The following is a 111,890-nucleotide window of genomic DNA, read 5'->3' as shown; positions in this document are numbered from 1 at the left end:
CCAAAGGACTGCTGGAGTTCGAGACGCTGAGCGGCGACGAGATCGTCGACCTGCTCAAGGGCAAGAAGCCGAACCGCGAATCCGTGCTCGAGCCGACCACGCCGCGCGCCTCCGCGGTGCCCCCGGCCGGCAAGTCGCGCCCGCGGCCCGATCCGGATCCCGGCCTGGAGCCGCAGCCGCAGGCCTGATCGCAAGCGGCAGACCGAATTGAAGAACGCGGCGGAAACGCCGCGTTTTTTTTGGCCTGCGCGATCGCCGCAAACTCCGTCATTGCGAGCGCAGCGAAACAATCCGGAATCTTTTCGCGGTGGCAGTCTCGATTGCTTCGCCGCGCTCGCAATCCGGATGCGCCGTGGCCGCAATGACTTGCGATAGCGCCGTCGAGGTGGGCAAAGCCGCCCCTGCGCCATGCCCACCATCTCTCGGCTGTCGTGCAAGGGATGGTGGGCGGCGCTTTCCGCCTTCGCCCTTCGACGGGACAAGCCCGCTTCGCCCAGCCTGTGATCTCCTTACTTCGCCGCTGCTCCGGATTTGGCGCCACGCGCGAGGAAGCGCAGCACGTCGTCGTTGAACTGCTCCGGATCCTGCAGGAACGAGAAGTGGCTGGCCTCTGGCTGGATCAGGAGGCCGGCGCCCGGAATGCTCGCGGCCATGAACTCGGTGTTCTCGCGCTTGATCGCCTCGTCGTGATCGCCATCCACGATCCAGGTCGGCACCTTGATGGTCGCGAGGTCCGAAGCCGTCCACTTCGGCTGGCTCTCCCACATCTTGGTGATCTCCGCGACGAAGCCCTTGTACTCGGTCGGGGTCGACGAAAGGCGCTTGTACTCCTCGCCGGCTCTGGCGATGTAGGCATTGAAGACGTTGCTTGCCGCAATATCCGCAACGCCTGACGGGTCCGAGTTCGCCGCGAAGGCGAACAGCCTGCTCACCCGCTCCGGATGCTTCATGGCGATGTCGAGACCGATGATCGCGCCGTCGCTCCAGCCGACGATCGCGGCCTGCCTGATCTTGAGATGATCGAGCAGCCCGATCACGTCCGAGGCCATCAGATCGTAGCCATATGGCTCCTGGTTGCGGCCGCTGCGGCCATGGCCGCGGCTCTCCATGACGATGACCTGATAATGCCGTTGCAGCGCGCGGACCTGGTGGCCCCAGTAGTTGGCGTTGGCGAGGCCGCCATGCAGCAACAGGACGGGCTGGCCGCGACCGAAGACGGCGTACCAGACCTTGATGCCGTTGACGGGTGCGAAGCCGCTCTGCGCCGCCTTGGGCAAGGTTGGAGTCGGCGGCAGGCTGAGCCATTGCGGCGCCGCCTGCGCCGTCGTGATCGAGACCGTGACCAGAAGTGCGATGAAGAGATTGCGAAGCAGCATGACACACCTTTCCCTTCGACCATCCGATAGTACCGCATGGCAGAACGTGCGCGTCAGCTCTCGAGACGGTCCGCACGGAGAAGTGAAAACTCCATCGATCGTGCCGGCAACAACGCCAGCCGATATGGGTATTCGAACGCGCGGCACGCGCTCACTTGCGCACGCGCCAGACCGTCCAGCCGAATTTCGACATCGCTTCGACCGGCTCCAGATAATCCGGAGCTTCACCGGGCCGAGCTGCGAGGCCCTGCGGCGCGATGCGGACAAGGTCGATCGGCGCCATCACGCGCCCGGGCGGCAGCGTGGCGAGTGGCACTATGCCGGAGATGGTCTGGCAAGACACGTTTGCGATCGGGCATCGCGATCTCGTGGCGCTCATTGCCGCGACGAATGCCGGCCAGATTGCAAAGCCGACGCCGCCGAGGGTAGCGGGCGATACGAGGATTGCGGCACGCCGCAGCCCCCGATCGGTCGCGCAGATCGGCCTGGCAAGACTGTCCGGCGGGAGCAGTAGCAGTGCCAGCAGCAGCGACGACCCGGCGAGCCGCCCTGGGGCGAATGCGAGAACACTCAAGAAGAACTTAACGCTTGCGTTCTAGTTTGGCCCGCCATGTCTGACCAGGTCGTCCACAGCGCGGTTCAACCGTTCTCGGCACGTGCAGCGCTCCCCTGGCTGGTGGGCCTCAGCGTCTATGCTGCGCTGCTCTTCGCCGGGCCGCGGTTGCTCGGCGATCCCGACACCTATTCTCATGTCGAGCTCGGGCGCTGGATCATGGCGCACGGCGCCCTGCCGACGAGCGATCCCTTTTCGTTTTCCAAGCATGGCGCGCCCTGGATCACCTTCGAATGGCTCTCGGAGGTCATCTACGCGGCCGCGTACCTAATTTCCGGCTGGCCGGGCGTCGTCGTCGTGGCCGCAGCGGCGATAGCGCTCGCCTTTGGCTTGTTGACCTTTTTCCTGCTGCGTGAGCTTTCGCCGGTCCAGACGCTGCTCATGGTGATCGCCGCCGTCATCCTGTTGGCGCCGCATATGCTGGCGCGGCCGCACGTCCTCGTCCTGCCGGTCATGGTGATTTGGGCGGCCGCCCTGGTGCGCTGCATGGATCGTGGAGGGCCTCCGCCCTACTGGGCCCTGCCGCTGCTGGTGCTGTGGGCCAATCTTCACGGCAGTGGGGTGCTGGCTCTCGGGTTGATCGGCCCTGCAGGGCTCGAGGCGCTGCTGCGCGAGAAGCGAAGCGAATGGCCGCGCGTGCTGCTGCGGTGGCTACCCTTCACGGCACTCGCAGTCGTAGCCTCCTGCCTGACGCCCCACGGGCCGGAACCGCTGCTCATGCCGCTGACGACACTCGGCCTCGGCCCCGCGCTCGCCTGGATCGCGGAATGGCGACCGCAGGATTTCGGCCATATCGGCGGTTTCGAGTTGCTGCTGCTGGCTGGAATCTTTGCGCTCTCGCGTGGCGTGACGCTGCCGGTCGTGCGGGTCCTTGTGGTGCTGGGCCTGCTCCATTTCGCGCTGGCGCAGATGCGCAATGCGGATCTGTTGGCCATGCTGGCGCCGCTCTATCTGGCAGCCCCTCTGGGGCGGAGATTCGGCGGCGCGGCCGCGGACGATACGGCCGTCGCGTCGCGCGGCCTCACTCTGGCTGGGCTCGGCGTGTTGATCGCGGCGAGCGGGGTGGCCCTGGCGCATGACGTCAGGCCGGCTCCGACCATCACGCCTCAGGCGGCCATCGCTGGAGCCGATCTCGCCAAGACTGGGCGCGTGCTCAACGACTATTCCTTCGGCGGCTATTTGATCTTTGCCGGCATACCGACCTTCATCGATGGTCGCGCCGAACTGTACGGCGGACCGTTCATCGACCGCTACAATCGTGCCCTGGCGCTGATCGACCTCGGAGATTTTCTCAGCTTGCTGGAGGAATACCGCATCGGTGCGACGTTGCTCGCACCGAACACACCGGCAGTCGCGATGCTTGACCGGCTGCCCGAGTGGCAGCGTGTCTACAGCGACGACGTGGCGGTCGTGCACAAGCGGCGGGAGACGCCGCAAAGATAGGCAAAGGGGTGTCGAATCCGACATATAGGCCTCCGGACAACACGCCCGCCCGTCGCCTGGTCACGCGTCGTCAAGTCACTCGTTGATGGCGTGGATCGCGGGTGGGGCCGCCGCCTCGTTGCGGTCGAAGCCGGCTCGCGTCTGCACCACGTAGAGCGGGCGGCGCTTCACCTCGGCGTGGATGCGCCCGACATAGAGCCCCACGATGCCCGTCATCAGCATGTTGATTCCACACAGCAGCGACACGAGGACGATCGTCGAGGACCAGCCGGTCACGAGGTGGCTGTCGTTGCTGAGCCACATCAGAACCACCCAGCCGCCGTAGAGCATTGCGAGTCCGGAGACCGACAATCCGCACCAGATCGCCAGCCGCAAGGGCAGGTCGGAAAAGCCAAGTGCGGCATTCATCGCGAGCCGTACCATCTTGAACAGCGGGTATTTTGTTTCGCCCGCCGCGCGCTCGAGGCGGTGGAAGGCGACCTCGGCCTGCCGGAAACCGAGCCAGGCGATCATGCCGCGCACGAAGCGGTCCTGCTCCGGCATTTGCCGAAGGGCGTCGAGCACCTTGCGATCGATCAGGCGGAAGTCGCCGACATCGGCGGGAATGCCGACTGAGGACATCCTGCCGAGCAGCCGGTAGAACAGATGCGCGGTCGCACGCTTGAAACGGCTTTCCCCCTCGCGCGACAGGCGGCGGGCGTGGACGACGTCATTGCCTTCCTGCCATTTCGCGATCAGTTGCTCGATCACTTCGGGCGGATCCTGCAGGTCGGCATCCATCACGATGATCGCGTCACCTTGCGCGGCGTCCATACCGGCGGTGATGGCGACCTGGTGACCGAAATTCCGCGACAGGCCGATATAGCGAAAGCGCGGATCGCGCGTGGCGAGCGCCTGTAGCACGATCGAGCTGGAATCACGGCTGCCGTCGTCGACGAAGATCGCTTCTGCCGGCCCGTCGAGCCGCGACAATACCAGCTCGAGACGGAGCAGCAGGACCGGCAGCACGGCTTCCTCGTTGAATACGGGGATGACGAGGCTGTAGCGGATCGATCTGGGCCTGGCCGCCATGCGAAAGATTCCAACTGTGTTTCAGGAGCGGGACTCTAATGCGCCGGTGGTTAAGGTCGCCTTGTCGCAACTATTAAGGATCTATTGCTCCGGGGCCCACGCCGCGGGTTTGGACCATCCGGAGACGAAAGGGCGGAGCAGGTGGATGGTGCCTGATTGTCCACGTTGTGCCGAACGCACGAGGACGATCCATCCCGATCTCATCGCGCTTCAGGACCGGCGGCGGATCCTGTAGAGAACAAATCGATCCGAACTGTCCAACAGCTGGAGCAGATCCGGTAGCGGATTCGCGGCAGGCGGCCCAACCAAATAGAGATAGTCGTAGTCCCGGTACCACGTGCGGACGAGGGGCGGGGCGTCCGCCGGCGGCTGGCCTGCCGCAATCGCAACAAGCAGCCCTGACGGCACTATTCCTCCGTCGGACAGCGCAAGACGGCGCACGGCCTCGCGTGCCCGTACGGGTTGCTTGCCGGCTTCCGTGAAGAGATTGATCACGAACGCGTCGGCATAGTGCACGGCCAGCGTCGGCGCATAGTACATCGGATAGGAAGTGAGGTCGCCGAAGGGCGGGTCACCGTTGTCGCCGGTGCTGCCAACCAGGACGCGCGAGCCGCGATCGAGCTTTTGGAACGACTGGATGATGGCCGCATAATCCGCACGGTAAGGCAGCCACACCGCGAGGACGACGGCGAGATTGATCAACGTGATGCCGCTGATCGCAGCGAGCGCAGCCATTTTCCACGCTCCGCCGGGCAGCGACAGCGAGCAGAAGGCGGGCAGGATCAGGGCCGCGGCGGGAATGACGCGGAGGTCGACAAACGAGGTTCCGAACAGTCTCGACGGAATGGCCAGGTAGAGCAGCGCAAGACCGATCGCGATCCAGATCCCGGCTGGCTCGAGCTTGAGGAAGCCGCGTCTTGTGGCGAAGTACAGCAAGATCGCGAGCGTCAGCCCGGTCGCTGCCGCTGCCGTCAGATTGTAGCCGTTCATGATGCGGAGCGGCCAAACCGGCTTGAACCCGAGAAACCAGCTCGAACCTTGCCCCCCGATCGAGCCGGCAGCCAAATGCATGACCACGAACAGCGCCAGCGCCGGCAGGGCCAGAGCGACGAGCCGCGCAGCGGCGACCGGGTACGCAATTCGCTGATGGCGGAGGCGCCAGAGCTCGTAGAGGCCAAGCGTCGCGCCATAGATGCCCAGTGAAAAGAAGTGCGCCACGAACAGCGCAGCGACGAAGACCAGGTTGGCGGCGAAACGCAGCGGCCATGGGCGTTCTGCCAGCATCAGATAGACGGCGATGCCCCAGAGAGCGAGGCCCAGTCCGAACTCGAAATTCACGAAACCCCAGCTGAACGGCAGGCAGTAGAGGAAAGCGAGCGCAGCGAAGCCGGCAAGATGAATCCGTCCCTTTCGTGTCCATTCGAGCAGCAGCGCGCCCCCGACGATCAGCAATTGGCTCAGCAGCAGAAACAGCCGTGTGGCGTTCTCGACGCTCATCAGCCGCGCCATCTGCGGGACCAGCAGATCCATCCCGAGATTGGGATAGAACGCCCACACCACCTCGTAGTGCGGATTGGCGTTGGAGGTACCGTTCTGGCTCAGAATGTACATGCGGGCGAGGTGGTTGGGATAATCGACCATCGCGGGGATCGGCGTCAGCAGCACCGGAAGAAACGAGACGGCCGCCAGCATTGCAAGAACGCCGATCGCCACGGATCGGTCCGAGCGGAGACGATCCGGAATTGTCAAGGTCGGCCTGTTGGAAGAAACCATGTCGTGGGATCGTTGGGTCTGAGCGCGGTGTGCGAGGAATTGTCTGCGCCCGGATCCGGACGCCTGCACGGAGTCCCGGCCGCGGGCCTAATCGCAACCGGTAGATCGAATTGAAGACAGCGGCGGAATTCCCGACTCGCGAGACTTCGCCCGGCTATGCATCCTTCCGAACACGAGGCCAATGAGAGCGATGGTGAGGAGCGGTGATAGACGTCCCGCAGGTACATAAACCGCAGGGCTGAGCAGCGGGACCATCCAGATGCCGAACCCGATCAGCCAGTCGAGAAGGCGCGGCGCATCGATCGATGCGGCGAGCCACAGCACGATGGCGACCGCCAGCAGCGTCGCATCATAGGGGCCCGAATGCGGGGCCGCCAGCACGGTCGCCGCAAGCAACACGATCAACTTGCCGTCGCTATTCAGCGAGGAGCGAAACGCCACGAAGGTCGCTGCCGCGCTCGATACGATCGCGCCCAATTGCAGGATCGAGGCCAGCCGCTCCGGCACGCCCAGCAGTACCGCGCAGGCCCACACGCTGTGACCCCAGATGCGGCCATAGGCCAGCCATTTCTCATCGGGGCTGACCAGATTGTTGAACGCCTGTGGTATCCACCGAATCCACAGCTCGATGCCAAAGATCATGACGCTTGCGAGCGCCAGTGCGAATGCCGAGCATGCAGCCGCACACAGGCCGCGATATTGGCGCAGACCCAGCAGCGCGAACGGAACGAGCAGAAAGAACTGCGGCTTGAAGCTCAGGAGTCCGAGGATGGCGCCGCCAAGGAGCGGCCGCGGTCCGAGTAGTCTAACGCCCGCCACCAGCAGTGCGGCGACGAGAAATGCGCATTGTCCATCGGCCAGATTGAGCGATGCGGATGGCGAGACCAGCACGGCAGCGATGACGTAGGGCGTCAGTTGCGGCTGCTCGGCGCGGTTGCGAAGCGCCCAAGCCAAGAGGCCTGCGGTCGCAGCCTGGAATGCAACATAGGAGCCGGCAAAACCGAGCGGAGCGAACGGCAGCAGCAGAACGAGAAAGCTGGGCGGATAGAACCATGGGCGGAACTCCAGCGGCACCGTGAGCCATGATGCGAACGACTGGTTGAGATGCGCTGTGAATGCCTCGGCATCGAGGACCAGCGCGAGCTTGCCGGCAAGCATCGATCTGATGGCGCCGTAGAACACCATCCAGTCAGTGCCGGGGGCGATGTGGTTCAGTCCGATCCATCCGGGATGGACCAAGGTCGAGATCAGGATCCCCCAGCCGAACAGCGCAGCGATCGACAAGGCCGGCAGGAACATCAGGGGGATTTCGATCCGGCGACGCGCTGGAGTGGATATCGGCGGTTGAAGGGACATGCTCATTTGCGAGCATCCTTCGGGATTTCCGCTCCGGGCGCCACGCCGGCCTGCCCGTCGTCCCGCACATGGATCACCGCAATGTCGTCCGCATAGATCCGCTTCCAGCCCTTGAGCTGGTCGAGGATCTGCGGGCCCGGCGCGTCGGCCACCAGGAGCGTCGCGTCGATCTTGTACTCATCCAGCAAGCGCGGCAGCAGTTCGGGCTTCTTGCCCTCCGTCGCCTTGAAGAACTCCACGACGAATTTCTCGCCATAGAGCTCGGCGCGGCCGTCGACGAAAACAGGGATGTCGCGCGAAATCAGATAGCCGCCGAACTGGTAGGCGTTGAAGATGCGCCGCACCTTGCGTTGCTCGAGCAGGTCGACCGCCGCAACCGGCGTCTGCGTCATCGTGAAGGTGAAGCGATGGTGTCCCAGATAGAGCGACGTCGAGGTCCAGCTTGCCGCCACGATCATCAGCGCGCCGAGCGCAGTGACATGGCGGGCCGGCCAGCGGTCGGCGTCTGCGGCGTCGGGCGCCCGGCGCGGGAACATCTGGCCGAGCGGCTTTGCCAGCACCAGCGGCACCAGGAACGCAAATGCCTCGATGCTTCTGACATGGGTCAGCGCGCTCCAGGTCAGGAACAGGATCAGGAAGATCCGGGGTGCCGACAGCACGAGGCCCCGATAATAGCCGAACGCGATCAGGCCGAGCAGGGCGCCTTCGAACGAGGTGAACGTGGCGAAGTTCGCCGGCATCCATTCGAAGATCAGCGACAGCAGCTCGCCGAGGCTGAGGATGTTGGTCGCGCCTTGCAGCGTCCGCCAGCCGTAGGGTGTGCAGCAGCTCGCGATCAACGCACCGATTCCGAACAGCACCCAGCGCATGAACAGGGCAAGCCGCCGCCCCTTCTCGGCATGCTCGACCGCCTCGAGCGAGATCGGACCGATCAGCGCGAGGCCCAGCACGAAGCCGCCGTGCAGGTTCGCCCAGAGCGCCATCAGCGGCAGCCAGGTCCAGGACGGCGCGCTTTTGCGGTCGGCGGCAGCCATCAGCAAGCCGACCCACGCCACCATGACGGGCAGCGCCAGGATATGCGGACGGGCGAGCACGTGATGCATCGACAGCAGCAGCGCCAGCATCGCGAACAGCACCGCGCGCGGTGCCTCGATCTGCGCGTCGAGGAAATGGACGAAGATGGCGGCGGTGAGCGCGACACCGATCGCGGTGATGATGACGGGGCCCGCCCAGCCCCAGTGCGTGTAGGAGAAGGCGAACAAGACCTGCGACAGCCACGATGTCGAGATCCAGGCTTCGCCGGTGCGCGTGAAAGAGTAGAAGTCGGTGTACGGCACGGCGCCGTGATCGAGGATCCATTGCCCGATCTTGATCTGCCAGAACGAGTCGGAATCCTGAAGCAGCGTGTCGCCGAGATAGAGGAAGAACAGGTACGCGCCGGCAGCGACGCACAGCGGCACCAGAGCCCGCGCGCGGCTTTGCGCCGCCATGCTGTTGGCAAGGGAAAGGGACATGCCGCCTCGTCGTCCTGTTGTTCTCGTCGGGTCGGGCATGATCCGGAAAAAGTACGTAGCGGTATTCCGAGAAGATCACGCTCAAACAATCACCTGAAGCGCGATGAGCGAGTCATCTCATCGCGCTTCAGTCCGAGCGGGCGGCATTGGACCATGGCGGTCAATAACTTCGGGTAAATCGGCCGCGCTGAGCCGTGTCCCGACAATTTAACAGGTTGTTTTGGATTTCGATTTACCATCGGCGAATACTCGCAAACCGCCCGATGTTTACGTAGTCGGATTAACTGCGGCGCAATTCTTTGCCTCTACGTTCGGTTCCATGGTCGGGCGGCGCTGGGAAGCCGAAAAGACCAGATCAGTTGTAAGCCTCGTGTACCCATTTGGAGCACTCTATGAAGAACCTCGTTGCGCGTTTCGTGAAGGATGAATCCGGCGCCACCGCCATTGAATACGGCCTGATCGCTGCCGGCATCGCGCTGGCGATCATCACCGTCGTCAACAATCTCGGTACCGCGCTGAACACCAAGTTCACCTCGATCTCGACCAGCCTCAAGTAAGGCCAGGACGAGCTGCGAATTCTTGAGAGCCCCGTCCCTGGCGGGGCTCTTTTTCGTACGAGGCGCCTGCAGCCGGACGACCGGTTGAGGTGCATGGTTCATGACGCTCGCTTTGGCAGGCGACTTGCGATGAGCCTCGGACATCCCGCTGCAAAAGCGACCCGAGGGCCCGCTGCAGCCGAAGGATGACTCAAGGCGAACTTTGCGTCGGCGAAGGCCCGCGAGAGCTGGCGGCCTTGTCTTGGCTCACCGTGATGCGGAAGGCAGCTGCGTCGGCGCGTCGTCGCGGACGTGAACCACGGCGATATCATCCGCATAGAGCCGCTTCCATCCCGGCAGATGGTCCATGATCCTGGCGGCGGGAACGGTTTTGTTCAGCAGCGTCGCGTCGATCCGGTAGGTCTCGAGCAGGCGCAGCAGGGTGTCCACGTTCTTGCCCTCGACGGCATCGAAATAGTCGAGCACGAACTGGTCGCCATACAGCTCGGCGCGGCCATCGATGAAGCTCTTGATGTTGCGGGTGATCAGATAGCCGCCGATCGGAGCGGTGCTGAAGATCCGTTGCGCGTGCCGTTTTTCGAGCAGGTCGACCGCAGCCGCAGGCGATTGATTGCCGATGAACGCATACCGGCTCGGCGTGGCATAGGACCGCGTGATGCTCCAGCCGGCCGCGACGATGGCCAGCGCCGCGATTGCGGTCAGGGCGAAGGAGGGCCGCGCCTCGCTTCCCTTCAGCGCGAGCGGTCTCGTCACTCCGAAATGTTCGGCGAACGGTTTTGCCAGCACGAGGGGCGTCAACAGCGCGAAGGCCTCGATGTTTCTGACGTGGTTGAGTGCCGCCCAGATCAGACCGAGCAGCAGGAATATGCGGGTCCATGACAGCACCACCCCGCTGCAATAGCCGATGGCGATCAAGCCGAGCAGGCTGGCGCCAAACAGATCGAGCGAGCTGAAGTCGGCCGGCATCCACTCCCCGATCAGCGAGAGCGGCTTGCCTAGGCTGAGGATCTTCGTCGACGCCAGCAGCGTGTTCCAGCCATAGGGCGTGCAACAGCTTGCGGCGAGCGCGGCAAGGCCGAACACGGCCCAGCGCGCCGCCAGGGCAAACCGGTCCTTGCGATCGCAGGACGCGATCGCATCGAGGCCGATGGCTCCGATCAGGGCCAGGCCCATGACGAAGCCGCCGTGAAGATTGGCCCACAGCGCCATCAGGGGCAGCAACAGCCAGGACGGCGCGCTACGCCGATCGGCGGCCGCCAGCAGCCCGCCGACGAAGGCCACCATCACGGGCAGCGCCAGCATGTGCGGGCGCGCGAGAAAATGACCCATCGACATGAAGAGGAGCGGGGTCACGAGCACGAAAGCGCGTGCCGGCTCCAGATAGGGCTCGAGCAGGTGGACGAAGATCGCCGCGGTCGCGCCGATCGCGAGCGATGTCAGGATGACCACGCCCGACCAGTTCGATGGCTCGTAGACCAGCGCGAACAGGACTTGCGACAGCCAGGAGCTCGAGATCCATGCCTCGCCGGCGCGCGTGAACGAATAGATGTCGGTGTAGGGCATCGCGCGGTGTTCGAGGATCCACTGCCCGATCTTGATCTGCCACAGCGTATCCGAATCCCGCAGCATGATGTCGCCGACGCCCAGGAAGAACAGGTAGACACCGACGCCGATGCAGACCGGCAACAGCCATCGCGCGACGCCGCGAACCGGAACGCTGCTGATGACGGAGATCGACATTGGAGTCTCGGGGTTAGGCGACCGCGCGCGACGGCGCATCCCGACCTGAGCATGATCGCCTTTAAGTCGGGGTAAACCGCACCGGTTTTCCATGCCAGGCGGTGCAAGGATGCGTTTACCATCTGCTTACGTGCAGCCCGGAGCTGCGTCGCGCTCGCATCCGCATTTGCATCTTACCGCTGTTGGTCTCTATAGAATTCCATCATTGTTCGAGGGCGACTTCTTGCCTTCGCGGGCTGATCCTTACCAGTTCACGTGGCTTCACAGTGTACTGATGTTTGGCCAAGGTTCTTGGGACTTCAGTAATGAAACTCTCGCGTCCGGACTACGCTTTGTCTCGAACGGTACGCCGTTCAGACTATCCGCCCGCCCCTTCATAGAGAACGGACAGATCGGATGAGAACGCTTGTGTCTGCCTCGGCGCTTTGCGCGGTCATGGCTGGCGCGGCGGCATCCCACAGCTCCGAACCGCAACTCTTTGCCTGGCCGGTTGCCTGCGAATTGGGAACGACCTGCTTCATCCAGAACTACGTTGACCATGATCCCTCCGACAAGACCTTGGACTTTCGATGTGGTCACCGAACCTATGACGGCCACGACGGCACCGACATCCGGCTGCCCGATCTGGACTTTCAGAGAAAAGGGGTCGAGGTCGTTGCTGCCGCTTCGGGGCGCGTTGCTTACATGCGCGACGGCATGGACGACGTATCGGTCAAGGTCGTCGGCAAAGCCGCAATCGCCGGCAAGGAGTGTGGCAACGGGGCGATCGTCGAACATGGAAACGGCTGGAGCACGCAATACTGCCACATGGCCAAGGGCAGTCTCAGTGTGAAGCCCGGCGACAGCGTTAGCGCGGGACAGGCACTCGGGCGGGTTGGTCTGTCCGGAAACACCGAGTTCCCGCATCTGCATTTCACTGTGAGGCAGAACGGAGCAGTCGTTGATCCCTTCGCCGAAGGGGCCACGAAGGGCGAATGCAACGTCGGTCGTTCGTTGTGGCAGCCCATGGCGAGCTCTGCTCCCGACTACCGGCCCACCGAGATCATCAATGCGGGCTTTGCCGATCGAGCCGTGACCATGGACGAGATCGAGGTGGGAGACATCAGGCGATCCCTGCCTGGCTCTCACTCTGCGGCCATCGTTGCGTATGTTCGCGCAATCGGACTTCAGGCCGAGGATGAGCAGGCCATCGAGCTGAGGTCACCTCAGGGGCAAGTCATCGCGGAGTATCGCGCACCGAAGGTGCCGCGAGACCAGGCCCAATATTTCATCTCGGCTGGAAGGAAGCGCACGGGCTCCGCCTGGCCGCCCGGCACCTACACCGCGACTTTTATTCTGAGCCGAAGAGGTGCCGAGATCGAGCGGCGGTCCTTTCAGGTGGACATCGCGCAATAGCATCTCGTCGCGCCAGCCCATTCAACTCGCCTCGTTGTGACGCTTCACGCATTTCCCATCTTGTCATTCACCCTGAATAGTTGTTCAGTCCTTGCGGGGCGATTTGCATCTTTTGACGTGACGAAGCGTTTGGCCGCAGGGCGTGCGGCCGGCGTGTGGGACAGGAAGCGCGCCATGGTTTATCGGCGGACGCATCAAGTGGTGAAGCGCCTTGCGGCTCGGCGCAGCGCGATTCTGGCGGCGGCGCGGGACGCGGCAGCGGAAGGCGGTATGGCGGCGGTGCAGATCGCGCCCGTCGCGGTCCGGGCCAATGTCGCGGCCGGCACGGTCTACCGCTACTTCCCCTCCAAGGCCGACCTGATCTCCGAGCTCATTGCCGAGGTCTCCCGCGACGAGCTCGCGGCGATCCGAAGGGCAGCCGACGCCGCGCCGGGGCCGTCCTCGGCGCTGGCGGCGGCCGTGACCACCGTGGCGGTCCATACCCTGTCGCAGCGCAGGCTGGCCTGGGGCATCCTGGCCGAGCCTGTCGATGTCGATGTCAGTGCCTCGCGCCTTGCCAGCCGGCGCGAGATCGCGGGCGAAATCGCCGCGCGAATCGATGCCGCCGTGCGCGCCGGTCACCTGCCGGCTCAGGATACCGCGCTCGCCGCCACCGCATTGCTCGGCGCGCTACACGAGGCCCTGGTCGGGCCGCTTGCGCCGGACAATCTCGATGATCCCGTCAAGATGCGCGATGCGGTGCAGACCGTGACGCTGCTGGCGCTGCGCGCGGTCGGCGTCATGGACGCCCGCGCCCGCGGCCTCGTGGTGCAGCAGACGCTGCTGCCGACGACGAAGGCGCTGGTCGGGGCGTAAAATCGGCCACGCGACGAGGTGGAGACCTGATCGCGCTCAGGCCGCTGGTCGGGCTGGCCTTTTCGAAAAACCGCAGCACGCGCGCCGAAGTCGCCGTCTACTGTGCATGGGGTTGTTTTCGCACTTTTTGTCGGAGCGGCCGGAAATCACATGTTGGCGTCGCCCTCGGGGCCGACCGAGGCGATGCGCACCATGTTGGTGGTGCCGGGAATGCCGAGCGGGACGCCGGCGACGATGATCACGCGCTGGCCGGCCCGGACAAAACCGTCCCGGAACGCGATCTGGCCGGCGCGGCTCACCATGTCGTCCTGGTCGCGCGCGTCTTCCGCCACCACGCAATGCACGCCCCAGGTCACGGCGAGCCGGCGGCCCGTGGTGATGTTCGGCGTGATCGCCACGATCGGCGGCTTCGGCCGCTCGCGGGCCACGCGCACCGCGGTCGAGCCCGAGCTGGTCCAGCAGATCAGGGCGGGCAGGTCGAGCGTCTCGGCGATCTGCCGGGCGGCGTCCGCGATGGCATCGCCCGCGGTGGATTCGGGGGCGGGGCGCTGGGCCATGATCACCGACCGGTAGGTCGGGTCGCGCTCGACCTCCTCGCCGATGCGGTTCATGGTCGAGACCGCCTCGATCGGGAATTTGCCGGCCGCCGATTCCGCCGACAGCATGATGGCGTCGGCACCCTCGTAGACGGCCGTGGCGACGTCGGAGACCTCGGCGCGGGTCGGCACCGGCGACTGGATCATCGATTCCAGCATCTGGGTCGCGATCACCACCGGCTTGCCGGCGCGGCGGGCCATCCGCGTCATCTGCTTCTGCAGGCTCGGCACGCGCTCGAGCGGCAGTTCGACGCCGAGATCGCCACGCGCCACCATCAGCGCGTCGGAAGCCTCGATGATGTCGGCGAGGCGATCGATCGCCTGCGGCTTCTCGATCTTGGCCATCACGGCGGCGCGACCGCGGATCATTTTCTTGGCCTCGATGACGTCGTCGGCGCGCTGCACGAACGATAGCGCGATCCAGTCGACGCCGGTGACGAGGGCCGCCTCGAGGTCGGCGCGGTCCTTCGGCGTCATCGCCGAGACCGGCAGGTCGGTGTCGGGCAGGCTGACGCCCTTGCGGTCGCTCATCCTGCCGCCGACGACGACACGCGTCACCGCGTGGTCTTTCGAGGTCTCCTCCGCGATCAGCCGTACCTTGCCGTCGTCGAGCAGCAGCGCATGGCCCGGCCGCAACGCAGCCAGGATCTCCGGATGCGGGAGATGGACGCGCGTGGCATCGCCCGGCGTCTTGTCGGAATCCAGCGTGAAGGTCTGCCCGTTCTGGAGCTGGACCGCGCCTTCGGCAAAGGCGCCGAGCCGGAGCTTGGGGCCCTGGAGGTCCACCAGGATGCCGATCGGCCGGCCATAGCTGCTCTCGACGTTGCGGATCGTCGCCACCAGCTCCCGCATCTTGTCATGCGAGGTGTGGCTCATGTTGATGCGGAACAGGTCGGCGCCGGCCTCGAACAGGCGGCGGATCATCGCGAGGTCTGAAGAAGCCGGTCCCAGGGTCGCGAGAATCTTGATACGGCGAAGACGCCTCATGGCTTATTTCCAGACGGGGACGAGGGCGCTGGCGGGAGGCCAGGCGCGGCGGGGGGCGTACCACCGGGCGGACCATTGGGCAAACCCGGAACGCCCGGGCCAACCGGGCCGGGCAGGCCAGGTACGCGTTGCTGCGCCGGCTGTTCGTTGGCGTCGGTCAGCTGCACCGTCCAGGCCCGCTGCTCACCGGTGTCGACCTCGAAATAGCCGGTCCGATCATAGCCGCGCGCGAGGCAATCCTCGGTGCCGCGGATGGTGAACTCCTTGTCGCGCGAGCACATGAAGGCCTGGCCCGACCATTCGCCGCCGCGGTCGTAGTCGATGGCGTAGATGTAGTAGTAGCGGGCGACCAGCGTGCCCCGGAGCAGCGTCTCACAAGAGCGTGACGAGATGTTCCACCAGCCCTCGGTGGTCCAGCCCTCGGCATCCTTGTAGCCGAGCGCGATCCCGACCCGGCTCGAAGTGTTGTTGCAGAGGCGGAAATCGGCCGAGGCCGGGCTGGCGCAAAGGCACAGCAGGGCGACGACCAGCACCGGGACCAACCGGGCAAGCAGGCGAAGCGGGAGGCGGGGAGATTCGGCAATCATTGTTGCGGAAGCTATACCAGATCATTGACGATTTGGCGTTGGGCCGGGGGCGCGCCCCGAAGCCGGGCTTGGGCCCGTTTGCGCCGCGATATGGCAAAATCTGTGACAGGACCCACCTGATCCCGTAAGGGTGACCGCCATCGGGACGGGCCCCTAAGGGATACAGCCATGGCAATCGACGACAAAACCAGAACGGAGCTCGAGGCGGCGGCTTTCCGGCGCCTGGTCGACCATTTGAAGACGCGGACGGACGTCCAGAACATCGATCTGATGAATCTGGCGGGCTTCTGCCGCAACTGCCTGTCCAACTGGCTCAAGGACGCCGCGGACGCCCAGGGCGTGCCCTTGAGCAAGGACGAGAGCCGGGAGGCCGTCTACGGCATGCCATACGAGGCCTGGAAGGCGAAGTACCAGGGCACGGCCACGCCCGAGCAGCTCGAGACGATGCAGAAGGTCCATCCCCACGGGCATTGAACGGCCCCGACCTCCATCGCCCGAGTCGCACCCAGACAACAGCTTTCTTCGCCTCGGCGCAGGAAGGTGTGGGCGCGCTGTGGACGAGCGCGATGCTTGCTTGAATGCAGCTGGCCCCAACCCTAAGGGTCTACCCAGCACGCGCGGTGAGGGATGCCGGCGTCACCTCGTTTTGCCAGTTCCATTGGGAGTACAAGATGGCCACCTCCGCCGCCGTCCGCGACGACGAGCCCGCGACGAAATTTGCCAAGGACCAGCTCAAGTCCATCATCGAGCGCATCGAGCGGCTGGAGGAAGAGAAGAAGGCGATCTCCGACGACATCCGCGACGTCTATGCCGAAAGCAAGGGCAACGGCTACGACGTCAAGGCGCTGCGCACCATCGTGCGCCTGCGCAAGCAGGACCCCAACGAGCGCGCCGAGGCCGAGACCATTCTCGAGACCTACATGCAGGCGCTGGGGATGATCTGAGGCGCATCGCCGGGGTGTTGGCGCGCAACACGCTTGGGCAGAACCTCTGCGTCTGCTAGAGTGCTCGGTGAAGAGACCGAGCGATGGATGTGCCGGGACCAGAGCGCAGGCTCGCCGCGGTCCTCGCCGCCGACATGGTCGGTTTTAGCCGGCTTATGGAGGTCGACGAGGCCGGCACTCTTGCGCGCCTCAAGACCCATCGGGTCGAACTGATCGATCCAGCCATTGCCAAGAACCGCGGCCGTATCATCAAGACGACCGGCGACGGCATGCTGGCCGAATTCCACAGCGTCGTCGATGCCGTGCTCTGTGCCGCCGAGGTTCAGCGCCGGATGGCGCGACGCAATGCCGACGTTCCGCCGCCGCGGTGGATCCAATTCCGCATCGGCATCAATCTGGGCGATGTCATCGTCGATCAGAACGACATTTTCGGCGATGGCGTCAACGTCGCGGCGCGGCTGGAGGCGCTGGCCGAGCCTGGAGGAATCTGCGTTTCCGGCGCGGTGCGCGATCAGGTCGGCGACCGGCTGGACGGGGTTCAGTTCGATGATCTCGGTGAACAGAGCGTCAAGAACATCGCTCGCCCGATCCGCGTCTTCCGCATTCGGCTGGCCGAGGGGCCTGCAAGTCTGCCCGACGGGTCGAACACTGCACTGACGCCACCGGGTGTCTCGAAGAAGCCGTCCATCGCCGTGCTGCCATTCGCCAATATGAGTGGCGATCCGGAGCAGGAGTTCTTCGCGGACGGTCTCACCGAGGACATCATCACCGAGCTTTCACGCTTTCACGACCTGCTTGTCATCTCCCGCAACTCGACGTTCGTCTACAAGGGCAAGGCCGTCAAGGTTCAGGACATCGGCCGTGAGTTCGGAGTTGACTACGTCATCGAGGGCAGCGTGCGGAAGGCCGGGGAGCGCGTCCGTGTCACCGTGCAGCTGATCGATGCAGAGACCGACCGCCATATCTGGGCCGAACGCTACGATCGCGAGCTCCGGGACATCTTCGCCATCCAGGACGAGATGACCCGCGCGATCGTGGCGACTTTGCCCGGCCGGGTAGAAGCAGCAACGCACGACCGCACCAAGCGCAAGCCGACCGACAACATGCCCGCTTACGAATGCGTGTTGGCTGCAAAGCTCCTGCATCACCGGTCAAACCGCGACGACAACGCCCAGGCGCAGACGCTGCTCAACCGCGCGCTGGCGATGGATCCGAACTATGCCCACGCTCATGCCTGGATGGCATGCGTGCTCGGCCAATGCTGGATCTATGGCTGGTGCGCCGACCGCGAGGCGACCTTCGAGCAGGTGGCTTCGGAACTCGAGATCGCGCTGGCGCTCGATGACAATGACGCGGACGTGCACCGCATACTCGCCGCACTCAATCTGACGCGTCACGATTACGAGAAGGCCACCTATCATCAGGAGCGTGCGCTTGCCCTCAACCCGAATTACGACCTGGTGGTCGTGCAACAGGGGGAGCTCCTGACCTGGCTGGGCTTGCCGGAGGAAGGCATCGACTGGATCAGGAAAGCGATGCGCCTCAACCCCTATCATCCAGAGCGCTTCTGGAGCCACCTGGGCCGCGCCTATTATTGCGCGGAGAAATACGCCGAGGCCGCCGAGGCGTTTTCAAGGATCACACGCCCCGACTACACCCATCACGCGTTCCTGGCCGCGACGTTCGCGCAGATGAAGAATGCGATCGCGGCTGGCGCTCACGCCGCGGAGGTGTTGAAGCGCGAACCAGGGTTCTCGGTGGCCGTTCATCTGGCGACGCTGCACTACAAGCGCGAACTCGACCGGAAGCGCCACGAGTCCGGCCTCATCGCGGCTGGCCTGCCGGCTTGATCGATCCGAGCGAGGGAGAGCAGAAAGAGCCTTGCTGGACCCGGGACTCAGCGCAGCGAGGCGGTGCGCAAGACGAAGGACGTGGTCTCGAGCTTTGCAGTCGCGCTGCCCGAGAAGCTGTCGCAGGACAGGCCCTGCATCGGATCGTCGACAAAACCCATCGTGACGACCGCGCGCGGCTTGACGAAATAGGCACGCAGCGCGACCGTGTCGAGCTCGCCCATCAGCGTCACCGACATCGCGCGACTGGCGCTCGGCGACAACATCACGATCTTGAGCCAGATGCTTTCGCCCTTGGCCGCGGAGAGGCGGGTGGCGGTTGCGACCCTGCCGTCGATGCTCTTGCCGACCACCATGTTGATCTCCGTCGCCTGAGCCACGCTGCGGGAGGCCGCAGCCGGGCGGGCGGAGCGCGGGATCGGTGCGGACGCTGCGACGACGTTGGCGCGGTCGACCGGGGAGGCCGCCGGTGCGTAAGCCAGGGCCTGGAAGGCCGCGTTGGTCACGCTCGCGGTTGGTTGCGGATCGGTGGCGGCGGCCAGCGCCTGACGCGCCTTCAACGCTGCGACCTGAGCCGGCGTCGCCTGCTGCGGCGCGGCCGGGACATCATCCCAGAAGCCGCGGGCATTGATGATGTCGGCCGGTGTCTCCAGCTTGCCTTCAACAGACTTGCCGGCCGCCGGCTTGTCAGCCACGGGCGCGGGCTTCGGCTTGGGCGGCGCAACGATCTGGGCATCGGCCGAAGCGAGCTGGAAGGTTGCGGCGATCTGCGGCTTGGCGCGGGGCGTCGGCACCGGCTCGGCGGGCCTGGCGGCGGCTGCGACCACGGTCGGCGCGGACGGCTTCGCGGCCGTTGCGGGCGCGCCCTCGTCATCCTCGTCGCTGCTCGCGGCAGGAGCCGGCTTGCTCCTGAACAAGGCGGCGAAGAAATTCGGCTTGCTGCCGGCGTCGTCGCCGCTGCCGCGCCGCTCGATCTCGGCCCTGGCCAGCTCATAGTTCTTCAGCGGAACGCCGTCGGTCGGCAGATGCACCGTCTTGCCGTCCGGGAAGACGCGGGCGAGCTGGTCATGCGTCATGCGCGGCCAGTGCCGGACGCTGCCGGTGTCCAGATGCACGAAGGGCGAGCCGGAGGTCGGATAGAAACCGACGCCGCCGCGCTGGAGGCGCAGGCCGGCGAAACGGATCTGCTCCAGCGGCACGCCCGGGATGTAGAAGTCCATCGCATGTCCCAGCATGTGCTGGCTGGAGCGCGCCACGCCGGAGGAGCGGCGGCGGAGCATGGCGTTGGTGGCGGGGGAGCGGTAGGAGGAGATGATCTGGATCGGCTGCTTGCCGTCGACGTCGCGATAGACTTCCCAGAGGATGTCGAACAGGCGACGGTCCATGACGGTTTCATCTTGGGTGCGCCAGTCGCGCAGGAAATGGTTGAGCTGCTTCAGCGCGGCCTCATCATAGCGGCCGTCGCGCTTGAAGGTGACGGTGAGGTCTTCGCCGGAATGGGTGTGGTGGAAGGAGAGCGTCTTGGTCTCGTTCAGCGCCGCAGCGTCGTGGACCGAGCCTGCGGCGGCAAGCAGCAACACGGAGGCGAGGCCGATCCGGGATCCGGCCTTCACCCCCGCATGGGACAACGACAGCACAACGAATTTGCGTGCGAGACCAGTCAGCACGTATGAGCCCACCCAGTCGACGAGCGTTCAAAATGGACTCTCCCGCCAACCCCGTTAGCAGCGCGAAGAGGATGAACGCTTTCTTAAAGCAAGAAGGTTAATTCGAGGTTGACCTTCCCGCCCCCAAACCAAGTCAGAGTGCAATCCTAAGCGGTTGACTGTGGCCAAAAGAAGCCGCTGCCCGGACCCAGGTTGACGATGGTTAACGTTAAGCGACCCCATCCCGGGGGACGGAGTCGCTGATATCATTGCGGAATTTTCGGAAATAAGGCAACGAGCCGGACTCAGCGGGTAAACACCCGCTGCTGCTGCGGGCGGCGGCCGACCGGAGCCGGCGGCGGGGTCGGAGCCCCGAACAGCCGCTCGAAAAAGTTCGGGCCGGACGAGGCGAAGCCACCGCCATTGTTGGCCACCGCCACGCCGGAGGGCAACGTCGTCGCCGGGCGCGAATAGCTCGGCTGGGAGTGGGCGACGACGCCCTCCAGATCCTTGCCGCGGCTATTCTTCAGGATGTTGATCATGGTCGCATCGCGGCCGTAGATGTCCTTGCGGAATTGCAGCTTGCCGGCATCATCCACGAACGCAGTCTGATAGGTGATGTTGACCGGGATCGGCGTCGGAAATTTCAGATCGATCTCGCTCTTGCCGTACATGCTGCGCACGCGCTCCGGCGTGTACTTCTCGTTCGGCATGGTGATGTTGAGCAGCACGGAGGCGTATTGATCCGGATTCTGTACGCGCATGCAGCCATGGCTGAATGCGCGCTCGTCCCTGGCGAACAACTGCTTGTCCGGCGTGTCGTGCTGATAGACCAGGAACTTGTTCGGGAAATTGAAGCGGATGCGGCCGAGCGCGTTGGCTTCGCCGGGCGGCTGCGAGATGTGCACCGAGCCGTCGCGGTTCTGCTCGAGCCTGAGGCCCATGCGCTGAAGCACGGTCGGGTCCTGCTGCAGCGCCGGCAGGTATTCGTTGTAGACGATCGACGGCGGCACGTTCCAGGTCGGATTGACCGTGATGTACTTCATCGTCTCGGTCAGCAGCGGGGTGGCGTGCTGGCCGGGCTTGCCGGTGACGACACGGGTGGTCCAGACCTGATGGCCGCGCTGCATCACCTTCAACGTGAAGTCGGGAATGTTGAGGATGACATAGGCATCTCCCAGCGAAGACGCGCCGAGGTCGCGCGGCAGCCAGCGCCAGCGCTCCATGTTGACCAGCACGACGTCGATCTGCTTGTCGCGCTTGGGAGTGTTGAGCGCCTTGACGGTCTTGTCGTCGAGGATGCCGGTTGCCTTCATCTCGGCGCCGCTCTGGAATTTGCGCACGGCCTCGGCGACCGCCGCGTCGTAGCGGGTGTCGCTGGAATTCTCGGCCAGGCCGAGCTTGGCGCGGAGCTGCGGCACGCGCGGATCTTCCACAACGATCTCAGCCTGCTTCTTGCTGGCCGGCGTGTATTTCAGCGCCGGACCGTCGGTGATCTCGATCACAGGGCCGTTGCCCTGGCCGCGCAGCTCGGCGAGTTTGGCCTTCAGCTCCTTGTAGAGCTTGTGCGGCGGGTTGTAGCTGTCGAGCGCTGCGGAAGCATCCGCCGCGGTCGTGACCTTGGCGAGCACCTCGTTGGGGTCGACCGGATGCTCGGGATAGAGAATGTCGCCGCTGACCTGCGACCAATGCATGCGGCCGCTCTGGGCATGACGTGCGTAGTCGAACATGCTCGCGGTGAGCTTGAGCTCGGCATCCGCCAGCGCATCGGGCGTCGTGGCGGCGGCGAAATCCGGCAACGGATAGTCGGCGGGATTGAGGCCGTCGGAGGCCGCGTCCTTAAGCCGCGCGATCACGCCCTTCGCGGCAGCGGTCGGGATGCCGCCTTGCGTCCAGACCGGCGCGAAATCGCGTGCGCCGTAGAACTTCTCGATCGCCGCGCGCTCGTTCTTGCGGTCGAAATAGCGCGCGGTCCTGGCGCCGATGATGTCCCTGAGCTTGTCCGCGACCGGCTGGTCGGCTGCGGGCACGTTGCTCGCGGCCTTCACCGGCTCGGCGGCGGGAGCCGCTGCAGCGGGAGCCGCGGGAGCCGCCGGCGTGGCGGTCGCGGTGTCAGCCTTTGCAGGCTCGGTGTTTGCAGGCTCGGTCTTCGCAGTCTCGCTCTTCGGCGCTTCGGGCGCCGGCGTGGTGACGACGTCGGACGGCCTGGTCTCGACCTTGTCCGGCGCAGGCGCGGCGTCCGCCTTGACGGGCTCCTTCGCGATTTCCTTGGTGGGATCCTGCACCGTGGCGGTGGTGTCGAGCTTGATGTCGGCTGCAGTGGGGGGCGGGACGTTTGCCGGCTCTGGGCGCGGGATCGCAGCTTCGATCGCGAGCTCGGCAGCGCTGCTGCGCGCCTGGTCCTGCGCCAGCGCCGAGCTGGCGGACACCGCGAGGAAGGTCGCTGCAACCGTCATCAAGACACGGTCAAAGCCCGCACGGTGGTTCAAACAGTCACGCATTGTGTCGCACCCCTCGGGTGAGCTGTCCCCTCGTGGAACAGCTTCGTTATCGCCTAATGATGAGCTTCGGCTAAACCGCGCCGGCCTCTCGAAAGTTGCACGCCTGCACGCAACGATTCCTACGCAGACGATATACAGGCCCCGATTCTGCGGCCAGCGCTACCCGGGACAACTCACGACAAACTGACTTCAAGGGAGCCTCTTGGCAACGGATTGTGCGCTTCTGCCACGCGGTTTTCCGTCTGTCTGTCACTTCCGGGTCACGGTTCAAATCGCAGTCGAATTCTGTCGTCATGCGAACGGCTTACCGCTGTCGCGCACCGTCGCGCGAACCTCCGTTCGCACCCGGCTCAGTGCGTCTCCTCACCGCTTTTGCCGCCATGTCCGGGAACCCCGGCCTCGTCGAGTTTGCGGTAGAGCGTCGACCGGCCGATCTTGAGGCGGCGAGCCACTTCGGACATCTGGCCGCGATAATGCGAGATCGCGAAGCGGATGATCTCGTTCTCCATGTCCTCCAGCGCGCGGACATCACCGGTCGCGGTGAGCATGGCGAGAGTCCCCACGGCGGGGAGTGGCGCGATCGGTATTTCAGTACCTGAAGCTATCGAAGGTATCGCCGCCGGCTCCAGCATCAGCGGAGCGGTCGGAATATCCGTGGCGGGATGCGGCTGCGAGGCGAGCAGGGGGAAATCGCCAATGTCGAGCTGGTCGCCGTCGCTCATCACCACGGCGCGGTAGACCGCGTTTTCGAGCTGGCGGATGTTGCCGGGCCAGTCGAGCTGGGCCAGGTGCGCGACCGCCTCGCCGCTGATGCCGGTGATCGGGCGGTTCTCCTCGGCGGCAAAGCGCGCCAGGAAATGCCTGAGCAGATGCGGGATGTCCTCGCGCCGGGCGCGCAGCGAGGGGATCGTCAGCGGCAGCACGTGCAGGCGATAGAACAGGTCTTCCCGGAAATGTCCCTGCTTCACCCGCTCCAGCAGCTTGCGATTGGTTGCCGAGATGATGCGGACGTCGACCTTGACCGGCTTGCGGCCGCCGACGGCCTCCACGGCACCTTCCTGGAGCGCGCGCAGCAGCTTCACCTGCGCGGTCAGCGGCAGCTCGCTGACCTCGTCCAGAAACAGCGTGCCGCCATGAGCCTCGACAAACTTGCCCATGTGCCGCTCGGTGGCGCCGGTGAAGGCGCCCTTCTCGTGGCCGAACAGGATGGACTCGACGAGATTGTCGGGAATCGCGCCGCAATTGACCGCGACGAACGGCTTGGCCTTGCGCTCGCCGCTGCCATGGATGGCGCGCGCGAACATTTCCTTGCCGACGCCGGACTCGCCCTCGATCAGCACGGGGATCGCGGAATTCGCCGCCTTCTGTGCGGCTCGCATCACCGGGGTCATTGCCTCAGCGCGCGTGATGATGTCGGAGAAAGTCAGCCGGCCCTCACGGCTGTGACGGATGCGCTGCAATTCGCCCTTGAGCGCGGACGTGTTGAGCGCGTTGCGCAAGGAGACCTGGAGCCGCTCCACGCCGACCGGCTTGACGACGAAATCGGCCGCGCCCGCGCGCATCGCCGAAATCACGTTGTCGATGCCGCCATGGGCGGTCTGCACGATGACAGGGATGCTCAGGCCGGCTTCGCGGATCTTCGCAAGTACGCCCATGCCGTCGAGGCCGGGCATCACGAGATCGAGGATGACGGCGTCGATGGCCGGCGCGTCGGGGGCGGTGAGGGTGGCAATTGCGGCGTCCCCGGACTCCACGACGACCGTCTCATAGCCGCATTTCTGCACCATGTTCTCGACCAGCCGGCGGGCTACAGCGTCGTCATCGGCGATCAAAATACTGGCAGCCATGGTGTTCCCCGCACGCTACTACTATCTGTCTCGAATCGGGGCACTCTGGCCGAAGCCGATTAACGCATGCTTAAGCCTTCATGCCCCCGCCCGCCGTCGCGATTGTTGAACACAGGTTTTCCACACAATGACTTCGCGCTCCAAGACCGCTCTCACAAAATCGGCACTCCGCAAGCCAGCCACCAAGAAATCCCCCGCCAAGAAAAAATCCTCCGAGCCTTCGCCCGCCAAACCTTCACTCGCCAAACCTTCGCTCGCCAAACCTTCACTTGCAAAGGCTGCGAGCAAGACCGGCAAGCTTCCGGAGTGGAACCTCGCCGATCTCTATTCCGGGATCGACGCGCCGGAAGTGGCGCGCGATCTCGAAAAGCTGGATATCGACTGCGTCGCCTTCGAGACGGACTACAAGGGCAAGCTGGCAACAGGGACAGCAAACGAAGATGGCGGAAAATGGCTCGCTGAAGCCGTGCGACGCTATGAGGCGATCGACGATCTCGCCGGCCGTCTCGGCTCCTATGCCGGTCTCGTCCATGCCGGCGACAGCGTGGACCCTGCGATTTCAAAGTTTTACGGCGACGTGTCCGAGCGCCTGACGGCGGCGTCGACACATCTTCTGTTCTTCGCGCTCGAGCTCAATCGGATCGATGACGATATTTTGAACCGCGCGATGCAGGCCACCGAGCTCGCCCACTACCGTCCGTGGATCGAAGACTTGCGCAAGGAGAAGCCGTATCAGCTCGACGACAAGCTCGAGCAGCTCTTCCTGGAGAAGGCGCAGACCGGCTATTCCGCCTTCAACCGGCTGTTCGACCAGACCATCTCCGGCCTGCGCTTCAAGGTCGGATCCAGGGAGCTCGCGATCGAGCCGACGCTCAATCTGCTGCAGGACCGCGACGGCGCCAAGCGCAAGAGCGCAGCGGAAGCCCTGGCGAAGACCTTCAAGGCCAATGAGCGCACCTTTGCGCTGATCACCAACACGCTGGCCAAGGACAAGGACATCTCCGACCGCTGGCGCGGCTTCAAGGACGTCGCGGATTCCCGCCATCTCAACAACCGGGTCGAGCGCGAGGTGGTGGATGCGCTGGTCGCCTCGGTGCGCGCGGCCTATCCGAAGCTGTCGCATCGCTATTATGCGCTGAAGGCGAAATGGTTCGGCAAGAAGCGGCTGGCCTATTGGGACCGCAACGCGCCGTTGCCGTTTGCGGCGACCGACGTCATCGCCTGGCCGGAGGCGCGAAGCATGGTGCTGACGGCCTATCGCGGCTTCTCGCCCAAGATGGCCGATATCGCCGAGCGCTTCTTCACCGATCGCTGGATCGACGCGCCGGTGCGGCCGGGCAAGGTGCCGGGGGCGTTCTCGCATCCGACCACGCCATCGGCGCACCCCTACGTGCTCATGAACTACCAGGGCAAGCCGCGCGACGTGATGACGCTCGCGCATGAGCTCGGTCATGGCGTCCATCAGGTGCTGGCGGCGAAGAACGGCGCGCTGATGGCGCCGACGCCGCTGACGCTGGCGGAGACCGCGAGCGTGTTCGGCGAAATGCTCACGTTCAAGCGTCTGCTTGCCCAGACCAGGAATGCAAGACAGCGTCAGGCGCTGCTCGCCGGCAAGGTCGAGGACATGATCAACACCGTGGTGCGGCAGATCGCGTTCTATTCCTTCGAGCGCGCGGTCCACACCGAGCGCAAGAACGGCGAGCTCACCGCGACGCGGCTCGGCGAGATCTGGCTGTCGGTGCAGGGCGAGAGCCTGGGACCCGCGATCGAGATCAAGGCGGGCTACGAGGGCTACTGGATGTACATTCCGCACTTCATCCATTCGCCGTTCTACGTCTACGCCTATGCCTTCGGCGACTGCCTCGTGAACTCGCTCTATGCCGTCTACGAGAATGCGGCCGAAGGCTTTGCCGAGCGCTATCTCGACATGCTCGCCGCCGGCGGCACCAAGCACTATTCCGAGCTGCTGCGGCCGTTCGGGCTGGATGCCAAGGATCCCAAATTCTGGGACGGCGGGCTCAGCGTCATCGCCGGCATGATCGACGAGCTGGAAGCGATGGGCTGAGCCTCGCGCCGACGCGAGTAAAACATCTGTTGAACTGGGTCCCTCGGGATGTTATACATATGTATAACGTGCTGGAGCAGCCATGAAAATCGAGATCAAGAAGATCGGCAATTCGGACGGGTTGCTGCTGCCGCGCGAACTGATGCAGCGGCTCGATCTCAAGCGCGGGCAGCAATTGCATATCGTCGAATTGCCCGGCGGCGGTTTCCAGGCGTTGCCCTACGATCCGGATTTCGAGCGGACGATGGAAATCGCCGACGAGATCATGGACAAGTATCGCGATACGCTCGCTGCGCTCGCAAAATAGCTGGCTGACCGGATGAGCGAGCCTCAAGAGCCGCTGTGGATCAGCTATGAGCAGGCTGTCGCAATTCACAGCCGCCAGCTTCGCCGTTTTGGCGGTGCGCCGGGGCTACGCGATGACGGCATGCTGCGATCGGCGCTGGACCGGCCGATCAACAAATGGCGTGACCAGCAGGCTCCGCTGGATGAACTCGCCGCAGCCTACGCGTTTGGTCTCGCGAAGAACCATGCATTTGTCGATGGAAACAAGCGCATTGCCTTCATGGCGATGATGGTCTTCCTGCACAAGAACGGCGCGGCCTTCAGTCCCGATCCTGCGGAGGCGACGGCCATCATCCTCTCACTTGCTGCTGGCGAAGTCAGCGAGGAGAGCCTCGCGCGCTGGATCCGCGACAATTGGGATTCCAAATGAGCCGATTTGCGGGAAAACCCCGCCTGCGTGCCGTTGCCCTGCCCGAAGCTTTGCGGTATTGCCACCCAGGAATTCGACTTTCGACTGGGGACATCAATGGCTGACCATAGCGAAGTGGCCTACACCACCGCCGACGGCAACGACTATGTTGCCCACGAGCAGACCTATGAGGGCTTCATCAAACTGGTGAAGTACGGCACGGCCTCGGTCGCGCTCATCGTGATCCTGATGGCGATCTTCCTCACCTGATCCATCGCCTGCCGCGCCGCCAGCGTCGTCGGTGCCCATAAAATTTGCATTCAAGCCGGTCCCAAAACCGGTATCCAACGTTGCGGGAGTAACGCTAAGTTCGCGTGCGCGCTTTTTCCCGCGTCGCCGGAGGCCTCATGAAGATTGCCGTTGCCAAGGAAATCGATCCGTCGGAGCCGCGCGTCGCCGCTTCGCCTGACACGGTGAAGAAGTTCATAGCGCTGGGCGCCGAGGTTGCCGTCGAGCCGGGCGCCGGTATCAAGTCGGGCCTGCCGGATTCCGAATTCACCGCGGCTGGCGCCACAGTCAGTGCCGACGCGCTCAAGGACGCGGACATCATCATCAAGGTGAAGCGCCCTGAGGGGGCCGATCTCGCGCAGTACAAGCGAGGCGCGCTCGTCATCGCGATCATGGATCCCTACGGCAACGACGCGGCGCTCAAAGCGATGGCCGATGCCGGCATCTCCGCATTCGCCATGGAGCTGATGCCGCGCATCACCCGCGCGCAGGTGATGGACGTGCTGTCCTCGCAGGCCAATCTCGCCGGCTACCGCGCCGTGATCGAGGGCGCCGAGGCCTTTGGCCGCGCCTTCCCGATGATGATGACGGCCGCCGGCACCGTGCCTGCGGCCAAGGTGTTCGTGATGGGCGTCGGCGTCGCCGGCCTCCAGGCGATCGCGACCGCGCGCCGCCTCGGCGCCGTCGTCACAGCCACGGACGTGCGTCCCGCCACCAAGGAGCAGGTCGAATCGCTCGGCGCGAAATTCCTCGCGGTCGAGGACGAGGAGTTCAAGAACGCACAGACCGCCGGCGGCTACGCCAAGGAAATGTCCAAGGAATACCAGGCCAAGCAGGCCGCGCTCACCGCCGAGCACATCAAGAAGCAGGACATCGTGATCACGACCGCGCTGATTCCGGGCCGGCCGGCGCCGAAGCTCGTCAGCGCCGACATGGTCAGGTCGATGAAGCCGGGCTCGGTGCTGGTCGATCTCGCCGTCGAGCGCGGCGGCAATGTCGAGGGTGCGAAGCCGGGCGAGGTGGTCGACGTCGATGGCATCAAGATCGTCGGCTACACCAACGTCGCCGGCCGCGTCGCGGCTTCGGCTTCCAGCCTCTATGCCCGCAACCTGTTCTCCTTCATCGAGACCATGGTCGACAAGAAAGAGAAGAAGCTCGCCGTCAACTGGGACGACGAGCTGGTCAAGGCCACTGCGCTGACGAAAGACGGCGCCGTGATCCATCCGAACTTCCAGCCGAAGGTTTAAGGAGAGCCGCCATGGAGCATGCAGCACAGCTCGTCGACCCCTTCATCTTCCAGCTGTCGATCTTCGTCCTCGCCGTCTTCGTCGGCTATTTCGTCGTCTGGTCGGTGACGCCGGCGCTGCATACGCCGCTGATGAGCGTCACCAACGCGATCTCCTCGGTGATCGTGGTCGGCGCGCTGCTCGCGGTGGGGGTCGGCATGATTTCGAGCGGCTCGGGGTGGGCGCGCGGCTTCGGCTTCGTCGCGCTCGTCTTCGCCTGCGTGAACATCTTCGGCGGCTTCCTTGTCACCCAGCGCATGCTGGCGATGTACAAGAAGAAGTCGAAGTGAGCGGCCACCTCGGGCTGAAGGGATCAATGGGGACCTGAGATGAGCGCCAATCTCTCTGCATTCTTGTATCTCGTGGCGGGGGTGCTGTTCATCCTGTCGCTGCGCGGGCTGTCGAGCCCGGCATCGTCGCGCCAGGGCAATCTGTTCGGCATGATCGGCATGGCGATCGCGGTCGCGACCACGCTCGCAAGCCATCCGCCGGCCGACGGCGTGGCGTGGATCCTCGTCATCCTCGCGGTCGCGATCGGCGGCGGCGTCGGCGCGGTGATTGCCCGCCGCGTGCCGATGACCTCGATGCCGGAACTGGTCGCCGCCTTCCACTCGCTGGTCGGCATGGCCGCAGTGCTGGTCGCGGCCGGCGCGTTCTACGCGCCAGAGGCCTTCGGCATCGGGACCCCCGGCAACATCCATCCGCAGAGCCTGGTCGAGATGTCGCTCGGCGTCGCCATCGGCGCGCTGACCTTCACCGGGTCGGTGATCGCGTTCCTGAAGCTGTCGGCGCGCATGAGCGGCGCGCCGATCCTCCTGCCGTTCCGCCACATCATCAACATCGCGCTGGCTCTGGCGCTGGTGTTCTTCATCGTCGGCCTCGTGCTCTCAGGCAGCGCGTTCGACTTCTGGATGATCGTCATCCTCGCGCTGGCGCTCGGCGTGCTCATGATCATCCCGATCGGCGGCGCCGACATGCCGGTCGTGATCTCGATGCTGAACTCCTATTCCGGCTGGGCCGCGGCCGGCATCGGATTCACGCTCGGCAATTCCGCGCTGATCATCACCGGCGCGCTGGTCGGCTCGTCTGGCGCGATCCTGTCCTACATCATGTGCCACGCCATGAACCGGTCCTTCATCTCGGTCATCCTCGGCGGCTTCGGCGGCGAGACCGCCGCGGCCGGTGGGGCAACCGGCGAACAGAAGCCGGCCAAGCTCGGCTCGGCGGACGATGCCGCCTTCATCATGAAGAACGCCTCCAAGGTCATCATCGTGCCCGGCTACGGCATGGCGGTGGCGCAGGCCCAGCACGCGCTGCGCGAAATGGCCGACATGCTGAAGAAGGAAGGCGTCGAGGTGAAATACGCCATTCACCCCGTCGCCGGCCGCATGCCCGGCCACATGAACGTGCTGCTCGCGGAAGCCAACGTGCCCTATGACGAGGTGTTCGAGCTCGAGGACATCAACTCCGAATTCGCGCAGGCCGACATCGCCTTCGTGATCGGCGCCAACGACGTTACCAACCCCGCGGCCGAAGAGGACAAGTCCTCGCCGATCTACGGCATGCCGGTGCTCCAGGTCTGGAAGGCCGGTACCGTGATGTTCATCAAGCGCTCGCTCGCCTCGGGTTACGCGGGCATCGACAATCCGCTGTTCTATCGCGACAACACCATGATGCTGCTCGGCGACGCCAAGAAGGTCACCGAGAACATCGTCAAGGCGATGTAGCGCGAGGCGCGCCGACCGTGGCCATCAACGAGGAATGGCACCGGTCCCATCCCATGCCGCCCAAAGCGACGCGCGAGCAGCGCGTCGTCTGGCACGCTGCTCACAAGCAGGCGTGCGGCTGCCGCGATGTTCCGGCGAGCCTTCGGCCCGATGTCATGAAATTGCTGCGGAGTCGTCGCAAGCCGTAAGCCTCATCGAGAGGCGGGCCGCGCAATGATGACCATCGTCAAGTGGATCGCCATTGCGCTGGTGACCGTCTATTGCGCGGGTCTCCTTATGCTGTATGTCCGGCAGCGCGAGATGCTGTTTCCGATCCCGCCCGTCGGCCGCACCGCACCCGATCCCGCGGGCCTTCCCGAGGCGGAAGAGCACGTGCTGACCACGTCGGACGGCGAGAGAATCGTCGTCTGGCACGTGCCGGCCAGGCCAGGTCATTCCGTGATCCTGTACTTCCCCGGCAATGGCGATTTTCTCGCCGGCCGCGTCAGCCGTTTCAAGGCGATGACCGCCGACGGCACCGGCCTCGTTGCCCTGTCGTATCGTGGCTATGCCGGCTCGAGCGGGGCGCCGAGCGAACGGGGCCTGCTGCGCGACGCCGCAGCCGCCTACGCTTTCACCACTGCGCGCTATGGAGCGGAACGTATCGTCGTGTGGGGCTTTTCGCTCGGGACGGGCGTGGCAGTTGCGCTCGCATCCGAACGCCCGATCGGCAGGCTGATCCTGGAGGCGCCTTATACCTCGACGGTCGACATCGCCGCACTGGCATTCCGGTTCGTGCCAGTGCGCCTCCTGATGCGCGACCAGTTTCGTTCCGACGAACGGATCGCGCGCGTCACGGTGCCGCTGTTGGTGATGCATGGCACCAATGACCTTGTCATTTCGATCATGTTCGGAGAGCGTCTGTTTGCGCTCGCGCGTGAACCGAAGCAGTTCGTTCGCTTTGCGGGGGGCGGACACGACGATCTCGATGCCTTCGGTGCGATCGAAAAGGCAAGGCAATTCATTGGATCCTAAACGGCTCGTCACGCGGCTCTGGAGCCAGACCCTCGCCGCCATCCTGACATTTTTGCCGCATCAGGCGTGGGCCGCGACCGGGCTCGACGGCGCGGCGATGCGCTGGCCCTACGCGCTGCCCTTTGCCGGCCTGTTGCTGTCGATCGCTCTGGGGCCGCTGCTGTTTACAAAATTCTGGCACCACCATTACGGCAAGATCGCCGCGGCCTGGTCGCTGCTGGCGCTCGCCTCGCTCGTCATCTTTGCCGGCGGCATGGCGACGCTGGCCGCGCTCGTTCACGCCGTGCTCGTCGAATATCTCGGCTTCATCGTGCTGTTGTTCTCGCTGTATGTCGTGGCGGGCGGCGTCCTCATCACCGGGGACATCAAGGCGACGCCGGCGACCAATGCCGGCATCCTCGCGCTTGGCACGTTGGGGGCGAGCGTCGTCGGCACCACGGGTGCCGCGATGATCCTGATCCGCCCCTTGATCCGTGCCAACCGGCCGCGGCGCCACAACACCCATGTCGTCATCTTCTTCATCATCCTGGTGGCCAATGTCGGCGGCGCGCTGAGCCCGCTCGGCGATCCCCCGCTCTTCGTCGGCTTCCTGCACGGCGTCGATTTCTTCTGGACCACGCGGGCCCTCTGGTTGCAGACCGCGATCGTGGCCGGACTGCTGCTCGCGATTTTCGTCGCCGTCGACGTCTGGCATTTCCGGAGCGAGCCGCTCGGTGACACCGGCCCGGCGCAGCCGGTCCGCATCCGCGGCCTCGTCAATCTGGTGCTGATCGCGGCCATCGTCGCGAGCCTGCTGGCCTCGGCGATGTGGAAGCCCGGCGTCGCCTTCGACATTCTCGGCACCAGGCTGGACCTCGAGGACGTCGTCCGCAATCTGGCGTTGCTGGCCATTGCGGCGCTGTCGGTGTGGCTGACGCCCGACGAGCACAGGCAAGCCAACGGCTTCACCTGGGAGCCCATCCGCGAGGTCGCAAAGCTGTTCGCCGGCATCTTCGTCGCCATCATCCCGGTCATTGCCATGCTCAATGCCGGCCATCACGGTGCGTTCGCATGGCTGCTCTCCGCCGTGACGGGGCCGGACGGCGCGCCGCGTGAGGTCGCCTATTTCTGGTTCACCGGCCTGATGTCCGCGTTCCTCGACAATGCTCCGACCTATTTGCTGTTCTTCGAGCTCGCCGGCGGTGACCCGCAAGTTCTGATGCACGAGCTCTCGGGTACGCTTGCCTCGATCTCGATGGGGGCCGTCTACATGGGAGCGCTCACCTATATCGGCAACGCGCCGAACTTCATGGTCAGCAGCATCGCCGCCGAGAGCGGCATCGAGATGCCGAGCTTCTTCGGCTATCTCCTGCGCGCGGGTGCCGTGCTGATCCCCCTGTTCCTGCTGCTGACGTTCCTGCCGGTCGCCCCGATCCTGCACTGGCATTGAATCTGCCGGCCGATTTGCTACTGCTCATTCAAGCAAATGGAAGTGGTGGATGAGCGCGCACAATCCGATGCCCCGCTCGGCGTGGGTCTTTCCGGTGCTGGCCGTGCTGTTGTTCGCAGCCGTCAGCGCGACGGATTATGTTTTCACGCTGTCGTTTGGCGGACTCGTCTTCGCCATCGTCCTTCTGTTCATCCTGTTCGGCACCGTGTTCGCCGCGGTTCATCATGCCGAGGTGATCGCGGAGCGGGTCGGCGAACCCTATGGCACGCTGGTGCTGACGCTTTCGGTGACCATCATCGAGGTCGCGCTGATCACCACGATCATGCTGGGCGACAAGCCTGCCCCGGCCCTGGCCCGCGACACCGTGTTCGCCGTGGTCATGATCGTCTGCAATGGTCTCGTCGGCCTTTGCATCTTCATCGGCGGCCTGCGCTATCGCGAGCAGGGCTTCCAGCTCTCAGGGGCCAACGTCTATCTCAGCGTGCTGTTCGCGCTCGCGACCATCACGCTGATCCTGCCGAACTACACCACCACCACGCCGGGGCCGGTCTATTCGACGGTTCAGCTCGGCTTCGTCGACGTGGTCACGCTCGCGCTTTATGCGGTGTTTCTCTACACCCAGACCGTTCTGCACAAGGACTACTTCGTTCATGAACGGGCCGAGGGCGGGGCCGGGGAGGCGCACCTGTCCGCCGGGGCGCTTGCGCTCACCTTGGCGCTGCTCCTGGTCTCGCTTCTGGCGGTCGTGCTGCTGGCCAAGAAATTCTCGCTGGTAGTCGATGCCGTCGGCGCTAGGATCGGCGCGCCATCGGCCTTCGCCGGCCTTCTGGTCGCGCTGCTGATCCTGATGCCCGAGGGCGTGGCGGCGATCGCGGCGGCCCGCAGGAACGACCTCCAGAAGAGCATCAATCTCGCGCTCGGCTCGTCGCTGGCGACCATCGGTCTGACGATCCCTGCCGTCGGTGTCGCCACCTATGCGCTCGACAAGGAACTCGAACTCGGCCTCAACGCCCAGGGCAGCGTCCTTTTGCTGCTGACCTTCTTCCTGAGCATGCTGACCTTCGGCACGGGCAGGACCAATGTCCTGTTCGGACTGGTCCATATGGTGGTATTTGCCGTCTACGTGTTTATGGTTTTCGTGCCCTGAAGCGCTAAAGGAGAGTTTCGATGCTTGCCGCCAAGTCCGAGGTCCAGGTCGACAACGAGCAGGTCCGGGTGACCGAATGGCGGCTCGCCCCCGGTAGCGCCACCGGGCATCACACCCATGGGATGGACTACGTGATTGTTCCGGTCGTTGCCGGCGAGATGACCATCGTGGCGCCCGGTGGCGAACGGTCCAAGGCGCAGCTCGCCGCCGGAAAATCCTACTTCCGCAAGGCCGGCGTCCAACACGACGTACTTAACGAAACCTCAACTGAGATCGTGTTCCTTGAGATCGAGCTGAAGCCGTAAAGTCCGGCGTTACCCTTTGCCATTGATCCGTCGCAGTTGATCCCTCACAATGCCCTAAAGTTCCCGCATCAGATCGCGCGGGGAGTGGCCGAGAAATGCTGAAATACCTCGCTAAAATCTCGATGGATATTTTCCCCTCGGTGCTCGCGACGATCATCGGGGCGTACATCGTTAATCATTACATCAACGCCAAGCCGGCGGCTGATGCCCCCGCGGCCGTTGTTGCGCCCGCCGACGCCGGCCAGAACGGCAAGCCTGCTGATGTCGCCAACCTCCCTGCGCCCGGCGTCAAGGCCAAGGGCATCGCCGAGAAGAGCGTGACCGACAAGCCGGCAGCCGACAAGGCGGCCGATCATCAGCCGATCGCCGAGCCCAAGGGGGCGGAGAAGGCTCCGGCCGAGAGCCCGCGCGCCAAGCCGTCCGCCCGTGAAAAGGCGGTCGCCAAGTCTACGCCGGCCGTGACCGCGCCTGCCGCCGTTGCGCCGGTGGTCGAGGCCAATTCGGCGCCAGCTGCTGGCGCTCCGGCCGCAACCCCCGATGCCAACGATCTCGTACGTGCCGCGATCGAGCGCCTTCGCAAGTCGCCCGAGGGCAGGTCAGCTGAGGCCAGATCTTCCGAAACCAAGCCTGCCGAGGTCAAGTCGTCCGAGGCCAAGCCAACCGAGAGGTCGGCGGAGCCTGCGGTGCGGGAAGCCGCCCGCACGCCGGAGGCGCCGCGGGTCATTGGCATGGAGCCGTCCATGGTCCGTCCGCTGCCGCCGCCGATCACGGTCTCGACGCCCTCATCTGAGGCCTATGGGAATGGCGGCTCCAATCCGCCCTACACGGCCTCGGTCGGCAGCGACGATCCGAATCGGGTGACGCCGCCGGCTGACATTCCCGTGCCGGTCATAGCGCCCCCGCTCGACCTGCGTGCCGATGTTGGTGCCTCCATGCCGCGGCCGAGGAAGACCAATGTCGCCGACGAGATGCTGTCGGGCATGAAGTCGATGTTCAACTCCGTTCTGCCGAAGAGCGCCACGCCCGATTAAGACTGGCCCGCGCTGCGCCAGACCGTCAGCCGCCGACGCGGGCGAGGCCGCTGCGGGCGGCGTCATCGCGTGGACGTAGCGCGACGGCCTTGGTGTAGGACGCCGCCGCCTTGGCCCTGTCCCCCAATCGCTCATAGGCCTGTCCGCGCGTGGTCCAGACCTGGGCATTGTGCGGATCCGCCTCGGAGGCTTCATCGAGATCGGCTGCGGCCTCCTTGAGCTTGCCGATCGCGAGATAGCTGGTGGCGCGGCCGAGCAGAGGCTCGACCTTCTGCGGGTTGAGCCCGCTCGCGGCGCTGAAATCGGCGATCGCGAAGTTGTGCTGGTTATTGCCCTGGTAGATCAGGGCGCGGCCATAGAGTGCCTGCGCATTGTAGGGATCGAGCCCGACGGCGCGATTGAACTCGTCGAGCGCTGCCGCGGTCTCCCCTGACTTCGCCAGGGACTGGGCCTTTGCGGTGTGGGCCTGAGCTTCGGTGACGTTGCCGGCGCTCACCGCGCTCTCGGCAGGCGCCTCCGCCTTGGGCGTCTCCTGGGGCTTGTCCTTCTCCGGGATCAACGATCCCAGATCGAAGGAGCAGCCGCATAGCGCGATCCCCATCAAACCCAACGCGAGCGGCTGCTGCCAGATCCGGCGTCGCCACGCCAAGCTGCGCCGGGGGAAAGGGGAAGCCATCTACGGTTCGCTCGCGCTAAAGCATGATCCGGCAAAGTGTGCCGCGGTTTCCTCTCGCGACAAACGCGGAACGCGTTTGCGCGGAGATCGTGCTCAAACAACTACCTAAAGCGCGATGACCATTCATCCAATCTTATCGCGCTTTAGCGCCGCATCGGCAGTGCCCCGTCCCGCGAAGGCACCGCTCATAAACAATAACGCGGGCCAAGGGCCCGCGTCATCGAAAACCGAGGTCTTAAAGGTTCGGCGAATCAGCGCGGTCCGCGCGGACCTGCACCGGGGCCGCCACGACCGCCGCGATCACCGCCCGGGCCTGCGCCGAACACCGGCTTCGGCTTCATCGGCAGCAGGCCTTCGCGCTGCAGCTTCTTGCGGGCCAGCTTGCGCGCACGGCGCACAGCTTCGGCCTTTTCGCGGGCCTTCTTTTCGGAGGGCTTCTCGTAGTGACCGCGGAGCTTCATCTCGCGGAAAATGCCCTCGCGCTGCATCTTCTTCTTCAGCGCCTTGAGAGCTTGATCGACGTTGTTATCGCGAACGAGAACCTGCACGCGGCATCCTCTTCAGTGGATCGGATTTGAATTCTGGTAAGTCAAAGGGGATGGCAAAAAGCCGGGCGCCCTTGGCCTTGAGCGCGCGGATGTATCAGACAAAACCTTGGATGTCCACCGGCCAAGCGGGTTTTCGGGCCAAGTTCGGCCATTAAATGCGGCGAAAATACCTCCGAACGGTCGCAATTTGGGTGATTTGGCGCCGGAAGGCGGGCCGTTTCCGGAAGTTGATCCGGAGCTGAAATCAGGGGAGTCCACATGGACATGAAGAAATACGCCGCCGAAGCCATCGGCACTTTTTGGCTCACATTCGCCGGTTGCGGCAGCGCGGTGATCGCGGCCGGTTTCCCGCAGGTCGGCATCGGCCTGGTCGGTGTCTCTCTCGCATTCGGCTTGAGCGTCGTCACCATGGCCTATGCGATCGGGCATATCTCCGGCTGCCATCTCAATCCGGCCGTCACGGTCGGCCTTGCCGCCGGCGGCCGCTTTCCGGCCGGCCAGATCCTGCCCTACGTGATCGCCCAGGTGGCGGGCGCGGTCGTTGCCGCGTGGCTCCTCTATGTCATCGCGAGCGGGGCGCCCGGATTCGACGTCAGCAAGGGCTTTGCCTCCAACGGCTATGATGCGCATTCGCCCGGCCAGTACAGCATGATGGTGTGCTTCCTCACCGAGGTGGTGATGACCATGATGTTTCTGTTCATCATCATGGGTGCCACCCATGGCCGCGCGCCGGCGGGCTTCGCACCGCTCGCGATCGGGCTCGCGCTGGTGATGATCCATCTCGTCAGCATTCCCGTCACCAACACCTCGGTGAACCCGGCGCGCAGCACGGGCCCGGCGCTGTTCGTTGGCGGCTGGGCGCTGTCGCAACTCTGGCTGTTCTGGGTAGCACCGCTGATCGGCGGCGCGCTGGGCGGGGTGATCTATCGCTGGCTCAGCGAGGAGCCCGCCGGCGTCGTTGCGGGCGTGAAGACGGCGTAATCGCAAAACGGGATCGCGGCCAAAGCATGATCCGGAAAAGTGCGTAGCGGCATTCCGAAAAGATCATGCTTCAACAACAACCCAAAGCGCGATGACGATTCATCCCAATCGCATCGCGCTTTGGCAGCCGCGGTCCCCTCATTCGCCCTTGGGCGGCCGGACTTCGGTGACATGACCCATCTTGCGGCCGGGTCGCGGCGCGCCCTTGCCGTAGATGTGCACGGTCGCGCCCGGCACACTCATCCACCTTTCGTAATCGTTGATCTCGTCGCCGATCAGGTTGGTCATGGTGACGACTTCGCCGTGGCGCACGGGCTTGCCGAGCGGCCAGCCGGCGATGGCGCGGATGTGCTGCTCGAACTGCGAGACCGAGGCGCCATCGAGCGTCCAGTGCCCGGAATTGTGCACGCGCGGAGCGATCTCGTTGACCAGCACCTTCGGTCCGGTGCCATTGGCGAGCACGAACATCTCGACGGCGAGCACGCCGACATAGTCGAGCGCGCCTGCGATCTTGCCGGCGATGCTGCGCGCTTCCTCGGCGAGCGCATCCGGAATCGGCGCGGGCGCGCGCGATATCTTCAGGATGTGGTCGCGGTGCTCGTTCTCGGTGACGTCGAAACACTCGACCTCGCCTGCGGCCGAGCGCGCGGCGATCACGGAGATCTCGCGCTCGAACGGCACGAAGGCCTCCAGGATCGCCGATTTGGTGGCGAGGCTGGTCCACACCTTCGCGATGTCGTCGCCGTCGCGGATGATGACCTGGCCTTTGCCGTCATAACCGAAGCGGCGGGTTTTCAGCACGGCCGGAAGGCCGATCCTGGCGATCGCCTCGCGCAGGGCGGGGACGGAGGTGACGTCGGCATAGGCTGCAGTGCCGATCCCGAGCCGCGTGACGAAATCCTTCTCGGCAAGGCGGTCCTGGGTGGTCTCGAGGATCTTGCGGTTCGGCAGCACGGGTCGGCGCGCATCCAGCACCATCGCGGCTGCTGCGGGCACGTTCTCGAATTCATAGGTGATGACGTCGACGTCGTTCGCGAACAGCTCGAGCGCTTCGACATCGGCATATTCGGCGCAGGTCGCGTTCAGCACGACGTCGAAGGCCGGCGAATCCGGATCGGGCGAGAATACCTGGCAGCGCAGGCCGAGCCGGGCCGCAGCCATGGCCAGCATCCGGCCCAATTGTCCGCCGCCGAGGATTCCGATGGTGTCACCGGGCTTCAGCTTCACATGCCTGGGGTCGGTCACGCCTTGTCCTCCGGGCGCTCGGCGACCGCCTCAGTTTGCGCCTTGCGCCAGGCGGCGAGGCGATCGGACAGGGCCGGGTCGGACAATGCCAGCACGGCGGCCGCCAACAGCGCGGCGTTGATCGCACCGGCCTTGCCGATGGCGAGGGTGCCGACCGGGACACCCGCCGGCATCTGGACGATCGAATAGAGCGAATCGACGCCCTTGAGGGTCTTGGATTCGACGGGAACGCCGAATACCGGGAGTTCCGTCAGCGCCGCCGCCATGCCGGGCAGATGTGCAGCCCCACCGGCACCCGCGATAATGACCTGGTAACCTGCAGCCTTGGCGCCCTTGGCGAAAGCAAACAGCCGGTCGGGCGTGCGATGTGCCGAGACGACGCGGCTGTCGGCGGCAATGCCGAGCGCGTCAAGCGTGTCGGCAGCATGCCGCATCGTGTCCCAGTCCGACTGGCTTCCCATGATGATGGCGATCGGCGCGGTCATGACGTCAATTGTGCCCGGAAAAACAGAAAGATAGGCCAGATTTACGGTTCCGGCCGGCGGCTCGCAAGGCGGTGGCAAGGAGAAGGGAATCCACTATCCTGTCTTGGTGAATCCCCGCAAGCCTTCATTGAGCAGGATGCCCATGAAGAAACCAAGAAGGGCGAGCGCTGCGAAGGCCAAAAACGGCCGGAAAACCAGCGCCGGCCGATCCGCCCCCAAACGGCTGACCAAGCGTTCGGCGAAGCCGCCCCGGCGCGCCGCCTCTGGCGATGATGGGGCCAAGGAAAACGCCAGGGCGACAATCCGGGGCCTGCGAGCCAAGCTCAAGGAGGCGCAGCTCCGGGTCGCGGAACTGGAAGCTGTGGCCGACACCGATTTCCTGCTCGAGATTCCCAACCGGCGCGGCTTCGAGCGCGAGCTTGCGCGCGCCATCGCCTATATGAAGCGCTACCGCGCCAGCGGGGCACTGATCGTGCTCGACGTCGATCGGCTCAAGCCGATCAACGATTCGTTCGGGCATGCCGCCGGCGACGAGGTGCTCAAGGCGATCGTCGTCACGCTGACGCGACAGGTCCGTGCCTCCGACGTGGTCGGCCGGCTCGGGGGCGACGAGTTCGCCCTCCTGCTCTGGAATCTCAGCGAGACCGACGCCAAGGCGAAGGCCGCGGCCTTCGAGCAGGCGATCGACGAATTGTCCTTCGTCTTTCGCGGCCAGCACGTGACCGCGGGCGCTTCCGCCGGCGTCGCGCTGCTGGGGGCGCAGTCCGACGCCGGCCGCGCCCTGGAGGAGGCGGACGCCGCCATGTACGTGCGCAAAGCGTGTCGGCGGCACGAGCCGCAGATCAGGCTGGTCAGCAGCTGAACTTACAGTGTCCCCAGATCTTCCGGCACGTTGCCGAATTTGCGCAGCAGTCTGGCGTCGCCGAATTCGCCGGTCATGGGATCGCCGCTGCGGCTGAATGCGACCGCGCCGATGTGGCCGGCACCGTGGGCCAATATCTCGGCGCGCCGCAGCGCCGCGGTCGAGGTCTGGCATTCCTCGGCAGTGCCCGCGACCGGCGAGCCGTCTGCATCGATCAAGAAGGGCATTGCAACGTAGTAGGTCACATCCGACATGGCGTTGCTCCGGTTGTTGAAAATCAGGCGGCGCTGCTCTTGCTCCGCATCTTGCTGCGCGAGGTCTCCGGAATGCAGCCGGCGGAAATCGCCGCCTGCAATTCCTCCAGCTCGGTTTCCAGATATTCATTGGCCATGATCAGCGCTTTGATCGTGCTGCGCAGATTGCCGTCGCACATCGCGATCGCCTGATCGCAGGCCTGTTCATAATGGCTGTTGTCGAGAAGGGGCGTTGCCGACATCTGCGTTGTCCTCGTGTCGTGGGCTTGGGCATTTCGGAGGTTGGGGCGCTCCAAAATGTTCCTATTTTGTTCTTATCAAGTCAAGCGGATTCATGCGGGCGCCGCGGTGCAGGCCGCCCTCACGGATCAGGCGATGATGTCGGGGGTAATCTGGTCTTCGATGAACGCGATGCGGTCACGCAACAACAGCTTGCGCTTCTTCAACCGCTGTAACCGCAATAGGTCGGGGGCGGGCGATTGATGCAGTGCATCGATCGCGGCGTCCAGATCTCGGTGTTCCTGCTGCAACCGGGTGAGCTCGGCTTCGAGCTCACGCTCGTCTTCATTGGTCATGTCTGCGGTGGCCGAAAACCGATAAGCGTGAGATTAAGGCTGTGGATGCCCTGTGGAAATTATCGTCCTTGCGCGGCGTGATCGCAAGCGATCTGCGATCCCCGCTCGCCGATCTCCCGCAAGATATTTCTGCAGGCTGGTGCGGCGTCGCGCAGGCGCATTGATATCACGGATTTTTCCCGCGCGGTTCCCTAGTCACGCTTCGTTACATATGAACTTTCAAAAATGACACTGCGGCGACGGATACCCATCGACAGAACGGATCGCTGATGTAGACTTGCTTGTCCGGATCGAATCCTGAGGTTCAACCCTACCGAGGAGGTTTCGAATGACAATTCAGGCACATCTTGTTGAATTGGAACGGAAGCACAAACTTCTCGAAAACGAATTGCACGAAGCTCTCGTGCACCTTTCAACAGACGACCTGCAAATTGTTGAGTTGAAGCGCCGGAAGTTGATGGTCAAGGACCAGATCGAGCGTCTGAAGCACGGCGATACGCTCCACTAGCGACCCCCGTAACATCGTAGAGTTGATCACATCCTTTCACGCAGGGATTAGGGCATTCGTGCTCATCCCTGCTGCAAGGTGGCGCAAGACGTTTGCCTGGCGCCACCTTTGTTCGGACCGTTTCTCGACGCCAACCGTCATCCACCTCACGCGAAAACGCGCTAGATGTCTGCAAGCTCGGCGACGTGATCGGCGATCGCGAGCGACGACGTCAGTCCCGGGGATTCGATGCCGAACAGGTTGATCAGGCCTGCGACGCCGTGATCATGCGGGCCCTGCATCAAGAAGTCCTGCGTGGCCACGGCCGGCGGCACGATCTTCGGCCGGATGCCCGAATAGCTCGGCATCAGCGCGCCATCGGGCAGCGTCGGCCAGTATTTGCGGATCGCCGGATAGAAGCGCTCTGCGCGTGACGGATCGACCTCGTAGTTGATCGTCTCGATCCATTCGACGTCGGGCCCGAAACGTGCCTGCCCTGCCATGTCCAGCGTCAGATGGACCCCTAGCCCGCCGGGCTCGGGCACCGGATAGATCAGGCGCGAGAACGGCGCCTTGGCGTTGCAGCTGAAGTAATTTCCCTTGGCGAGATAGGCCGGAGGAATCCGGTCCAGCGGCATGCCGTCGATGTTGCGCGCGACATTCGTCGCCGACAGCCCCGCGGCGTTGACGAGGAGGCTGCATTGCAGCGTCATCGGCGCCTCGCCGCCGGCCTCGACGTCGATGACGCCGGCAGTCGCCTTGGCGCGGATCAGCGGGGTGTGGAATGCGAAGGCCGCGCCGGCGTCCTCGGCCTCGCCGCGCAGCGAGAGCATGTAGGCGTGGCTGTCGATGATGCCCGTTGACGGTGACAGCAGCGCAGCATCGCAGGCGAGCGCCGGCTCCAGCGCCCGCGCGGCCTCACCCGTGAGCAGCTGCATGTCGAGCACGCCATTGGCCTCGGCATGCGCCTTGATCGATTGCAGCTTCTCGGTTTCCTTCGCGCTGGTCGCAACGATCAGCTTGCCGCAATTCTTGTGAGGGATGCCGCGCTCGGCGCAATAGCGGTAGAGCGCGTGCTTGCCGCTGACGCACATGCGCGCCATCCAGCTCCCGGCGCGATAGTAGATGCCGGCATGGATCACCTCACTGTTGCGCGAGGAGGTGACGGTGCCAATGGCCTCGGCTGCCTCGAGCACGATGACCTCGCGCCCGGCCTGGGCGAGCTTCCGGGCCACCGCGAGCCCGACGACGCCGGCTCCGATGACGATGCAATCGACCCTATCCATGGTTGTGCAGAATGTCCGCTGGAAGTGCCGGTGGCATTGGAGCCGAGAACGAGGGCGCGGGCCCGTTTTCCATTAAGCAAGCATTTATCATGTCAGGGCAATTGCCGCATTTCGCGTCACATTTTTCTGTTGCGCCTACAGGCGTTTACCCGATCCAAACCCGCGAGGCCAGACAATCCGACGTTGAAATCGCGGGTGGCTGATGGCTGAGAAGAACTGGCACGCGGGCAGCGCGCTTCCGATTGCTGTGCAGGCCGTCGCATGCTTGGCCGGTGCGGTCACGCCTGCGCGTGCCTTTGCGCTGTCGGACAGCTTCGCCGCTCCGGGCGATCTCACCAAGCTCGATCCCAGCGTGATCTGGGAAGCCCTGATTGCGGGCATCGTCGTGTGCTCGTTCCTCGCCGCGATCGCGCTGTGGATCCATTCCTCGCTGCGCCGGACCAGACGTCTGCAGTTGCGGCGCAACGCCTTCATCTCCTCCGCCATGAACAATCTCAATCAGGGCGTGGTGATGACGGATGCGCAACGCCGCGTCATCTTCTGCAATGACCGCTATCTCGAGATCTATGGCCTGACGCGGTCGGACGTCCGGGCTGGCATGGACGGCCGCGAGCTCCTCGCGCTTCGGCGCAAGCGCGGAGTGCTGGGCGCCTCCGACGACGAATTTTACGACAAGGCGGCAAGCGCCAATGGTCTGATCACGGAACTGCCCGACGGGCGGGCCATCCTGGTGAAGTACTTCGTGCTGCCGAACGGCGGCTCGGTGGCCACGCATCTCGACGTCAGCGAGCAGCGCCGGCTGTCGCGGCAGCTCGCCTCCACCAAGCAATTCCTGGAATCGGTGCTCGACCACGTGCCGGCCTGCGTCGCAGCCAAGAGCATCGAGGACGGTTGCTACATCTTCGCCAACAGCGCCTATGAGCGGTTCTGGGGATTGTCGCGGGACTTCGCCGTCGGCAGGAGAGCGCGGGAGCTGTTTGCGCCGAGTTCGGCGTCCAGCATCGAGGCGGCCGACCAGGCGGCGCTCAATTCGCCGGATGGCCAATACCGCAATGAGTTCGAAGTCGACCGTGCCGGCGCGCGGCGCATGGTCGCCTCGATCCGGATCGTGGTCCGCAACGAGAGCAACAAGCCCGAATTTCTGCTCATCGTGTTCGAGGACATCACCGACCGCCGCTCGCTGTCGCAGGAGCTGGAGAGCACCAAGAAGTTCCTCGAGCTCGTGGTCGACAACATCCCGGTTGCGCTGATCGTGGAACAGGTCAAGGACGGCCGCTATCTGCTCGCCAACCGCAGCGCGGAGACGATCCTCAACCGCAGGCGCGAGGAAACCACCGGCCTGACCGCGTCCGACATCTTCAACGCCAAGGAAGCCAAGCTGATCATCGCGCGCGATGAGGCCGCGATCAAGAAGCGCGGGATGATCACCGAGGAGCATCCGATCTCCACCAAGGACGGCCTGCGGTTGTTCCTCACCCGCCGCGCCACCGTGCTCAATGATGCCGGCGAACCGCAATATCTGATCAAGACCCACGAGGACGTCACCGACCGCCGCCAGACCGAGTCGCGCATGGCGCACATGGCCTATCACGACGGCCTCACCGATCTGCCGAACCGCGCCGCCTTCCTCCAGGCGCTGACCCAGATGATCGAGGCCTGCGAAGGCACCGGCGAGGAGTTCGCCGTGCTCTGCGTCGACCTCGACGGGCTCAAGGAGGTCAACGACGTCTTCGGCCATGCGCTCGGCGACAAGCTCCTGATCGAGGTAGCCCATCGGCTCCAGGACTCCGCGCGCGGCGGCGTGGTGGCGCGTCTGTCCGGCGACGAGTTCGGCCTGATCATCGATGGCAAGCAGCCCGAGGCGGGCCTCGCGCTGGCGCGGCAGATCGGCGAAGCCGTCGCCCGGGAATTCCAGATCGACGGCCGGCCGGTCCGTGCCGGCATCACCACCGGCATGTCGGTCTTCCCGCACAATGGCACCGACGGCGCCTCGCTGCTCGCCAATGCGGGCGCGGCGCTGTTCCGCGCCAAGCAGAAGTCGCGCGGCACGATCAGCCTCTACCAGCCGGAGATGGACCAGCAGATCCGTGATCGCCGCGTGCTGCATCAGGACCTCTCGATGGCGGTCAAGAACGGCGAGCTCTCGCTCGCCTTCCAGCCGCAGGGGGCCGCGGGCCACAGCGTCGCCGAGAGCGAGATCATCGGCTTCGAGGCGCTGGCGCGCTGGCAGCATCCGGTGCGTGGCCAGGTTTCGCCTGCCGAATTCATTCCAATCGCCGAGGAGAGCGGCCTGATCGTCGAGATGGGCGAGTGGATCCTGCGCGAGGCCTGCCGCGAGGCGGCGTCCTGGCCGAAGCCGCTCCAGGTCGCGGTCAATCTGTCGCCGGCGCAGTTCATGCACGGTGACGTGGTCGGACTGGTCCATTCGATCCTGATCGAGACGGGCCTTGCACCGGGCCGGCTCGAGCTCGAGATCACCGAGGGCGTGCTGATCGAAGATTTCGATCGCGGCCTTGCGCTGCTGCGCCGCCTGAAGGCGCTCGGCGTGCGCATCTCCATGGACGATTTCGGCAGCGGTTACTCCTCGCTGAGCTACCTCCAGGCGTTCCCGTTCGACAAGATCAAGATCGACCGCGCCTTCATCGTCAATCTCGGCCGCAATCCGCAATCGGCGGCGATCGTGCGCGCGGTGATCGATCTCGGCCACGGCCTCGAAATGTCGATCATCGCCGAAGGCGTCGAGACGGTGGACCAGCTCGCCTTCCTCGCCAGGGAAGGCTGCGACGGCGTGCAGGGCTATCTGCTCGGCAAGCCGTTGCCGATCGGGAAATATGCCGGCCTCGTCGGTCGCACCGATGCCATGGAGCTTGCGCTGAAGACCGGCTAGTTATGGGAGTGCTTCGCTTCCATTCGACGGCTTCATGGCGGATTACGACCTCGCGATCATCGGCGGCGGCCTGAACGGTGTCAGTCTCGCCCGCGATGCGGCGGGCCGCGGCCTGCGGGTTATCCTCTTCGAGCAGGGCGATCTCGCGGGCGCTGCGTCGTCGGCGACGCCGCGGCTGATCCATGGCGACCTGTCGGTGCTGGAGCGGCGCGGCTTTTGGCGGGTGCGCCGGGCGCTCGCCGAGCGCCGGACCTGGCTCCGGATCGCGCCGCATCTGGTCCGGCCGATGCGTTTCGTGATTCCCGTGCATTCGGACGAGCGTCCACCATGGCTGCTGCGCGCCGGTTTGTTCCTCTATGACGGCCTCGCCAGCCGGAGCGGCCTGCCTCGATCGAAGACCCTCGACATCACCCACCATCCGGTCGGCAACGCGCTAAGGCGCCCATTCGGCACGGCGTTCGAATATTCGGACTGCGTCGTCGACGATTCCCGCCTCGTGGTGCTCACGGCGCTGGACGCGGCCGAACGCGGCGCGGCGATCCGAACCGGGGCACGCTGCGTGCGTGCCGACAGAACCGAAATTTGGCGCCTCGCCGTGGTCGATCGCGGCCATCGCCGCAGCATCACGAGCCTGGCGCTGGCCAACACTACCGGCGGCTGGACCTCGTTGGTCGCAGAGACGGTCCTGCGCCAGCCACAGCCCGCCGCGACGGCCGTGCAGATGAGCCAGATCATCGTGCCGCGGCTGTTCGATTCGGACAACGTCTACGTCTTCCAGAACAACGACGGGCGGTTGATCTTCGCAAGCCCGTTCGAGCGGGAGTTCACGCTGATCGGCACCGTCACGCATGATTTCACCGGCGATCCCGCCATCGTCGCGATGACCGGCACCGACGTCAGCTATCTCTGCGAAGCGGCCAGCCGCTACTTCCGCGAGCGCATCGCTCCGGCCGACGTGGTCCGGGCGGTTTCGGGCGTCAATTTGAGGCCGGCGTCGGCGCTGCGAGGTGACGGCACGACCCTGTTCCACGCGCGCCGGCGCAAGGCGCCGCTGCTCACGATGTTCGGCGGCGACGTCACCACGTCGCGCCTGCGCGCGGAGCGTGCGGTGACGAAGCTGACGCCGTTCCATCCGATGTCGCCGCCCTGGACCGCCGGCGCGGCGCTGCCCGGCGGCGATTTTGCCTGGGATCGCTTCGACACCGCGATCGACCTCGCACGCGAGCGCTGGCGGTTCCTCTCGGAGCCGCAGGCCCGGCGCCTGGTTGCGGCCTATGGCTCGCGATTGCCGGCGGTGCTCGGGGACGCCAAGACCCGCGACGATCTCGGCCCTGCCTTCGGCCCCGAGCTGACCGGCGCCGAGGTGCGTTACCTGATGAGCCGCGAATGGGCGCGCTTCCCCGAGGACGTCCTGTGGCGTCGCTCCAAGCTCGGCCTGACCATGCCCGCGGCGGACCGTGACGCGCTGGCGGCGTTCATGGCGGATGTGAACGATTCATCCCGAACTGGTTGAGCTAGGGACGATCGGCCGCTAGCGTGCGGCGGAATTGGGGTTGGCGGGGACCATGACGGACGAGTTGCCCAGAACAGACACCGCGGCCAATGCGGCCGGTGGAGATCCGTATCCGGCGGCAGGGGAGCCGCTGCTGCGGATCGAGGGCGTCGCCAAGACGTTCGGGACGTTCCGCGCCGTGGATGGCGTCTCACTCGAAATCAAGGCCGGCGAGTTCTTCGCGCTGCTCGGTCCCAGCGGCTGCGGCAAGACCACGCTCTTGCGCATGCTTGCGGGCTTCGAGGCGCCGGACGAGGGGCGCATCCTGCTCGGCGGCAAGGACATCGCGCAGGCACTGCCGCACGAGCGCCCGGTCAACATGATGTTCCAGAACTATGCGCTGTTCCCGCATCTGTCCGTGCGCGACAACATCGCCTTCGGCCTGAAGCGCGCCGGCATGCCCCGCGCCGACATCGCCACCCGCGTTGCGGAAATGGTCGCGCTGGTGAAGCTCGAGGGGCTGGAGAGGCGCAAGCCTGACCAGCTCTCCGGCGGCCAGCGCCAGCGCGTGGCGCTCGCCCGCGCCCTGGCGCGCCGGCCGCAATTGCTGCTGCTCGACGAGCCGCTCGCCGCGCTCGACAAGAGGCTGCGCGAGAGCACGCAAGGCGAGCTGATGGAGCTGCAGCGGCGGCTCGGCATGACCTTCATCATCGTCACTCACGATCAGGAGGAGGCGATGACGATGGCGAGCCGGATCGGCGTGATGAAGGCCGGCAAGCTCGCCCAGGTCGCGAGCCCCCGCGAGCTCTATGAGGCGCCGCGCTCGCGCTGGATCGCGGAGTTCGTCGGCGACATCAATCTGTTCGACGGCGAGTCCAAATTGCGCGATGGTCACCGGCTGGTCATCGGCACGCGTGATGCGGGTGCGCTGGTGGTGGCCGAGCCGCGCGAGCCGGTCGGCGCGGGAAGATTGGCGGTCGCGATTCGCCCCGAGAAGGTCAAGCTGTCGCGCCGCGGTCCGGTGAGAGAAGCCGGTCATGAAACGGCGATCAACCGGCTGGACGGCGTGATTGCGGACATCTGCTATCTCGGCGGCACCACGACCTACAAGGTGAGGCTCGACACCGGCGGGATGGTGCAGGCTTCGGTCGTCAACAGCGCACGCATCGACGTCGACGCCTACAGCCTGAACCAGCACGTCGTCGCCTGGTTCACGCCCGACGATTGCGTGGTGCTGCCGTCATGAGCTCCCGCCGCATCTTCGCGCGGCCGGCGCGCTTTGCCGCGATCGCACCCTATGTCTGGATGGTGCTGTTCTTCCTGGTGCCGTTCGCCTTCGTGCTCAAGATCAGCCTGTCGCAGACGGCGATCGCACAGCCGCCCTACGCGCCGGTCTTCGACCTGACGGCGGGATGGGACGCGCTCAGAGGCGCCTTTGCCGCCCTCTCGGCCGACAATTTCAAGCTGCTCGTCTCCGACGACATCTATGTGTTTGCCTATATGCGCAGCCTCACGGTCGCCGTGACCGCGACCGCGCTGCTGCTTCTGATCGGCTATCCCATCGCCTATGGCATGGCGCGGCTGCCGAAGCGCTGGCAGGCGGTGGCCATGGTGCTGGTGATCGTGCCGTTCTGGACCTCGTTCCTGATCCGCATCTATGCCTGGATCAACATCCTCCAGCATGACGGCCTGCTCAACCAGATCCTGCTGGCGCTGCATCTGGTCAGCCAGCCCGTGGTGTGGCTCTCCACCGACACCGCGATGTATATCGGCATCGTCTATTCCTATTTGCCGTTCATGATCCTGCCGCTCTACGCCACGCTCGCCAAGATGGAGCCGGCGCTGGAGGAGGCGGCCGCCGATCTCGGCGCGCCGCCCTGGCAGGTGTTCTGGCTGGTCATCTTCCCGTTGTCGCTGCCCGGCGTCGGCGCCGGCGTGCTGCTGTGCTTCATCCCGATCGTCGGGGAATTTGTCATCCCGGATCTCCTGGCCGGCTCCAATGCGCTGATGATCGGCCAGACCCTGTGGCTCGAATTCTTCACCAACAAGGACTGGCCGGTTGCGTCCGCGGCCGCCATTGTGCTGCTGATGGTGCTGCTGGTGCCGCTGCTGCTGTACGAACGGCTGCAGAAGCGGCAGCTCGAACACGGGCGGTGAGGCGATGCGCAAGGTCTCCCGCCTGTCCCGCTTCAACATCGCCTCGCTGGCGCTGGGGCTGGCATTCCTCTATTTGCCGATCCTGATCCTCGTCATCTATTCCTTCAACGGCTCGCGGCTGGTGACGGTGTGGGGCGGCTGGTCGCTGCGCTGGTACCACGAGTTCTTCAATGATCGCGCCATGATCGAGGCGGCCTGGATGAGCCTGCGGGTCGCGGTTGCCTCCGCGACGATCGCGACGCTGCTCGGGACGCTCGCCGCGGTGGCGCTGTCGCGCGGCGAGCGCTTTCAAGGGCGGACACTGTTCTCCGGCATGCTCTATGCGCCGCTGGTGATGCCGGAGGTGATCACCGGATTGTCGCTGTTGCTGCTGTTCGTCGCGCTGAACGCCGAGCGCGGCTTCTGGACGGTGACGATCGCCCATACCACACTGACGATGTGCTTCGTCGCCGTCGTCGTGCAGTCCCGCCTCGGCTCGCTCGATCGTTCGCTGGAGGAAGCGGCGATGGACCTCGGTTGCGACCCGGTCCGCGCGTTCGTGGCCGTCACGCTGCCGCTGATCGCGCCCGCGATCGTCGCCGGCTGGATGCTCGCCTTTACACTGTCGCTCGATGACCTCGTGATCGCAAGCTTCACCACCGGGCCGGGCTCGGCCACCTTGCCGATCCGGATCTACTCCGAGGTGCGTTTGGGGGTGAAGCCGGAGATCAACGCGATTTGCACGCTGGTGATCGCCGTCATCGCGGTGGTCATCGTGATCGCTTCGCTTGCCTCGAAACTGTCGAGTTCTCAGGGCGAGAGCGCGGCGCCGTTGTAAGTCCTGCTGTCATTGCGAGGAGCCCGCGACAAAATTGCGAAGCAATTTTGCGCTGGGGCGACGAAGCAATCCAGAGTCTCTCCGCGGAAAGATCCTGGATTGCTTCGCTGCGCTCGCAATGACGCAGGAGCCCTACGACTTCACCGCACCCGCCGTGAGCCCGCCCACCATGTAGCGGCGGAAGGCGTAATAGACCGCGGCCGGCGGCAGCGCGTAGATGAAGCCGGTCGTCATCAGCAGCTCCCACGGCGAATCGTCGGCGGCGAGGAAGTTGCCGAGCGCGACGGGGAGGGTGATCTCGCGGTCGTTCGAGAGCAGCAGGAACGCGTAGAGATACTCGTTCCAGGCGAGCAGCACGGCATAGGTGCCGATCGCCACCAGTGAGGGCATCATCAGCGGCAAATAGACCAGGCGGAAGATCTGCAGCGTGGTCGCGCCGTCCATCACGGCGGCCTCGTCCAGCTCGACGGGCAGCTTGTCGGAGGCCTGCTTGAGCACCCAGATCGCGTAGGGGCTCGCGATCGTCACCATGGCCAGTATCAGCGACCAGTGATTGTTGAGCAGGCCGTAATTGCCCATGGTGCGATACATCGGCACGGCGAGGAACGCCGCGGGGATGAAATAAGTGAAGAGCGCGAGGTTCAACACCGTGCGCCCGCCCGGCACCTTCAGCCGCGAGATCGAGAACGCCGCCGCAGTCGCGATGAACAGTGTCAGCACGCCGACGGAGACCGCGATCACGGTCGAATTCCAGAACTGGATGTAGAAGTCGCGCAGGAAGTAATGCTGCTGCTTGAACACGATCTCGAAATTGTGCAGCGTCGGGTGATCCGGCCACAGCTTGCCCGAGAACGCGTCCTCCTTCGGGGAGATCGCGAACAGGAACATGTGATAGATCGGGATCATCGTCCACAGGAAGACGGGGATGCCGATCAGCAGCAGCCGCGCTTCGGTTCCGACTTCGCGCAAGGAGGGGAGCTTCATCGCGACAACCGTTTCATCATGAAGTACACGAGCGGCAGGACGAACGGCATCGCGCAGACGATCGATGCCATGGCCAGCGAGAGCTGGTCGAGCCGGAGATAGCGGATGCCGAGCGTCGCCAGCACGTGCGTGAGGTCGGCCGGGCCGCCGCCGGTGAGCAGGTAGACGCTGTTGAAATCGCCGAGCGTCCAGATCATCGAGAGCAGCGTGCAGGTGACGTAGAGCGTCTGCATCGACGGCCAGGTGATGTAGCGGAATTTCTGCCACCAGCTCGCGCCGTCGACCTCGGCGGCCTCGAACAGGTCGTGCGAGATCGCGAGGCGGCCGGTGATCAGGATCAGCGTCCAGAACGGCAGCGACTTCCAGATGTGCACGGCGATCGCCATGGTCAGCGCCACCGTCGGATCGTTCAGCCAGTTCGGACCGTCATCGCCGGTCAAGGCGAAGATGTAATGGTTGATCATGCCCCATTCGGGATTGAGCATGAAGCGCACCGACAGGATGGTCGGGATCGACGGCACCGCCCAGGGCAGGATGAAGATCACCGAGAGCCATTTGATCCAGGTGCGCTGCTGGGCGAAGAAGCCGGACAGGAACAATGCGATCAGCATCTTGATGTTGATGCCGATGACCAGGAAGATCAGCGTGTTGACCGCGGCGCGCGCAAAGATCGGATCATTGTAGAGCGCCACGTAATTCGACGGGGCCCGCGCCAGCCACAGCCCGTAGCAGACGGGATAGACGACGAAGGCAAGGAAAACGAGCAGATAGGGCGCGAGCAGGATGATGCCCCAGACCTGCGCCGGGGTCAGCCGCGACGACAAGGGCGGGCCCGGGACTGCCTGATCGCCAGAGAGCGTGATCGCCATTCTTTCGAACTCTTCTCAAATCTAAAACCTCTCCCCACTTGCGGGGAGAGGTCGGATCGCCTTCGGGCGATCCGGGTGAGGGGGTACAGGACTCACTACGCGCGCAACTAGCGGATAGAGCCCCTCACCCCAACCCTCTCCCCGTAAGAACGGGGAGAGGGAGGGGATAGACCTTAGCCGGCGACCTGCTTGATGCGGGCGATCAGTTCGTCGACGGCCTTGTCGACCGGAACCTTCTCGCTGACGACGCGATTCATCGCCTTCGCCCACACGTTCTCGTTGTTGAGGATCGTGAACTTCCAGTTCTTGGTGAAATCGAACGCGGCGGTGCCGCCCTTGAACTGCGCGTAGACGGCCTTGCGGTGCTTGTCAGCCTGCCAGAACGGGCTTTCCTGGCTTTCCTTGGTCACCGGGAACCAGCGGCCGAGCGCGCCTTCGATGTAGGGACGGACGTTATCTTCCTGGAGCAGGAAGCTGATGAACTGCTTGGCCTCGGCCTTGTTCTTGGCCGCGGTGAACACCAGCCCGGTCTTGACGTCCGAGCGGTAGCGGATGGTCGAACCATCCGGCGCCTTCGGGAAGGATGCCGTGATGATGTCCTGCTCATAGGCCTTCTTGCCGGCGTCGCGCTGCTCCTGGGTGAGCGCCTGGTTCTGCGAGTCCTCGAACCACTTCGCCGCGATCGAGATCGTGAAGTTGTGGGTCATCACGATGGTCTTGTTGTGGAACGCGACGTTGTTGTCGGGATCCTTCCAGGTGGTCGAGGAGGGCGGGGTGCAGCCCTTGATGTAGGTGTCGGTATAGTCCTTCATCGCCTTGATCAGGCCGTCGCGGACCTTCGGGTCGTCGACCAGCAACTTGCCGTCGTCGTCGACCAACTTGACATGATAGGCGTCCATGAAGGTGTAGAACGACTGGAAGGAATCGGTGGATTCCACGCCCATCGGCTGGCCGACGGCATAGAGGCGCTGGCCAGTGGCCTTGCGGATCGCCGGCTGCACCTTGTCGCACCAGAACGTCCAATAGCCTGTCCAGTCGTTCGGGATGTCGCTCTGCTTGAAGCCGGCCTTCTCCAGCATGTCGTTCCAGATCTGGACGTGCATGCTCTGCTGCTTCAGCGGAAAGCCGTAATAGGCCTTCTTCTTGGCGACATCGTTGTAGAGGATCGACGCATCGAGCGTGTTCTGCACGAACCGGCCCTTGATCGGATCCATGACGTCGGTGAGATCCTCGAGCTTGCCCTCATAGGCCCACTTGCCCTGCGCCTGCACGTCATAGGAATCGGAATAGGCGACGTCGGGAACGGTGCCGGCATCGAGCGCCGCGACCGTCTTCGGAATCATGTCTTGGATCGCGTATTGCGACAATTCGACCTTGATGCCGGTCTTGGCTTCGAATTTCTTGATCGTCTCGATCAGCGCGTCGTCTTCGGAGCGATAGAAGCCCTTGCCCCACCAGACGGTGATCGTCTTCTGCTGCGCAAAGGCGGGTGCAGTGGCGGCAAAAAGCCCAACCGCAGCGACCGCCAATGATACTGCGCCAATAACCTTGGATCTCACGTTTTTCTCCCTCAAACGGCCGGTGTTTTTAACCGGTCGTATAAAACACTAGCGCATGGCGGTAGTCCGATCTAGCGGCATGTTGTCAGACATAGGTCGTGGAGACAGGGCCGCGCGGAGATGCTTGAGGCGTGCATCGATCCAATCGCCGCATCAATTCGCCCTGATCAATTCGCGATGGCCGGGCAGCGGCAAACGTTTCTCAATTCGACTTCGCGTTCTCTTTGGCGTTCTCCGCCGTCGGCGATTCCGTCGGTGCGGGGCGCTTTCCGCTGCCGGTGATGCGCTCGATGGCGGAGCGCACCGCATCGTTCCCCTTGCGGTCCTTGAGCATGTCGAGCAGCGGCGCGGAGGCCGGCGAGCGGCGGATCAGGCTTTCCGGATCGGGGAAGATCAGCGGATCGTCCCAGGGGCCCTGCACCACGAACGGCAATTCGAACCCCGACGCGCTGTTGAGGCTCGCCACGCCCTTCATGTCGTATTCGCGCGTCGGCACCGAGGCGGTGCCGGTGAGCGTGATCTTCGCCGCCGGCCCTTCGACGCGGATGTCCTCGGCGGTGGCGATGCCGTCGGAGAATTTCACGGCGATGGTGAGATTGGTGTAGGGCGTCGAGCCGTTGCGGAAATTGCCGCCGCCCGACAGCGGCCGCCGCTCCAGCCGCTTCAGGAGCTGCTCGGCGTTGAAGCCTGCGATCGCGCCGTCATGCCCGGTCACGGTGGCGCTTCCGTCGAGTGACTGCACGAGGCCGAACGGGCTCGATCCGGAGGCGAGAAGCGAGACGTTGATGTTGCCGCGGCCGGACAGCTTGTTGAGGCCGAACAGTTCGGTGGCGCAGGCCTGGAGATCGACGTCGGTGAACTGGAATTGCGCCTTGATGTCGGCGACGGTGTCGGACCGGGCGATGCCGAACGAGCCCTTTGCGATCCCGCCATAGACCTGCGCCTCGCCGACCGAGAGCGCCAGCGTGCCGTTGCGCAAATTGGCGCCGATCGCGGTGCGGCCGAGCTTCGTCGGCCCGACCGTCAGCTTGGCCGCGGACAGGCGCATGTCGAGGTCGGTGGTCGACAATCCGTTGAGATCGAACAGCTGCCGGTTCCAGTCGCGCGCGCCGCTCGCGAGCAGGCGGAACGTCGAGATATAGGGCGTGAAGTCGAGCGCATCGGCGGCGAGCGTTGCCTGCAGCGTCTGCCGGCCGTTGTTGGCGTAGGTCATGACGCCCTCGGCGGCGTTGCCGTCGAGCTCGACATTGACATTGGTGAGCGCGATCGAGGCACCGACGACGTTGGCGCGCGCCTTCAGCGCGAAGCGGCCGAAGCCGCCGCTGCCGGGCTGCGGCTGCCCGGTCCAGCGCAGTGCGTTGCGCAAGGACGGGCTGTCGACGGTAAGCGTGCCTTCCATCATGGGGCTGGTGCGATTGGCGACACTGCCGTCGAAGGCGAGCTTGAGCGGCGCGCTGGCGATGCGCGCCTTCAGGCCGGACCGGTCGCCGGAGAGGGCGGCGACGAAATCGGAAAAGCTGATCGAGCCGTCGACACGCTCGCCGCGCCAGTCGAACTGTCCGGTCGCGGCAAAGGAGCGCGAGATCGAGGGCCAGGCCAGCGACAGGTCGATGTCCTCGAGCTTCTCGGTGGCACGCGTGGCGGCGTCCTCGTAGTCGAGCACGCCGTCCTGGATCCGGATTTCGGAGAACGAGACCTGGTTCTCGGCCCCGGGCTTCATGGTGCGTGCGATGGTCTGGATGAAGGGCGTCCAGTTGCTCTCGCCGTCCGGCTTGAGGCTGACATGGATGCGCGGCCGCAGCAGCATCAGGTCGGCGATCTCGAACCGCTGCAGCAGCAGCGGCAGCAGCCGCAGATTTGCGGTGAGCACGTCGACCTGGAGCGCTGGCGTGCTGGTGCCGCCGCCCTTGAGGCCGACGTCGTGGAAGGAGATGTAGCTCGCCGGCAGCACCGAAATGTCGATGCTGCCTGCGACATTGAGCTCCAGCCCAGTGACGTCGCGGATCTGCGCTTCGACCGCCTTGCGCAGCGCGTCGCGGTTGATGAGCCAGGAGGTCGCGATCAGGGCGATCAGCGCGACGCCGAGCAGCGCCGCGATCGGCGTCCCGAGGCGCTTCATTCCTTGGGCCATGGTCAATGGCATGTCCTGATCGGGTTGGTCGTTGGAGCCAGAGGGCGGGCCGGGAAACCTGCGCGCCCACACCCAACCCCCGCAACTTGATGGGTTTTCTTGACGCTTTCAAGGCCGCTGCACGGTTATGCCCACGGCGTGGGCAGCTTCTACCACCCAGCGGCGCAGCGGAGAACCCCGTATCATTGACGGCTTCGGACGATTTCGCCTAATAATCGCCGCCAATAAGGCGCGACGGCCAGCAAGCCGAAGGTTCAGTCGAGGTTTTTGCATGAACAAGGTCTATCCCGACGCCAAGTCGGCGCTCGACGGCATTCTAAAAGACAACATGATGATCATGTCGGGTGGCTTCGGCCTCTGCGGCATTGCCGAGGAGCTGTCGGACGCGATCCGGGAGTCCGGTGTCAAGGGCCTGACGGTGGTCTCCAACAATGCCGGCGTCGACGGCATCGGCCTCAGCCGCCTTCTCGAAACCCGTCAGATCAAGAAGATGATCTCGTCCTATGTCGGCGAGAACAAGCTGTTCGCCCAGCAATTCCTCGCCGGGGAGCTGGAACTCGAATTCAATCCGCAGGGCACGCTGGCCGAGCGCATCCGCGCGGGCGGCGCCGGCATCCCGGCCTTCTACACCAAGACCGGCGTCGGCACGCTGATCGCCGAAGGCAAGGAAGTGAAGGAATTCGACGGCGAGAAATACCTGATGGAGCGCGGCCTGTTCGCCGACCTCGCCATCGTCCACGCCTGGAAGGGCGACACCGCCGGCAACCTCATCTACCGCAAGACTGCGCGCAATTTTAACCCGATGATGGCGACCGCCGCGAAGATCACGGTGGCCGAGGTCGAGCATCTGGTTCCGGCCGGTGAACTCAATCCCGACCACATTCACACACCCGGCATCTTCGTGAAGCGCATCGTCGAGGTCGGCACGGCCAAGAAGCGCATCGAATTCCGCAACACCCGCCCGCGCCCGGCAGCTTGAGATCAGGAGAATCAGATGGCCTGGACCCGTGAACAGATGGCCGCGCGCGCCGCGAAGGAGTTGCGCGACGGCTATTACGTCAATCTCGGCATCGGCATCCCGACGCTGGTCTCGAACTACATCCCGGACGGCATGGACGTCAGCCTGCAGAGCGAGAACGGCATGCTCGGCATGGGCCCGTTCCCGTATGAGGGCGAGGAAGACGCCGATCTCATCAACGCCGGCAAGCAGACCGTGAGCGAGCTGCCCTCGACCTCGTATTTCTCGAGCGCGGATTCCTTCGGCATGATCCGCGGCGGCCACATGGACCTGTCGATCCTCGGCGCCATGCAGGTGGCCCAGAACGGCGATCTCGCCAACTGGATGATCCCCGGCAAGATGGTCAAGGGCATGGGCGGCGCGATGGATCTCGTCGCCGGCGTCAAGCGCGTCATCGTGGTGATGGAGCATTCGGCCAAGGACGGCCCGAAGCTGCTGAAGAAGTGCAATCTGCCGCTGACCGGCGAGCGCGTGGTCGACATGGTCGTCACTGATCTGGCCGTCTTCACCATCGACAAGCATGGCAGCGGCGGCATGGCGCTGATCGAGCTCGCCGAGGGCGTCTCGCTCGACGAGGTCAAGTCCAAGACCGAAGCCGAATTCCGCGTCGCGCTGAAGAACACGTAAGCGGGAAACGCTGGGGGCGCGCATCACAATACGGTCTGCGCGTCCTTACGATTTTTGTTCAGCGATCAGGTTGGGCGATGACAACTCGATTGTTCGAAGCACCACGGGTGCTCGGACGATGTGCCCATGCCTTCAAGCGGGGCCGCTCGGCACCTCGGAGAACCGGGTCAGCCAGACAACCGGGCCGATGCTGGCGGCGATGATCAGGAGGGCCGCAAGCGCGCCGTCCTCGAAATTGCCGCGGCTTGCGAACTGGTAGATCGACGTCGACAGCGTTTCGACGTTGAGGGGCCGCAAGAGCAGCGTTGCCGGGAGCTCCTTCAGGCAGTCGACGAACATGATGATCACGGCGCCAAGCATCGCGGGCCGGAGCAACGGCAGATAGATCTGGCTCAACATGATCGCCTGGCCAGCGCCGACCGAGCGCGCGCTCTCGTCGTAGTCGCGCGGAATGCTGTCGAACCCGGCCTTGATCATGCCGACCGGCACGGCCAGGAAGCGAATCGTGTAGGCGATGACGACGGCCGTCCCGGAGCCGACCAGGATCAGCCCGGGGAGCGAACGTCCCGTCCAGGCCGCGACCGCGCTCAGCGCGTTGTCGACCGCCAGTACGGGGGTCAGCAGGCCGAGGGCAATCACGAGACCCGGCAGCGCGTAGCCGGTCTGCGCGATGCTCATCGCCACATATCGCAGAGGATCCGGCCGAAAGCGGTGCGCGATCGTCGTGGCGAGCGCAAGCATCAGCGCCACGAGCGTCGCGAGCGCTGCATAGGCAAACGAATGGAAGGTGTGGCGCCACAGGAGCGGGTCGAAATTTGCAAGCAGTCCGCGACCGAGAGCCTGATGCGCCAGATAGAACAGCGGCACGACGAAGCCGATCAGCACCGGCAGCACGCAGACCGCGAACGCGATCCACGCTCTTGCGCCCGAAAGCGGGGTTCGCTGCCTCACATGCGGGCTTTCGGCCGAGAATTCGGCGTTGGCGTTGCGACGGCCGTAACGTTCCATCGCGATAAGGCCGGCGACGATCGCAAGCATCAGGCATGCGAGTTGCGCCGCCCCGGCAAGGCTGCCGCGGTTGAGCCAGGTGGTGAAGATCGAGACCGTCAGCGTGCGGATGCCGAGATATTCGCTGGCGCCGATGTCGTTGAGCGTTTCCAGCGCGACCAGCGCCACGCCGACCGCGAGCGCCGGCCGCGCCATCGGCAGTGAAACCCGCCAGAAAACGGTCCATCGGCCGGCCCCCAGCGTCGTAGCCGCCTCGGCGAATTCGGCAGACTGAACCTGAAACGTCGCGCGCGCCGACAGATAGACGTACGGATAGAGCACGAGCCCGATCACGAAGATGGCGCCCGGCAGCGAGCGCAGGTTGGGCAGATGGCCGAGGGCATCGCGCAGCGGCAGCCAGATCGTCAGGGTGCGATGCACCAGGCCGAGCGGTTCGAACAGGTCGGCATAGACGTAAGCCGCAAGATAGGTCGGAATCGCCAGCGGCAGCGGCATCAGCCACAGGAGCATGCCCCGGCCGGGAAAATCGTGGCGCGATATCACCCATGCAGTGCCGGCGCCGATCAGAAGGGTGAGCGCGCCGACCCCGACGAGCAGAAGGGCGGTGTCCAGGAGGGCGGCCGGCAGCACGTAGTTGATCAGGTCGTGCCACACATCGGGCGCCGGCTGCAAAGCCAGCGAAACGATCGAGATCACGGGCGCCGCGACCAGGATCGCGGTTGCGATCGCGATTGCGGTCGCGGCGCGCCCGGCGTGGGCACGGCCTCTCAAACGAGGCCGTGCGCCCGAAGCTTCTGCCAGTTTGAGTGACGAGGGCCGCCAGAGATCAGTTGTCAAAGCCGACCTTGTCCACCAGCGAGGCCGCAGCCTTGCGGTTGGCGGCGATCTTTGCGATCGGCAACGGATCTGGGCCGAGCTTGCCGTAGCCCGCGATGGTAGAGTTGATGGCGACACCGTCCCGAACCGGATATTCGTAGTTCTGGTCGGCATACATCTGCTGCGCCTGCTCGCTAACGAGCCACTCGATCAGCTTGATGCCGTTGGCCTTGTTGGGCGCGTGCTTGGCGAGCAGCACGCCGGAGAGGTTGACGTGGGTGCCGCCGCCCTCGAAGGTCGGCAGGATGACGCGGGTCGCCTCCGCCCACGGTTTCTTCTCGGGATCGTTGTTGATCATCAGCGCCCAGTAATAGGTGTTGCCGATGCCGATGTCGCACTTGCCGGCGGCAACGTCACGGGCGGCTTCGCGATCGCCGCCCGACGGCTTCTGCGCGAGATTGGCCTTCACGCCGCGCAGCCATTCCTCGGCCTTGGCCTCGCCGTGCTTGGCCGTGTAGGCCGCGAACAGGGCGTTGTTGTAGATGTGCTGGCCCGAGCGAATGCAGATCTTGCCCTTCCACTTGGGATCGGCGAGCTCCTCATAGGTGATCTTGTCCTGCTTGACGCGATCCTTCGAGGCATAGATCACGCGCGCGCGCATGGAGATGCCGGCCCAGTGTCCGTCCGGATCGCGATACTGCGCCGGCACGACCTTGTCGACCACCTCCGACTTGATCGGCTGGGTGACGCCGGCCTGCACGGCCTCGTCGATGCGGCCGATGTCCACCGTCAGCAGCACGTCGGCCGGGCTGTTGGCGCCTTCCGCCTTCATGCGCTGCTCCAGACCGGAGCTTGCGGAGACGACATTGACCTTGATGCCCGTATCCTTGCTAAAGGCGTCGAACAGCGGTTGGATCAGCTTGGTCTCGCGATAGGTATAGACGTTGACCTCGCCGTTAGCGGCTGCCTTCGACGCGAAGGACGAGGTCAGGCTCAACACCGCCGCGGACGCGACGAGGACGCGAAGATTGATCATAAGGGCTGCTCCAGGCGCGCGATTGAACGCCCGATTGAGTAGCGCAGGCGATGCGGCAACGTCAGCGACGCGATGTCGCGAGGGCCATGACTTAGAGGGATTCCAATAATGTCTTTAGATCGATTCTAATTAATGGATGGAGGCGTTGACGGGAAAATGATGAGCGCCGCTATGATCTTGCCGGCCGCGTCTTGCTCAGGCGCTGCGACACGCTGACCAGCCATGATGTCTCCTCGCGCACCAGGCGGAAGCCGAGATTGGCGGGCGGCACGCCTTGGGCGCAGCCGCCGGCGCGGGCGTCGCGGATGAAATCGGTGACATAGGCGCGGTGGGCGCCTTCGGCGATACGCACCCCGCAGTTCACGGTCGGGCGGCCGGCATTTCCGGCGTCGTCGACACGCGAGCGCACGAAGCAGCTCGAGGTCCACTCCCAGACGTTGCCGGCGAGATCTTCGACGCCGTGCTCGTTCGGGCCGAATTTGCCGAACGGATAGGCCGTGGTGTCGGTGAGGCCGCGTTCGGATTCACGCTCATAGCGGCTGATCCAGCGCTTCGAAGGGTCGCTAGCATCGACCGGCACACCATCATCCCTGAACCTGGAGCCGGCGGCAAACGCCCATTCCTCGTCGCTCGGCAGGCGGTAATGCCGGCCGGTCTTGCGCGACAGCCAGCCTGCATAGGCTTCGGCGTCGTGCCAGCTCACCTGCACCGCGGGGCGATCGGGGGCGATCGCCACGTCACGGTCGAGCGCACGGCAGGCGCCATCCTTCACGCAAAGCTGATAGTCGGATGAGGAGACCTGATTCCGCATGATGTGCAGTGGCCGGTCGATCCGGATCGTGCGCAGCGGCGCTTCCGCCTGCTGCCCGCCGCGGGTGAAGTCGCCGGCCTCACGATATGAGAAGCTGCCGCGGACGACCTCGACCATGGCCGGCTCGCCTCCCGCATCATGCGTCGCCATCTCGGAAACCAGAGGCGCAACGGCCAGAGGCCCCACAAGCCCGGCCGCGCAGGCGAGCACCAGTTTGAGCTTGAATGCGATCAGCATGACGATCCCCCCGAAGGAAGAAGGGGCCGGTGATCAATCACCGGCCCCTTGTCGCGTCTAGTTGGTGCTGGCAGGCGGTATTTCGGCGGGGGCCTTCACCTGGGTCATCAGATCGTCGTTCCACTTGCCTTCGACCTTGAAGTGCGCGGTGGCGCCGAGATTGGCCGCCTCGATCAGATTGTGCGTGACATAGGCGTAGATGCCGGGCTGCTGGAATTTGTACAGCGCAGCTCCCGCCGACCCGCCGCGGATGAACCAGGTCTCGAGCCCGACCTCCGGTGCATTGCCGAACTTGCCGGTCTCCCAGACATAGTCGCCATGGCCGCCGATCAGATGCGGACGGCTGTCGCGGTTGGCCTGCGAATGCACGATCAGCACGTTCTCCCCGACCTTGGCGGTGAGCGCGTTCTTGCCGGTGAGCGCGCCGACCTTGCCGTTGAAGACGACATGGGTGGGGATCAGCTTGTTCATCACCTCTTCGGTCTCGGTGAAGGCTTCGCCGGGCGATTCGTAGGACTTGAAGTTGCCCTTCTCGTCGCGCGGCACGTACATGTCCTGCTCGCCGATATAGTAGACCTTGTCGTATTTCAGCGCTCGGCCCTTGCCGTCGTTCAGCCCGTCGCGCGGCAGCACCATCACGGCACCGTTCATGCCGGAGACGACGTGCCAGGGGATCATCGGGCCGCCCGGTGCGCAGTGATAGACGAACACGCCGGTCTTGGTCGCCTTCCAGCGCAGCACGACCTGTTCGCCGGGGTTGATGAGCGTGAGTTCGCCGCCGCCGAGCGCGCCGGTCGCGGAATGGAAGTCGATGTTGTGCGGCATGGTGTTGGTGGCGGGATTGACCAGCGTCAGCTCGACATAGTCACCCTCGTGCACGACCATGAGCGGTCCCGGCATCGAGCCGTTGAACGTCATCGCCTGGAAGGTGGTGCCCTTGTCGTCGATGACGACCTTCTTCTCCTGGACCGTCAGCTTGAACTCGACGATCTTGGGCCCCTGCGTCGTGGCCTGCTCGTGCGCGTGCACGAAAGGCGGAGCGACCAGCTCTACCTTCTGACGCGGCAGCTTGAGATCGCTGGCGGCGAAAGCCGGGGTCGCCAGCATCAGGGCGGTTGCGGCGGCGCTGATCAATGCGGCTCTGCGGGTGAACATCGGAAGCATCCTTCATGAAAAGGTTTTGATGACGGAATGCAGTGTGCGCCGATCGCGGCAAGCGTGGTTGCGCTGCGACAAGCTCCCGCCGGATTCACCTCCGCAACAGTACTTAGGTGCTCAGCGGAGCAGGATCGGTGATGCCATTTCGATCGCGTCCGGAGGCGTGATGCGATGCGGATGTCGGGGGCGAGCGACCAGCGGCCGGATAGCCGTGCGGATATTCTGACACGCCACTGCTCGTTGCAGATGCGATCGGCCTTTGCGGTAACTGTCGCCACGGATTGGCGAGCGTGACCGCAACCGCATCGGCGCTCAGAGGCAACTCGTTCGCATCTTCAAGGTGGAGTTACGATCCCGGCGGGACCGGCGTGTCCGGGCAGGGACGTCGGGAGGCACGCACCGGCAAAGGCCTTCGCGAAGAGGCGACTGGTTTAGGGGAGATACATGGCAAGCCCGACCGTTCCCCAGATCGCCAGCGACAGCACGACGAAGACGGCGATCGCTGCGGCCAGGGCGCGCACCACGCCGCTGGCGGCTGGTGTAGCCGGGGCCGGCCGGAAGTCGTCGAAACGCGGGATATGGCCGCGGACGTCGAGCAGGGAGAGAATGAGTTCGAGTGCAAGAAGCCTCATGGCTAGCGCTCCGGATGGCGACGCGAATTTCTCAAATCATGGCCGGGAACCGGCCGCCGCGCTTTGCGCGAGCGCAAAGTCGTTTCCGCGCATCCGGGTTAATTAACACGCATTCCGTGATTTGCCGTGATGTCTGCGCGCGGCAGAAATTTACGAATGGATAAGACATGAGAGCTGATCTTGCGGCGGTCTACGGCGAGGAACGTCTGCCACGCTACACGAGCTATCCGACCGCACCGCACTTTTCGCCCGCGATCGGTCCAGATACCTATGCTCGGTGGTTGGCGGAACTGCCGGCGGGCGCCAGCGCGTCGCTTTATCTGCACGTGCCGTTCTGCCGGGAGATGTGCTGGTACTGCGGCTGCCATACCCAGATCGTCCGCCGCGACGATCTCGTCGCCGGCTATCAGCGGACGCTGCGCAGCGAGATCGCGCTAACCGCCGAAACCATCGGCCGCCGCATCAAGGTCGAGCACATCCATTTCGGTGGCGGTACGCCGACGATCATGGCGCCGGAGGCTTTCGCCGAGTTGATGGCGACGATGCGCCAGAAATTCTTCGTGCTGCCTTCGGCCGAGATCGCGGTCGAGATCGATCCTCGCACATTGTCCGGCGACATGGTCGAGGCCATGCGGCTCTCCGGCGTCAACCGCGCGAGCCTTGGCGTGCAGAGCTTCGATCCCGTGGTGCAGAGGGCGATCAACCGCGTGCAGAGCTTCGAACAGACCTCGTCCGTGGTCAACATGCTTCGCGACGCGGGCATCGAGGGAATCAATTTCGACCTGATCTACGGCTTGCCGCACCAGACTGTCGCCTCGTGCCTGGACACCGTGCGGCGCAGCCTCGCGCTCGCGCCCAACCGCTTCTCGGTGTTCGGCTATGCTCACGTGCCTGATTTCAAGAAGCACCAGCGCATGATCAACGAGGCCGTGCTGCCCGACGGCCTTGCGCGCCACGACCAGGCCTGCGCGATCGCGAATGCCCTGAAGGAGGCCGGTTACGTGCAGATCGGGCTCGATCATTTCGCACGGCCCGACGATTCCATGGCGGTGGCGTTCGAGCAGCGGACGCTGCGGCGCAATTTTCAAGGCTATACCACCGACAAGAGTGAAGTCCTGCTCGGCTTCGGCGCGAGCGCGATCGGACATCTGCCCCAGGGCTATGTCCAGAACGAGGTGCAGATCGGCGCCTATGCCCAGAGCATCGCCGCCGGCCGCTTCGCCACCGCGAAGGGCTATGGGCTCACCGACGACGACCGGCTGCGCGCCGACATCATCGAACGCATCATGTGCGAGTTCGGTGCCGATCTCGGCGACATCTGCGCCCGTCATGGCGCAGAGGCCGGCGCGATGCTGAAATCGGCGGCCCGTCTGAAGCCGCTGATCTCCGACGGCGTCGTGCGATTGGACGGCGACCGACTCGCAGTCGCCAAGGATTCGCGCTTCCTGGTCCGCAGCGTCGCCGCCGCATTCGATGCGCATCTGGATCCCGGCAAGCAACTGCACAGCCGGGCGGTTTAGTTGCGCGAACCGCGAGCCCCGGGATGATGGCGGCGGAACTGGCAACAGCTTGCGCTTCAACAAAGAGGCTTCCGCTAGCTCCGCTATCGTCAATTCGGAACGGAGTTGTCCATGCCCTTCGGATCCGACGATCTGGTCGATGACATCATGCGCACGGCGCCGCACACGATCCGCGTGTTTCTCGCCTTCAGGATGGCCTGCGTCGGCTGTCCGATCGCGACCTTCCACACCGTGGATGATGCCTGCCGCGAGCACGGCATCGAGCGCGACAAATTCCTCGCTGCATTGAGCGATTGCGTGCCGGCGTGAAACGGTCTGGAATCGCGCGGGCGCGCGAGTTCCCGGATGAGGGAGCGTTTTCGCCGTAAGCGGAAGCGCCCCTCATCCCTTCAGCGGAGGCATCCCGGCGTCGGCTCTCACGCCGCGCCGCCGTCGGCATTCCGCTCCGCCAGCACGACGATCTTGTGCGGCTCGCGCAGGATGATGCGCTGGCGGCCGCTCTCCACGAGGCCTTGGCTCTCCCAGCCGCTCAGGATGCGGCTGACGGTGTGCAGCGTGGTGCCGGTCATCTGCGCGATGTCCTGGCGGCTGATCGGGAAGTCGATCTCGATGCCGTGGTCGAGCTTCTTGCCGGACTGCTTGGCGAGGCGAAGCAGCGCGTGCGCGATGCGCTGCTCGACCTGCTGGGTCGACATTTCCAGAATGCGGGTGTGACTCTCCTGAAGCCGGGTGCCGACGGTCTGGAGCGTGTTGGCGGCAAGCGCCGGAAACCGCTCGATCAACCGAGGCCAGGCGGAGGTCGGCCAGATCAGCACCACGCTGTCGTCGACCGCCATCGCCGTCGCCGGATAACGCGCGGCTCCGATCGCCATCGCGAGCCCGAATGTTTCGCCGGGCGCGACATAGCGTACCACGATCTGCTCACCGGTCGGCGTGGTCTTGGCCGCACGGACATGGCCGTGCAACAGCAGGAAGAAGGACTGCGCGTCGGCCCCCTGCTCGAAGATGGCACTGTTCTTGGAAAAGCGGGCCGAGCGGGCCTCACGCAGGATCTCGTCCAGAGCTTCCGGCGTCACCCCCGCAAACAGCGGCAAATGCGCAACCAGCGATGTGTCGACCTTGGCCATTCTGCCTCCTTGGCGCTCGGGAGTGTGATGGCACCTGCAATCGTCCTGGTGTTTGCGGTAACGCAAAACGGGCCGGGTCGGGCGGCGGTATTTTTCCAGACAACGATCTGAATTGATTGGAGTTGATGCCATGGCTGGCGCCCGATCCCGTAACTTTGCGGGCTGGCCGCTGTTTGCGAACAGCTTTCGGCCCTTTTTCCTGCTCGCCGCGATCCAGGCGGCGCTGTCGATCCTGGCCTGGCTGCCGATGTTCTATGGCGAATTGTCCGTGAGTTCCGCATTCGGGCCACGTGACTGGCACATCCACGAGATGCTCTATGGCTTCCTGCCGGCCGTCATCACCGGGTTCCTGTTCACGGCCATCCCGAACTGGACGGGGCGGCTGCCGATCCAGGGCATGCCGTTGGGGGCGCTGCTGATGGTCTGGCTCGCCGGGCGCATCGCCGTGACGATGTCGGCCGATATCGGCTGGGCGTTTGCGCTGATCGTCGATGCCGCCTTCCTGGCATTGGTCGTCGCGGCCGCGATGCGCGAGATCATCGCAGGCGGCAACTGGCGCAACCTGCCCGTGGTGGGGCTGGTGCTCGTTCTGCTCGCCGGCAACGTCGCTTTTCATGTCGAAACGCATGCGCAGGGCGCGGCCGATGTCAGCATCCGCGTCGGCATCAGCGTGGTCATTCTTCTGATTACGTTGATTGGCGGCCGCATCATCCCAAGCTTCACCCGCAACTGGCTGGTCAAGTTCAATCCCGGCCGACTGCCCGTGCCGTTCGGACGCTTCGACGGCGCCGTGATCGGATGTAGCGCGGTCGCGCTCGTCTCATGGATCGTGGCGCCGTCGAATGCCGTCACGGGTGTCCTGATGGCACTTGTCGGCGGGCTGCACTTGGTGCGGCTTGCACGCTGGGCCGGAGATCGCACCTTCCGCGAGCGGCTGCTCGTGATCCTGCATGTCGGCTACGTCTTCGTGCCGTTCGGTTTCATCCTGCATGCCCTCGCGGTTTTCGGTGTGCTGCCGCCAAGCGCCGGCATCCACGCCTGGATGGCAGGTGCGGCGGGAACCATGACGCTCGCGGTCATGACCCGCGCGAGTCTCGGCCACACCGGACAGGCGTTGACGGCTTCGCCGGCGATCCAGGGAATCTATGCTGCGATCATCATCGCGGCTCTGGCCCGGATCGCTGCCGTCGTGTTGCCCGCGCATGGCGATGTGTTGTTGCACATCGCCGCCTGCGGCTGGATCGTCGCTTTCCTCGGATTTGCCATCGCGTTCGGCCCGCTGCTCGCCGGCAGCCGGTGGCGTGGCCTCGCCACGATGGGCGTGCCCGCTCCCGCACGCTGAACTCAAGCTGCAGTCGCCGTGGGCGGTGCCGTGACGGGCCGGACGCCCTTGCGCCACGCGGTGATGGTGCAGCCGAACCGGCTGCGGAACCAGCGCGCCATGGCGCTCTGCGCGGAGAAGCCAAGCTGCATCGCGATGTCAGCCAGCCGCCGGCCGGGAGCGTCGATCAACTGGATCACGAGATCGGCGCGTTGCGCGTCCAGGATGGCCGAGAAGCTGGTGCCCGATGCTGCGAGGCGGCGGTGGATGGTGCGGCGGGTGCAGGCGAGATGCTCGGCGACGCGCTCGATCGTGCAGTCGCCGCCGGCAAGGAGGAGACGTACGACCTCGTCGACCTTCTGCTCCCAGCTTGCGGGCCGTGTTTCGATCGCCTCGATCCGCTTGCGGAGATAGCTCGCAATCAGCGGATGCGCGCTCGGGATCCGACGTTCCATATCGTGCGCGGACAAGACGATCGCGTCATCCCTCGCGTTGAAGATCACGCGGCAGCCGAAGAATTCGCGATAGCGCTTGCGATCGTGCGGCGGCGGATGATGCAGGTGCACCTCCCGCGGCCGCCAGTCATGCCCGAACAGCGACTGGATGGTGCGGTGGACGCTGCCGAGCGCCACGTCGATCGACTGCCGCGGCGCGCTCGGTTTCCGGCCGCGCAGATGCATCGTGATGGTCACGGTCTGCTTGCTGCGCGCAACGTCCAGCCGCATGCCATCGTGATGGATATGGATGAAGCGCGAGAACGCATCGATCGCCTCGCCGACGGTCGCTTGCTCGCGCACGATCAAGCCGACCGTGCCGAAATTGGTCAGGCCGCCGCGCTCGGCGAGACGCAAGCCGAAATCTTCGGCGCCGGACGCCTCCGCGGACAATTCGAGCAGACGGCGCAGGCCAGCGACGGCAATGGGCGTGTCGGGCGTGTCGAGGCAGGCTGTCGGCAGCCTGGCCTTGCGCATCATCTGCCTGGGGTCGAGCCCGACCGACCGGGCGACCTCCGGATAATAACTCAGGCTCGAGCTGCGAATGAGGTCGGTCATGCGAACCGTTCCTGCCAGCTGCTCCCGCAGATGTCCCGAAATGTAAAATTTCTGTCCCGGTCCGTCAAATCCAGGAACCCTGCGGAACATACATAGGGGAAACCGAAGCACGGGCGTGAATGCCGTGTTTACGACGGCGCGGCAGGGCGATGGAGCCCGCTACCGTCTCAGGCCTTTTGACCAAGACATTGCTGGATCGGGATCATGCCGGGAAACATGCTTTCCAAGGGTGAGATATTCGTCATCGACACCGACGCTGCCTCCCGCGAACAACTTTCGACCGCGCTCCAGCAGAACGCCTACGAGGTGATCTGTTTCGCCGACGGTGCATCCCTCTTGTCCGCCGCGAGGGCGCGGATGCCGGCCTGCGTGCTGCTGGAGCTGCCGCCCGATCGGTCCGGCCTCGACGTGCTCAAGCGGCTGCGCGGGGAGAACTGCATGGCGCCCGTGCTGGTGACGTCGGCGAACGGCAGCATTGCCATGGCCGTCGACGCCATCAAGAGCGGAGCGGCCGATTTCATTGAAAAGCCGTTCCGCACCCACGACATCGTCGGCCGGATCGATGCCGCCATCGACGAATTCGCGCAACCCGGCGCGAGCCGGCAACGCTGGCTGACAGGCTGCGAGCCCCTGACCGCGCGCGAGGGCGACGTGCTCGAGCATCTCGCCGCCGGCCTCACCAACAAGGAGATCGCCCGGCGGATGCATTTGAGCGCGCGGACTGTCGAGGGCTACCGCGCCAGCATCCTGAAGAAGGCCGGCGCCCGCAACGTGACCGATCTGCTCCGGCGCATCTTCGGCCAGGGTTCGCCCACGCAGGCCTGAGGCCGCGCGCGGCTGCGTTCCGCGGCCATGCTGCTGCCGCGGCTGCGCCCCAAGGAAACCCCAATCGAACCGGTTCCTTCCCCGCCGCGTCTCATCACGATGGCGAGGCATTTCATCGCATGCGTCCGGCTGGCGGCGCGGCGATACCGGCAGGAGGGACTTTATGCGCATCACCGCAAAATGGTTGGCAACCACGAGCCTGGTCCTGGTGACCACGGCCGTTGCATCGTCGTCATGGGCGGCCAACGTGGACGCCACGTCGGCGATCGATACGGTCACCGTCTATCCCGACGGCGCAACCGTCACCCGCATCATTTCGTTGAATCTCGCCTCCGGGGACTCGACACTGGTCGCCAGGGATTTTCCGCTCTCGCTCGATCCGTCGTCGCTCCGCGTCGAAGGCGAGGCGGGCACCAAGCTCACCATCGGCACGATCGATGCGCGGCCGCCGAGGGCGGCGCAGCCCGCCAATCTCCCCGAACTCGACAAGCGCATCGAAGCACTGAGAGATCAGCGGGCCGATCTGCAAGGTGCGATCGACTCTGCCGACGCCCGGCGTAAATTTGCGCAGCATTTTGCTGAAGCCTCCCCGGCCGGCCTCGGCGAGAGGGGCGAGGCGCGGCCGATCACCGAATGGCGCGCGGCGTTTGCGGCGGTTGCCGAGGAGATTGCGACCGCTGACACCGCAATCCGCGATGCCACGCGAAAACAGCGCGAGATCGATCGACAGATCGCGCAACTGGAAGCCGAGCGCTCGGCCAAGCCGCCGAGCAAGCTGGAAGTGCGGATCGACGTCGCCTCGGCGGCTGCGACCAAAGCGACATTGCGGGTGACCTACGCCGTGCGCAACGCGCGCTGGGTGCCGCTCTACGACGCCCGGCTCGATACCGGCGCCAAGGATCGCAAGCCGCAGCTCGAGCTCGTCCGCCGCGCCGAGGTCACGCAGTCGACCGGCGAAGACTGGTCGAACGTGACGCTCGGCGTCTCCACGGTCCGCATCGGCCGCGGCGGCAGCGCGCCGGAGCTGAACTCGCTGGTCGCGCAATATCCGCAAGTGCCGAGGCCCCTTGCGCTCGGCAGCGCCTCGGACCTGGCGCGGCCCGCGCCAACCGCCCGCCAGCGTTCGGCGCAGTTCGAGCCCATGTCCAAGATCGCAGAGGCGACCGAGCGCGCCGACGAGCAACAGGCCGTCGCCGAGATCGGCGATTTCCAGGCCACCTTCAGAATTCCCGGCCGCGTCAGCCTCGGCGCCGCCGAGGGTGCCAAGAGCCTGCGCATTACTTCCATGACCGTGCCCGCCGATCTCGCGGTTCGCGCGGCCCCGGTGATGGATCCGACCGCCTTCCTCGAAGCCAGCTTCAAGCAGACCGACGATGCCAGTCTCTTGCCGGGCAAGGTCGCGATCTACCGCGACGGCACCTTCGTCGGCCGCGGCAAGATCACGGCGTCCGCCAAGGACGACATCGTGCGGCTCGGCTTCGGCGCCGACGACAAGGTTAGAATCGAGCGCGCCGTGCTCAAGCGCAACGAGGGCTCGGCCGGCTTGCTCGTGACGACGTCGAAGACCGACGAGCGTTCGTTCAAGACCACGATCCGCAATGGCCATGATTTCCCGATCAAGGTCGCGATCGAGGATCAGCTGCCGGTCAGCGAGAACGAGGACATCGTCGTCGAGATGCTGCCCTCGAGCACCCAGCCGACCGCGAGCAACATCCGCGACAGGCGCGGCGTGCTGGAATGGTCGTTCGACGCCAAGCCCGGCGAGGTCAAGGACATCAACTTCGCCTGGCGCATCCGCTGGCCCAAGGACAAGAGCATGGTGATCGTGCCGGCGGGGTAGGCGGTGCGCTGGCGTGAGGCGGAAGGACCGTGCCGCGGTCTCTCTTAACCTCTCCCGCCTGCGGGAGAGGTCGGCGCGAAGCGCCGGGTGAGGGTTCTCTCCTCTTGGGGCTTCTCGCGTGCGGAGACACCCTCTCCCCGGCCCTCCCCCGCAAGCGGGGGAGGGAGCGTACCTTCACCGCGAGGGCGAGCTCGCCCGCATCGACTGCGGCAATACAAATGGCACGCCATCGGCCTGATGGACGACGGCGTCGATCTCGAAAATGTCGCGGATGATCTCGCGCGTGACGACCTCCGCGCGCGGCCCGTCGGCGACGAGCCGGCCGCCATTCAGCACGATCAGCCGGTCGGCGAAGCGGATCGCGAGATTGAGATCGTGCAGGATCGCGATGACGGCGGTGCCGGCAGCCGCGCGGCGGCGCGCCGCTTCGACGAGGTCGATCTGGTGACGCAGATCGAGGCTCGAGGTCGGCTCGTCCAGCAGCAAGAGCCCCGGGCCGTGCTCAGCCTCGCCGCAGGCGAGCTGCACCAGCACGCGGGCGAAATGGGCGCGCTGCTGCTCGCCGCCTGACAGCGTCGGCAATTGCCGCTCGCGGAAATGTGCGAGGCCGACCTCGTTCAGGGCGGAGTCGACGAGTGATCCAGCCTCGCGCAGGCTGCGCTCGCCTGCTCCCATCAGCACGATCTCCTCGACCGTGAACGGGAAGGTGACGTTGATGTGCTGGGACAGCATCGCGCGGCGCGCGGCAAGCTCGCACGGCGTGAAGCTGCCGATGTCGCGCTGCTTCAGGCGCACCTCGCCTGCGCTCGGGCGAAGATCGCCGGAGAGCAGCCGCAGCAGCGTCGACTTGCCGGCGCCGTTCGGGCCGATGATGGCGACCATCTCGCCCGCCGCAACCGTCAGGCCGACGCCATCGAGCAGCGTCGCGCGGCCGGCGCGCTTGCCCAGCGCTCGTGCCTCGATCACCGCGTTCATAGCGAGCCGAGCCCGCGCTGCCGCAACAGGATGAAGAGAAACACGGGTGCGCCGACGGCGGCGGTCAGGATGCCGATCGGCATCTCCGCCGGCGCCACGATGGTGCGCGCCAGCGTGTCGGCGCCGACCATCAGGATGGCGCCTGATAGCACCGAGGCCGGCAGCAGCAGGCGATGCGCCGGCCCGATCACGAGGCGGAGCAGATGCGGCACGACGATGCCGACGAAGCCGATGACGCCGCTGATCGACACCGCGACGCCGGTCATGCCGGAGACCATGACGATCGAGATCCGCTTCAGGCGCTCGACGTCGACCCCGCCGTGGAAAGCGTCGGCCTCGCCGAGCACCAGCAGATCGAGACCGCGCGCGATGAAGGCGCAGGCGGCCAGCCCGATGACGAGGATCGGCGCGAGCACGGCGGCCTTGGTCCAGGTCGCGCCGCTCATCGAGCCGAGCATCCAGAACGTGATGTCGCGCAGCTGACGGTCGTCGGCGATGAACACCAGGAGGCCGATGCCGGCATTGGTGATGGCGGTGATGGCGACGCCGGCGAGCAGGAAGATCGCAATCGAGGTCCGCCCCGATCGGCTGGAGATGCCGTAGAGGATTGCGGTCGTCGCCAGCGATCCCGCGAAGGCTGCGAGCGGCAACAGCTCGGTCTGGAGAAAGCGCAGCGCCTCGCCGAAGCGTGAATCGGTGAAGACGATCGCGCTCGCGGCTGCGAGCGCGCCGCCGCTGGAGACGCCGACCAGGGCGGGATCGGCGAGCGGATTGCGAAACAGCCCCTGCATGATCGCGCCGGCCGCGGCAAGCAGGCCGCCGACCATCGCGGCTGCCGCGATCCGTGGAATGCGGATCGACCACAGAACGAGCTGGTCGCGAACCGTCATGGCAGTGCTTTCGCCGGCAAGGCCCAGCGCGGCAGGCAGGCGGGAGAGAGGGATGCCCGCGGCGCCGACGGTCAGCGCGACGATCGCCGTCACCGCGAGCACCGCGATCAGGACAGGAATCGCGAAGGATGCGGACCGCCGTCTGGCGCTTCGTCGCGGGCTCCGTGCGTCGATCCCGACCGCCACGCTCATTGCCGGCAGTTCGCCGCCGAAAGGGCCGACGTGAACGCGCCGCCGTGGTCGGCCAATGCCGGATAGAGCTTGACGGAGAGATCACGCGCCGCCGCCGCCGTCCGCGGCCCGAAGCCGAGCAGATAGAGCCCGTCCATGGTGATGAAGCTCTTGCTGGCCGCAACCGGCGTCAGTGCAAAACCGGGATGAGCATAGATCGCGCCGGCCTGGAGCGACTCCTTGCCGCGCTCGATCGACAGCACGAATTCGGGCCTGGCCGCCACGATCGCCTCGTCGCCGATGATCTTGTAGCCGTCGTAATCGTCCACCGCATTGGTCGCGCCCGCGAGCTGGATGATCTCGTCGGCCGCGGTCTTGTGGCCGGCCACCATCGCCCGCCCGTTCTGGAGCGACATCACGAACATCACGCGCACCGGCTTCGTCACCCTAGCGCGCAGTGCGCGGAGCTGCGCAAGGTCGGCGCCGACAGCTGCGCTCAGACATTCGGCACGCGCATCGACACCCATGGCGTGGCCGACCAGCTTGATTTTTTCGATCAGGCCTTCCTCGGAGAAAGTCTCAGGCACCAGCACCAGCGGCACCTTGGCCGTCTCCAGGATCTCCATGGTCTCGCGTGGACCCGATCCCTGGATCGCCAGGATCAGGGTGGGGTTGAGGCCCAGCACGCCTTCGGCCGAGATCTGGCGCATGTAGCCGACATTGGGTTTGTCGCGCAGCGCCGCCGGCGGATAGAGACTCGTCGTATCGACGCCGACCAGCCGGCTCTCCAGCCCGAGTGCATAGAGGATCTCGGTGATGGCGCCGCCGATCGAGACGGTGCGCGCGAAGTCGTTCACCGCGACCTCGCGATTGCGCGCATCATGTACGGTGATGCCGGCCGCGTGCGCGGCAGACGCGAGCGCGATCGTGCCGGCGAGCAGGACATGAGCGAAGGTGCGACAAAATGCCATTGCGCTTCACTTCGTCAGGATCAGCTTGTTCTGCGAGGTCAGGCGCAGGCGATAGCTGTCCTCGCCATGCGCGATGATGATCTCGCGCTCGGCCGCAAACAGCTCGCGGCTGTCGATCCGGCTCCCTCGCATGGTGAGGGTTCTCGTTGTTGCGGAAGGGCTTCCTGCCGGCCCTGCCGCGCCGCCGCCGCTGTCTCCGGATGATGCTGACATTGTTGTCGGGGTGCGCTTTCGAAATTTCTGACGTGTCTTGCCTTGTATAAGCGGCGCGAGGCGCATTCCAACGGCGGCAATTTACAATCGATATAAACTGCAATCAGTTGTCATTGACCGTCGGAGTGTTGCCACGTAACCAATTGTGGCAGCGGGGTGACGTCCCCGCGGTTTGAGAAGATCAGCCAGCCAGTCGTTCGCGTTGCGAACGCGCGCCAGCCAAGAGACTCCAAAATTAAAGCGAAGTGCAGGCTGGGGCTGATATGGCTGACGGGGCTAGGTATTCGCGCGCCCTGATTTTGGGCGCGTCGGTGGTTTCATTTGCAGCATTGGTGACGGAGAGCAGTCTCGCGCAGACCGCATCGCCGCAAGCCGAAAGCGCCTCGTCGGAGCGGCCGAAGCAGGCAAAGCGCAAGCCGGCCAAGCCGCAGGCGGCGCAGCAGGCAACGCCAGACGTCATGAATGCGCACGCGCAAGCGGCCGGTACTCCACCCGTGCAGACGCTCGATACCATCACGGTCGCCGCGACCAAGACCCCGGAGCGGGCGATCGATGCGCTCGCGCCCGTCAGCTCGATTTCGCTGGACAAGATCCAGGGACTCCAGCCCAACCGGCTGTCGGACATCTTCTACGCCATCCCCGGCGTATCGTTTCAGGAGCGCGGCGACGATCCCGCGACCGTCATCAACATTCGCGGCTTGCAGGATTTCGGGCGCGTCGCGGTCGTCGTCGATGGTGCGCGGCAGAACTACCAGCGCACCGGCCACAACGCCAACGGCTCCTTCTTCCTCGATCCTGAATTGATCGGCGGGGTCGATGTGGTGCGCGGACCGACCGCCAACATTTACGGCTCCGGCGCGATCGGCGGTCTGGTCTCGTTCCGCACCAAGGACATCAACGACGTGCTGCGCCCCGGCGAGCGCTGGGGCGTCGATCTCTCTGGCTCCTACGGCTCCAACAACAATCGCGGCCTCGGCTCGGTGTTCGGCGGCGTGCGCGCCACGCCCGACGTCGATATCTTCGGCGGCGCGGTCTACCGCACGCAAGGCAATTACAAGGACGGCAACGGCACCGAGATCGGCAACACCGGCAACCAGGTCGAGGCCGGGTTGATGAAGCTCACGGTGCGGCCGGCCCTCGGTCACGAGGTCAAGTTCGGCGCCGTCTTCCAGGACTATCAATACGATATCGGCCAGTTCAACCGCGGTCCGGTGGTAACAGCGGCGCAGCGCGCGCTCTATCAGGGCTCGTCGGTCTACGCCTCCGATGCGAAGAACTACACCGGGACCATCACCTGGAACTATTCGCTGCCGAGCGACAATCTGTTCGACTGGCACATGTCGATCTACGGCAATCGCGTCGACAACGACCAGACCAAGACCTATCACTATTCCACGTCCGGTGGCGCCTATTGCGGGACGGGCAATTTCGGCAACAACATTTCGGGCTGTGTCGGCGACAAGCGCGGCTATGTCCTCGATACCTACGGCATCGACGTCAACAACACCACGCGCTTCAACGTGGGCGACTGGCGCAACGCCGTCACCTGGGGCATCGACGCCTTCCAGGACGACGTGATCACGACCGACAGCCGGGGCAATTCCAACATCACGACGCCGAGCGGCATCCGCACCGTGTCGGGCGGTTTCCTTCAGCTGAAGCAGAACTACAGCACCTGGTTCGAGGCGGTGAGCGCGATCCGCTACGACCGCTACGATCTTGATTCCGGCAGGACCAGCGCCGGCGGCGACCGCTTCTCACCGAAGATTACCCTCGGCGTCACGCCGGTTCCGGGCTTCCAGCCCTATGTCAGCTACGCCGAAGGCTATCGCGCGCCGTCGATCACCGAGACCGTGATCTCCGGCGCGCATGCGACGGGTGGCGGGCCGGCCTTCTTCCCCTGTCCTGACGGCACCGTCGGCCTGTTCTGCTTCCTGCCCAACCCGAACCTTCGTCCCGAGGTCGGCAAGAACAAGGAGGTCGGCTTCAACCTGAAATACGACAACATCTTCAGCGCCAACGACTCGTTTCGCGGCAAGATCAATCTCTTCCGCAACGATGTCAGCGACTACATCGACCTCGTCGCTTCGGCGCCGGTCGCGGTGCCGCCGTTCGGATCGTTCAGCCAGTACTATCAGTACCAGAACATCGCCAACGCTCGCATCGAGGGCTTCGAGGCGGAGACGATGTACGATGCCGGCAGCTGGTTCATCGGCGTCGCCGGGCACTACATCAAGGGCAAGAACGTCCAGACCAATATCGGGCTTGCGACCATCACTCCGACCAAGGTCGTCACCACCGGCGGCGTCCGCCTGCTCGATCGCACGCTGATCCTGTCGGCGCAGTGGGCGTCGTACGGCCCCAACAACGACGTGCCGGCCAACTATATCCGCTCGACCGGCTACGATCTCGTCAATCTGTACCTGACCTACAATGCGACCAGGGACATCGTGATCTCGGCCTCGATCGACAATCTCTTGAACCAGTACTACCGGCCTTACGCCATTCCCGGCAGCTCGACCGACGGCACGTCGCAGAACGACGTGCTGTGGTCGAGCCCGGGTCCGGGCAGGGTCTACAAGGCCGGAATGAAGATCCACTTTGGAGGTGCGTAAGCCGACCGGCCCCGCAGCTCCACAACCCCCGCCGGGCCGCGCTGATGTTCCAGCGCGGCTTCGGCGCGTTTTCGTCTTGATAGCAAGGAGAGACCTTTATGTTCATCGCTATGAATCGCTTTCAGGTGAAACCCGGCTCGGAAGCCGCGTTCGAAACCGTCTGGCGGACGCGCGAGTCCTATCTCGGCAGCATGGCGGGCTTCGTCGAATTCCATCTGCTCAAGGGGCCGGTCGCCGAGGACCACACGCTGTATTCCTCGCACACGGTGTGGATCGACAAGGCTGCCTTCGAGGCCTGGACGCGCTCGGAGGAATTCCGCCGCGCCCATGCGCGCGCCGACAACAAGACCGGCGAGAGCCTCTATCTCAGTCATCCCAAGTTCGAAGGGTTCGAGGTCATCATGACCGAGCGCAAGGCGAGTGCGGCCGCCTAGATCGCGGCCGATCACGAAAGGGAGCCGGACATGCCGAGCACCGATCTCAAGGCCTATATGGCCGACAATCCCGGCGCGGTGATCGAGGACGTCGCGCGCGAGCGCAAGGTCACCCCGCGCGCGGTGATCGAGGCGCTGCCGTCTGCCATGATGCGCATCGGGGGCGGCGAGCACTTTGCGGCCGTCATGCAGGACATCGCGGAATGGGGCGAGGTCACCCTCATCGTGCACACGGATGATGCGATCTTCGAGTTCACGGGCCCAATTCCCGCGGGGGAGATCGGCCGCGGCTATTTCAACCTGATGCAGCCGAAGGGATTGCACGGCCATCTCCGCCACGAGCGGTGTGCGGCCGTTGCCTTCGTCGAGCGTCCCTTCATGGGCAAGACGTCCGCCTTCGTCGCCTTCGTCAACGCCGATGGCGGCATCATGTTCAAGGTGTTTGTCGGCCGGGACGAGACCCGGGCGCTACGCGGAGACCAGCTGGCGCGGTTTCGTCAACTTGCGGACCGGACCGCGGCCGCCGCAGCGGCGTAGCTCGCCTCAATTCGTCGGGAGATCGGGATGCTGTGCAATTCCAGGCTTCGGCATGCAATCCTAGCCATCGCGCTGGCGCTCGCGCCGGCACCCGCCTTCGCGATCGACCAAGCCCTGTTGCCGCGCAATCTGTCGCCCTGGGGCATGTTCGTCAGCGCCGACATCATCGTGAAGACGGTGATGGTCGGGCTCGCCATCGCCTCGCTGGTGACGTGGACGGTGTGGCTCGCCAAGACCATCGAGCTGCGCCGCAAGGGTTCGCTCGCCCTGCGGCGGACGCGCGGCCTCGAGGGCAACATGACGCTGGCCGAGGCATCCGCAAGAGCTGGCGACGCGCGCGACGCTGTCGCCCAGCTCATCCAGTCCTGCGCCAGGGAAGCGGAGCTCTCGGGCGGCATCCTCGACGACGGCCTGCAGGAGCGCGTCGCGCTGCGGCTGGAGCGGGTCGAGGCGGCGATGTCGCGGCAGATCGCGCGCGGCACCGGCGTGCTCGCGACCATCGGCGCCACCGCGCCGTTCGTCGGCCTGTTCGGCACCGTCTGGGGCATCATGAATTCCTTCATCGGCATCTCCGAGAGTCACACTACCAGCCTTGCAGTGGTCGCGCCGGGCATCGCGGAAGCGTTGCTCGCGACCGCGCTCGGTCTCGTCGCCGCTATCCCGGCGGTCGTGATCTACAATCATCTCGTCCGCGGCATTGCCAATTACCGCGCCCTGCTCGGCGACGCCTCGGCGCAGCTCATGCTGCTGGTCAGCCGCCAGCGCGACCACGGCCATCTCCGCCTGGCGCGGGCTGCGGAGTAGGCCATGGCCACCAAGCTCGGCGCACGTTCGCCATCGCTGCTCGCGCGCGGTGACCCGGGCGATCTCGACGTTACCCACGAGATCAATGTCACGCCGTTCATCGACGTGATGCTGGTGCTCCTGATCATCTTCATGGTGGCGGCTCCGCTTGCCACCGTCGACATCGGCGTCGATCTGCCGGCCACCGCGGCCGAACCGGCGCCGCGGCCCGACAAGCCGGTCTTCGTCACCGTCAAGCCGGATCTTTCGATCGCGGTGGGTGAGGATATCGTGGGTCGCGACGCGCTCGGCAGCTCGCTCGATGCTGCCACCAAAGGCCGCAAGGACGAGCGCATTTATCTGCGCGCCGACAAGGCCGTTTCCTATGGCGACCTGATGGAGGTGATGAACGCCTTGCGCAATGCCGGCTATCTCAAGGTCGCGCTGGTCGGCCTCGACGGACGCAGCTGATGGCCGCGAACGCCTTCGCCCTGCACGAGCCGCTCGGCGAGCACGAGGGCGCGCGCTGGGGTGTCTCGGCGGCCGTGATCGTGGCGTTGCACGTGGCTGCCGCGCTGCTTGCGGCGAGCTGGCTCAAGTCGCAGCCCGAGCAGGGCGTCAGCCTGCCCGCGATCATGATCGACATGGCCCCGGTGACCTCGGCGCCGCAGCCGACGCAGGACGACCTCGCCCCGGGGCCGGTCATGCAAGAGGCCGACGCCTCACCGCCCGAACCCGTCCAGCAGCAGGCCGTCGAGGAGACCATCGCGCCGACGCCGCCGCAGGAGCAGCCGGATGTCGTGGCGCCGCCGGAGCGGAAGCTGGAGCCGACACCGGCCAGGCCCGAGCCGGCGAAGATCGTGCCGGTCGAAACGCCTGCCGCAGTGAAGCCGAAGGTGGTTCGCCGCGAGGCGAAGAAGCCGTCGGAGGCAACGCCCGCGCCGCGCACCAGCGCACCGCCGCGCGCCGAGCGCGAGGCGCCGATGGCATCTGCCATGAGTGCGGGTGCGACGGCCTCCGCGATTGCATCCTACAATCAACGCGTCCGCGCGCATCTGATGCGCTTCCATCAATATCCGTCAGCTGGAGGTGGCCAGCGCGGCGTCGCGAGGCTGAGCTTCACCCTCGGCCGTGGCGGGCAAGTCACGTCCAGCCGTCTCGGAGGCTCGTCCGGCGTCGCCGCCTTCGACGCGCAGGCCATGGCGATGATCCGCCAAGCCTCGCCTTTCCCGCCGTTTCCGGACGAGATCAGGACCGGCTCGATGAGTTTTACGATCCCGGTGGAGTTTACGGTGAGGTGATGATGCTCGCTCACACCCATTCACGGTCTGACGTGAAAAGGGTGCGAGGGATTGTCTCCGCGACCTCATTGAGAGATGGGACTGAAGTTCTATCGTCGTCATTGCGAGCGCAGCGAGGCAATCCAGACTGTCTCCGCGGAAAGATTCTGGATTGCGTCGCTGCGCTCGCAACGACGGGGGATGAGGCCCAGCCCTCTCCCCGCGGGTGGGGAGAGGGAGAGGAACGAACTCGTCCTACTTCGCCTTCAGGAAATCCGCGACCTCGAGCAGCACGAACTCGTTGTCGTCGGCCTTGTTGGGATCGCGGCTGGAGGAGAACGGCAGGTTGTTGTCGTTGCCGACGATGATATGGGTGTCGTCGACGCGATCGACGTTCTCGATGGTGAAGAACGGGAAGGTGTAGACGCCGTCGTTGAGCGGCTTCCGCGCCTTCTTGTCGGGATCCCTGATCTTCATCAGGTCGATATAGCCGATCTTGCGCACGGGCTTGCCGACATTTGCGTCGGAGAGCTCGATCTTGTAGACGCGCTTGAACTTGGCCAGGTCAGGGAAGCAGTTCTCGCCGCGGGTGCCTTGCGGGCAGGCCTTGTCGGCGGTGCCTTCGCCGTTGTCGCGCTCGATGATGAGGCCGGAGGCCTGATCGATCATGTTGAAGTCGCCGATGGCGTTGCCGTTCTGCTCGAACACATACTGCCAGTAGCGGCCGGTGAACTTCTCCGCGGCGACGTCGAATTCGAGGATTCGGGCGGCTTCCTTGCCGTCGACCTTCTCCCAGTCCTTCTTCTCGGCATCCCACAGCGGTCCTTCGAGCAGGCCATAGAGGAACTTGCCGTCTTTCGACGAGGCGAAGCCCTCATAGCCCTTGGAGCGGCGGAGATTGACGTTGGTGTAGGTCGCGCCCGGCGCACCCGGCGTTGCGACGGCCCAATTGTCCGGCGAGCGCACCGGCTTGCCGTCGGCGACCGTGTCGAACACGCCGAGGATCTTGCCCGACTTGTCGGCCTTCAGGACATAGGGGCCGAACTCGTCGCCGATCCAGAAAGTGTCGCCGACGATCTGGAAGCCTTCGGTGTCGAAATCGGAGCCGGTGAGATAGCGCTTCTGGCTATCCTCATGCACGATGCGGAAGGGCACCTTCTTGTCGGGATCGTGCAGGAAGATGGTCTCCTGTCGCTCGATCTTGCCGCTCGCCCAATCCATCTTGTAGCGGTTCAGGTACAGCATCGAATCCGGCGAGTTGGCGCGCGCGCCCATGCCGTTGTCGGTGATGACCCAGAAGCTACCGTCGGGCATGGTCTTGATGCCCGAATTCCCCTGGAGCGGCTGGCCCTTGAACGGCAGCGACACGCCGGTCGGTCGCTCGTAGGACTTGCCCATGACGGTGCCAAGCGCGTCGACCCGCTTGCCGGTGGTATATTTGCCTGGGGTCTTGAGATCGGCGGGTGCGTCGGCCGGCACGTCGATGAACGACTCGGCCGGCATCACCACGTGGCCGGCGAGCTTGGCCGGGAATTCGCCTTCGCCCTGCGCCAGCGCAGAACTGGCGGTGAGAATGATCGTTGCGACGGTGCTGAGAAAAGTCGCGCGCATGTGCGTCTCCTGTTGGTGGACGCACGCCTTATGCGGACGGCACGTTGCAGTTTTGTGAAGCCGGGCCAAAGGCCGCAGGCCCGGCTACTTCTTGGCGGCGAGGAGATCGGAATCGGGTTCGGTGACGCGCGATCCGATCTCGTTGCGCCTCAGGCCATCTTGCGAGCGAGGAAATCGCGGATCAGGGGCGTTACCTCGTCGAACCTGTCCTCGAGCAGGAAGTGGCCGGAGTTGATGAGATGAAACTCCACCTGGGGAAGGTCGCGCTTGTAAGGATGGGCGCCGTCGGCCGGAAAGATGAAATCACTCTTGCCCCACACGATCAGCGTCGGCGGCTTATGCTTGCGGAAGTAGGCCTGCACTGCCGGGTATAGCGGCAGATTGGTCCGGTAGTCGTAGAACATGTCCAGTTGGATCTCGTTGTTGCCGGGCCGGTCCAGCAGCGCCTGGTCATGGACCCAGTTGTCGGGCGAGATGCGGCTCACGTCGGACATGCCGTCGGTGTACTGGAATTTGGTCGTCTCCAGGGTCAGCAGCTTCATCAGCGCCTGACGGCTGCTGTCTGACCCGTCGGCCCAGTATTTCTTGATCGGATTCCAGAACTCCTTCAGTCCTTCGTCGTAGGCGTTGCCGTTCTGGACGATGAGGCCGCTGATGCGCTCGGGATGCTTGAGCGCCAGCCGCCAGCCGACTGGCGCGCCGTAGTCCATGACGTACATCGCGTAGCGCTTGACGCCAAGCTGGTCGAGCAGACCATCGACGAGCTCGCCGAAACGATCGAACGTATACTTGAATGTCGCGCGCGGCGGCATGTCGCTCTGCCCGTAGCCCGGGTAGTCGGGAGCGATCACGTGGTACCGGTCGGCCAGCGCCGGAATCAGGTTGCGGAACATGTGCGACGAAGTCGGAAAGCCGTGCAGCAGCAGCACCACGGGTGCATCCTTCGGCCCTGCCTCCCTGTAGAAGATCTTGATCCCGTCGACGGTCCTGGTCCGATGGTATGTGACGGGATAGCCCGCGGCTCCGGCGTGATCGCGCTGCGGTTTCGCCGCGGCAGCCGGCGCAGCCGCGGCAACGGCAACTCCGGACAAGCCAAGGACGAGGTGTCGGCGATCGAGGCCGGCTGATGGGCGTGTGATGTTCTCGGTACTCATGTCGATCTCCCAGTCAAAATCGGTGATGATTGTATTCGTCGGTACCCGCAGGCCCGGCGCTGCATTCTGCGATGACGTCGTCAAAGCGGCCGGTGGACTTGTGCTCGGCGGCTTGTGGCTGGTGCGCCGGAGGATGCCGAAGGCAGATCCAAATCCACGCTGTCTTCGCGCGTGAGGCCGAGATGTCGGAATTGCGAGCAGCCGAATGATGTCCGGCGTTCGTCGAATGATCGTTTTCCAGGCACCTTCCAGCCGTCCATTCCAAAGTCCGCAGCAAGCTTCGGGTAACCGATTGCGACCGCCGGGATCAGTCCATATGATCGAGAAGCAACTTCTCAGGTTACGGAAAGACGCGTCTGATGGACCGGCTGGAGGCGATGTCGGTGATCATCGCCGTCAATGAAACAGGAAGCTTCTCGGCAGCCTCCCGGCGCCTGAGGATGCCGGTCGCAACGGTCAGCCGGACGGTTGCCGAGCTTGAGACGCGGCTGAACGCCCAGCTGTTTCAGAGGTCGTCGCGCCAGATGACGCTGACCGATGCGGGACGATCCTATATCGAGGCCTGCAAGCGGATCATCGAGCAGGTGGACGATGCCGAGAGGGAGGTCTCCGGCGAGTACAGAAGTCCGAGGGGCGATCTCGCGGTGACGGCGCCGTGGGGACTGGGCCACATGCACCTTCTGCCGATCGCGCTCGAGTTCATGGAGGCTTATCCCGAGATCGCGCTGCGGCTCGTCCTTACCGATCGCATCGTCAACACCGTCCACGAGAATATCGATGTGTCGATTCGAATCGGCAGTCTGCCGGACAGCAACCTGATCGCGATGCGGGTCGGCTCGGTGCGGTTCGTGCTCTGCGCCAGTCCCGGATATCTCGCGAAGCGGGGGCACCCGAGCGAGCCCGCAGATCTCGCGTCGCACGATTGTATCGGCGTCGATAGCCATGCGGCGCAGAAGAGCTGGAAGTTCGTCAAGGACGGCAGCGAAGTCACGGTGCCGATACGGTCGAGATTGACGGTGAGCGACTCGGAAGCGGCGGTCGAAGCTGCCGTCGCAGGTGCCGGCGTCACGCGCGTGATGTCCTATAAGATGGAGGCTGCGCGACGTTCCGGCAAGCTCGTCCTCATGCTGGAGGAATTCGAGCAGGCGCCCTGGCCGGTGCATATCATCTACGCGGAGCGAAAGCCCGCTCCGCTCAAGCTCCGCGCCTTTCTGGATTGGGCCACGCCGCGCCTCAAGGCGCGGCTGGCCTAGCTATTCCTTCACCGCGCTTGGGGCCTTGAGATCGGCCGGCGCGTCGATGAACGACTCGGCCGGCATCACCACGTGGCCGGCGAGCTTGGCCGGGAATTCGCCCTCGCTCTGCGCCAGCGCAGAACTGCGGTGAGAATGATCGTTGCGACGGTGCTGAGAAAAGCCCCGCATGTGCGTCCCCTCTTGGCGGACGCACGCCTTCGGACGGCACGTTGCAGTTTGTGAAGCTGGGCCAAACGCCGCAGCTGCCCGCAGCACGTCACACGCCTTCGTAGACCAGCCTGGTGAAATAGCCGGGATCGACGACGAACTGCCCCCATTTCGCGTCGAACGCTGCGGTCGGCTTGGCAGCAACGGCCTCGTCCCTCGTCTTTCCCTGCTTCTTGAGGTTGCCGACGTTGTCGCGGATGGCAACGAGCATGTCGCGGAATTCTTGGAGTTCGGCCTTGTTGCTAACGGGTTTGCCGTGGCCAAGAATGATGATGGTATCGCTCTTGGCCGCGGCGAGATTGGCGTCGGACGCCGAGATCATGCCATCGATGCTGCCGCCGGTGGAATAGTCGATGAAGGGATATATGCCGTTCCAGTAGGTATCGCCCGCATGCAGGATATTGGCCTCGGCGAACGAGACGGAAACGTCGCTATCGGTATGTGCGGTTCCGTAGTGCTTAAGCGAAATCGATGCGCCGTTGAGCTTCAGCCTGTGCTCCTTGGCGAAGACCTCGGCCGGAAGGGCACCGGCGGGCGCGGGGAGGAAATTGTAGTCCCAGTCCTCGACTCGCTGGATGCCAGAAAGATGCTTGCGGGTGTTCTCGTGGGCTACGATCTTCGCACCCGCCGCATGCAGCCACTCATTGCCGTCGGCATGGTCGAAGTGCCAGTGCGTGTTGATCAGATGCGTGACCGGCTCGCCGCCGAGTTCGGCCAGCGCCTTGCTGAGCTGCGGCCGTGATACGCCGATTCCGGCATCGACCAGCACCTTGCCGTCTGGCCCGGTCAGGACGGCGATGTTGCCTCCGGACCCCTCAAGCACGCTGATGTTGTTGCGCAGCTTGTAGGTCGTGATGGGCGCTGTTGCCGCGCTGTCCTTGATCAGGCTGACGATGCCTCGGGCCTCGGCATAGGCCTGGCGCGGCGTGAGCCAGCCCGCGGTGGCCGCGAACGCTGCGCCGCCGACGCAACACAAGCAGAAGCCTCGTCTGGACAACGAATCGAGTCTTGGCGATGCCATGCAATTCTCGCTTTTCGCGCGACCATCGACGGCGCCAACGATCGACCCCGCCTTCCGCGTGGCAGGTGGGACCGAAACAGTGGAGCGGTCTATCACGATCGCACGATCGCTCGCGCGAAGCCGTCGTCTATTCCTTCACCGCGCCGGTCAGCGACGAGACGTAGTAATCCACGAACAGCGAGTAGAAGATCGCGACCGGCAGCGAGCCGAGCAGCGATCCCGCCATCAGTGCGCCCCACTGGTAGACGTCGCCGGTGACGAGCTCGGTCAGGATCGCGACCGGCACCGTCTTGTTGGCGCCGCTCTGGATGAAGGCGAGCGCGTAGATGAACTCGTTCCAGGACAGCGTGAAGGAGAAGATGCCGGCCGAGATCAGGCCGGGCACCGCGAGCGGCAGCGTGATCCGCCGCAGGATCTGGAGCCGTGTCGCGCCGTCCACCAGCGCGCATTCCTCGAGCTCGTAGGGGATCGACTTGAAATAGCCGATCAGGAGCCAGGTGCAGAACGGCACCAGGAAGGTCGGATAGACCAGGATCAGGGCAAGCGGCGAGTCGAACAGGCCGAACTGCACCACGACGGTGGCGAGCGGAATGAACAGGATCGACGGCGGCACCAGATAGGCGAGATAGATGCCGAGGCCGACATAGGGGCTGCCGCGGAAGCGCAGCCGTTCGATGGCGTAGGCGGCCAGCGTGCTCGCGATCAGCGATAGCGTGGTCGAGCCGACCGCGACCAGCATCGTCGTCGTCAGCCAGCGCGGATAGGCGGTGTTGAACAGCAGGTGCTTGATGTGGGCGAGCGTCGGCGAGGAGATCCAGAACGGGTTGTTGTCCTTGTAGTTCATCAGCTCCGCGTTCGGCTTGAACGAGGTGATCGCCATCCAGTAGAACGGAAACAAGAGGATCAGCACGAAGCAGCCGAGCGGCAGGTAGATCATCATCAGCCGCCGCAGCCCGGAATCCCAGGCCATGGTGTCGGGCGGGGCTTTGGCATCCGCGGTCGGTTGCGCGACGGTGTCAGTCATTGGCCTCTCCCTGCTGCCATTTGCGGCGCGCCAGGCCGAAATAGGAGAACAGCGTCGCGAACACCAGGAACGGGATCATCGAAACCGCGATCGCCGCGCCTTCGCCGAGCTCGCCGCCGGCGATGCCGCGCTGGAAGGCCAGCGTCGCCAGCAGATGCGTCGAGTTCACCGGGCCGCCGCGGGTGATGGCGTAGACCAGCTGGAAGTCGGTGAAGGTGAAGATGATCGAGAAGGTCATGACGATGGCGAGGATCGGCATCATCATCGGGAAGGTGATGTAGCGGAAGCGCTGCCAGGCGCTGGCTCCGTCGAGCATCGCGGCCTCGTAGAGCGAGGGCGAGATGGTCTGCAGGCCCGCCAGCAGCGAGATCGCGACGAAGGGAATGCCGCGCCAGATGTTGGCGGCGATCAGCGAGAAGCGCGCTGGCCAGGGCGAGCCGAGGAAGTCGATATTGCTCGACCGCCAGTGCAGTACGTCGACCAAAAGATAGGAAATGATCGAGAACTGCGGATCGTAGATCCACCAGAACGCCAGCGCCGAGAGCACCGTCGGCACGATCCATGGCAGCAGGATGATCGCACGCAAGAGGCTCTTGAACGGAAAATGGTTGTTGAGCAGGAGCGCCAGCCAGAAGCCGAGCGCGAACTTCCCGAAGGTCGCGACTCCCGTATAGAGCACGCTGTAGAACACTGCGTTCCACCACAAGGGATCGGTGAGCAGATACTGGAAGTTTTCCAGGCCGACATAGGTGCCGCGCCGGCCGATCGTGGTGTCGGTGAAGGCGAGCCAGATGCCGAGTCCGAGCGGATAGGTCAGGAACACGGTGAGCAGCCCGATCGCGGGCGCGAGGCACATCACGATCAGGAACGGCTTGTAGTCGAACAATCGCACGATCCAGTTCGGCTGCCGGGCCAGCGCGCTGTGCGTTGAAAGAGCGGTTACGGACATCGGACCTTTGTCTCTTCAGGGCTCCAAGCTCATTCCGGGGCGATGCGCAGCATCGAACCCGGAATCTCGAGATTTCCCGGTGCGCATTTGCGCACCTGAGGTCTGGTGCTTGCGCACCATCCCGGAATGACGGCTCGTCATTGCTCCTCGCAATGACGGCCGCATTATCGGGACGTTACTTCGCGGCTTGCCGCCGGAAGTACCGCTTGCAGCGCTGCTCGGCCTCTGCTGCGGCGGCCTCCGGAGTGGCAGCGCCGGTTGCGACGGACGCGAACATCTGGATCAGCACGTAGTCGGCGCTGACGGCACCCGTCGCCGTCGAGATCGGGCCCTTGTAGCCGTCGTAATAGGTGCTGTTCATGGTGTCCTTGAACAGCTTCACCTTGGGATCCTGCGACCACACGGCAGCCTCGGCATAGGCGGCCAGCGGCTGGGACCAGTAGCCGGAGTTGGCATTGAGCCACGGCTCGTACTGGTCCTTTTCCAGCATGTATTGCAGGAAGGCTTTGGCGGCGTTGGGGTACTGGCTGTGCTTGAACGCCATGGCGTTCAGGGTCAGGCCGGCCATGGGCGAGATCTTCGCAACACCCTTGGGCAGCAGCTGATGCTCGCTGTCCTCGGCAATCGCCTTGGTTGCCGGGTCGTTCTTCAGCGAGAAATACAGCGAGACGCCGTTGGCGGTCAGCGAGATCTCCTGCGAGGAGTAGGCGCGGTTGTTGCTGACGTCGTTCCACGACGGCGTGCCGGCGATGAAGGTCGGATAGAGCTGCTTGACCCAGTTCAGCGCGGCGATCGTCTCCTTGCTGTTGATGACGACGTTGCCTTCCTCGTCGAGCAGGGAGCCGTTGTGCGACCATAGCGCCCAGTTTGCGAAGCCGTTGCCGTCGCCCTTGGCGTTGCCGAGCGCAAAGCCGGCCGGTTTGCCGGCCTTGTGCAGCTTCTGGCACAGGTCGAGAATCCCGGCATGGTCTTCCGGCACCTTGTCGAAGCCGACCGATTGAAGGATCGACTTGCGGTAGATCAGGGGGCCCGCGGTGGCACCGAACGGTAGTCCGATCCAGGCGTCGCTCTTGTTCTTCTTGCCATAGCGTTGCGCCAGCGGCAGCCAGCCGCCATACCGCTTGCCGACATAGTCGGCGACGTCGGTCAGCTCGATCAGCTTGTCGATGTAGATGTGCGGCGCATCCGAGAAGCCGATGATGATGTCGGGACCGGCGCCGGAATTGGCGGTCACCGCGGTCTGCTGGTTGATGTCTTCCCAGCCGACGAAGTCGACCTTGACCTCGACCCCGGTCTCCTTGGTAAACTTTGCCGCGTTGGCGCGGAACACGTCCTCGTCGGCCTGGACGAAGCGCACCGGGCGCAGCATGCGCAAGGATGCGCCCTTCTCGATCTCGCGCTTGGGTGCCGCCACGTCGGCGGCCTTGATATTGGATGTTTGCGCTGCAGCACCGGTGGCTGCGAGCGTTGCAGCGGACAGGCCCAGCGCCAAGGCGTCACGACGTGTAATGTCGTTCCTCATCGGTTCCTCCCTATGATGTCTCCCTTCCCGGCGTTGATCGCCGGTGAAGGGCCGTTTCGGTCGTCGGCGCGTTCTACGCCGCCCGCCTAGCTGTTCGGTCCCCGGTCCATGCTGACGGGCTGCCAGCGGCGGAGCGCGGTGTTCTGCAGCACCGACGGATTGACGCAGCTTACCGGCCACATGCCCTGAAGCACCAGTGACAATTCGTAGCCCACGCGGCGCTTGCGTGCCTCGTCAAACCGTGCCGAGGCCGACGCCACATGGGCGGTCAGGGTCACGTTCTCCATGCCGAGCAGCGGATTGTTGTGCGAGGGCGGTTCCTTCTCCAGAACGTCGAGGGCGGCGTGCGCGATCCAGCCCTCTTGCAATGCCTTGATCAGGCTCTCCTCGTCCACGGTGGCGCCGCGACCCGTGTTGATGAAGATCGAACCCTTCTTCATCTGCCGAAAATGCTTCTCCGTCAGCATGTGATGCACCTCGGGGCGGGCCGGTGCGTGCATCGACACAAAGTCGGATTGCGACAACACCTCGTTCAGCGTCGCCGGGATCACGCCGTGGTCGTACATCAGGGTTTCCTGGATGAACGGATCATAGGCCATCATGCGCAGGCCGAACGGCGCCGCGCGCTTCGCAACTGCACGCGCCACGCGGCCGAACGAGATGAAGCCGAGCGTCTGGCCCATCAGCCTCGGGATCTTGAGCAGCGCCGGCCGGCCCTCGGCCCAGCGGCCGCTGCGCACCATCCTGTCCTGCTCGACCAGGCGACGGAAGCCCGCGAGCAGCAGCATCATGGCGTGGTCGGCGACCTCCTCGATGAAGGTGTCGGGGATGTTGGTGACGGGAATGCCGCGCGCGGTGGCGGCCTTGACGTCGACACTGTCGACGCCGACCGAGCCGAGGGTGATGACCTTGCAGCTCTCGAGCGTGTCGATTATCGACTTGGTGATCGGGATGCCCTTGGCGTAGATGGCGTCGGCATTCTTCGCGGCGGCGATGAACCCGGCCTCGTCGGCGGGCGCCTCGACGATCTCGGCATCGATCGGATCGAGCGCCTCGCGCTCATAGGAGTAATCGCTGCCCGCGACGGTGAAGCTCGCACCCTTCGGCGTCACCACCCTGTATTTCGGCATTTTCCGCTCCCGATTTGGTTTGTCGGTTCTTGTTGTGACCCGCCTCCGCGGGCAGGCCTGTGCGTCTTTTACGCGAAATCGATGCCGTCGCGTACAATTCACGGTTGTCGGGGGAGATAAATCTGCCGTTTCCGGCGACTGCGTCAGGGTTTCTACGGAGGCACGTAAGTAAGTTGCTAAGGGCTCCCGCACTAAAAGTTGATTCGATTTTAGTCGTTCTCGTCGCGCGCCCGTATCCCATCATTGCCGGAGCCAAACCGTGAAATTGAGTAATCTGAAGATCGCCCCGAAGCTCGGCATTCTCGTCGGCGTCACGCTGTTGGGGCTCTGCTTCTCCGGCGTCCTCGCCGGCTACCTGATGAAGCAGGAGATGGTGAGCGCACGCATCGACCAAGCCAAGGCGATCGTGGAGATGGCGCGCAACTATGCTGCCGCGCTCAAGAAGCGCGTCGACGCCGGCGAGATGACGAAGGACGCGGCGATGGCCGAGCTTCGCCGCTACGGCAACGCGATGACCTACGACAACGGCGCCGGCTACCTGTTCGGCACCTCATACGACGGCATCACCCAGCTCGCGCCCGATCCGAAGGTGATCGGTGCGAACCGCATGGACGTCATGACCAACGGCCGCAAGCTGTCCGTCGAGCTGATGGACGGCGTCAAGGCCAACGGGTCGATCCTGCTGCATTATGAATATATGAAGCCCGGTCAGGAGAAGCCGATCCGCAAGATCGGTTACGCGGTCGCGGTGCCCGGTCTCGACATGTATCTCGGCACCGGCGCCTATCTCGACGACATCGATGCCAAGATGGGGCCGGTCTACTGGATGCTCGGCATTGCAATGCTCGGCATCGTCATCGTTGCCGGCGGCGTCGCCTGGCTGATCGGTCGCGGCATCAGCCGCCCGCTGGCGCTGCTCGGCGCCCGCATGAAGGACCTCGCCGACGGCAAGCTCGAGGGCGACATTCCGGGCGTCGGCCGCGGCGACGAGGTCGGCGCGATGGCCTCGACCGTGCAGATCTTCAAGGACAACGCGGTTCGCATCCGTGCCCTCGAGAAGACCGAGGCCGATGCCAAGGAGCGCGCCGCGGCGGAACGTCGCAGCGCGATGGAGGAGATCGCCAACGACTTCGAACGCAGCGTCAACGGCATCGTCCGCTCGGTCTCCTCGGCCGCCGCCGGCATGCAGACGACGGCGCAGTCGATGACGGCAACCGCCAGCGACGCCTCCTCGCGTGCCGCGACGGTCGGCGCTGCCTCGCAAAAGGCCTCCGGCAATGTCGGCACGGTCGCGGCAGCCGCCGAAGAGCTGTCGAGCTCGGTTGCGGAAATCTCCCGCCAGGTCACCCGCTCGACCGAGGTCGCGAGCCGCGCCGTCAGCGACGCCGAGCGCACCAACGCCACCGTGCAGGTGCTCTCGACCGGCGCCGAGAAGATCGGCGAAGTCGTCAAGCTGATCCATTCGATCGCCGCGCAGACCAACCTGCTCGCGCTCAATGCCACCATCGAGGCGGCACGTGCCGGTGAATCCGGCCGCGGCTTCGCGGTCGTCGCCTCCGAAGTCAAGGCGCTCGCCAACCAGACGGCGAAGGCGACCGAGGAGATCTCCGCGCAGGTCGCGGCGATGCAGACCTCGACCAGCGACGCGGTCACGGCCATCTCCGGCATCACCCAGACCATCGCCGAGATGAGCGAGATCACCGCGGGCATTTCCGCATCGATCGAGCAGCAGGGCGAGGCGACCCGCGAAATCGCCCGCAACATCCAGTCGGTCGCGGCCGGATCGAACGAGATCAACGCCAATATCGGCAGCGTCACCTCGGCTGCGGAAGCAACCGGCACGGCGGCCACCGACGTGCTCACCAACGCCCGCGAGCTGGACAGCCAGTCCGGCGCGCTGCGCAGCGCGGTGGACGGCTTCCTCGCCAAGGTGCGCACGGCGTAAGCTCAACACGAGAGCTTTGCCATCAACTCCGACGTCATGCCCGGGCTTGTCCCGGGCATCCACGTTCTCGGGCACCGCGCGCGGATATCCGTGGATGGCCGGGACAAGCCCGGCCATGACGGAGAATGCGGAGTACGCTGAACTCGTACGGTGGGCAAAGACGCGAAGCGTCGTGCCCACCTTTTCTTTTTGAGCTCGTCGAGATGTCGGTGGGCACGCTACGCTTTGCCCACCCTGCGAGAGCCGTGCCGTGGACTCTACTGCTTCTCGATCTTCGCGTTCGTGATCAGCTTCTCCCACAGCACGAGCTGCTCGTTCACGAACGTGCCGAGCTGTTCCGGCGTCCCCGAGAACGCGTCCATGCCGAGCGTGGCGAGCTTGGCCTTGATCTCCGGATTCTCGACGATCTTCCTGATCTCGGTGTTGAGCCGGGTCACGATCTCCTTCGGCACGCCGGCCGGCCCGAAATAGCCCTGCCAGGACGAGATGTCGAAGTCGGGCACGCCGGCCTCCTGCATCGAAGGCAGGTGCGGCACCAGCGGCGAGCGATCCTTGGTGGTGACGGCGAGCGCGCGCAGGGCGTTGCCGTTGACGTGGGGCAGGCCGGTCAGGATGTCCACGAACATCATCGAGACGCGGCCGCCCATGACGTCGTTGAGCGCCGGCGGCGAGCTCTTGTAGGGCACGTGCAGGAGGTCGAGCCCGGCATTGTGCGCGAAGGTCGCGCCCGAAACGATCGCCGACGACGAGCCCGAAGCGTAGCTCAGCTTGCCCGGATTGGTCTTGCCGTAGGCGACGAGCTCGGCGACGGACTTGGCCGGCACTTCCGGATTGATGACCAGCATGAACGGCAGGTCGCCGGTGCGCGCGATCGGGGTGAAATCCTTGACCGGATCGTAGGTGAGACTCTTGAGCAGATAGGGATTGGCCGAATGCGTGGTGTTGGTCGTCACCAGCAGCGTGTAGCCGTCGGGAGCGGCCTTCGCGACATAGGTCGCCGCGAGCATGCCGTTGGCGCCGGCCTTGTTCTCGATCACGATGCCGACGCCGAGCGCCTGCGACAGATGCTGCGAGATCAGCCGCGTCGTGGTGTCGGTGCCGCTGCCGGCCGCGAACGGCAGCACCAGCGTGATGTTACGGCTCGGATAGTTGTCGGCCTGAGCCGTGGATGCTGCGGCGAGGCAGAGTACGGCCGCGCCGACGGTCCGCAGGTTTCGAATCAACGCTGAAATCATATTTGGTCGTTCCCTCTTTTTCGTTGGCGGGGAACCTAGCGTCTCTACGTTGAAATCGGAAGACGGGAGTTTGTCTCGTGCCCCGGACGCTGCGCAGCACGAAGTGATGCGCTGCAGAGCCGGGCCATGCTGCGGCGAACTGGGTCCCGGGTCTGCGCTTCCGGGACGCGAGAGCGCTCACGTCCGTCACGCGGAATTACTTCACTGCCGAGCCCTGGCGCGATGCGATCACGACGCCGGCGAGCACCAGCACGTAGCCGATCAGGTGAAACGCTTGCAGCTTTTCGCCCAGCAGCAGGATCGCCATCGCCGAGCCGAATACCGGCACCAGATGGAAGAACGGCGCCGCCCGGTTCGGCCCGATCAGCGCCACCCCGCGGTTGAAGAAGAGGTAGGCGAGGGTGGAGGGAAAGATCAGGATGTAGCCCAGCGTCGCCAGCGTGATCAGGTCGAATTGCAGCACGCGGCCGCTGGCGCCCTCCCAGATCGCCGTCGGCAGCAGCATCGTCGCGCCGCAGCAGGTGGTGAAGGACAGGAAGGAGAGCTGATGGATCTTCGGCCGCCGCGGGATGAAGGCGGAGTAGATGCCGAATGCCACCAGCGAGGAGGCGAACATGATGTCGCCCCTGTTGAAGCTGATGCTCTTGAGCGCGGCCAGATCGCCGCGAAGGATGATGATCAGCACGCCGAGAAGCGAGATCGCGATGCCGCCGAGCTGCGCGCTCGTCAGCCGCACGCCGAACAGCACCAGCGACCACAGCGCCACGAACAGGGGGCCTGCCGACTGGATCAAGAGCGCGTTCAGCGCCTCGGTGTATTGCATCGCCCAGTACGAGATCGCGTTGTTGAAGGCAAAGCCGACCAGCGACAGGAACAGCATCAGCGGCAGGCTCCTGCGCAGGGCGGGCCAGTCGCGCTTCAGATGCGGCCAGGCGAACGGCAACAGGATCAGGAACACACCGTACCAGCGGATCGTGGTCACCGTCAGCGGCGGCACATGTGCGCCGACATGGCGTGCGAGCACGATGTTGCCGGCCCAGAACAGCGAGGTCAGGCTGAGCAGCAGATAAGGCTGGTTGTTGAGCCAGCTGGCCGGATTCGAGGCCGGTGGCGCGGGCGAAGCGGTCGTCATTGGCGTTGCATGCGAGCTTGCGCCGGTTTGTCGTTGTGACACAAGTCACAGGGCCGCAATGCTACAATGCAGGCATGACCCGAGGAGGTGCCATTGGCGGTCAATATGTTGAACATTGAGGGCCTGGAGCAACTCGATGCGCAGGCGCCGGTGGTGATGCTGAACCTGATGCGTTTCCATGCGCGTTCGCGCGACGGCGACGGGTCCGGCTGGGATGCTTATCTTCGCTACAGCGCGATCACGGTGCCGATGATCAGGGCACGCGGCGGCACGCTGCTCTGGACCGGCGAGGTCAAGACGGTCGCGCTCGGTCCGCACGACGGCAACGAATGGGACTTTGTGGCGCTGGTCTATTATCCGACGGTCGCGGCCTTCCTCGACATGATGACGTCGGAGGCTTACGAGCGCGAGGCCGATCCGCATCGCGTCAACGGCTGCGCCGAGCATGTCATCATCGCCACCAGCGAAGCCTACAGCAAGTTCAAGGTGAGGTAGGCTGTCCGTCGCGCGGCGCGCTTCTTCCCCACTCCCCTTGTGGGAGAGGGTGGCTCGCCGCGAAGCGGCGAGACGGGTGAGGGGTTTCTCTCCGCGAGTCCAACTCTCATTGGAATGTGCGTATGGATACCCCTCATCCGGCGCTTCGCGCCACCTTCTCCCACAAGGGGAGAAGGAAGAGCTAGGTCGCCTGCTTCCTTGACGCTGCGAACACGCCCGCCAGCACCAGCGCGAAGCCGATGAAGTGGAACGCCTGCGGGTGTTCGCCCAGAAACGCCATTGCCATGATCGAACCGAACACGGGCACGACATGGAAGAACGGCGCGGCGCGGTTGGCGCCGATCAGGCGCACGCCGCGATTGAAGCAGAGATAGGCGAGCGCCGAGGGGAAAACGGCGACGTAGAACAGGGTCAGCAGGTTCGGCCCGTCGAGCTTCATGACCGGGCGTGCGGACAGTTCCCAGATCTCCAGCGGAATGAGACAGGCGGCGCCGCAGCCGAAGGTGAAGGCGAGGAACGAGAGGCCGTGCATCGGCGGCCGCTTCAGCGTCAGCACCGAATAGAGCGCGAAGATCAGGAGCGCGAGGAGGAAGATCAGGTCGCCCTTGTTGAAGTCGATGTTCGACAGCGTGGTGAAATCGCCGTGCAGCAGGATGGTCAGCACGCCGCACATCGACAGCAGCACACCGAAGGCCTGCGCCGCGGTGAGCCGGATGCCGAGAATGACCAGCGACCACAGCGCCACGAGCAGCGGCGCGGCCGATTGCAGCAGCAGCGTATTGAGCGCCTGGGTATGCTCCAGCGCCCAATATTGCAGCGTGTTGAAGGCGCCGATGCCGGTGACCGAGAGCGTGATCATCAGGCCGAGCTTGCCGCGGATCGCCGGCCAGTCCTGCACGAGGTGCTTGAAGGCAAACGGCAGGACCAGCAGGAAGGCGAAGAACCAGCGCAGGAACGACAGCGTGACCGGCGGAATGTGGCCGGCGGCGAGCCGTCCGACGATGGCGTTGCCGGCCCAGCACAGCGCGGTAATGCTGAGCAGCAGATAAGGCTGGTTGGCGATCCAGCTGTGTCCGGATGTTTCCGCGCTCGTGGTGTGGCCGGTGGCGGACATGTGGCTGTTGGGGCCCCGCGTGGAATACGCCGAAGCCTCCGGCCCGGCGAGACCCGGGCCGGCTGATCACCCGGCGCTGTCCAAAGACACGGAAATCGAGGTTGCATCAATGGGGCGCGGACGCATCGCGACCATGCAGCGGCGAAGGCGGCCTCTCGCGCTTTGGTCGAAGCCATCGCGCCGGCCCGGAAGGTTTCTGGATTTTCGGGGGATATCAAAGGCTTGGAGTGCGCGTTGAGCCTGAAAAAAGCCCCGTTCTTGCTTGCCTAGAGGGGCTGCTTCCTTTATCCGGTTGGGCTGCCTCGCGTGCGAACGGCCTCGGCCGGGAATTGGGCTGGGCGCAGGCATGATCCCGGAAAAGTGGATCCCGGTTTTCCGTTCGGATCATGCCACTTACAGAGAAATCTTCGAAGGATTACCCGCGCATGGCCAATGTTGTCGTCGTCGGCGCCCAGTGGGGCGACGAAGGGAAGGGCAAGATCGTCGACTGGTTGTCGGAGCAGGCGGATATCGTCGTCCGCTTCCAGGGCGGTCATAACGCCGGCCACACGCTGGTGATCAACGGCAAGACCTACAAGCTCGCGCTGCTGCCCTCCGGCGTGCTGCGCGAGGGCAAGCTGTCGGTGATCGGCAACGGCGTGGTGTTCGATCCCTCCGCCTTCCTCGACGAGGTCACCAAGCTCAGGGCGCAGGGCGTTGCGGTCTCTCCGGACAATCTGCGCGTCGCCGAGAACGTCACGCTGATCCTGCCGCTGCACCGCGAACTCGATGCGCACCGCGAATCCGCCAGCGCCGCGACCGCGATCGGCACCACCCGTCGCGGCATCGGGCCTGCCTATGAGGACAAGGTCGGTCGCCGCGCCATCCGCCTGATGGACCTCGCCGACCTCGACACGCTCCCGCACAAGATCGACCGGCTTCTGGCCCACCACAACGCGCTGCGCCGCGGGCTCAATCTGCCGGAGTTCGACGGCAAGGAGATCCTGAAGGAACTGACCGCGCTGGCGCCGCAGCTGCTGCCCTATGCCGAGACGGTGTGGCGGCTGCTCGACATCAAGCGGCGCGAAGGCAAGCGCATGCTGTTCGAGGGCGCACAAGGCGCGCTGCTCGACGTCGACCACGGCACCTATCCTTACGTCACCTCGTCCAACACGGTGGCGGCGCAGGCCGCGACCGGCGCCGGCCTCGGGCCGGGCGCGGTCGGCTACGTGCTCGGCCTGTGCAAGGCCTACACAACCCGCGTCGGGCAGGGCCCGTTCCCGACCGAGCAGGACAACGAGATCGGCCGCAAGATCGGCGAGCGTGGCCGCGAGTTCGGCACCAATACCGGCCGTCCGCGCCGCTGCGGCTGGTTCGACGCCGTGCTGGTCCGCCAGGCGGTCCGGACCTGCGGCATCAACGGCCTCGCGCTGACCAAGCTCGACATCCTCGACGGCTTCGATTCGATCGAGGTCTGCACCGGCTACAGGCTCGACGGCAAGGAGATCGACCATTTCCCGGCCGGCGAGGGCGCCCAGGCCCGGGTCGAGCCGATCTACGAGACCATCGAGGGCTGGAAGGAGCCGACCGCCAGCGCGCGGTCCTGGGCCGACCTGCCGGCCCAGGCCATTAAATATGTCCGGCGGATCGAGGAATTGGTGGGGTGCCCGGTCGCGCTGCTTTCCACCAGCCCCGAACGCGAAGATACTATCCTCGTGCAAAATCCGTTTGAGGCTTAACGATATCTTACCGGGACGCGCGTATAGTTGAGTAGAAATGGCTGATTACTATCCGCTGATCGCCCGTGCTATTGCCGCCTTGGACCCCAACGCTCCCGGCGAAAGCCGTCGCGCGCTCTATGAGAGGGCGCGCACGGCCCTGATCGCGCAGCTGCGGAGCGTGCAGCCGCCGCTTTCCGAATCCGAGATCACGCGCGAACGGCTGTCGCTGGAAGAGGCCGTTCGCAAGGTCGAATCGGAGGCCGCCCAGCGTGCCCGCGAGGCCTCTCGCCCGGGTGGCGGCGCCCGTAGCAGCGGTGATGCCTTCCGCCGGGCCAGCGCCCGCGCCGGCGAGGGTAACGCTCCCGCATCTCAGCCGGCTCCGCCGCGCACGCGACCGGCCCCGACGCCGCCGCGGGCCGACCGCCCGTCAATCAGCGTCGATGAGCAGGGCGAGGCCCCGCGCCCGCCCCGCGCTCCCCGTTTCGATGCCCCGCGCCCGCCGGGACCGTCCGCCCCCCCGCCGCCGCCGGAGCCGCCACCCGCCGGGCGCGATCGCGCGGGCGCGCGCCGTCCGCCCGACGTCGGACCCCCGCCGCCGCTGCCGCCGACACCGGGCGTGCGCGGCTTCCGGGACATCACGGCCGATGCCAACGATCTCGGCGGCGCTGCCGCGCAGGCCAGTCGCGCCGCGCGCCGCACCTATGCCAACGTGCCCTCGCCCTCGCCGGAATTCGACCGGTTGGAGCCGAGCCTGGAAAACCGCACCGGCGAGTCCGAGGCGCCCTATTCCTACGATGAAGCGATCGAGGAGGCCGAGCGCTACGCGCCGCCGTCGCCGCGTCCGCGCGCCGTGCCCGAGCGCGAGGCCAAGAAGCGCGTCCGCACCGGCTCGGCATTTCCGTTCAAGAGCGCGATCGCCGTTGGCATCGTTCTGATCCTGGTCGGCGCCGGCATCCTTTGGGGCAAGCAGGCCGTTCAGATCGTCAACGGCTTTCTCAAACCGTCCGCGACTCAGGTCGCGGAGACGCCGAGCCCGGCGCAACCGCAGAGCAAGCCGAAGATTCCGGATCGCGTCGGCCAGCCCTCGGCCAGCGACCAGCCTGTCGCGCCGGTGGCGCAGAAGGTCGTGCTCTATGACGAGGATCCGTCCGATCCGAAGGGCAAGCAATATGTCGGCTCGGTGGTCTGGCGGCTCGAGCCGATCAAGGCCTCGGGCAACCAGAAGGCCGATGTCGCCGTGCGCGCCGACATCGAGATCCCCGACCGCAAGTTCAAGATGACGATGTCGTTCCGCCGCAACACCGACTCCTCGCTGCCGGCGAGCCACACCGCGGAGCTGACCTTCATCCTGCCGCCGGATTTTCCGGGCGGCAGCGTCTCCAACGTGCCCGGCATCCTGATGAAGTCGAACGAGCAGGCGCGCGGCACGCCGCTCGCAGGCCTCGCGGTCAAGGTCACCGACGGCTTCTTCCTGGTCGGCCTCTCCAACGTCGATGCCGATCGCGCCCGCAACGTCCAGCTCCTGAAGGAGCGCTCCTGGTTCGACGTGCCCCTGGTCTACGCGAACCAGCGCCGCGCCATCATCGCCATCGAGAAGGGCGCCCCCGGCGAGCGCGCCTTCAACGACGCCTTCGCGCAGTGGGGCGACTGAGCTCTTCACCTCTCCCCAGCGGGGAGAGGTCGGATTGCCTCGGCGATGCGAAGCATCGTCCGGTGCAATCCGGGTGAGGGGCCGCATCATCTTGTGAGACCGCAACCCCTCACCCGGATCGCATCTATCGATGCGCTCCGACCTCTCCCTACGGGAGAGGTGAAGCAAACCGTCTCGCGGTCAGTGACCTAGTCGAAATTGAACCGTTTTACCGCGCCGCCGCTTCGCGCTTGCGCGATGCCGCGGCGGCGGCGTGCTCGCGGTCCATCACGGCGCGGCAGCCGGGGCTGACCTGCGACTTGTTCCTTACCATGCAGGCGGTGATCCGTGGAATGTCCGGGATCTCACTGGAGCACAGCCGCATCGCGTCGCCCGAGCACATCTGCTGTGCTTCGGACGAGAAGGCGAAGCCAGGTGATGTCTGGAGTGCGAGGCTGGTGACGGCGAAAGCGAAGAGCGAAGCGATCGTCTGATGGCGTGTCATGCAGATGGGTCCCCGATTTCCCTAGGGCTTGAGCCACTTGGTTCTTGGGGCGCCGCACGCGGCTTGATCTGCCGTACGTCACAGCCTTCACGCCGGGAACTCTGGTCCCGCATGTGGTCGCTCGATTTCTTGATGCTCGAATCGAAAGTGCTGCGCCGCCCGAGCGAAGTATGCGCCATTGGCACGCGGCTGCAATGGCCGGCGCAAAGGAATTCGCAATTGTTGCACGCGAGTCACGTCGCGCGCGATCAGATCAGCCGATCGGAGGATGCGCGCGCTTGTTCCGCATCGCTCACGCCGAGAGCGGCAGCGTGTTCCTCGACGGCGGTGACGCCCTTCGCCGTGAGCTCGAACAGATCGCCGTCCTTCATCACGTAGCCGTCGGCGATCAATTGCCCGACCTTGCCCTGCCGCTCGTCGGCAAAGGCAACGGATTGGCTGATGTCCCGCAGGATCGAGAGTTGTTCGTCGCGCAACATGGCATCACTCTCCGTTCGCGGGATGGGTTCCGATCCTCACATGCCGTGGCTCTGAAAGACCTTGCTGCAAGCGCGCGACAGCTTGGCGCGGTTGGCCTGCAGGCAGCCCTGCACGGCCATGTCGTTGCCGAGCTCCTTGCGGCAGAAGCGCGATGCATCCCGCGAGCAGGCCTTCTGCTCCTGCGGCGTGCCCATGTGGCCTTGGGCGAATGCGGGGACACTCGAGAGGCCGCCCAGGATTGCCAGCATGATTGTCGCCAGAACGAGTTGAGGGGACATCGGCGGCTCCAATCTGCCAGGGTCAAGTTCAGGTCCAGCATGAACTCGTCGCCTTGCCACTTGTTCCGCTCGGGTGAGGGCCCCGGCGCCCCGCTGTTCAAGGTTCCCGCTGCGCTGCTATAATATTGGCGAAGGGTGAGGGTATTTGATGAAACGCTATCTGGTGTTTGCGCTGGTCGGCCCGTTCGTGGGCGGGTTCCTGCTGCTGCTGACGACGACCTATCAGTCCGGCTATTGGGCCCAGACCAGCCTCGGCGAGGTCGGCAAGCTGTTCGCGGTGTTCTTCAAGACCCTGCAATACAGCTATCTGTTCGGCTTCCTGCCCGCGCTGATGATCGGCGCGGTCGACGACATCCTGATCCATATCCGCCGGATCGGTCCGGGCCTGCGGATGCTCCTGGTCGGCCTGTTCGCCTTCGTCCTGGCGTCGCTCACCTACAGCTCGCGCGGGCCGGATTCGGGCGCGGTGCAGTTCATCCTGTATGGCCTCGTCGGATTCGTGCCGGCGGCGATTTCATCCTGGCTCGTGCATCGCTATGTCGAGGAGCCGCAGGCAGCGGCGGCGCCGACCTGACGCGCGGCATTCGATCGCGGCGGCAACCTCCGTCGCCGCGGCGCGTTGTCCAGAGACCATGACCATGTCCGACGATGACATCCTTGCTCCTCGCAGATCCCGTACGGGGAGCAGCTCGCGTGCGCCCTTTTCCGGCAAGGAGGCGCGCGGGCCGATCATCGACCAGGAAGGCCACGAGATCAGGCCCGAGAGCCTGGAGCGGGGATTTCGCGAGTTTCGCTTCGAGTTCGGGCAAGGGAGTCCGTTCCGCAACCTGACGCGCGAGCAGCGGATCGCGCGTATCGAGGCGATCGCGAAGCTGCTCGACATCGCCTTCGTCCTGCCCGGCACCAACATCCGCTACGGCATCGATGGGCTGATCGGCCTGATCCCCGTCGTCGGCGACATCGTCACGACCGCGATCTCGCTGTGGCTGGTGCGCGAGGCCCGCGCGCTGGGCGCGCCCTGGTACATCACCGGGCGCATGCTCGGCAATGTCGCGCTCGACGGCGTGGTCGGCCTGGTGCCGTTCGCGGGCGACGCCTTCGACGTGATGTTCCGTGCCAACATGCGCAACGTGCGCCTGCTCGGCCGCTGGCTGGAGAAGCAGCCGCGGATGTAGGATCGCTCCTCTCCGCAATTGATGCATATGCTCGAACGGTCGTCATGCCCGGGCTTGTCCCGGGCATCCACGTTCTTTGTGCCGCGGCGCGAGGCGTGGATGGCCGGGACAAGCCCGGCCATGACGCTGTGGAAGCATGAAAGCCCCAAACGCAAAAAGCGCGACGGCCTTTCGGCCATCGCGCTTTCTGCGCACATCGGAGGCTTGCGAAAAGCTTACGCCGCGTCGGCGTCGGTCTCCGCGGCCGGCGCGGGCTTGGGCCGACGGGGCAGCGGGAAGGCTTCGCTCTCGTACAGCGAGCGGATGCCGTTCTGGTCGAAGCGGGCTTCCTCGACCTGGAGATAGGCGCCGTTCAGCGAATCCGTCGGCAACTGCTCCATCGCGAACTGCACGGCCTCGGCCGCGGTGCCGAACCGCCGATAGGTGAAACCTGCGCGCTTCTTCTTGCGGATCGCGGCGGGAAAGAGTTCGGCGGAGGTGTTGAAGTTGAACGGACGCAGTGGACGCATGGTCAAAGACCTCGTGATCTTCTCTGGGGCTTTAAGCGCGTGGGGTTGGGGAGGGCAGGAGCCGCCAGGCGGGCCCGCCGCATGTCATTCTCGTCCACTAATATAGGCCGATTTGACAGAAATGCGACCCCTGCGACGCGAGATGATGAATCCACGCATGGCAGCTCCGCGAGCGAAATAAATTGAATTATTTCAATAACTTAGATGGTTTACATCTTGCCAAGAAGCAGCAGCACGACCAGTACCACCAGCACGACCCCGCCGATGCCCATGCCGGAATGGCCCAGACCATAGCCGTAGCCGCCGAACCGGCCGGACAGGCCGCCGAGCAGATAGATGATCACCAGGATGATCAGGATGGTCCCAAGCGTCATGGCATCCTCCCTGGCGGCCGCCGAATGCGCTGATCGGCCGCACCGCCAAGGAAGAAAAGCACATCACACCGCCGGGTTCCACCGGGGAACCCGGCAGCGCCCAAGGTTATTTGGGCTCGAGCTTCAGCGCCGCGGAATTGATGCAATAGCGCAAGCCGGTCGGCCCGGGGCCGTCGGGGAAGACATGGCCGAGATGGCCGCTGCATTTGGAGCAGAGCACCTCGGTGCGGATCATGCCGTGACTCGTATCCCGCTCCTCGTCGATATGGCTCTCGACCGCGGGCTGGGTGAAGCTCGGCCAGCCACAGCCGGAATCGAACTTGGCGTCGGACGCGAACAGCACATTGCCGCAGCCGGCGCAGACATAGGTGCCGGCGCGCTCGTCGTGCTCATATTCGCCCGAGAAGGGACGCTCGGTCGCCTTCTCACGCAGCACCGCGTACTGCATCGGCGTCAATTCGCGCCGCCACTGCTCTTCGCTCTTGATGACCTTGTCGTCCGTGATCTTCGTCTTGGTGTCGGGCATGGGTCTCCCGTTTCTCTCTTGCGATCAGTTGGTGGCCTTGCTGGCATTCACCAGCGTCGGCTTCTCAATGTAGTTGTCCGCGAACAGCTTTTTCAGGTTCTCGACCTTCGGGATGTCGTTATAGGCGATGTAGGGCTGGTTCGGGTGCAGCGTCAGATAGTCCTGGTGATAGGCCTCCGCCGGATAGAACGCCTCGAGCGCGCCGAGCTTGGTCACGATCGGCTTTTTGAAGACCTTGGTCGCGTTGAGCTGGGCGATGTAGGCCTCGGCCACCTTCTTCTGCTCGTCGGAGGTGGTGAAGATCGCCGAGCGATATTGCGGGCCGACGTCCGGGCCCTGGCGGTTGAGCTGGGTCGGGTCGTGCACCACCGAGAAGTAGATCTGAAGGATCTTGCCGTAGGAGATCTTCCTCGGGTCGTACTTGATCTCGACCGACTCGGCGTGGTCGGTGCGCCCGCTCGAGACGGTCTGGTAGTCGGCGGTCGCCTTGGTGCCGCCGGCATAGCCGGAGACCGCGTTGACGACGCCCGCGGTGTGCTGGAAGACGCCCTGCACGCCCCAGAAGCAGCCGCCGGCGAGGACGGCGGTCTGGATGCCGTTCGCGGGTGCAGCGTCTACAACGGGGGCGGGGATCACGACCGCATCCTCCGCGGCCCGGGACGGCATCGTGAAAGCCAGCGTCAGGGCGGTGGTTGCGGCGAGCAGGGAGGCGATGGCGGTTCGGCGCATGGCAATCCTCTTTCGGAAGGGCTGACAGTCTAGGGCGGCCGGCAGCAGGCGAACAGCCCGCTCGGCCGCGTTTTCGTATCATCCGAGATACGGACGCAGCCGCCGATTGTTACGCCGGGGCGGACACGAGATCGTGACGGCGCGATCGCCCGGCGGCGCGGGCGACGTCAGCACGCCGCGCTTGCCCGCGCCCGCTCACGCCAGCGAATTGAACCAGTCGAACGCCGTCGACCGTCCGTTCAGGACGTCCGCCTCGCCATAGAGGCTCGACAGGAACGTGCCGCGATGGCTTGCGCCCTTGACCGGAACGCCCTCCGCGAAATGTCCGCCCGCGGCGATTGCGGGCTGCACCAGGCGTGGATGCAAAGCCTCGTCGGCCAGTCCGTAATAGAATCTGATCGGGGAATCATAATCCCAGAAGGTCGCGCTGTTGGCGCCGAGGCGGCGCTGGAGGGCGCTGTTCGCATCGCTGGTGAAGCGATCGAAGAAGCCATCGACGAGGAAATCGCCGGCGGGAGGAATGCTCTTCGCGATCTCGCCTTCGAGGCTGTAGTCGGACCAGTACGTCTCCGCGAACGCCTGATATTGCGGCTTGATCGCCGTCTTGAACAAGCCGTTCAGCCCGTAATAGCGCCGATAACTTCCGAGCAGGACGATCATGCAGGGCGTGATCCAGGCCGGCGGCATCGGATACGAGCTGTCCGAAGCCGGAATAAAAGCGGCGGGGTTCGCCCAGTAGTGAAAGCTCTCGGCGAGATTGTTGAACGGACTCTGTGTCGCGGTCGCACGCACCTTGATGCCGCGGCGCTGCATCTCCTGCTTCAGCCACTGCGTGTTCAGGGCACCCTGCGACCAACCGTTCAGGAACAGGGACGACTGGCGCAGGCCCAGTATCCGCAGCTCGAGCAGTCCCGCCTTCAAGATGTCGCTGCAGCATTGCACGGTCGCGCCCTTCACGGCATAGGCTTCGCTCCGGCCATTGCGATAGGGGCCCTTGCCGACATAATCGGCCGCGACGACCGCGTAGCCGTTGCCGGCGAAGCGCTGCACGTTGAACAAGGTCTCGATCGAATCGACGTTGTCGCGCAGCTCGTATGTCTCGTCCTCCAGCCGCAGCAGGTTCGAGGGGACCTGGTCGAACGACAGGATCGTGCCGTGCTGCCATGACAACACCGAAACAGCGCCGCGCGCGCCGGCCGGGACGGCAAGCAGGCCGCTGACCTTGACGCGTTCTCCCGTCTCCGGGATGCGCGTGAAGGTGACGATGCGCCTCAGCTCCACGTCATGGCGCGCCGCATATTTGTCGGCAAAGCTCGCCGGCAGAATATTGCCTTCGTTGAAGACGGCATAGAATTTTGCCGCCAGCGTATTGAGCCGCTCCTTCGAGATTCGCACCGATCTGCCGGACGCCGCAAAGGCAATCCCTGGAGCGGTGATCGACAGCGCGAGCGAACCGGCTGCCGCGCTCGCCGATTTCAGGAAGTCCCGACGGCTCGCTGTGAGACCCTCGAGATCGGTATGGGGATGCTCGGGCCTTGTTGCGCGCGCCATCATTCGCTCCACTCCAATGCGGTTTTCGTACGGATACATCGCAAAGCCTAGCGGGCAGTGAATGCATCTCGGTGAAGCCGCTCACTCGGAGATTGGCGAGTTCTACACCACCACGCTGAGCCGCTTCGCCGCCCGCGTGATGCCGGTATAGAGCCACCGGGCCCTGGAATCCTGAAACGCAAAGCTCTCGTCGAACAGCACGACATCGTCCCATTGCGAGCCCTGCGACTTGTGCACGGTCAGCACGTAGCCGTAGTCGAACTCGTCATAGGGCTTGCGCTGCTCCCAGGCGATCTGCTCGATGCCGCCCTCGAAGCAATCGGCGCGCACCGAGACCTTCGTCACCTTGTGGCCGAAATCCTCGTCGGGCGAGAGACGCATGGAGAGAATGCGGGATTTCGAGCGCGAGGTATTGCGCGACTTCACGCGCCACAGCCCGCCGTTGAACAGGCCTTTCTTGCGGTTGTTGCGCAGGCACACCAGCTTGTCGCCAGCGACGGGAAAGGCGTCCTCGATGTTCTGGCGCTGGCGCACGCGCATGTTGTAGGCGCGGCGGGTGTTGTTGCGCCCGACCAGGATCTGGTCGGCGCCCATGACGCGATCGGGATCGAGCTCCTTCCGCGACACCACCTCGCTCTCGCCGTAGCGGCCGATGTCGAGCTCGCGGCCCTCGCGGACGTCCATCGACATCCGCACGATCGGATCGTCCTGGGCCTGGCGGTGCACCTCGGTCAGCATCGCATCCGGCTCGGAATTGGTGAAGAAGCCGCCGCCCTGGATCGGCGGCAGCTGCGCGGGATCGCCCAGCACGAGGAGGGGACAGTCGAACGACATCAGGTCGCGCCCGAGTTCGGCGTCGACCATCGAGCATTCGTCGATCACGATCAGCTTCGCCTTCGACGCCGGCGCGTCGTCCCACAATTCGAAGCTCGGCTGCTCCTCGCCGGATTCGCGGGCGCGGTAGATCAGCGAATGGATGGTGGAGGCGCCGTCGCAGCCCTTGTTGCGCATCACCAGCGCGGCCTTGCCGGTGAAGGCGGCAAACTTCACCTCGCCATCGACGCCGTCGGCGATGTGCCGCGCCAGCGTGGTCTTGCCGGTGCCGGCAAAGCCGAACAGGCGGAACACGGGCGGCGTGCCGTTGCGGCCCGGCTTGGCCTTGAGCCAGTCGCCGACGGCCTTGAGCGCGGCATCCTGATGCGGGGTGAAAGTGGCCATGTCTGTCTTGAGGAGGGGCGAAAGAGGCGATTCGCCATCCCCCCAAAACTAACCATTCGCCCCGCCGGTTCAAGCGGGGCTGCCGGTCCTACTGCCAGCCGGGAACGCCGCGCATGTCGGGCAGCTGGTGGGCGATGCCCTTGTGGCAGTCGATGCAGGTCTTTTCCTTGGTGAACAGGAAGCGCTGGTGCGCCACCGAGGCCCGCGGCGACTGCTTGGTGATGTCCATGGAATCGGCGCTGTGGCAGTTGCGGCATTCCAGCGAATCGTTGGCCTTGAAGCGCGCCCATTCGTGCGCCGCCAATTCGAGGCGGTGATCCTGGAATTTCTCCCTCGTGTCGATCGTGCCGAAGATCTTGCCCCAGACCTCCTTGGAGGCCTGCATCTTGCGTGCGATCTTGTCGGTCCAGTTGTGCGGCACGTGGCAGTCCGGGCAGGTCGCGCGCACGCCGGAGCGGTTAGAGAAGTGGATGGTCGACTTCAGCTCGGCGTAGACGTTGTCCTTCATCTCGTGACAGCCGGTGCAGAACTTCTCGGTATTGGTCAACTCCAGCGCCGTGTTGAAGCCGCCCCAGAAGATCACGCCGGCAACGAACCCGGCCAGCACCAGGGTGCCGAGGGCGAACACGGAGCTCGGCCGGGTCAGCACCTGCCAGAGCTCGCGGGCGAAAGCCCAGCACCGCGCGATGAAGCCGCGTTTGACTTCGGGCTCGTCAGCGGTCGTCGTCATCGGCGGCCACCCGGGCTTGCGCGCGACAGCAGTGTGTCGATGTCGATGAAGTCGTTGCTGACCGGCGGATTGGCGGTGTTTTGCGGCACGTGGCACTCCGTGCAGAAGAAGCGTCGCGGCGAGACCGAGCCCAGGAACTGGCCGTCGCGGTCCATGAAATGCGTGATCGACACCATGGGTGCCTGCGATTCAGCGGTGCGCGCCCGCGCATGGCAGGACAGGCATTTGTTGCCGTTGAGGTCGACCTGGTAGCCGTCGATACTGTGCGGGATGACAGGCGGCTGCTCCGGATAGTTGCGCACCTCCCTCTCGGAGGTGTTGCGGTTCGGCAGCATCGGCGGCGCCGGGCCCTCGTCGTTGAGCGGGGTCGGGCCGCGCAGGCCCGACGTCACCGTCTGCGCGGTGAGCGAGCTCGCGCCGGCTGCGATCGCGAAGGCGAGCAGGGCGATTGCGGATCGTTTCATCATGACATGTTCACCCGCTCGATGCGCACGGCGCATTTCTTGAAATCGGTTTGCAGCGAGATGGGATCGGTGGCGTCCAGCGTCACCTTGTTGATCAGCTTGGATTCGTCGAACCACGGCACGAACACGAGGCCGCGCGGCGGCCGGTCGCGGCCACGCGTCTCGACGCGGGCACGGATGAAGCCGCGGCGGGAGACCACCTTCACCTCATCCCCGCGGCGGAGCTTGGCTTCCTGGGCATCGTCCGGATGCATGAAGCAGACGGCCTCGGGGAAGGCCTTGTAGAGCTCGGGCACGCGGCGCGTCATGGTGCCGGAATGCCAGTGCTCCAGCACGCGGCCGGTCGAGAGCCAGTAGGGATATTCGTTGTCGGGCGATTCCGCCGGCGGCTCGTAAGGCAGCGCGAAGATGCGCGCCTTGCCGTCGGGATGGCCGTAGAACTGCACGTCGGTGCCCTGCTTGACGTAGGGATCGCTGCCCTCGCGGAAACGCCACCTCGTCTCCTGGCCGTTGACCACCGGCCAGCGCAGGCCGCGCTCGCGGTGATAGGTGTCGAACGGAGCGAGGTCGTGGCCATGGCCGCGGCCGAACTGGGCATATTCCTCGAACAGGCCCTTGTGCACGTAGAAGCCGAACGCCTTGGATTCGTCGTTGAGATAGCCCGGCTCGATGTCGGTGACAGGGAATTTGTCGACCTGGCCGTTCCTGTAGAGCACGTCGAACAGCGTCTTGCCGCGGACATCGGGCTTCTTGGCGATCAGCTCCTCGGGCCAGACCTCCTCGATCTTGAAGCGCTTGGAGAACTCCATGAGCTGCCAGAGGTCGGATTTCGATTCGCCGGGCGCCGAGACGAGCTGATGCCAGAACTGGGTGCGCCGCTCGGCGTTGCCATAGGCGCCTTCCTTCTCCACCCACATCGCGGTGGGCAGGATCAGATCGGCGGCGAGCGCGGTCACCGAGGGATAGGCGTCCGAGACCACGATGAAATTGTCGGGGTTGCGGAAGCCCGGATAGATCTCCTCGTTGATGTTGGGGCCGGCCTGCAGGTTGTTGTTGACCTGTACCCAATAGGCGTTGATCAGGCCGTCCTTCAGCATCCGGCTCTGCAGCACGGCGTGGGCGCCGTTCTTGTCGGGAATGGTGCCTTCGGGCAGCTGCCAGATGTGCTCGGCGTGATCGCGATGCGCCTTGTTGGTGACGACCATGTCGGCGGGCAGGCGGTGTGAGAAGGTGCCGACCTCGCGCGCGGTGCCGCAGGCCGAGGGCTGGCCGGTCAGCGAGAACGGGCTGTTGCCGGGCGCGGAGATCTTCCCGGTCAGCAGGTGGATGTTGTAGACGAGGTTGTTGCACCAGACGCCGCGGGTGTGCTGGTTGAAGCCCATGGTCCAGAACGAGACCACTTTCGTCTTGGGATCGGCGTAGAGCTCGGCGAGCGCTTCGAGACGGTTGAGCGGCACGCCCGACATTTCGGCGGCCCTCTCCAGCGTGTACTCGGAGACGAACTTGACGAACTCGTCATAGCTCATGTCGGTGGCGTCGTTGGGCTTCGCCGCGCCCGTCGCCTTCTTCTGCAGCGGATGCTCGGGCCGCAGGCCGTAGCCGATGTCGGTCTGGCCGCGCTTGAACACGGTATGCTTGGCGACGAAGTCCTTGTTGACGCGGCCGGTCTTGATGATGTGGTTGGCGATGGCGTTGAGGATGTAGAGGTCGGTCTGCGGCTTGAACACCATGCCGATGTCGGCGAGGTCGAACGAGCGATGCTCGAAGGTCGAGAGCACGGCGACGCGGACATGCGGCGCAGAGAGCCGGCGGTCGGCCAGGCGCGTCCACAGGATCGGATGCATCTCCGCCATGTTGGAGCCCCACAGCACGAAGGCGTCGGTGGCCTCGATGTCATCGTAGCAGCCCGGGGGCTCGTCGATGCCGAAGGTGCGCATCATGCCGGCGACCGCCGAGGCCATGCAGTGGCGGGCATTGGGGTCGATGTTGTTGGTGCGGAAGCCGGCCTTGAACAGTTTGGAGGCGGCGTAGCCTTCCCAGATCGTCCACTGGCCGGAGCCGAACATGGCGACGCCGTTCGGTCCGCGCTTCTTGATCGCCTCCTTCCACTTCAGCTCCATGATGTCGAAGGCTTCGGTCCAGGTGACGGGCGTGAACTCGCCGTTCTTGTCGTACTTGCCGTTCGTCTTGCGCAGCAGCGGCTGCATCAGGCGGTCGTGGCCGTACATGATCTTGGAGAGGAAGTAGCCCTTGACGCAGTTGAGGCCGCGATTGACCTCGGACTTGGTGTCGCCATGGGTGGCGACGACGCGGTTCTCCTTGGTCGCGACCATCACCGAGCAGCCGGTGCCGCAGAAGCGGCAGGCGGCCTTGTCCCACTTCATTTCGCTGATGTTCCGCTCGGCGACGAGATTGGCGGCGAGCGCCGGAGCGGGCATGCCGGCGGCGGCCGCCGCGATCGCGGCCGCCTCCAACTTCAGCATCTGGCGGCGGTCGAGCTTGGGCGATGTCATGATGGCTCTTCCTGACTCAGGCGGTTTCGATGGCGTGGAAGACCAGCGCCGCCGAATAGACGTTTGGCAGCGACTGGATGGTGTTGAGCAGGGTGCCGAGGCTGCCGGAGTCGGGCGCTTCGGTCACGACGACGAGCTTGCCGCGCGCGTCGCGGCCGTAAATCTCGCAGCCGGGCAGCGCGGTGATCTCGGCTTCGAGCTCGGCGAGACGTTCGGGACGCGCCTGCACCAGGATGCTGGCGATCTCGGCGCCCGGGGGCGGGATGATGCGATCGGCGCTGAGCACCCGGCCGGTGATCAAGGCTCGTCGGTTGAGTGTGGCTCTGTGGGGGGCGGCTTGGGCCATGATGCCTGTCTTTCGCTTCGGGGGAATCAATGTCGGGACGGCGGGCCGGGAGGGCCGGCAAACATCTGGTAGATCCAGACCCCGAGCCCGTAGCTGCCGACGGTTCCGACCGCGAGGGCGGGCATCACGACCGCGGTCAGGAACAGGAAGGCGAAAATCTCCATGCGCTTGCGGCGCACGCGCGAAGTCGCGTCGTCTGGGGCCGACATATTCGGTCTCATCTGAAATGTGGGGATTGGGACGGCATCCGGGCCGTTGCCTTGCTGCACTTCTGATGCAATCGGGCCTTCGCGGCGTTGATCTGGATCAATCTGCCGGTTTGCGCGGATGTCGCAGCGCTGCGTCGCGGCGGTGCGATATGCCATGCACGGGTGTGGGATCGTTCTCCCGCACGACGGAATTGCCGCTCCGTAGACAGCGCCGCCTCACCCACTAAGATGCGATCAACAACAAGAAGCGGGAGGCGTCATGAAGTTCGGCATCTTCTACGAGCTACAACTGCCGCGGCCCTGGGTGCCCGGCGACGAGCTCAGGCTCTACCAGAACGCGCTCTCGCAGATGGAACTCGCCGACAGTCTCGGCTACGACCACGCCTGGGTCGTCGAGCATCACTTCCTCGAGGAATATTCGCACTCGCCCTCGCCGGAATCGTTCCTGGCCGCAGCGAGCCAGCGCACGAAGAACATCAGGCTCGGCCACGGCATCCTCCAGCTCACCACCAACCATCCGGCGCGTGTCGCCGAGCGTGTCGCGGTGCTCGACCTGCTCTCGAACGGCCGCTGCGAATTCGGCATGGGCGAGAGCGCGTCCATCACCGAGCTCACGCCGTTCGGGCGCGACATGGAGACCAAGAAGGAGGTGTTCGAGGAGGCGGTCGCCGCGATCTTCCCGATGTTCAGGGATGCGGGCAGCGAGCACCACGGCAAGTATTTCGACATCCCCTTGCGCAACGTGGTGCCGAAGCCGGTGCAGAAGCCGCATCCACCGCTGTGGATGGCGTGCTCGCAGCTGCCGACCATCGAGCGCGCCGGCCGCCACGGCTTTGGCGCGCTCGGCTTTCAGTTCGTCAGCGCCGATGCCGCGCACGCCTGGGTGCACGCTTATTACAACGCGATGACCAAGCGGCTGCACAAGCTGGCCGATTACGAGATCAACCCGAACATGGCGCTGGTCTCGTTCTTCATGTGCGCCAAGACCGACGAGGAGGCGCGTGCGCGCGCCGAGGGGGCCACCTTCTTCCAGTTCGCGCTGCGCTTCTACGGCGCCTCGCAGAACCGCCAGCGTCCCGCGCCCTACACCGTCAACATGTGGGACGAATACAACAAGTGGAAGCGCGACAATCCGGAAGCGCAGGAGGCGAGCTTGCGCGGCGGCCTGATCGGCTCGCCCGAGACCATCCGCAGGAAGCTGAAGCGCTTTCAGTCCTCGCACATCGACCAGGTCATCCTGCTCAACCAGGCCGGCAAGAACAGCCACGAGCACATCTGCGAATCGCTGGAGCTGTTCGGCCGCGAGGTGATGCCGGAGTTCCAGAAAGA

109 protein-coding genes (2 of these 109 cut by a window edge) are annotated in these 111,890 nt (G+C 64.9%); 49 read left to right on the top strand and 60 right to left on the bottom strand.

Annotated elements, in window-relative coordinates:
- Positions 1–188, top strand: partial view of an ATP-dependent zinc metalloprotease FtsH gene (ftsH, locus tag FJV43_RS11630; protein WP_239627122.1) — the 3' end only. 1,735 nt of this gene lie to the left of the window's left edge; only the last 188 of its 1,923 coding nucleotides appear in the window; the start codon falls outside the window, past its left edge; its stop codon occupies positions 186–188.
- A 321-nt stretch (positions 189–509) separates the two neighbouring features.
- On the opposite strand, the gene FJV43_RS11625 is transcribed toward ftsH, so the two are convergent.
- A complete protein-coding gene (locus tag FJV43_RS11625; protein WP_239627120.1) occupies positions 510–1,376 on the bottom strand; it encodes an alpha/beta hydrolase in 867 nt (288 codons plus the stop codon).
- Between the two features lie 151 nt (positions 1,377–1,527).
- On the bottom strand, positions 1,528–1,950 hold the full coding sequence (locus tag FJV43_RS11620; RefSeq protein ID WP_239627118.1) for a hypothetical protein: 423 nt from the start codon (positions 1,948–1,950) through the stop codon (positions 1,528–1,530).
- A gap of 102 nt (positions 1,951–2,052) precedes the next feature.
- On the opposite strand from FJV43_RS11620, the gene FJV43_RS11615 reads away from it, so the two are divergent.
- Positions 2,053–3,432, top strand: a complete 1,380-nt coding sequence (locus tag FJV43_RS11615) for a hypothetical protein (RefSeq protein WP_239627117.1) — start codon at positions 2,053–2,055, stop codon at positions 3,430–3,432.
- Positions 3,433–3,507: 75 nt separating this feature from the next.
- Here FJV43_RS11615 and FJV43_RS11610 read toward each other — a convergent pair whose 3' ends face one another.
- From FJV43_RS11610 to FJV43_RS11595, 4 genes are all read right to left on the bottom strand, one after another.
- Entirely contained in the window at positions 3,508–4,503 is a 996-nt protein-coding gene (locus FJV43_RS11610; RefSeq protein WP_239627115.1) for a glycosyltransferase family 2 protein, read from the bottom strand.
- 210 nt (positions 4,504–4,713) lie between these two features.
- A complete protein-coding gene (locus tag FJV43_RS11605; protein WP_239627113.1) occupies positions 4,714–6,276 on the bottom strand; it encodes a hypothetical protein in 1,563 nt (520 codons plus the stop codon).
- Positions 6,277–6,363: 87 nt separating this feature from the next.
- Positions 6,364–7,638 (bottom strand): glycosyltransferase family 87 protein, encoded by a 1,275-nt coding sequence (locus FJV43_RS11600; protein WP_239627111.1) that lies wholly within the window; start codon positions 7,636–7,638, stop codon positions 6,364–6,366.
- On the bottom strand, positions 7,635–9,146 hold the full coding sequence (locus tag FJV43_RS11595) for a hypothetical protein (RefSeq protein ID WP_239627109.1): 1,512 nt from the start codon (positions 9,144–9,146) through the stop codon (positions 7,635–7,637). Before FJV43_RS11595 ends, FJV43_RS11600 begins: the two co-directional genes overlap by 4 nt.
- Positions 9,147–9,538: 392 nt before the next feature.
- On the opposite strand from FJV43_RS11595, the gene FJV43_RS11590 reads away from it, so the two are divergent.
- Positions 9,539–9,703 carry a Flp family type IVb pilin gene (locus FJV43_RS11590; RefSeq protein WP_061880846.1) on the top strand — a complete coding sequence of 55 codons (165 nt, stop codon included), beginning with the start codon at positions 9,539–9,541 and terminating at the stop codon, positions 9,701–9,703.
- Between the two features lie 246 nt (positions 9,704–9,949).
- Here FJV43_RS11590 and FJV43_RS11585 read toward each other — a convergent pair whose 3' ends face one another.
- On the bottom strand, positions 9,950–11,443 hold the full coding sequence (locus tag FJV43_RS11585; protein WP_239627107.1) for a hypothetical protein: 1,494 nt from the start codon (positions 11,441–11,443) through the stop codon (positions 9,950–9,952).
- A 396-nt stretch (positions 11,444–11,839) separates the two neighbouring features.
- Here FJV43_RS11585 and FJV43_RS11580 point away from each other — a divergent pair, with 396 nt between their 5' ends.
- Positions 11,840–12,838, top strand: a complete 999-nt coding sequence (locus tag FJV43_RS11580; protein WP_239627105.1) for a M23 family metallopeptidase — start codon at positions 11,840–11,842, stop codon at positions 12,836–12,838.
- Between the two features lie 174 nt (positions 12,839–13,012).
- On the top strand, positions 13,013–13,693 hold the full coding sequence (locus FJV43_RS11575; protein ID WP_028180633.1) for a TetR/AcrR family transcriptional regulator: 681 nt from the start codon (positions 13,013–13,015) through the stop codon (positions 13,691–13,693).
- 146 nt (positions 13,694–13,839) lie between these two features.
- Here FJV43_RS11575 and pyk read toward each other — a convergent pair whose 3' ends face one another.
- Both pyk and FJV43_RS11565 read right to left on the bottom strand, forming a co-directional pair.
- Positions 13,840–15,276: a pyruvate kinase gene (gene pyk / locus FJV43_RS11570; RefSeq protein ID WP_239627103.1), complete on the bottom strand. Its 1,437-nt coding sequence runs from the start codon at positions 15,274–15,276 to the stop codon at positions 13,840–13,842.
- On the bottom strand, positions 15,273–15,863 hold the full coding sequence (locus FJV43_RS11565; protein ID WP_239627101.1) for a DUF1036 domain-containing protein: 591 nt from the start codon (positions 15,861–15,863) through the stop codon (positions 15,273–15,275). Before FJV43_RS11565 ends, pyk begins: the two co-directional genes overlap by 4 nt.
- Before the next feature lie 168 nt (positions 15,864–16,031).
- Here FJV43_RS11565 and FJV43_RS11560 point away from each other — a divergent pair, with 168 nt between their 5' ends.
- From FJV43_RS11560 to FJV43_RS11550, 3 genes are all read left to right on the top strand, one after another.
- Entirely contained in the window at positions 16,032–16,337 is a 306-nt protein-coding gene (locus FJV43_RS11560; protein ID WP_239627099.1) for a DUF1244 domain-containing protein, read from the top strand.
- A gap of 197 nt (positions 16,338–16,534) precedes the next feature.
- Positions 16,535–16,807, top strand: coding sequence for a DUF2312 domain-containing protein (locus tag FJV43_RS11555; protein ID WP_008546273.1), 273 nt, complete (start codon positions 16,535–16,537; stop codon positions 16,805–16,807).
- Between the two features lie 83 nt (positions 16,808–16,890).
- The gene (locus FJV43_RS11550) at positions 16,891–18,657 is read left to right on the top strand and encodes an adenylate/guanylate cyclase domain-containing protein (protein ID WP_239627091.1); all 1,767 of its coding nucleotides are present in this window, start codon (positions 16,891–16,893) and stop codon (positions 18,655–18,657) included.
- A 47-nt stretch (positions 18,658–18,704) separates the two neighbouring features.
- On the opposite strand, the gene FJV43_RS11545 is transcribed toward FJV43_RS11550, so the two are convergent.
- The 3 genes from FJV43_RS11545 to FJV43_RS11535 all read right to left on the bottom strand — a co-directional run bounded on the left by FJV43_RS11545 (position 18,705) and on the right by FJV43_RS11535 (position 24,651).
- Positions 18,705–20,324, bottom strand: a complete 1,620-nt coding sequence (locus FJV43_RS11545; RefSeq protein WP_239627089.1) for a DUF882 domain-containing protein — start codon at positions 20,322–20,324, stop codon at positions 18,705–18,707.
- 284 nt (positions 20,325–20,608) lie between these two features.
- Positions 20,609–22,804, bottom strand: a complete 2,196-nt coding sequence (locus FJV43_RS11540; RefSeq protein ID WP_239627087.1) for a L,D-transpeptidase family protein — start codon at positions 22,802–22,804, stop codon at positions 20,609–20,611.
- A gap of 350 nt (positions 22,805–23,154) precedes the next feature.
- Positions 23,155–24,651: a sigma-54 dependent transcriptional regulator gene (locus tag FJV43_RS11535; RefSeq protein ID WP_239627085.1), complete on the bottom strand. Its 1,497-nt coding sequence runs from the start codon at positions 24,649–24,651 to the stop codon at positions 23,155–23,157.
- 127 nt (positions 24,652–24,778) lie between these two features.
- Here FJV43_RS11535 and FJV43_RS11530 point away from each other — a divergent pair, with 127 nt between their 5' ends.
- From FJV43_RS11530 to FJV43_RS11475, 12 genes are all read left to right on the top strand, one after another.
- Entirely contained in the window at positions 24,779–26,716 is a 1,938-nt protein-coding gene (locus tag FJV43_RS11530) for a M3 family oligoendopeptidase (RefSeq protein WP_239627083.1), read from the top strand.
- Positions 26,717–26,798: 82 nt separating this feature from the next.
- Positions 26,799–27,023 (top strand): hypothetical protein, encoded by a 225-nt coding sequence (locus FJV43_RS11525; protein WP_061850860.1) that lies wholly within the window; start codon positions 26,799–26,801, stop codon positions 27,021–27,023.
- A 12-nt stretch (positions 27,024–27,035) separates the two neighbouring features.
- The gene (locus FJV43_RS11520) at positions 27,036–27,431 is read left to right on the top strand and encodes a type II toxin-antitoxin system death-on-curing family toxin (RefSeq protein WP_239627082.1); all 396 of its coding nucleotides are present in this window, start codon (positions 27,036–27,038) and stop codon (positions 27,429–27,431) included.
- Between the two features lie 96 nt (positions 27,432–27,527).
- Positions 27,528–27,680 (top strand): aa3-type cytochrome c oxidase subunit IV, encoded by a 153-nt coding sequence (locus FJV43_RS11515; RefSeq protein ID WP_008136857.1) that lies wholly within the window; start codon positions 27,528–27,530, stop codon positions 27,678–27,680.
- Positions 27,681–27,817: 137 nt separating this feature from the next.
- Complete coding sequence (locus FJV43_RS11510) at positions 27,818–28,945, top strand: Re/Si-specific NAD(P)(+) transhydrogenase subunit alpha (RefSeq protein WP_239627080.1); 1,128 nt, start codon at positions 27,818–27,820, stop codon at positions 28,943–28,945.
- A gap of 11 nt (positions 28,946–28,956) precedes the next feature.
- Positions 28,957–29,274 (top strand): proton-translocating transhydrogenase family protein, encoded by a 318-nt coding sequence (locus FJV43_RS11505; RefSeq protein ID WP_028180801.1) that lies wholly within the window; start codon positions 28,957–28,959, stop codon positions 29,272–29,274.
- Positions 29,275–29,313: 39 nt separating this feature from the next.
- A complete protein-coding gene (locus tag FJV43_RS11500) occupies positions 29,314–30,711 on the top strand; it encodes an NAD(P)(+) transhydrogenase (Re/Si-specific) subunit beta (RefSeq protein ID WP_239627079.1) in 1,398 nt (465 codons plus the stop codon).
- Between the two features lie 216 nt (positions 30,712–30,927).
- Positions 30,928–31,725: an alpha/beta hydrolase gene (locus tag FJV43_RS11495; RefSeq protein WP_239629396.1), complete on the top strand. Its 798-nt coding sequence runs from the start codon at positions 30,928–30,930 to the stop codon at positions 31,723–31,725.
- On the top strand, positions 31,679–33,154 hold the full coding sequence (locus tag FJV43_RS11490) for a sodium:proton antiporter (RefSeq protein WP_239627077.1): 1,476 nt from the start codon (positions 31,679–31,681) through the stop codon (positions 33,152–33,154). Before FJV43_RS11495 ends, FJV43_RS11490 begins: the two co-directional genes overlap by 47 nt.
- Before the next feature lie 49 nt (positions 33,155–33,203).
- Entirely contained in the window at positions 33,204–34,301 is a 1,098-nt protein-coding gene (locus FJV43_RS11485) for an ionic transporter y4hA (RefSeq protein WP_239627075.1), read from the top strand.
- A 20-nt stretch (positions 34,302–34,321) separates the two neighbouring features.
- Complete coding sequence (locus tag FJV43_RS11480) at positions 34,322–34,606, top strand: cupin domain-containing protein (RefSeq protein WP_014492439.1); 285 nt, start codon at positions 34,322–34,324, stop codon at positions 34,604–34,606.
- 95 nt (positions 34,607–34,701) lie between these two features.
- The gene (locus tag FJV43_RS11475; protein WP_239627073.1) at positions 34,702–35,637 is read left to right on the top strand and encodes a hypothetical protein; all 936 of its coding nucleotides are present in this window, start codon (positions 34,702–34,704) and stop codon (positions 35,635–35,637) included.
- A gap of 25 nt (positions 35,638–35,662) precedes the next feature.
- Here FJV43_RS11475 and FJV43_RS11470 read toward each other — a convergent pair whose 3' ends face one another.
- Complete coding sequence (locus tag FJV43_RS11470) at positions 35,663–36,313, bottom strand: tetratricopeptide repeat protein (protein WP_239627071.1); 651 nt, start codon at positions 36,311–36,313, stop codon at positions 35,663–35,665.
- 251 nt (positions 36,314–36,564) lie between these two features.
- Positions 36,565–36,861 carry a 30S ribosomal protein S21 gene (rpsU, locus tag FJV43_RS11465; RefSeq protein ID WP_008546194.1) on the bottom strand — a complete coding sequence of 99 codons (297 nt, stop codon included), beginning with the start codon at positions 36,859–36,861 and terminating at the stop codon, positions 36,565–36,567.
- A 258-nt stretch (positions 36,862–37,119) separates the two neighbouring features.
- Between rpsU and aqpZ the strand changes: the two genes are divergently transcribed.
- Positions 37,120–37,842: an aquaporin Z gene (gene aqpZ, locus FJV43_RS11460; RefSeq protein WP_239627069.1), complete on the top strand. Its 723-nt coding sequence runs from the start codon at positions 37,120–37,122 to the stop codon at positions 37,840–37,842.
- A gap of 138 nt (positions 37,843–37,980) precedes the next feature.
- Here aqpZ and FJV43_RS11455 read toward each other — a convergent pair whose 3' ends face one another.
- Positions 37,981–39,087, bottom strand: coding sequence for a 5-(carboxyamino)imidazole ribonucleotide synthase (locus FJV43_RS11455; protein ID WP_239627067.1), 1,107 nt, complete (start codon positions 39,085–39,087; stop codon positions 37,981–37,983).
- The gene (purE, locus tag FJV43_RS11450) at positions 39,084–39,572 is read right to left on the bottom strand and encodes a 5-(carboxyamino)imidazole ribonucleotide mutase (RefSeq protein ID WP_028181612.1); all 489 of its coding nucleotides are present in this window, start codon (positions 39,570–39,572) and stop codon (positions 39,084–39,086) included. Before purE ends, FJV43_RS11455 begins: the two co-directional genes overlap by 4 nt.
- Positions 39,573–39,714: 142 nt before the next feature.
- Between purE and FJV43_RS11445 the strand changes: the two genes are divergently transcribed.
- Entirely contained in the window at positions 39,715–40,434 is a 720-nt protein-coding gene (locus FJV43_RS11445; protein ID WP_239627065.1) for a GGDEF domain-containing protein, read from the top strand.
- Between the two features lie 2 nt (positions 40,435–40,436).
- Here the strand turns inward: FJV43_RS11445 and FJV43_RS11440 are convergent, their stop codons facing one another.
- The 3 genes from FJV43_RS11440 to FJV43_RS11430 form a co-directional block, all read right to left on the bottom strand.
- Positions 40,437–40,688, bottom strand: a complete 252-nt coding sequence (locus FJV43_RS11440; protein WP_239627063.1) for a hypothetical protein — start codon at positions 40,686–40,688, stop codon at positions 40,437–40,439.
- Positions 40,689–40,711: 23 nt separating this feature from the next.
- Positions 40,712–40,930 carry a hypothetical protein gene (locus FJV43_RS11435; protein WP_028181615.1) on the bottom strand — a complete coding sequence of 73 codons (219 nt, stop codon included), beginning with the start codon at positions 40,928–40,930 and terminating at the stop codon, positions 40,712–40,714.
- Positions 40,931–41,056: 126 nt separating this feature from the next.
- Positions 41,057–41,263, bottom strand: a complete 207-nt coding sequence (locus FJV43_RS11430; protein ID WP_008546179.1) for a DUF465 domain-containing protein — start codon at positions 41,261–41,263, stop codon at positions 41,057–41,059.
- 328 nt (positions 41,264–41,591) lie between these two features.
- Here FJV43_RS11430 and FJV43_RS11425 point away from each other — a divergent pair, with 328 nt between their 5' ends.
- Positions 41,592–41,771 (top strand): DUF465 domain-containing protein, encoded by a 180-nt coding sequence (locus tag FJV43_RS11425; protein ID WP_061880823.1) that lies wholly within the window; start codon positions 41,592–41,594, stop codon positions 41,769–41,771.
- A gap of 161 nt (positions 41,772–41,932) precedes the next feature.
- On the opposite strand, the gene FJV43_RS11420 is transcribed toward FJV43_RS11425, so the two are convergent.
- Entirely contained in the window at positions 41,933–43,036 is a 1,104-nt protein-coding gene (locus FJV43_RS11420; protein ID WP_239627061.1) for an NAD(P)/FAD-dependent oxidoreductase, read from the bottom strand.
- A gap of 202 nt (positions 43,037–43,238) precedes the next feature.
- On the opposite strand from FJV43_RS11420, the gene FJV43_RS11415 reads away from it, so the two are divergent.
- Genes FJV43_RS11415 through FJV43_RS11395 form a run of 5 tightly spaced genes read left to right on the top strand, consistent with a single transcriptional unit; the run spans position 43,239 to position 50,389 of the window.
- On the top strand, positions 43,239–45,923 hold the full coding sequence (locus FJV43_RS11415) for an EAL domain-containing protein (protein ID WP_239627059.1): 2,685 nt from the start codon (positions 43,239–43,241) through the stop codon (positions 45,921–45,923).
- A 34-nt stretch (positions 45,924–45,957) separates the two neighbouring features.
- Positions 45,958–47,436 (top strand): glycerol-3-phosphate dehydrogenase, encoded by a 1,479-nt coding sequence (locus FJV43_RS11410; RefSeq protein ID WP_239627057.1) that lies wholly within the window; start codon positions 45,958–45,960, stop codon positions 47,434–47,436.
- A gap of 52 nt (positions 47,437–47,488) precedes the next feature.
- Positions 47,489–48,661 (top strand): ABC transporter ATP-binding protein, encoded by a 1,173-nt coding sequence (locus FJV43_RS11405; RefSeq protein WP_239627055.1) that lies wholly within the window; start codon positions 47,489–47,491, stop codon positions 48,659–48,661.
- Positions 48,658–49,572 (top strand): ABC transporter permease, encoded by a 915-nt coding sequence (locus FJV43_RS11400; RefSeq protein WP_197968483.1) that lies wholly within the window; start codon positions 48,658–48,660, stop codon positions 49,570–49,572. The genes FJV43_RS11405 and FJV43_RS11400 overlap by 4 nt, the downstream gene beginning before the upstream one ends.
- Positions 49,573–49,576: 4 nt before the next feature.
- Positions 49,577–50,389: an ABC transporter permease subunit gene (locus FJV43_RS11395; protein WP_239627053.1), complete on the top strand. Its 813-nt coding sequence runs from the start codon at positions 49,577–49,579 to the stop codon at positions 50,387–50,389.
- Positions 50,390–50,521: 132 nt separating this feature from the next.
- On the opposite strand, the gene FJV43_RS11390 is transcribed toward FJV43_RS11395, so the two are convergent.
- The 4 genes from FJV43_RS11390 to FJV43_RS11375 form a co-directional block, all read right to left on the bottom strand.
- Positions 50,522–51,373, bottom strand: coding sequence for a carbohydrate ABC transporter permease (locus tag FJV43_RS11390; RefSeq protein WP_028178649.1), 852 nt, complete (start codon positions 51,371–51,373; stop codon positions 50,522–50,524).
- Positions 51,370–52,242, bottom strand: a complete 873-nt coding sequence (locus FJV43_RS11385) for a sugar ABC transporter permease (protein ID WP_239627052.1) — start codon at positions 52,240–52,242, stop codon at positions 51,370–51,372. Before FJV43_RS11385 ends, FJV43_RS11390 begins: the two co-directional genes overlap by 4 nt.
- 173 nt (positions 52,243–52,415) lie before the next feature.
- Positions 52,416–53,801 (bottom strand): ABC transporter substrate-binding protein, encoded by a 1,386-nt coding sequence (locus FJV43_RS11380; protein ID WP_239627050.1) that lies wholly within the window; start codon positions 53,799–53,801, stop codon positions 52,416–52,418.
- Positions 53,802–54,003: 202 nt separating this feature from the next.
- Positions 54,004–55,932 (bottom strand): AsmA family protein, encoded by a 1,929-nt coding sequence (locus tag FJV43_RS11375; RefSeq protein WP_239629395.1) that lies wholly within the window; start codon positions 55,930–55,932, stop codon positions 54,004–54,006.
- Positions 55,933–56,203: 271 nt separating this feature from the next.
- Between FJV43_RS11375 and FJV43_RS11370 the strand changes: the two genes are divergently transcribed.
- On the top strand, positions 56,204–56,911 hold the full coding sequence (locus FJV43_RS11370; protein WP_135165543.1) for a CoA transferase subunit A: 708 nt from the start codon (positions 56,204–56,206) through the stop codon (positions 56,909–56,911).
- Between the two features lie 15 nt (positions 56,912–56,926).
- Positions 56,927–57,577 (top strand): CoA transferase subunit B, encoded by a 651-nt coding sequence (locus tag FJV43_RS11365; protein ID WP_239627049.1) that lies wholly within the window; start codon positions 56,927–56,929, stop codon positions 57,575–57,577.
- A gap of 132 nt (positions 57,578–57,709) precedes the next feature.
- Here the strand turns inward: FJV43_RS11365 and FJV43_RS11360 are convergent, their stop codons facing one another.
- From FJV43_RS11360 to FJV43_RS11340, 5 genes are all read right to left on the bottom strand, one after another.
- Positions 57,710–59,356 carry an iron ABC transporter permease gene (locus FJV43_RS11360; protein WP_239627047.1) on the bottom strand — a complete coding sequence of 549 codons (1,647 nt, stop codon included), beginning with the start codon at positions 59,354–59,356 and terminating at the stop codon, positions 57,710–57,712.
- Positions 59,357–59,411: 55 nt separating this feature from the next.
- Complete coding sequence (locus tag FJV43_RS11355) at positions 59,412–60,437, bottom strand: Fe(3+) ABC transporter substrate-binding protein (protein ID WP_239627045.1); 1,026 nt, start codon at positions 60,435–60,437, stop codon at positions 59,412–59,414.
- A gap of 169 nt (positions 60,438–60,606) precedes the next feature.
- Complete coding sequence (locus FJV43_RS11350; protein WP_239627044.1) at positions 60,607–61,485, bottom strand: SUMF1/EgtB/PvdO family nonheme iron enzyme; 879 nt, start codon at positions 61,483–61,485, stop codon at positions 60,607–60,609.
- A gap of 57 nt (positions 61,486–61,542) precedes the next feature.
- Positions 61,543–62,640: a copper-containing nitrite reductase gene (gene nirK / locus FJV43_RS11345; RefSeq protein ID WP_239627042.1), complete on the bottom strand. Its 1,098-nt coding sequence runs from the start codon at positions 62,638–62,640 to the stop codon at positions 61,543–61,545.
- Between the two features lie 434 nt (positions 62,641–63,074).
- Positions 63,075–63,275: a hypothetical protein gene (locus FJV43_RS11340; protein WP_239627041.1), complete on the bottom strand. Its 201-nt coding sequence runs from the start codon at positions 63,273–63,275 to the stop codon at positions 63,075–63,077.
- Positions 63,276–63,442: 167 nt separating this feature from the next.
- Here FJV43_RS11340 and hemN point away from each other — a divergent pair, with 167 nt between their 5' ends.
- Together hemN and FJV43_RS11330 are read left to right on the top strand one after the other, a co-directional pair.
- A complete protein-coding gene (gene hemN, locus FJV43_RS11335) occupies positions 63,443–64,795 on the top strand; it encodes an oxygen-independent coproporphyrinogen III oxidase (protein ID WP_239627039.1) in 1,353 nt (450 codons plus the stop codon).
- 111 nt (positions 64,796–64,906) lie between these two features.
- Positions 64,907–65,104: a DUF1858 domain-containing protein gene (locus FJV43_RS11330; protein WP_131873994.1), complete on the top strand. Its 198-nt coding sequence runs from the start codon at positions 64,907–64,909 to the stop codon at positions 65,102–65,104.
- A gap of 107 nt (positions 65,105–65,211) precedes the next feature.
- Here the strand turns inward: FJV43_RS11330 and FJV43_RS11325 are convergent, their stop codons facing one another.
- On the bottom strand, positions 65,212–65,922 hold the full coding sequence (locus FJV43_RS11325) for a Crp/Fnr family transcriptional regulator (RefSeq protein WP_194389787.1): 711 nt from the start codon (positions 65,920–65,922) through the stop codon (positions 65,212–65,214).
- A 130-nt stretch (positions 65,923–66,052) separates the two neighbouring features.
- Between FJV43_RS11325 and FJV43_RS11320 the strand changes: the two genes are divergently transcribed.
- Entirely contained in the window at positions 66,053–67,264 is a 1,212-nt protein-coding gene (locus FJV43_RS11320; protein ID WP_239627038.1) for an NnrS family protein, read from the top strand.
- A gap of 2 nt (positions 67,265–67,266) precedes the next feature.
- Here the strand turns inward: FJV43_RS11320 and FJV43_RS11315 are convergent, their stop codons facing one another.
- On the bottom strand, positions 67,267–68,295 hold the full coding sequence (locus FJV43_RS11315; protein WP_239627036.1) for an AraC family transcriptional regulator: 1,029 nt from the start codon (positions 68,293–68,295) through the stop codon (positions 67,267–67,269).
- 204 nt (positions 68,296–68,499) lie between these two features.
- Between FJV43_RS11315 and FJV43_RS11310 the strand changes: the two genes are divergently transcribed.
- On the top strand, positions 68,500–69,120 hold the full coding sequence (locus FJV43_RS11310) for a response regulator (protein WP_061880802.1): 621 nt from the start codon (positions 68,500–68,502) through the stop codon (positions 69,118–69,120).
- A gap of 163 nt (positions 69,121–69,283) precedes the next feature.
- Positions 69,284–70,960, top strand: a complete 1,677-nt coding sequence (locus tag FJV43_RS11305; RefSeq protein WP_239627034.1) for a mucoidy inhibitor MuiA family protein — start codon at positions 69,284–69,286, stop codon at positions 70,958–70,960.
- A 174-nt stretch (positions 70,961–71,134) separates the two neighbouring features.
- Here the strand turns inward: FJV43_RS11305 and FJV43_RS11300 are convergent, their stop codons facing one another.
- The 4 genes from FJV43_RS11300 to FJV43_RS11285 are packed head-to-tail and all read right to left on the bottom strand — an operon-like array spanning position 71,135 to position 74,180.
- The gene (locus tag FJV43_RS11300; RefSeq protein WP_239627032.1) at positions 71,135–71,935 is read right to left on the bottom strand and encodes a heme ABC transporter ATP-binding protein; all 801 of its coding nucleotides are present in this window, start codon (positions 71,933–71,935) and stop codon (positions 71,135–71,137) included.
- Positions 71,932–73,017, bottom strand: coding sequence for an iron ABC transporter permease (locus FJV43_RS11295; protein ID WP_239627030.1), 1,086 nt, complete (start codon positions 73,015–73,017; stop codon positions 71,932–71,934). The genes FJV43_RS11300 and FJV43_RS11295 overlap by 4 nt, the downstream gene beginning before the upstream one ends.
- Positions 73,014–73,967, bottom strand: a complete 954-nt coding sequence (locus FJV43_RS11290) for a hemin ABC transporter substrate-binding protein (RefSeq protein ID WP_239627028.1) — start codon at positions 73,965–73,967, stop codon at positions 73,014–73,016. The genes FJV43_RS11295 and FJV43_RS11290 overlap by 4 nt, the downstream gene beginning before the upstream one ends.
- Before the next feature lie 6 nt (positions 73,968–73,973).
- Positions 73,974–74,180 (bottom strand): hemin uptake protein HemP, encoded by a 207-nt coding sequence (locus FJV43_RS11285; protein ID WP_239627027.1) that lies wholly within the window; start codon positions 74,178–74,180, stop codon positions 73,974–73,976.
- Between the two features lie 263 nt (positions 74,181–74,443).
- On the opposite strand from FJV43_RS11285, the gene FJV43_RS11280 reads away from it, so the two are divergent.
- The 6 genes from FJV43_RS11280 to FJV43_RS11255 all read left to right on the top strand — a co-directional run bounded on the left by FJV43_RS11280 (position 74,444) and on the right by FJV43_RS11255 (position 79,850).
- Complete coding sequence (locus FJV43_RS11280) at positions 74,444–76,795, top strand: TonB-dependent hemoglobin/transferrin/lactoferrin family receptor (protein WP_239627020.1); 2,352 nt, start codon at positions 74,444–74,446, stop codon at positions 76,793–76,795.
- Positions 76,796–76,893: 98 nt separating this feature from the next.
- A complete protein-coding gene (locus FJV43_RS11275) occupies positions 76,894–77,229 on the top strand; it encodes an antibiotic biosynthesis monooxygenase (RefSeq protein ID WP_239627018.1) in 336 nt (111 codons plus the stop codon).
- A gap of 30 nt (positions 77,230–77,259) precedes the next feature.
- A complete protein-coding gene (gene hutX / locus FJV43_RS11270; RefSeq protein ID WP_239627016.1) occupies positions 77,260–77,766 on the top strand; it encodes a heme utilization cystosolic carrier protein HutX in 507 nt (168 codons plus the stop codon).
- A gap of 27 nt (positions 77,767–77,793) precedes the next feature.
- On the top strand, positions 77,794–78,570 hold the full coding sequence (gene exbB, locus FJV43_RS11265) for a tonB-system energizer ExbB (RefSeq protein ID WP_239627007.1): 777 nt from the start codon (positions 77,794–77,796) through the stop codon (positions 78,568–78,570).
- A 3-nt stretch (positions 78,571–78,573) separates the two neighbouring features.
- A complete protein-coding gene (exbD, locus tag FJV43_RS11260) occupies positions 78,574–79,020 on the top strand; it encodes a TonB system transport protein ExbD (RefSeq protein ID WP_239627005.1) in 447 nt (148 codons plus the stop codon).
- Complete coding sequence (locus FJV43_RS11255; protein WP_239627003.1) at positions 79,020–79,850, top strand: energy transducer TonB; 831 nt, start codon at positions 79,020–79,022, stop codon at positions 79,848–79,850. The genes exbD and FJV43_RS11255 overlap by 1 nt, the downstream gene beginning before the upstream one ends.
- A 234-nt stretch (positions 79,851–80,084) precedes the next feature.
- On the opposite strand, the gene FJV43_RS11250 is transcribed toward FJV43_RS11255, so the two are convergent.
- Together FJV43_RS11250 and FJV43_RS11245 are read right to left on the bottom strand one after the other, a co-directional pair.
- Entirely contained in the window at positions 80,085–81,440 is a 1,356-nt protein-coding gene (locus FJV43_RS11250) for an esterase-like activity of phytase family protein (RefSeq protein ID WP_239627001.1), read from the bottom strand.
- Between the two features lie 149 nt (positions 81,441–81,589).
- Entirely contained in the window at positions 81,590–82,594 is a 1,005-nt protein-coding gene (locus FJV43_RS11245; RefSeq protein ID WP_239626999.1) for an alpha/beta hydrolase, read from the bottom strand.
- A gap of 359 nt (positions 82,595–82,953) precedes the next feature.
- Here FJV43_RS11245 and FJV43_RS11240 point away from each other — a divergent pair, with 359 nt between their 5' ends.
- Positions 82,954–83,847: a LysR family transcriptional regulator gene (locus FJV43_RS11240; protein WP_239626991.1), complete on the top strand. Its 894-nt coding sequence runs from the start codon at positions 82,954–82,956 to the stop codon at positions 83,845–83,847.
- On the opposite strand, the gene FJV43_RS11235 is transcribed toward FJV43_RS11240, so the two are convergent.
- From FJV43_RS11235 to FJV43_RS11210, 6 genes are all read right to left on the bottom strand, one after another.
- Entirely contained in the window at positions 83,848–84,018 is a 171-nt protein-coding gene (locus FJV43_RS11235; protein WP_239626989.1) for a hypothetical protein, read from the bottom strand.
- 88 nt (positions 84,019–84,106) lie between these two features.
- Positions 84,107–85,078, bottom strand: a complete 972-nt coding sequence (locus FJV43_RS11230) for an MBL fold metallo-hydrolase (RefSeq protein ID WP_239626988.1) — start codon at positions 85,076–85,078, stop codon at positions 84,107–84,109.
- 127 nt (positions 85,079–85,205) lie between these two features.
- A complete protein-coding gene (locus FJV43_RS11225) occupies positions 85,206–86,102 on the bottom strand; it encodes a carbohydrate ABC transporter permease (protein ID WP_239626986.1) in 897 nt (298 codons plus the stop codon).
- Positions 86,095–86,958 (bottom strand): sugar ABC transporter permease, encoded by an 864-nt coding sequence (locus tag FJV43_RS11220; protein ID WP_239629394.1) that lies wholly within the window; start codon positions 86,956–86,958, stop codon positions 86,095–86,097. The genes FJV43_RS11225 and FJV43_RS11220 overlap by 8 nt, the downstream gene beginning before the upstream one ends.
- A 268-nt stretch (positions 86,959–87,226) precedes the next feature.
- Positions 87,227–88,573, bottom strand: a complete 1,347-nt coding sequence (locus FJV43_RS11215) for an extracellular solute-binding protein (RefSeq protein ID WP_239626984.1) — start codon at positions 88,571–88,573, stop codon at positions 87,227–87,229.
- 86 nt (positions 88,574–88,659) lie between these two features.
- Positions 88,660–89,703 carry a C-terminal binding protein gene (locus FJV43_RS11210; RefSeq protein ID WP_239626983.1) on the bottom strand — a complete coding sequence of 348 codons (1,044 nt, stop codon included), beginning with the start codon at positions 89,701–89,703 and terminating at the stop codon, positions 88,660–88,662.
- A gap of 259 nt (positions 89,704–89,962) precedes the next feature.
- Between FJV43_RS11210 and FJV43_RS11205 the strand changes: the two genes are divergently transcribed.
- Positions 89,963–91,648, top strand: coding sequence for a methyl-accepting chemotaxis protein (locus FJV43_RS11205; RefSeq protein ID WP_239626981.1), 1,686 nt, complete (start codon positions 89,963–89,965; stop codon positions 91,646–91,648).
- A 257-nt stretch (positions 91,649–91,905) separates the two neighbouring features.
- On the opposite strand, the gene FJV43_RS11200 is transcribed toward FJV43_RS11205, so the two are convergent.
- Together FJV43_RS11200 and FJV43_RS11195 are read right to left on the bottom strand one after the other, a co-directional pair.
- Entirely contained in the window at positions 91,906–92,883 is a 978-nt protein-coding gene (locus tag FJV43_RS11200) for a tripartite tricarboxylate transporter substrate binding protein (RefSeq protein WP_239626980.1), read from the bottom strand.
- Positions 92,884–93,079: 196 nt separating this feature from the next.
- Complete coding sequence (locus FJV43_RS11195; protein ID WP_239626978.1) at positions 93,080–94,015, bottom strand: DMT family transporter; 936 nt, start codon at positions 94,013–94,015, stop codon at positions 93,080–93,082.
- A gap of 105 nt (positions 94,016–94,120) precedes the next feature.
- On the opposite strand from FJV43_RS11195, the gene FJV43_RS11190 reads away from it, so the two are divergent.
- A complete protein-coding gene (locus FJV43_RS11190; RefSeq protein WP_239626976.1) occupies positions 94,121–94,510 on the top strand; it encodes a DUF1330 domain-containing protein in 390 nt (129 codons plus the stop codon).
- Positions 94,511–94,691: 181 nt separating this feature from the next.
- On the opposite strand, the gene FJV43_RS11185 is transcribed toward FJV43_RS11190, so the two are convergent.
- Positions 94,692–95,624, bottom strand: coding sequence for a DMT family transporter (locus FJV43_RS11185; protein WP_239626974.1), 933 nt, complete (start codon positions 95,622–95,624; stop codon positions 94,692–94,694).
- A gap of 425 nt (positions 95,625–96,049) precedes the next feature.
- On the opposite strand from FJV43_RS11185, the gene FJV43_RS11180 reads away from it, so the two are divergent.
- Positions 96,050–97,342, top strand: coding sequence for an adenylosuccinate synthase (locus FJV43_RS11180; protein WP_239626972.1), 1,293 nt, complete (start codon positions 96,050–96,052; stop codon positions 97,340–97,342).
- 37 nt (positions 97,343–97,379) lie between these two features.
- Positions 97,380–98,975 (top strand): hypothetical protein, encoded by a 1,596-nt coding sequence (locus tag FJV43_RS11175; protein WP_239626970.1) that lies wholly within the window; start codon positions 97,380–97,382, stop codon positions 98,973–98,975.
- 208 nt (positions 98,976–99,183) lie between these two features.
- On the opposite strand, the gene FJV43_RS11170 is transcribed toward FJV43_RS11175, so the two are convergent.
- From FJV43_RS11170 to FJV43_RS11160, 3 genes are all read right to left on the bottom strand, one after another.
- Positions 99,184–99,459 (bottom strand): hypothetical protein, encoded by a 276-nt coding sequence (locus tag FJV43_RS11170; RefSeq protein ID WP_239626969.1) that lies wholly within the window; start codon positions 99,457–99,459, stop codon positions 99,184–99,186.
- Positions 99,460–99,707: 248 nt separating this feature from the next.
- The gene (locus FJV43_RS11165; RefSeq protein WP_239626967.1) at positions 99,708–99,938 is read right to left on the bottom strand and encodes a hypothetical protein; all 231 of its coding nucleotides are present in this window, start codon (positions 99,936–99,938) and stop codon (positions 99,708–99,710) included.
- A gap of 36 nt (positions 99,939–99,974) precedes the next feature.
- The gene (locus FJV43_RS11160; RefSeq protein ID WP_239626964.1) at positions 99,975–100,217 is read right to left on the bottom strand and encodes a hypothetical protein; all 243 of its coding nucleotides are present in this window, start codon (positions 100,215–100,217) and stop codon (positions 99,975–99,977) included.
- A gap of 148 nt (positions 100,218–100,365) precedes the next feature.
- Here FJV43_RS11160 and FJV43_RS11155 point away from each other — a divergent pair, with 148 nt between their 5' ends.
- Together FJV43_RS11155 and FJV43_RS11150 are read left to right on the top strand one after the other, a co-directional pair.
- Positions 100,366–100,791, top strand: a complete 426-nt coding sequence (locus FJV43_RS11155; RefSeq protein ID WP_061880775.1) for a DUF5413 family protein — start codon at positions 100,366–100,368, stop codon at positions 100,789–100,791.
- Positions 100,792–100,849: 58 nt separating this feature from the next.
- Positions 100,850–101,392 (top strand): DUF4112 domain-containing protein, encoded by a 543-nt coding sequence (locus tag FJV43_RS11150; RefSeq protein ID WP_239626962.1) that lies wholly within the window; start codon positions 100,850–100,852, stop codon positions 101,390–101,392.
- A gap of 215 nt (positions 101,393–101,607) precedes the next feature.
- Here FJV43_RS11150 and FJV43_RS11145 read toward each other — a convergent pair whose 3' ends face one another.
- From FJV43_RS11145 to napE, 11 genes are all read right to left on the bottom strand, one after another.
- Entirely contained in the window at positions 101,608–101,901 is a 294-nt protein-coding gene (locus FJV43_RS11145; RefSeq protein ID WP_027560969.1) for a hypothetical protein, read from the bottom strand.
- Between the two features lie 209 nt (positions 101,902–102,110).
- Positions 102,111–102,275: a DUF3309 family protein gene (locus tag FJV43_RS11140; protein ID WP_239626961.1), complete on the bottom strand. Its 165-nt coding sequence runs from the start codon at positions 102,273–102,275 to the stop codon at positions 102,111–102,113.
- A 106-nt stretch (positions 102,276–102,381) separates the two neighbouring features.
- The gene (gene msrB / locus FJV43_RS11135) at positions 102,382–102,801 is read right to left on the bottom strand and encodes a peptide-methionine (R)-S-oxide reductase MsrB (RefSeq protein WP_239626959.1); all 420 of its coding nucleotides are present in this window, start codon (positions 102,799–102,801) and stop codon (positions 102,382–102,384) included.
- Positions 102,802–102,825: 24 nt separating this feature from the next.
- Positions 102,826–103,530, bottom strand: coding sequence for a peptide-methionine (S)-S-oxide reductase MsrA (gene msrA, locus FJV43_RS11130; protein WP_239626957.1), 705 nt, complete (start codon positions 103,528–103,530; stop codon positions 102,826–102,828).
- A 195-nt stretch (positions 103,531–103,725) separates the two neighbouring features.
- The gene (locus FJV43_RS11125; protein WP_239626955.1) at positions 103,726–105,084 is read right to left on the bottom strand and encodes a twin-arginine translocation signal domain-containing protein; all 1,359 of its coding nucleotides are present in this window, start codon (positions 105,082–105,084) and stop codon (positions 103,726–103,728) included.
- A 99-nt stretch (positions 105,085–105,183) separates the two neighbouring features.
- Complete coding sequence (locus FJV43_RS11120; protein ID WP_239626953.1) at positions 105,184–106,299, bottom strand: ATP-dependent RecD-like DNA helicase; 1,116 nt, start codon at positions 106,297–106,299, stop codon at positions 105,184–105,186.
- Between the two features lie 88 nt (positions 106,300–106,387).
- Positions 106,388–107,029, bottom strand: coding sequence for a NapC/NirT family cytochrome c (locus tag FJV43_RS11115; protein ID WP_239626951.1), 642 nt, complete (start codon positions 107,027–107,029; stop codon positions 106,388–106,390).
- Complete coding sequence (locus FJV43_RS11110; RefSeq protein ID WP_239626943.1) at positions 107,026–107,496, bottom strand: nitrate reductase cytochrome c-type subunit; 471 nt, start codon at positions 107,494–107,496, stop codon at positions 107,026–107,028. The genes FJV43_RS11115 and FJV43_RS11110 overlap by 4 nt, the downstream gene beginning before the upstream one ends.
- Positions 107,493–110,006 carry a nitrate reductase catalytic subunit NapA gene (napA, locus tag FJV43_RS11105; RefSeq protein WP_239626942.1) on the bottom strand — a complete coding sequence of 838 codons (2,514 nt, stop codon included), beginning with the start codon at positions 110,004–110,006 and terminating at the stop codon, positions 107,493–107,495. The genes FJV43_RS11110 and napA overlap by 4 nt, the downstream gene beginning before the upstream one ends.
- Positions 110,007–110,022: 16 nt before the next feature.
- Positions 110,023–110,352, bottom strand: coding sequence for a chaperone NapD (locus tag FJV43_RS11100; RefSeq protein WP_239626941.1), 330 nt, complete (start codon positions 110,350–110,352; stop codon positions 110,023–110,025).
- A 26-nt stretch (positions 110,353–110,378) separates the two neighbouring features.
- Positions 110,379–110,561 (bottom strand): periplasmic nitrate reductase, NapE protein, encoded by a 183-nt coding sequence (gene napE / locus FJV43_RS11095; protein WP_239626939.1) that lies wholly within the window; start codon positions 110,559–110,561, stop codon positions 110,379–110,381.
- A gap of 259 nt (positions 110,562–110,820) precedes the next feature.
- Here napE and FJV43_RS11090 point away from each other — a divergent pair, with 259 nt between their 5' ends.
- A protein-coding gene (locus FJV43_RS11090; protein ID WP_239626937.1) for an LLM class flavin-dependent oxidoreductase crosses the window boundary here: on the top strand, positions 110,821–111,890 show its 5' portion. 136 nt of this gene lie beyond the right edge of the window; 1,070 of the gene's 1,206 nt are visible here — the first part of the coding sequence; its start codon is at positions 110,821–110,823; the stop codon falls past the right edge of the window.

It is taken from the genome of Bradyrhizobium sp. I71 (assembly GCF_022354745.1).
Lineage (GTDB): Bacteria > Pseudomonadota > Alphaproteobacteria > Rhizobiales > Xanthobacteraceae > Bradyrhizobium > Bradyrhizobium liaoningense.
Note: the sequence above shows the minus strand (reverse complement) of the source record. Positions and strands in the feature narration are given on the sequence as shown.

Excerpts from the sequence above, each read along its gene's own strand:
- FJV43_RS11625 (WP_239627120.1), bottom strand. The coding sequence starts at position 1,376 with ATGCTGCTTCGCAATCTCTTCATCGCACTTCTGGTCACGGTCTCGATC.
- FJV43_RS11610 (WP_239627115.1), bottom strand. The coding sequence starts at position 4,503 with ATGGCGGCCAGGCCCAGATCGATCCGCTACAGCCTCGTCATCCCCGTA.
- FJV43_RS11605 (WP_239627113.1), bottom strand. The coding sequence starts at position 6,276 with ATGGTTTCTTCCAACAGGCCGACCTTGACAATTCCGGATCGTCTCCGC.
- FJV43_RS11600 (WP_239627111.1), bottom strand. The coding sequence starts at position 7,638 with ATGAGCATGTCCCTTCAACCGCCGATATCCACTCCAGCGCGTCGCCGG.
- FJV43_RS11595 (WP_239627109.1), bottom strand. The coding sequence starts at position 9,146 with ATGTCCCTTTCCCTTGCCAACAGCATGGCGGCGCAAAGCCGCGCGCGG.
- FJV43_RS11590 (WP_061880846.1), top strand. The coding sequence starts at position 9,539 with ATGAAGAACCTCGTTGCGCGTTTCGTGAAGGATGAATCCGGCGCCACC.
- FJV43_RS11585 (WP_239627107.1), bottom strand. The coding sequence starts at position 11,443 with ATGTCGATCTCCGTCATCAGCAGCGTTCCGGTTCGCGGCGTCGCGCGA.
- FJV43_RS11580 (WP_239627105.1), top strand. The coding sequence starts at position 11,840 with ATGAGAACGCTTGTGTCTGCCTCGGCGCTTTGCGCGGTCATGGCTGGC.
- FJV43_RS11575 (WP_028180633.1), top strand. The coding sequence starts at position 13,013 with ATGGTTTATCGGCGGACGCATCAAGTGGTGAAGCGCCTTGCGGCTCGG.
- pyk (WP_239627103.1), bottom strand. The coding sequence starts at position 15,276 with ATGAGGCGTCTTCGCCGTATCAAGATTCTCGCGACCCTGGGACCGGCT.
- FJV43_RS11565 (WP_239627101.1), bottom strand. The coding sequence starts at position 15,863 with ATGATTGCCGAATCTCCCCGCCTCCCGCTTCGCCTGCTTGCCCGGTTG.
- FJV43_RS11560 (WP_239627099.1), top strand. The coding sequence starts at position 16,032 with ATGGCAATCGACGACAAAACCAGAACGGAGCTCGAGGCGGCGGCTTTC.
- FJV43_RS11555 (WP_008546273.1), top strand. The coding sequence starts at position 16,535 with ATGGCCACCTCCGCCGCCGTCCGCGACGACGAGCCCGCGACGAAATTT.
- FJV43_RS11550 (WP_239627091.1), top strand. The coding sequence starts at position 16,891 with ATGGATGTGCCGGGACCAGAGCGCAGGCTCGCCGCGGTCCTCGCCGCC.
- FJV43_RS11540 (WP_239627087.1), bottom strand. The coding sequence starts at position 22,804 with ATGCGTGACTGTTTGAACCACCGTGCGGGCTTTGACCGTGTCTTGATG.
- FJV43_RS11535 (WP_239627085.1), bottom strand. The coding sequence starts at position 24,651 with ATGGCTGCCAGTATTTTGATCGCCGATGACGACGCTGTAGCCCGCCGG.
- FJV43_RS11530 (WP_239627083.1), top strand. The coding sequence starts at position 24,779 with ATGACTTCGCGCTCCAAGACCGCTCTCACAAAATCGGCACTCCGCAAG.
- FJV43_RS11525 (WP_061850860.1), top strand. The coding sequence starts at position 26,799 with ATGAAAATCGAGATCAAGAAGATCGGCAATTCGGACGGGTTGCTGCTG.
- FJV43_RS11520 (WP_239627082.1), top strand. The coding sequence starts at position 27,036 with ATGAGCGAGCCTCAAGAGCCGCTGTGGATCAGCTATGAGCAGGCTGTC.
- FJV43_RS11515 (WP_008136857.1), top strand. The coding sequence starts at position 27,528 with ATGGCTGACCATAGCGAAGTGGCCTACACCACCGCCGACGGCAACGAC.
- FJV43_RS11510 (WP_239627080.1), top strand. The coding sequence starts at position 27,818 with ATGAAGATTGCCGTTGCCAAGGAAATCGATCCGTCGGAGCCGCGCGTC.
- FJV43_RS11505 (WP_028180801.1), top strand. The coding sequence starts at position 28,957 with ATGGAGCATGCAGCACAGCTCGTCGACCCCTTCATCTTCCAGCTGTCG.
- FJV43_RS11500 (WP_239627079.1), top strand. The coding sequence starts at position 29,314 with ATGAGCGCCAATCTCTCTGCATTCTTGTATCTCGTGGCGGGGGTGCTG.
- FJV43_RS11495 (WP_239629396.1), top strand. The coding sequence starts at position 30,928 with ATGACCATCGTCAAGTGGATCGCCATTGCGCTGGTGACCGTCTATTGC.
- FJV43_RS11490 (WP_239627077.1), top strand. The coding sequence starts at position 31,679 with ATGCCTTCGGTGCGATCGAAAAGGCAAGGCAATTCATTGGATCCTAAA.
- FJV43_RS11485 (WP_239627075.1), top strand. The coding sequence starts at position 33,204 with ATGAGCGCGCACAATCCGATGCCCCGCTCGGCGTGGGTCTTTCCGGTG.
- FJV43_RS11480 (WP_014492439.1), top strand. The coding sequence starts at position 34,322 with ATGCTTGCCGCCAAGTCCGAGGTCCAGGTCGACAACGAGCAGGTCCGG.
- FJV43_RS11475 (WP_239627073.1), top strand. The coding sequence starts at position 34,702 with ATGCTGAAATACCTCGCTAAAATCTCGATGGATATTTTCCCCTCGGTG.
- FJV43_RS11470 (WP_239627071.1), bottom strand. The coding sequence starts at position 36,313 with ATGGCTTCCCCTTTCCCCCGGCGCAGCTTGGCGTGGCGACGCCGGATC.
- aqpZ (WP_239627069.1), top strand. The coding sequence starts at position 37,120 with ATGGACATGAAGAAATACGCCGCCGAAGCCATCGGCACTTTTTGGCTC.
- purE (WP_028181612.1), bottom strand. The coding sequence starts at position 39,572 with ATGACCGCGCCGATCGCCATCATCATGGGAAGCCAGTCGGACTGGGAC.
- FJV43_RS11445 (WP_239627065.1), top strand. The coding sequence starts at position 39,715 with ATGAAGAAACCAAGAAGGGCGAGCGCTGCGAAGGCCAAAAACGGCCGG.
- FJV43_RS11440 (WP_239627063.1), bottom strand. The coding sequence starts at position 40,688 with ATGTCGGATGTGACCTACTACGTTGCAATGCCCTTCTTGATCGATGCA.
- FJV43_RS11435 (WP_028181615.1), bottom strand. The coding sequence starts at position 40,930 with ATGTCGGCAACGCCCCTTCTCGACAACAGCCATTATGAACAGGCCTGC.
- FJV43_RS11430 (WP_008546179.1), bottom strand. The coding sequence starts at position 41,263 with ATGACCAATGAAGACGAGCGTGAGCTCGAAGCCGAGCTCACCCGGTTG.
- FJV43_RS11425 (WP_061880823.1), top strand. The coding sequence starts at position 41,592 with ATGACAATTCAGGCACATCTTGTTGAATTGGAACGGAAGCACAAACTT.
- FJV43_RS11420 (WP_239627061.1), bottom strand. The coding sequence starts at position 43,036 with ATGGATAGGGTCGATTGCATCGTCATCGGAGCCGGCGTCGTCGGGCTC.
- FJV43_RS11415 (WP_239627059.1), top strand. The coding sequence starts at position 43,239 with ATGGCTGAGAAGAACTGGCACGCGGGCAGCGCGCTTCCGATTGCTGTG.
- FJV43_RS11410 (WP_239627057.1), top strand. The coding sequence starts at position 45,958 with ATGGCGGATTACGACCTCGCGATCATCGGCGGCGGCCTGAACGGTGTC.
- FJV43_RS11405 (WP_239627055.1), top strand. The coding sequence starts at position 47,489 with ATGACGGACGAGTTGCCCAGAACAGACACCGCGGCCAATGCGGCCGGT.
- FJV43_RS11400 (WP_197968483.1), top strand. The coding sequence starts at position 48,658 with ATGAGCTCCCGCCGCATCTTCGCGCGGCCGGCGCGCTTTGCCGCGATC.
- FJV43_RS11395 (WP_239627053.1), top strand. The coding sequence starts at position 49,577 with ATGCGCAAGGTCTCCCGCCTGTCCCGCTTCAACATCGCCTCGCTGGCG.
- FJV43_RS11390 (WP_028178649.1), bottom strand. The coding sequence starts at position 51,373 with ATGAAGCTCCCCTCCTTGCGCGAAGTCGGAACCGAAGCGCGGCTGCTG.
- FJV43_RS11385 (WP_239627052.1), bottom strand. The coding sequence starts at position 52,242 with ATGGCGATCACGCTCTCTGGCGATCAGGCAGTCCCGGGCCCGCCCTTG.
- FJV43_RS11375 (WP_239629395.1), bottom strand. The coding sequence starts at position 55,932 with ATGGCCCAAGGAATGAAGCGCCTCGGGACGCCGATCGCGGCGCTGCTC.
- FJV43_RS11370 (WP_135165543.1), top strand. The coding sequence starts at position 56,204 with ATGAACAAGGTCTATCCCGACGCCAAGTCGGCGCTCGACGGCATTCTA.
- FJV43_RS11365 (WP_239627049.1), top strand. The coding sequence starts at position 56,927 with ATGGCCTGGACCCGTGAACAGATGGCCGCGCGCGCCGCGAAGGAGTTG.
- FJV43_RS11355 (WP_239627045.1), bottom strand. The coding sequence starts at position 60,437 with ATGATCAATCTTCGCGTCCTCGTCGCGTCCGCGGCGGTGTTGAGCCTG.
- FJV43_RS11350 (WP_239627044.1), bottom strand. The coding sequence starts at position 61,485 with ATGCTGATCGCATTCAAGCTCAAACTGGTGCTCGCCTGCGCGGCCGGG.
- nirK (WP_239627042.1), bottom strand. The coding sequence starts at position 62,640 with ATGTTCACCCGCAGAGCCGCATTGATCAGCGCCGCCGCAACCGCCCTG.
- FJV43_RS11340 (WP_239627041.1), bottom strand. The coding sequence starts at position 63,275 with ATGAGGCTTCTTGCACTCGAACTCATTCTCTCCCTGCTCGACGTCCGC.
- hemN (WP_239627039.1), top strand. The coding sequence starts at position 63,443 with ATGAGAGCTGATCTTGCGGCGGTCTACGGCGAGGAACGTCTGCCACGC.
- FJV43_RS11330 (WP_131873994.1), top strand. The coding sequence starts at position 64,907 with ATGCCCTTCGGATCCGACGATCTGGTCGATGACATCATGCGCACGGCG.
- FJV43_RS11325 (WP_194389787.1), bottom strand. The coding sequence starts at position 65,922 with ATGGCCAAGGTCGACACATCGCTGGTTGCGCATTTGCCGCTGTTTGCG.
- FJV43_RS11320 (WP_239627038.1), top strand. The coding sequence starts at position 66,053 with ATGGCTGGCGCCCGATCCCGTAACTTTGCGGGCTGGCCGCTGTTTGCG.
- FJV43_RS11315 (WP_239627036.1), bottom strand. The coding sequence starts at position 68,295 with ATGACCGACCTCATTCGCAGCTCGAGCCTGAGTTATTATCCGGAGGTC.
- FJV43_RS11310 (WP_061880802.1), top strand. The coding sequence starts at position 68,500 with ATGCCGGGAAACATGCTTTCCAAGGGTGAGATATTCGTCATCGACACC.
- FJV43_RS11305 (WP_239627034.1), top strand. The coding sequence starts at position 69,284 with ATGCGCATCACCGCAAAATGGTTGGCAACCACGAGCCTGGTCCTGGTG.
- FJV43_RS11300 (WP_239627032.1), bottom strand. The coding sequence starts at position 71,935 with ATGAACGCGGTGATCGAGGCACGAGCGCTGGGCAAGCGCGCCGGCCGC.
- FJV43_RS11295 (WP_239627030.1), bottom strand. The coding sequence starts at position 73,017 with ATGAGCGTGGCGGTCGGGATCGACGCACGGAGCCCGCGACGAAGCGCC.
- FJV43_RS11290 (WP_239627028.1), bottom strand. The coding sequence starts at position 73,967 with ATGGCATTTTGTCGCACCTTCGCTCATGTCCTGCTCGCCGGCACGATC.
- FJV43_RS11285 (WP_239627027.1), bottom strand. The coding sequence starts at position 74,180 with ATGTCAGCATCATCCGGAGACAGCGGCGGCGGCGCGGCAGGGCCGGCA.
- FJV43_RS11280 (WP_239627020.1), top strand. The coding sequence starts at position 74,444 with ATGGCTGACGGGGCTAGGTATTCGCGCGCCCTGATTTTGGGCGCGTCG.
- FJV43_RS11275 (WP_239627018.1), top strand. The coding sequence starts at position 76,894 with ATGTTCATCGCTATGAATCGCTTTCAGGTGAAACCCGGCTCGGAAGCC.
- hutX (WP_239627016.1), top strand. The coding sequence starts at position 77,260 with ATGCCGAGCACCGATCTCAAGGCCTATATGGCCGACAATCCCGGCGCG.
- exbB (WP_239627007.1), top strand. The coding sequence starts at position 77,794 with ATGCTGTGCAATTCCAGGCTTCGGCATGCAATCCTAGCCATCGCGCTG.
- exbD (WP_239627005.1), top strand. The coding sequence starts at position 78,574 with ATGGCCACCAAGCTCGGCGCACGTTCGCCATCGCTGCTCGCGCGCGGT.
- FJV43_RS11255 (WP_239627003.1), top strand. The coding sequence starts at position 79,020 with ATGGCCGCGAACGCCTTCGCCCTGCACGAGCCGCTCGGCGAGCACGAG.
- FJV43_RS11250 (WP_239627001.1), bottom strand. The coding sequence starts at position 81,440 with ATGCGCGCGACTTTTCTCAGCACCGTCGCAACGATCATTCTCACCGCC.
- FJV43_RS11245 (WP_239626999.1), bottom strand. The coding sequence starts at position 82,594 with ATGAGTACCGAGAACATCACACGCCCATCAGCCGGCCTCGATCGCCGA.
- FJV43_RS11240 (WP_239626991.1), top strand. The coding sequence starts at position 82,954 with ATGGACCGGCTGGAGGCGATGTCGGTGATCATCGCCGTCAATGAAACA.
- FJV43_RS11235 (WP_239626989.1), bottom strand. The coding sequence starts at position 84,018 with ATGCGGGGCTTTTCTCAGCACCGTCGCAACGATCATTCTCACCGCAGT.
- FJV43_RS11230 (WP_239626988.1), bottom strand. The coding sequence starts at position 85,078 with ATGGCATCGCCAAGACTCGATTCGTTGTCCAGACGAGGCTTCTGCTTG.
- FJV43_RS11225 (WP_239626986.1), bottom strand. The coding sequence starts at position 86,102 with ATGACTGACACCGTCGCGCAACCGACCGCGGATGCCAAAGCCCCGCCC.
- FJV43_RS11220 (WP_239629394.1), bottom strand. The coding sequence starts at position 86,958 with ATGTGCCTCGCGCCCGCGATCGGGCTGCTCACCGTGTTCCTGACCTAT.
- FJV43_RS11215 (WP_239626984.1), bottom strand. The coding sequence starts at position 88,573 with ATGAGGAACGACATTACACGTCGTGACGCCTTGGCGCTGGGCCTGTCC.
- FJV43_RS11210 (WP_239626983.1), bottom strand. The coding sequence starts at position 89,703 with ATGCCGAAATACAGGGTGGTGACGCCGAAGGGTGCGAGCTTCACCGTC.
- FJV43_RS11200 (WP_239626980.1), bottom strand. The coding sequence starts at position 92,883 with ATGATTTCAGCGTTGATTCGAAACCTGCGGACCGTCGGCGCGGCCGTA.
- FJV43_RS11195 (WP_239626978.1), bottom strand. The coding sequence starts at position 94,015 with ATGACGACCGCTTCGCCCGCGCCACCGGCCTCGAATCCGGCCAGCTGG.
- FJV43_RS11190 (WP_239626976.1), top strand. The coding sequence starts at position 94,121 with ATGTTGAACATTGAGGGCCTGGAGCAACTCGATGCGCAGGCGCCGGTG.
- FJV43_RS11185 (WP_239626974.1), bottom strand. The coding sequence starts at position 95,624 with ATGTCCGCCACCGGCCACACCACGAGCGCGGAAACATCCGGACACAGC.
- FJV43_RS11180 (WP_239626972.1), top strand. The coding sequence starts at position 96,050 with ATGGCCAATGTTGTCGTCGTCGGCGCCCAGTGGGGCGACGAAGGGAAG.
- FJV43_RS11175 (WP_239626970.1), top strand. The coding sequence starts at position 97,380 with ATGGCTGATTACTATCCGCTGATCGCCCGTGCTATTGCCGCCTTGGAC.
- FJV43_RS11170 (WP_239626969.1), bottom strand. The coding sequence starts at position 99,459 with ATGACACGCCATCAGACGATCGCTTCGCTCTTCGCTTTCGCCGTCACC.
- FJV43_RS11165 (WP_239626967.1), bottom strand. The coding sequence starts at position 99,938 with ATGTTGCGCGACGAACAACTCTCGATCCTGCGGGACATCAGCCAATCC.
- FJV43_RS11160 (WP_239626964.1), bottom strand. The coding sequence starts at position 100,217 with ATGTCCCCTCAACTCGTTCTGGCGACAATCATGCTGGCAATCCTGGGC.
- FJV43_RS11155 (WP_061880775.1), top strand. The coding sequence starts at position 100,366 with ATGAAACGCTATCTGGTGTTTGCGCTGGTCGGCCCGTTCGTGGGCGGG.
- FJV43_RS11150 (WP_239626962.1), top strand. The coding sequence starts at position 100,850 with ATGACCATGTCCGACGATGACATCCTTGCTCCTCGCAGATCCCGTACG.
- FJV43_RS11145 (WP_027560969.1), bottom strand. The coding sequence starts at position 101,901 with ATGCGTCCACTGCGTCCGTTCAACTTCAACACCTCCGCCGAACTCTTT.
- FJV43_RS11140 (WP_239626961.1), bottom strand. The coding sequence starts at position 102,275 with ATGACGCTTGGGACCATCCTGATCATCCTGGTGATCATCTATCTGCTC.
- msrB (WP_239626959.1), bottom strand. The coding sequence starts at position 102,801 with ATGCCCGACACCAAGACGAAGATCACGGACGACAAGGTCATCAAGAGC.
- msrA (WP_239626957.1), bottom strand. The coding sequence starts at position 103,530 with ATGCGCCGAACCGCCATCGCCTCCCTGCTCGCCGCAACCACCGCCCTG.
- FJV43_RS11125 (WP_239626955.1), bottom strand. The coding sequence starts at position 105,084 with ATGATGGCGCGCGCAACAAGGCCCGAGCATCCCCATACCGATCTCGAG.
- FJV43_RS11120 (WP_239626953.1), bottom strand. The coding sequence starts at position 106,299 with ATGGCCACTTTCACCCCGCATCAGGATGCCGCGCTCAAGGCCGTCGGC.
- FJV43_RS11115 (WP_239626951.1), bottom strand. The coding sequence starts at position 107,029 with ATGACGACGACCGCTGACGAGCCCGAAGTCAAACGCGGCTTCATCGCG.
- FJV43_RS11110 (WP_239626943.1), bottom strand. The coding sequence starts at position 107,496 with ATGATGAAACGATCCGCAATCGCCCTGCTCGCCTTCGCGATCGCAGCC.
- napA (WP_239626942.1), bottom strand. The coding sequence starts at position 110,006 with ATGACATCGCCCAAGCTCGACCGCCGCCAGATGCTGAAGTTGGAGGCG.
- FJV43_RS11100 (WP_239626941.1), bottom strand. The coding sequence starts at position 110,352 with ATGGCCCAAGCCGCCCCCCACAGAGCCACACTCAACCGACGAGCCTTG.
- napE (WP_239626939.1), bottom strand. The coding sequence starts at position 110,561 with ATGTCGGCCCCAGACGACGCGACTTCGCGCGTGCGCCGCAAGCGCATG.